The organism is Stenotrophomonas sp. 115C5 (assembly GCF_056861055.1).
The window spans coordinates 113,575-224,074 of sequence record NZ_JBSPUQ010000004.1; the positions used below are offsets into that span (position 1 = coordinate 113,575).

The 110,500-nt window shown below is 64.6% G+C and carries 110 protein-coding genes and 2 pseudogenes (2 of these 112 running past the window's edge); 45 read left to right on the plus strand and 67 right to left on the minus strand.

Annotated elements, in window-relative coordinates; all coding sequences use genetic code 11:
• The 6 genes from AC13FN_RS07370 to AC13FN_RS07395 form a co-directional block, all read right to left on the minus strand.
• Positions 1-68: the beginning of a DUF2878 domain-containing protein gene (locus AC13FN_RS07370; RefSeq protein WP_262102642.1), read on the minus strand. The gene continues 481 nt to the left of window position 1, outside the view; 68 of the gene's 549 nt are visible here — the first part of the coding sequence; its start codon is at positions 66-68; the stop codon falls past the left edge of the window.
• 1 nt (position 69) lies between these two features.
• Positions 70-1,329 carry a class I SAM-dependent methyltransferase gene (locus AC13FN_RS07375; protein WP_197643354.1) on the minus strand — a complete coding sequence of 420 codons (1,260 nt, stop codon included), beginning with the start codon at positions 1,327-1,329 and terminating at the stop codon, positions 70-72.
• Positions 1,326-2,093, minus strand: a complete 768-nt coding sequence (locus tag AC13FN_RS07380; RefSeq protein ID WP_482984500.1) for a DUF1365 domain-containing protein — start codon at positions 2,091-2,093, stop codon at positions 1,326-1,328. The genes AC13FN_RS07375 and AC13FN_RS07380 overlap by 4 nt, the downstream gene beginning before the upstream one ends.
• Entirely contained in the window at positions 2,090-3,367 is a 1,278-nt protein-coding gene (locus AC13FN_RS07385) for an NAD(P)/FAD-dependent oxidoreductase (RefSeq protein WP_478413666.1), read from the minus strand. The genes AC13FN_RS07380 and AC13FN_RS07385 overlap by 4 nt, the downstream gene beginning before the upstream one ends.
• 1 nt (position 3,368) lies before the next feature.
• Positions 3,369-4,319, minus strand: a complete 951-nt coding sequence (locus AC13FN_RS07390; RefSeq protein WP_482984499.1) for an acyl-CoA desaturase — start codon at positions 4,317-4,319, stop codon at positions 3,369-3,371.
• Between the two features lie 81 nt (positions 4,320-4,400).
• The gene (locus AC13FN_RS07395) at positions 4,401-5,168 is read right to left on the minus strand and encodes a hypothetical protein (protein ID WP_312392349.1); all 768 of its coding nucleotides are present in this window, start codon (positions 5,166-5,168) and stop codon (positions 4,401-4,403) included.
• 132 nt (positions 5,169-5,300) lie between these two features.
• Here AC13FN_RS07395 and AC13FN_RS07400 point away from each other — a divergent pair, with 132 nt between their 5' ends.
• From AC13FN_RS07400 to AC13FN_RS07410, 3 genes are read left to right on the plus strand one after another with little or no spacing between them, the layout of a single operon-like run.
• A complete protein-coding gene (locus AC13FN_RS07400) occupies positions 5,301-5,924 on the plus strand; it encodes a sigma-70 family RNA polymerase sigma factor (RefSeq protein WP_482984498.1) in 624 nt (207 codons plus the stop codon).
• Entirely contained in the window at positions 5,921-6,592 is a 672-nt protein-coding gene (locus tag AC13FN_RS07405; protein WP_049436408.1) for a ChrR family anti-sigma-E factor, read from the plus strand. Before AC13FN_RS07400 ends, AC13FN_RS07405 begins: the two co-directional genes overlap by 4 nt.
• A 17-nt stretch (positions 6,593-6,609) precedes the next feature.
• Positions 6,610-7,302, plus strand: coding sequence for a Rossmann-fold NAD(P)-binding domain-containing protein (locus AC13FN_RS07410; RefSeq protein WP_197638493.1), 693 nt, complete (start codon positions 6,610-6,612; stop codon positions 7,300-7,302).
• 2 nt (positions 7,303-7,304) lie between these two features.
• Here AC13FN_RS07410 and AC13FN_RS07415 read toward each other — a convergent pair whose 3' ends face one another.
• From AC13FN_RS07415 to AC13FN_RS07425, 3 genes are read right to left on the minus strand one after another with little or no spacing between them, the layout of a single operon-like run.
• Positions 7,305-9,704 (minus strand): response regulator, encoded by a 2,400-nt coding sequence (locus tag AC13FN_RS07415; protein WP_478413669.1) that lies wholly within the window; start codon positions 9,702-9,704, stop codon positions 7,305-7,307.
• A complete protein-coding gene (locus AC13FN_RS07420; protein ID WP_482984497.1) occupies positions 9,697-10,164 on the minus strand; it encodes a response regulator in 468 nt (155 codons plus the stop codon). The genes AC13FN_RS07415 and AC13FN_RS07420 overlap by 8 nt, the downstream gene beginning before the upstream one ends.
• Positions 10,161-12,398 (minus strand): ATP-binding protein, encoded by a 2,238-nt coding sequence (locus AC13FN_RS07425; protein WP_478412518.1) that lies wholly within the window; start codon positions 12,396-12,398, stop codon positions 10,161-10,163. The genes AC13FN_RS07420 and AC13FN_RS07425 overlap by 4 nt, the downstream gene beginning before the upstream one ends.
• A 14-nt stretch (positions 12,399-12,412) precedes the next feature.
• On the opposite strand from AC13FN_RS07425, the gene AC13FN_RS07430 reads away from it, so the two are divergent.
• Both AC13FN_RS07430 and AC13FN_RS07435 read left to right on the plus strand, forming a co-directional pair.
• Entirely contained in the window at positions 12,413-12,637 is a 225-nt protein-coding gene (locus AC13FN_RS07430; protein WP_152906235.1) for a hypothetical protein, read from the plus strand.
• A gap of 26 nt (positions 12,638-12,663) precedes the next feature.
• Positions 12,664-12,957 carry a hypothetical protein gene (locus AC13FN_RS07435; RefSeq protein WP_049436419.1) on the plus strand — a complete coding sequence of 98 codons (294 nt, stop codon included), beginning with the start codon at positions 12,664-12,666 and terminating at the stop codon, positions 12,955-12,957.
• A gap of 16 nt (positions 12,958-12,973) precedes the next feature.
• Here AC13FN_RS07435 and AC13FN_RS07440 read toward each other — a convergent pair whose 3' ends face one another.
• Together AC13FN_RS07440 and AC13FN_RS07445 are read right to left on the minus strand one after the other, a co-directional pair.
• Entirely contained in the window at positions 12,974-13,459 is a 486-nt protein-coding gene (locus AC13FN_RS07440) for a TspO/MBR family protein (RefSeq protein ID WP_478410980.1), read from the minus strand.
• Positions 13,460-13,533: 74 nt separating this feature from the next.
• Entirely contained in the window at positions 13,534-15,717 is a 2,184-nt protein-coding gene (locus tag AC13FN_RS07445; RefSeq protein ID WP_482984496.1) for an AsmA family protein, read from the minus strand.
• 180 nt (positions 15,718-15,897) lie between these two features.
• Here AC13FN_RS07445 and nudI point away from each other — a divergent pair, with 180 nt between their 5' ends.
• Positions 15,898-16,176, plus strand: coding sequence for a nucleoside triphosphatase NudI (gene nudI, locus AC13FN_RS07450; protein WP_482984495.1), 279 nt, complete (start codon positions 15,898-15,900; stop codon positions 16,174-16,176).
• Positions 16,177-16,868: 692 nt separating this feature from the next.
• Here nudI and AC13FN_RS07455 read toward each other — a convergent pair.
• Positions 16,869-17,285, minus strand: a complete 417-nt coding sequence (locus tag AC13FN_RS07455; protein WP_482984494.1) for a hypothetical protein — start codon at positions 17,283-17,285, stop codon at positions 16,869-16,871.
• Positions 17,282-17,800 (minus strand): hypothetical protein, encoded by a 519-nt coding sequence (locus tag AC13FN_RS07460; RefSeq protein WP_482984493.1) that lies wholly within the window; start codon positions 17,798-17,800, stop codon positions 17,282-17,284. The genes AC13FN_RS07455 and AC13FN_RS07460 overlap by 4 nt, the downstream gene beginning before the upstream one ends.
• Positions 17,801-17,860: 60 nt before the next feature.
• On the opposite strand from AC13FN_RS07460, the gene AC13FN_RS07465 reads away from it, so the two are divergent.
• Complete coding sequence (locus AC13FN_RS07465; RefSeq protein WP_482984492.1) at positions 17,861-18,811, plus strand: site-specific integrase; 951 nt, start codon at positions 17,861-17,863, stop codon at positions 18,809-18,811.
• Between the two features lie 82 nt (positions 18,812-18,893).
• A complete protein-coding gene (locus AC13FN_RS07470) occupies positions 18,894-20,030 on the plus strand; it encodes a hypothetical protein (RefSeq protein WP_482984491.1) in 1,137 nt (378 codons plus the stop codon).
• A 375-nt stretch (positions 20,031-20,405) separates the two neighbouring features.
• Here AC13FN_RS07470 and AC13FN_RS07475 read toward each other — a convergent pair whose 3' ends face one another.
• A complete protein-coding gene (locus AC13FN_RS07475) occupies positions 20,406-21,122 on the minus strand; it encodes a hypothetical protein (protein WP_482984490.1) in 717 nt (238 codons plus the stop codon).
• A gap of 688 nt (positions 21,123-21,810) precedes the next feature.
• Here AC13FN_RS07475 and AC13FN_RS07480 point away from each other — a divergent pair.
• From AC13FN_RS07480 to AC13FN_RS07490, 3 genes and pseudogenes are all read left to right on the plus strand, one after another.
• Positions 21,811-23,391 carry an ATP-dependent nuclease gene (locus AC13FN_RS07480; RefSeq protein WP_482984489.1) on the plus strand — a complete coding sequence of 527 codons (1,581 nt, stop codon included), beginning with the start codon at positions 21,811-21,813 and terminating at the stop codon, positions 23,389-23,391.
• The gene (locus tag AC13FN_RS07485) at positions 23,369-24,466 is read left to right on the plus strand and encodes a UvrD-helicase domain-containing protein (RefSeq protein ID WP_482984488.1); all 1,098 of its coding nucleotides are present in this window, start codon (positions 23,369-23,371) and stop codon (positions 24,464-24,466) included. Before AC13FN_RS07480 ends, AC13FN_RS07485 begins: the two co-directional genes overlap by 23 nt.
• A gap of 1 nt (position 24,467) precedes the next feature.
• Positions 24,468-24,686 (plus strand): annotated as a pseudogene (locus AC13FN_RS07490) (DUF4158 domain-containing protein); the annotation flags it as partial.
• Positions 24,687-24,910: 224 nt separating this feature from the next.
• On the opposite strand, the gene AC13FN_RS07495 reads toward AC13FN_RS07490, so the two are convergent.
• Positions 24,911-25,492, minus strand: coding sequence for a hypothetical protein (locus AC13FN_RS07495; RefSeq protein WP_482984487.1), 582 nt, complete (start codon positions 25,490-25,492; stop codon positions 24,911-24,913).
• A gap of 739 nt (positions 25,493-26,231) precedes the next feature.
• Between AC13FN_RS07495 and AC13FN_RS07500 the strand changes: the two genes are divergently transcribed.
• From AC13FN_RS07500 to AC13FN_RS07520, 5 genes are all read left to right on the plus strand, one after another.
• Positions 26,232-27,971: a hypothetical protein gene (locus AC13FN_RS07500; RefSeq protein ID WP_482984486.1), complete on the plus strand. Its 1,740-nt coding sequence runs from the start codon at positions 26,232-26,234 to the stop codon at positions 27,969-27,971.
• Positions 27,972-28,037: 66 nt separating this feature from the next.
• A complete protein-coding gene (locus tag AC13FN_RS07505; protein WP_482984485.1) occupies positions 28,038-31,886 on the plus strand; it encodes a wall-associated protein in 3,849 nt (1,282 codons plus the stop codon).
• A 5-nt stretch (positions 31,887-31,891) separates the two neighbouring features.
• Complete coding sequence (locus AC13FN_RS07510) at positions 31,892-32,824, plus strand: RHS repeat-associated core domain-containing protein (RefSeq protein WP_482984484.1); 933 nt, start codon at positions 31,892-31,894, stop codon at positions 32,822-32,824.
• A 64-nt stretch (positions 32,825-32,888) separates the two neighbouring features.
• On the plus strand, positions 32,889-33,428 hold the full coding sequence (locus AC13FN_RS07515; RefSeq protein ID WP_482984483.1) for a hypothetical protein: 540 nt from the start codon (positions 32,889-32,891) through the stop codon (positions 33,426-33,428).
• 369 nt (positions 33,429-33,797) lie between these two features.
• A complete protein-coding gene (locus AC13FN_RS07520) occupies positions 33,798-34,634 on the plus strand; it encodes a hypothetical protein (RefSeq protein WP_482984482.1) in 837 nt (278 codons plus the stop codon).
• A 398-nt stretch (positions 34,635-35,032) separates the two neighbouring features.
• Here AC13FN_RS07520 and AC13FN_RS07525 read toward each other — a convergent pair whose 3' ends face one another.
• Positions 35,033-35,743 (minus strand): hypothetical protein, encoded by a 711-nt coding sequence (locus tag AC13FN_RS07525; RefSeq protein ID WP_482984481.1) that lies wholly within the window; start codon positions 35,741-35,743, stop codon positions 35,033-35,035.
• Positions 35,744-35,928: 185 nt separating this feature from the next.
• Here AC13FN_RS07525 and AC13FN_RS07530 point away from each other — a divergent pair, with 185 nt between their 5' ends.
• The 3 genes from AC13FN_RS07530 (at position 35,929) to AC13FN_RS07540 (ending at position 37,969) form a co-directional block, all read left to right on the plus strand.
• Positions 35,929-36,684 (plus strand): tetratricopeptide repeat protein, encoded by a 756-nt coding sequence (locus tag AC13FN_RS07530; RefSeq protein WP_159360145.1) that lies wholly within the window; start codon positions 35,929-35,931, stop codon positions 36,682-36,684.
• Positions 36,685-37,141: 457 nt separating this feature from the next.
• On the plus strand, positions 37,142-37,498 hold the full coding sequence (locus AC13FN_RS07535; RefSeq protein ID WP_044570193.1) for a hypothetical protein: 357 nt from the start codon (positions 37,142-37,144) through the stop codon (positions 37,496-37,498).
• The gene (locus AC13FN_RS07540) at positions 37,499-37,969 is read left to right on the plus strand and encodes a hypothetical protein (protein ID WP_217015799.1); all 471 of its coding nucleotides are present in this window, start codon (positions 37,499-37,501) and stop codon (positions 37,967-37,969) included. It abuts the gene before it with no gap.
• A 104-nt stretch (positions 37,970-38,073) separates the two neighbouring features.
• Here AC13FN_RS07540 and AC13FN_RS07545 read toward each other — a convergent pair whose 3' ends face one another.
• From AC13FN_RS07545 to AC13FN_RS07580, 8 genes are all read right to left on the minus strand, one after another.
• Positions 38,074-38,700 carry a nucleotidyltransferase family protein gene (locus tag AC13FN_RS07545; RefSeq protein ID WP_482984480.1) on the minus strand — a complete coding sequence of 209 codons (627 nt, stop codon included), beginning with the start codon at positions 38,698-38,700 and terminating at the stop codon, positions 38,074-38,076.
• Positions 38,676-39,737, minus strand: coding sequence for an XdhC family protein (locus AC13FN_RS07550; RefSeq protein ID WP_482984479.1), 1,062 nt, complete (start codon positions 39,735-39,737; stop codon positions 38,676-38,678). Before AC13FN_RS07550 ends, AC13FN_RS07545 begins: the two co-directional genes overlap by 25 nt.
• A gap of 9 nt (positions 39,738-39,746) precedes the next feature.
• On the minus strand, positions 39,747-41,951 hold the full coding sequence (gene paoC, locus AC13FN_RS07555) for an aldehyde oxidoreductase molybdenum-binding subunit PaoC (RefSeq protein ID WP_482984478.1): 2,205 nt from the start codon (positions 41,949-41,951) through the stop codon (positions 39,747-39,749).
• On the minus strand, positions 41,951-42,901 hold the full coding sequence (locus tag AC13FN_RS07560; RefSeq protein WP_482984477.1) for an FAD binding domain-containing protein: 951 nt from the start codon (positions 42,899-42,901) through the stop codon (positions 41,951-41,953). Before AC13FN_RS07560 ends, paoC begins: the two co-directional genes overlap by 1 nt.
• Complete coding sequence (gene paoA, locus AC13FN_RS07565) at positions 42,898-43,545, minus strand: aldehyde dehydrogenase iron-sulfur subunit PaoA (protein ID WP_482984476.1); 648 nt, start codon at positions 43,543-43,545, stop codon at positions 42,898-42,900. The genes AC13FN_RS07560 and paoA overlap by 4 nt, the downstream gene beginning before the upstream one ends.
• 268 nt (positions 43,546-43,813) lie before the next feature.
• The gene (locus AC13FN_RS07570; protein ID WP_125436988.1) at positions 43,814-44,545 is read right to left on the minus strand and encodes a hypothetical protein; all 732 of its coding nucleotides are present in this window, start codon (positions 44,543-44,545) and stop codon (positions 43,814-43,816) included.
• An 80-nt stretch (positions 44,546-44,625) separates the two neighbouring features.
• Entirely contained in the window at positions 44,626-45,102 is a 477-nt protein-coding gene (locus AC13FN_RS07575; RefSeq protein ID WP_322547554.1) for a nuclear transport factor 2 family protein, read from the minus strand.
• Between the two features lie 62 nt (positions 45,103-45,164).
• Positions 45,165-45,734 carry a TetR/AcrR family transcriptional regulator gene (locus tag AC13FN_RS07580; RefSeq protein WP_482984475.1) on the minus strand — a complete coding sequence of 190 codons (570 nt, stop codon included), beginning with the start codon at positions 45,732-45,734 and terminating at the stop codon, positions 45,165-45,167.
• 168 nt (positions 45,735-45,902) lie between these two features.
• On the opposite strand from AC13FN_RS07580, the gene AC13FN_RS07585 reads away from it, so the two are divergent.
• Entirely contained in the window at positions 45,903-46,856 is a 954-nt protein-coding gene (locus AC13FN_RS07585; RefSeq protein ID WP_482984474.1) for an alpha/beta fold hydrolase, read from the plus strand.
• Positions 46,857-47,450: 594 nt separating this feature from the next.
• Here the strand turns inward: AC13FN_RS07585 and AC13FN_RS07590 are convergent.
• The 3 genes from AC13FN_RS07590 to AC13FN_RS07600 form a co-directional block, all read right to left on the minus strand.
• Positions 47,451-47,750 (minus strand): hypothetical protein, encoded by a 300-nt coding sequence (locus tag AC13FN_RS07590; protein ID WP_217015806.1) that lies wholly within the window; start codon positions 47,748-47,750, stop codon positions 47,451-47,453.
• Between the two features lie 263 nt (positions 47,751-48,013).
• The gene (locus tag AC13FN_RS07595) at positions 48,014-48,283 is read right to left on the minus strand and encodes a hypothetical protein (RefSeq protein WP_054171761.1); all 270 of its coding nucleotides are present in this window, start codon (positions 48,281-48,283) and stop codon (positions 48,014-48,016) included.
• A 56-nt stretch (positions 48,284-48,339) separates the two neighbouring features.
• The gene (locus AC13FN_RS07600) at positions 48,340-48,555 is read right to left on the minus strand and encodes a hypothetical protein (protein ID WP_019336575.1); all 216 of its coding nucleotides are present in this window, start codon (positions 48,553-48,555) and stop codon (positions 48,340-48,342) included.
• Between the two features lie 96 nt (positions 48,556-48,651).
• On the opposite strand from AC13FN_RS07600, the gene AC13FN_RS07605 reads away from it, so the two are divergent.
• Complete coding sequence (locus AC13FN_RS07605; protein WP_230080572.1) at positions 48,652-48,990, plus strand: hypothetical protein; 339 nt, start codon at positions 48,652-48,654, stop codon at positions 48,988-48,990.
• Here the strand turns inward: AC13FN_RS07605 and AC13FN_RS07610 are convergent.
• A complete protein-coding gene (locus tag AC13FN_RS07610; protein ID WP_230080573.1) occupies positions 48,987-49,307 on the minus strand; it encodes a hypothetical protein in 321 nt (106 codons plus the stop codon). The genes AC13FN_RS07605 and AC13FN_RS07610 overlap by 4 nt on opposite strands.
• A gap of 79 nt (positions 49,308-49,386) precedes the next feature.
• Positions 49,387-52,038: an excinuclease ABC subunit UvrA gene (locus AC13FN_RS07615; protein ID WP_482984473.1), complete on the minus strand. Its 2,652-nt coding sequence runs from the start codon at positions 52,036-52,038 to the stop codon at positions 49,387-49,389.
• 271 nt (positions 52,039-52,309) lie between these two features.
• Here AC13FN_RS07615 and AC13FN_RS07620 point away from each other — a divergent pair, with 271 nt between their 5' ends.
• Both AC13FN_RS07620 and AC13FN_RS07625 read left to right on the plus strand, forming a co-directional pair.
• Complete coding sequence (locus AC13FN_RS07620; protein WP_482984472.1) at positions 52,310-52,564, plus strand: hypothetical protein; 255 nt, start codon at positions 52,310-52,312, stop codon at positions 52,562-52,564.
• On the plus strand, positions 52,561-52,983 hold the full coding sequence (locus AC13FN_RS07625; RefSeq protein WP_125893200.1) for a low affinity iron permease family protein: 423 nt from the start codon (positions 52,561-52,563) through the stop codon (positions 52,981-52,983). Before AC13FN_RS07620 ends, AC13FN_RS07625 begins: the two co-directional genes overlap by 4 nt.
• Positions 52,984-52,998: 15 nt before the next feature.
• On the opposite strand, the gene AC13FN_RS07630 is transcribed toward AC13FN_RS07625, so the two are convergent.
• Positions 52,999-54,492, minus strand: coding sequence for an FAD-dependent oxidoreductase (locus tag AC13FN_RS07630; RefSeq protein ID WP_482984471.1), 1,494 nt, complete (start codon positions 54,490-54,492; stop codon positions 52,999-53,001).
• Between the two features lie 224 nt (positions 54,493-54,716).
• Between AC13FN_RS07630 and AC13FN_RS07635 the strand changes: the two genes are divergently transcribed.
• The gene (locus tag AC13FN_RS07635; protein ID WP_482984470.1) at positions 54,717-54,947 is read left to right on the plus strand and encodes a hypothetical protein; all 231 of its coding nucleotides are present in this window, start codon (positions 54,717-54,719) and stop codon (positions 54,945-54,947) included.
• 9 nt (positions 54,948-54,956) lie between these two features.
• Here AC13FN_RS07635 and AC13FN_RS07640 read toward each other — a convergent pair whose 3' ends face one another.
• Positions 54,957-55,406 (minus strand): BLUF domain-containing protein, encoded by a 450-nt coding sequence (locus AC13FN_RS07640; protein ID WP_043395790.1) that lies wholly within the window; start codon positions 55,404-55,406, stop codon positions 54,957-54,959.
• Between the two features lie 189 nt (positions 55,407-55,595).
• On the opposite strand from AC13FN_RS07640, the gene AC13FN_RS07645 reads away from it, so the two are divergent.
• Positions 55,596-55,856: a hypothetical protein gene (locus AC13FN_RS07645; RefSeq protein WP_262102614.1), complete on the plus strand. Its 261-nt coding sequence runs from the start codon at positions 55,596-55,598 to the stop codon at positions 55,854-55,856.
• A gap of 7 nt (positions 55,857-55,863) precedes the next feature.
• Here AC13FN_RS07645 and ligD read toward each other — a convergent pair whose 3' ends face one another.
• On the minus strand, positions 55,864-58,413 hold the full coding sequence (ligD, locus tag AC13FN_RS07650; protein ID WP_482984469.1) for a DNA ligase D: 2,550 nt from the start codon (positions 58,411-58,413) through the stop codon (positions 55,864-55,866).
• Between the two features lie 12 nt (positions 58,414-58,425).
• Positions 58,426-58,602: a DUF3606 domain-containing protein gene (locus tag AC13FN_RS07655; RefSeq protein ID WP_088025987.1), complete on the minus strand. Its 177-nt coding sequence runs from the start codon at positions 58,600-58,602 to the stop codon at positions 58,426-58,428.
• A 251-nt stretch (positions 58,603-58,853) separates the two neighbouring features.
• On the opposite strand from AC13FN_RS07655, the gene AC13FN_RS07660 reads away from it, so the two are divergent.
• Positions 58,854-59,351, plus strand: a complete 498-nt coding sequence (locus tag AC13FN_RS07660; protein WP_019659711.1) for a YciE/YciF ferroxidase family protein — start codon at positions 58,854-58,856, stop codon at positions 59,349-59,351.
• 39 nt (positions 59,352-59,390) lie between these two features.
• On the opposite strand, the gene AC13FN_RS07665 is transcribed toward AC13FN_RS07660, so the two are convergent.
• The 3 genes from AC13FN_RS07665 to AC13FN_RS07675 are packed head-to-tail and all read right to left on the minus strand — an operon-like array spanning position 59,391 to position 61,349.
• Positions 59,391-60,125, minus strand: coding sequence for a DNA-formamidopyrimidine glycosylase family protein (locus tag AC13FN_RS07665; protein ID WP_049481219.1), 735 nt, complete (start codon positions 60,123-60,125; stop codon positions 59,391-59,393).
• Positions 60,118-60,885 (minus strand): DUF72 domain-containing protein, encoded by a 768-nt coding sequence (locus AC13FN_RS07670; protein ID WP_482984468.1) that lies wholly within the window; start codon positions 60,883-60,885, stop codon positions 60,118-60,120. Before AC13FN_RS07670 ends, AC13FN_RS07665 begins: the two co-directional genes overlap by 8 nt.
• Complete coding sequence (locus tag AC13FN_RS07675; RefSeq protein ID WP_043395806.1) at positions 60,882-61,349, minus strand: BLUF domain-containing protein; 468 nt, start codon at positions 61,347-61,349, stop codon at positions 60,882-60,884. Before AC13FN_RS07675 ends, AC13FN_RS07670 begins: the two co-directional genes overlap by 4 nt.
• A 302-nt stretch (positions 61,350-61,651) precedes the next feature.
• Between AC13FN_RS07675 and AC13FN_RS07680 the strand changes: the two genes are divergently transcribed.
• A complete protein-coding gene (locus AC13FN_RS07680; RefSeq protein WP_197656316.1) occupies positions 61,652-61,972 on the plus strand; it encodes a KGG domain-containing protein in 321 nt (106 codons plus the stop codon).
• Between the two features lie 200 nt (positions 61,973-62,172).
• On the opposite strand, the gene AC13FN_RS07685 is transcribed toward AC13FN_RS07680, so the two are convergent.
• The 3 genes from AC13FN_RS07685 to AC13FN_RS07695 all read right to left on the minus strand — a co-directional run bounded on the left by AC13FN_RS07685 (position 62,173) and on the right by AC13FN_RS07695 (position 64,146).
• On the minus strand, positions 62,173-63,081 hold the full coding sequence (locus AC13FN_RS07685) for a manganese catalase family protein (protein ID WP_482984466.1): 909 nt from the start codon (positions 63,079-63,081) through the stop codon (positions 62,173-62,175).
• 39 nt (positions 63,082-63,120) lie between these two features.
• Entirely contained in the window at positions 63,121-63,642 is a 522-nt protein-coding gene (locus tag AC13FN_RS07690) for a ferritin-like domain-containing protein (protein WP_482984465.1), read from the minus strand.
• Between the two features lie 159 nt (positions 63,643-63,801).
• A complete protein-coding gene (locus AC13FN_RS07695) occupies positions 63,802-64,146 on the minus strand; it encodes a hypothetical protein (RefSeq protein ID WP_099560605.1) in 345 nt (114 codons plus the stop codon).
• Positions 64,147-64,349: 203 nt separating this feature from the next.
• Here AC13FN_RS07695 and AC13FN_RS07700 point away from each other — a divergent pair, with 203 nt between their 5' ends.
• The gene (locus AC13FN_RS07700; protein WP_019337688.1) at positions 64,350-64,742 is read left to right on the plus strand and encodes a response regulator; all 393 of its coding nucleotides are present in this window, start codon (positions 64,350-64,352) and stop codon (positions 64,740-64,742) included.
• A gap of 214 nt (positions 64,743-64,956) precedes the next feature.
• On the opposite strand, the gene AC13FN_RS07705 is transcribed toward AC13FN_RS07700, so the two are convergent.
• From AC13FN_RS07705 to AC13FN_RS07730, 6 genes are all read right to left on the minus strand, one after another.
• Positions 64,957-65,643 (minus strand): glycosyltransferase family 2 protein, encoded by a 687-nt coding sequence (locus AC13FN_RS07705; protein WP_482984464.1) that lies wholly within the window; start codon positions 65,641-65,643, stop codon positions 64,957-64,959.
• Positions 65,640-66,227, minus strand: a complete 588-nt coding sequence (locus AC13FN_RS07710) for a class I SAM-dependent DNA methyltransferase (RefSeq protein ID WP_019337690.1) — start codon at positions 66,225-66,227, stop codon at positions 65,640-65,642. Before AC13FN_RS07710 ends, AC13FN_RS07705 begins: the two co-directional genes overlap by 4 nt.
• Positions 66,224-66,982, minus strand: coding sequence for a PIG-L deacetylase family protein (locus AC13FN_RS07715; protein WP_482984463.1), 759 nt, complete (start codon positions 66,980-66,982; stop codon positions 66,224-66,226). The genes AC13FN_RS07710 and AC13FN_RS07715 overlap by 4 nt, the downstream gene beginning before the upstream one ends.
• The gene (locus AC13FN_RS07720; RefSeq protein ID WP_053443035.1) at positions 66,970-67,911 is read right to left on the minus strand and encodes a hypothetical protein; all 942 of its coding nucleotides are present in this window, start codon (positions 67,909-67,911) and stop codon (positions 66,970-66,972) included. Before AC13FN_RS07720 ends, AC13FN_RS07715 begins: the two co-directional genes overlap by 13 nt.
• 105 nt (positions 67,912-68,016) lie before the next feature.
• Positions 68,017-68,523 carry a hypothetical protein gene (locus AC13FN_RS07725; protein WP_053443036.1) on the minus strand — a complete coding sequence of 169 codons (507 nt, stop codon included), beginning with the start codon at positions 68,521-68,523 and terminating at the stop codon, positions 68,017-68,019.
• 10 nt (positions 68,524-68,533) lie between these two features.
• Positions 68,534-69,697 carry a zinc-dependent alcohol dehydrogenase gene (locus AC13FN_RS07730; RefSeq protein ID WP_312391409.1) on the minus strand — a complete coding sequence of 388 codons (1,164 nt, stop codon included), beginning with the start codon at positions 69,695-69,697 and terminating at the stop codon, positions 68,534-68,536.
• 149 nt (positions 69,698-69,846) lie between these two features.
• On the opposite strand from AC13FN_RS07730, the gene AC13FN_RS07735 reads away from it, so the two are divergent.
• From AC13FN_RS07735 to AC13FN_RS07745, 3 genes are all read left to right on the plus strand, one after another.
• The gene (locus AC13FN_RS07735; RefSeq protein ID WP_019337695.1) at positions 69,847-70,035 is read left to right on the plus strand and encodes a hypothetical protein; all 189 of its coding nucleotides are present in this window, start codon (positions 69,847-69,849) and stop codon (positions 70,033-70,035) included.
• A gap of 98 nt (positions 70,036-70,133) precedes the next feature.
• Positions 70,134-70,772 carry a DUF6766 family protein gene (locus tag AC13FN_RS07740; protein ID WP_482984462.1) on the plus strand — a complete coding sequence of 213 codons (639 nt, stop codon included), beginning with the start codon at positions 70,134-70,136 and terminating at the stop codon, positions 70,770-70,772.
• Between the two features lie 3 nt (positions 70,773-70,775).
• Positions 70,776-71,369, plus strand: a complete 594-nt coding sequence (locus AC13FN_RS07745) for a cysteine hydrolase family protein (RefSeq protein ID WP_482984461.1) — start codon at positions 70,776-70,778, stop codon at positions 71,367-71,369.
• Here AC13FN_RS07745 and AC13FN_RS07750 read toward each other — a convergent pair.
• The 4 genes and pseudogenes from AC13FN_RS07750 to AC13FN_RS07765 form a co-directional block, all read right to left on the minus strand.
• Entirely contained in the window at positions 71,352-71,585 is a 234-nt protein-coding gene (locus AC13FN_RS07750; protein WP_100050556.1) for a hypothetical protein, read from the minus strand. The two genes, AC13FN_RS07745 and AC13FN_RS07750, sit on opposite strands and share 18 nt — an antisense overlap.
• Before the next feature lie 122 nt (positions 71,586-71,707).
• Entirely contained in the window at positions 71,708-72,016 is a 309-nt protein-coding gene (locus AC13FN_RS07755) for a Rap1a/Tai family immunity protein (RefSeq protein WP_482984460.1), read from the minus strand.
• Positions 72,017-72,200: 184 nt separating this feature from the next.
• Positions 72,201-72,830, minus strand: coding sequence for a hypothetical protein (locus AC13FN_RS07760; protein ID WP_482984459.1), 630 nt, complete (start codon positions 72,828-72,830; stop codon positions 72,201-72,203).
• 97 nt (positions 72,831-72,927) lie between these two features.
• Positions 72,928-73,140 (minus strand): annotated as a pseudogene (locus AC13FN_RS07765) (substrate-binding domain-containing protein); the annotation flags it as partial.
• A 266-nt stretch (positions 73,141-73,406) separates the two neighbouring features.
• On the opposite strand from AC13FN_RS07765, the gene AC13FN_RS07770 reads away from it, so the two are divergent.
• The gene (locus AC13FN_RS07770) at positions 73,407-74,654 is read left to right on the plus strand and encodes an arsenic transporter (RefSeq protein WP_217015810.1); all 1,248 of its coding nucleotides are present in this window, start codon (positions 73,407-73,409) and stop codon (positions 74,652-74,654) included.
• A gap of 25 nt (positions 74,655-74,679) precedes the next feature.
• Here AC13FN_RS07770 and AC13FN_RS07775 read toward each other — a convergent pair whose 3' ends face one another.
• The 5 genes from AC13FN_RS07775 to AC13FN_RS07795 all read right to left on the minus strand — a co-directional run bounded on the left by AC13FN_RS07775 (position 74,680) and on the right by AC13FN_RS07795 (position 80,118).
• The gene (locus AC13FN_RS07775; RefSeq protein ID WP_482984458.1) at positions 74,680-76,119 is read right to left on the minus strand and encodes an OprO/OprP family phosphate-selective porin; all 1,440 of its coding nucleotides are present in this window, start codon (positions 76,117-76,119) and stop codon (positions 74,680-74,682) included.
• A gap of 134 nt (positions 76,120-76,253) precedes the next feature.
• A complete protein-coding gene (locus AC13FN_RS07780; protein ID WP_005409726.1) occupies positions 76,254-77,030 on the minus strand; it encodes an ABC transporter permease in 777 nt (258 codons plus the stop codon).
• The gene (locus AC13FN_RS07785) at positions 77,014-77,847 is read right to left on the minus strand and encodes an ABC transporter ATP-binding protein (RefSeq protein ID WP_049433742.1); all 834 of its coding nucleotides are present in this window, start codon (positions 77,845-77,847) and stop codon (positions 77,014-77,016) included. Before AC13FN_RS07785 ends, AC13FN_RS07780 begins: the two co-directional genes overlap by 17 nt.
• Positions 77,848-77,861: 14 nt before the next feature.
• Positions 77,862-78,920 (minus strand): ABC transporter substrate-binding protein, encoded by a 1,059-nt coding sequence (locus AC13FN_RS07790; RefSeq protein ID WP_049433743.1) that lies wholly within the window; start codon positions 78,918-78,920, stop codon positions 77,862-77,864.
• 76 nt (positions 78,921-78,996) lie between these two features.
• Positions 78,997-80,118, minus strand: coding sequence for a 4-oxalomesaconate tautomerase (locus AC13FN_RS07795; RefSeq protein WP_460132530.1), 1,122 nt, complete (start codon positions 80,116-80,118; stop codon positions 78,997-78,999).
• A gap of 109 nt (positions 80,119-80,227) precedes the next feature.
• On the opposite strand from AC13FN_RS07795, the gene AC13FN_RS07800 reads away from it, so the two are divergent.
• On the plus strand, positions 80,228-81,130 hold the full coding sequence (locus tag AC13FN_RS07800; RefSeq protein ID WP_010485668.1) for a LysR family transcriptional regulator: 903 nt from the start codon (positions 80,228-80,230) through the stop codon (positions 81,128-81,130).
• 61 nt (positions 81,131-81,191) lie between these two features.
• On the opposite strand, the gene AC13FN_RS07805 is transcribed toward AC13FN_RS07800, so the two are convergent.
• The 4 genes from AC13FN_RS07805 to AC13FN_RS07820 form a co-directional block, all read right to left on the minus strand.
• Positions 81,192-81,572, minus strand: coding sequence for a hypothetical protein (locus AC13FN_RS07805; protein WP_482984457.1), 381 nt, complete (start codon positions 81,570-81,572; stop codon positions 81,192-81,194).
• A gap of 104 nt (positions 81,573-81,676) precedes the next feature.
• The gene (locus AC13FN_RS07810; protein ID WP_478411001.1) at positions 81,677-82,219 is read right to left on the minus strand and encodes a DUF6622 family protein; all 543 of its coding nucleotides are present in this window, start codon (positions 82,217-82,219) and stop codon (positions 81,677-81,679) included.
• An 87-nt stretch (positions 82,220-82,306) separates the two neighbouring features.
• Positions 82,307-83,191 carry a methylenetetrahydrofolate reductase gene (locus tag AC13FN_RS07815; RefSeq protein ID WP_482984456.1) on the minus strand — a complete coding sequence of 295 codons (885 nt, stop codon included), beginning with the start codon at positions 83,189-83,191 and terminating at the stop codon, positions 82,307-82,309.
• Positions 83,191-84,105 carry a LysR family transcriptional regulator gene (locus AC13FN_RS07820; RefSeq protein ID WP_217015849.1) on the minus strand — a complete coding sequence of 305 codons (915 nt, stop codon included), beginning with the start codon at positions 84,103-84,105 and terminating at the stop codon, positions 83,191-83,193. Before AC13FN_RS07820 ends, AC13FN_RS07815 begins: the two co-directional genes overlap by 1 nt.
• Before the next feature lie 177 nt (positions 84,106-84,282).
• Here AC13FN_RS07820 and msuE point away from each other — a divergent pair, with 177 nt between their 5' ends.
• Genes msuE through AC13FN_RS07835 form a run of 3 tightly spaced genes read left to right on the plus strand, consistent with a single transcriptional unit; the run spans position 84,283 to position 86,974 of the window.
• Positions 84,283-84,864, plus strand: a complete 582-nt coding sequence (gene msuE, locus AC13FN_RS07825) for an FMN reductase (protein ID WP_482984455.1) — start codon at positions 84,283-84,285, stop codon at positions 84,862-84,864.
• 58 nt (positions 84,865-84,922) lie between these two features.
• Positions 84,923-85,900, plus strand: a complete 978-nt coding sequence (locus AC13FN_RS07830; RefSeq protein WP_054171777.1) for a DUF1852 domain-containing protein — start codon at positions 84,923-84,925, stop codon at positions 85,898-85,900.
• Positions 85,901-85,939: 39 nt separating this feature from the next.
• Positions 85,940-86,974 carry a methionine synthase gene (locus AC13FN_RS07835; protein WP_049433748.1) on the plus strand — a complete coding sequence of 345 codons (1,035 nt, stop codon included), beginning with the start codon at positions 85,940-85,942 and terminating at the stop codon, positions 86,972-86,974.
• Here the strand turns inward: AC13FN_RS07835 and AC13FN_RS07840 are convergent.
• The 4 genes from AC13FN_RS07840 to AC13FN_RS07855 form a co-directional block, all read right to left on the minus strand.
• Positions 86,931-87,500 carry a hypothetical protein gene (locus AC13FN_RS07840; RefSeq protein WP_100049918.1) on the minus strand — a complete coding sequence of 190 codons (570 nt, stop codon included), beginning with the start codon at positions 87,498-87,500 and terminating at the stop codon, positions 86,931-86,933. The genes AC13FN_RS07835 and AC13FN_RS07840 overlap by 44 nt on opposite strands.
• A 78-nt stretch (positions 87,501-87,578) precedes the next feature.
• A complete protein-coding gene (locus AC13FN_RS07845) occupies positions 87,579-88,394 on the minus strand; it encodes a S1 family peptidase (RefSeq protein ID WP_482984454.1) in 816 nt (271 codons plus the stop codon).
• A gap of 134 nt (positions 88,395-88,528) precedes the next feature.
• Complete coding sequence (locus tag AC13FN_RS07850) at positions 88,529-88,840, minus strand: excalibur calcium-binding domain-containing protein (RefSeq protein WP_217015850.1); 312 nt, start codon at positions 88,838-88,840, stop codon at positions 88,529-88,531.
• A gap of 136 nt (positions 88,841-88,976) precedes the next feature.
• Complete coding sequence (locus tag AC13FN_RS07855; RefSeq protein ID WP_217015815.1) at positions 88,977-89,981, minus strand: extracellular catalytic domain type 1 short-chain-length polyhydroxyalkanoate depolymerase; 1,005 nt, start codon at positions 89,979-89,981, stop codon at positions 88,977-88,979.
• 197 nt (positions 89,982-90,178) lie between these two features.
• Between AC13FN_RS07855 and AC13FN_RS07860 the strand changes: the two genes are divergently transcribed.
• Genes AC13FN_RS07860 through AC13FN_RS07875 form a run of 4 tightly spaced genes read left to right on the plus strand, consistent with a single transcriptional unit; the run spans position 90,179 to position 97,127 of the window.
• Positions 90,179-92,377 carry a TonB-dependent receptor gene (locus AC13FN_RS07860; protein WP_482984453.1) on the plus strand — a complete coding sequence of 733 codons (2,199 nt, stop codon included), beginning with the start codon at positions 90,179-90,181 and terminating at the stop codon, positions 92,375-92,377.
• A 32-nt stretch (positions 92,378-92,409) separates the two neighbouring features.
• Positions 92,410-93,288 (plus strand): alpha/beta fold hydrolase, encoded by an 879-nt coding sequence (locus AC13FN_RS07865; RefSeq protein ID WP_241885133.1) that lies wholly within the window; start codon positions 92,410-92,412, stop codon positions 93,286-93,288.
• The gene (locus tag AC13FN_RS07870) at positions 93,285-93,761 is read left to right on the plus strand and encodes a MaoC family dehydratase (protein ID WP_159360171.1); all 477 of its coding nucleotides are present in this window, start codon (positions 93,285-93,287) and stop codon (positions 93,759-93,761) included. The genes AC13FN_RS07865 and AC13FN_RS07870 overlap by 4 nt, the downstream gene beginning before the upstream one ends.
• Positions 93,762-93,797: 36 nt before the next feature.
• Positions 93,798-97,127: a hybrid sensor histidine kinase/response regulator gene (locus tag AC13FN_RS07875; protein WP_482984452.1), complete on the plus strand. Its 3,330-nt coding sequence runs from the start codon at positions 93,798-93,800 to the stop codon at positions 97,125-97,127.
• A 4-nt stretch (positions 97,128-97,131) separates the two neighbouring features.
• Here the strand turns inward: AC13FN_RS07875 and AC13FN_RS07880 are convergent, their stop codons facing one another.
• Positions 97,132-97,806, minus strand: a complete 675-nt coding sequence (locus AC13FN_RS07880; protein ID WP_197653989.1) for a response regulator — start codon at positions 97,804-97,806, stop codon at positions 97,132-97,134.
• A 129-nt stretch (positions 97,807-97,935) separates the two neighbouring features.
• Between AC13FN_RS07880 and AC13FN_RS07885 the strand changes: the two genes are divergently transcribed.
• On the plus strand, positions 97,936-99,582 hold the full coding sequence (locus tag AC13FN_RS07885) for a fatty acid--CoA ligase (protein WP_460132542.1): 1,647 nt from the start codon (positions 97,936-97,938) through the stop codon (positions 99,580-99,582).
• A 19-nt stretch (positions 99,583-99,601) separates the two neighbouring features.
• Here the strand turns inward: AC13FN_RS07885 and AC13FN_RS07890 are convergent, their stop codons facing one another.
• Positions 99,602-100,201 carry an NADPH-dependent FMN reductase gene (locus tag AC13FN_RS07890; RefSeq protein WP_401740379.1) on the minus strand — a complete coding sequence of 200 codons (600 nt, stop codon included), beginning with the start codon at positions 100,199-100,201 and terminating at the stop codon, positions 99,602-99,604.
• A gap of 137 nt (positions 100,202-100,338) precedes the next feature.
• On the minus strand, positions 100,339-101,988 hold the full coding sequence (locus tag AC13FN_RS07895) for an ABC transporter ATP-binding protein (protein WP_482984451.1): 1,650 nt from the start codon (positions 101,986-101,988) through the stop codon (positions 100,339-100,341).
• Between the two features lie 178 nt (positions 101,989-102,166).
• Between AC13FN_RS07895 and AC13FN_RS07900 the strand changes: the two genes are divergently transcribed.
• From AC13FN_RS07900 to AC13FN_RS07915, 4 genes are read left to right on the plus strand one after another with little or no spacing between them, the layout of a single operon-like run.
• The gene (locus tag AC13FN_RS07900; RefSeq protein WP_482984450.1) at positions 102,167-104,551 is read left to right on the plus strand and encodes a TonB-dependent receptor plug domain-containing protein; all 2,385 of its coding nucleotides are present in this window, start codon (positions 102,167-102,169) and stop codon (positions 104,549-104,551) included.
• A 10-nt stretch (positions 104,552-104,561) separates the two neighbouring features.
• Positions 104,562-106,025, plus strand: coding sequence for a DUF3526 domain-containing protein (locus tag AC13FN_RS07905; protein ID WP_071305240.1), 1,464 nt, complete (start codon positions 104,562-104,564; stop codon positions 106,023-106,025).
• On the plus strand, positions 106,022-107,380 hold the full coding sequence (locus tag AC13FN_RS07910; RefSeq protein ID WP_241885141.1) for an ABC transporter permease subunit: 1,359 nt from the start codon (positions 106,022-106,024) through the stop codon (positions 107,378-107,380). The genes AC13FN_RS07905 and AC13FN_RS07910 overlap by 4 nt, the downstream gene beginning before the upstream one ends.
• Before the next feature lie 12 nt (positions 107,381-107,392).
• Entirely contained in the window at positions 107,393-108,103 is a 711-nt protein-coding gene (locus AC13FN_RS07915) for an ABC transporter ATP-binding protein (protein ID WP_248853508.1), read from the plus strand.
• On the opposite strand, the gene AC13FN_RS07920 is transcribed toward AC13FN_RS07915, so the two are convergent.
• Together AC13FN_RS07920 and AC13FN_RS07925 are read right to left on the minus strand one after the other, a co-directional pair.
• Positions 108,100-109,872, minus strand: a complete 1,773-nt coding sequence (locus AC13FN_RS07920; protein WP_482984449.1) for an asparagine synthase-related protein — start codon at positions 109,870-109,872, stop codon at positions 108,100-108,102. The genes AC13FN_RS07915 and AC13FN_RS07920 overlap by 4 nt on opposite strands.
• 81 nt (positions 109,873-109,953) lie before the next feature.
• Positions 109,954-110,500, minus strand: partial view of a lasso peptide biosynthesis B2 protein gene (locus tag AC13FN_RS07925; RefSeq protein ID WP_010485615.1) — the 3' portion only. The gene runs 155 nt beyond the window's last position; 547 of the gene's 702 nt are visible here — the last part of the coding sequence; its start codon lies beyond the right edge, outside the window — the gene reads right to left on this strand; the stop codon is at positions 109,954-109,956.

Genomic DNA, 110,500 nt, shown 5'->3' on the forward strand with positions numbered 1-110,500 from the left:
CCGGCGCCGGCCACCGCGCACAGCCAGACCAGCTGGTTGCCAAGCAGGTTGGCCCAGAACCGGCACATGTCAGTCACCTTCGCCAGCCGGGACCGCAGGTCGATGGCCCGGGCGTGCCAGCAGCAGATGCGAGACGCCGATCGAACGCTCCAGGAAGCCGCCTTCGCAGTAGGCCAGGTAGAAGTCCCACAGGCGGCAGAAGCGCGCATCGAACCCCTGTGCCTGCACGGCGGGCAGCTGTGCGAGGAAGCGCTGGCGCCAGGCGCGCAGGGTCAGCGCGTAGGAATGGCCGAAATCCTGCTGGGCGATCAGCTGCAGGTCGCTGGATCGGCTCTTGGCGGCCATGATCGCATTGATCGATGGGATGAAGCTGCCCGGGAACACGTAGCGCTTGATGTAGTCGACGCTGCGCCGGGCCTGCTCGTAGCGATGGTCCTCGATGGTGATGGCCTGCAGCAGGGCAACACCATCGGGCTTCAGCAGTCGCTGCAGCGTGGCCATGTAGGTGTCCAGGTATTCGGCGCCGATCGCTTCGATCATCTCGATCGATACCAGCTTGTCGAACTGGCCCTGCAGGTCGCGGTAGTCCTGCATCAACAACGTGACCTGGTCCTGCAGTCCTGCGTCCCGCACGCGCTCGGTGGCCAGCGCATGCTGCTCGGCAGAGATGGTGGTGGTGGTGACATGGCAGCCATAGTGCCGGGCGGCGTGTACCGCGAAACCGCCCCAACCGGTGCCGATTTCCACCACCCGGTCGCCCGGCTTGAGTTGCAGCTGGCGGCAGATTCGGTCCAGCTTGCGGCGCGAGGCGGACTCCAGTGATTCGGATTCGCTGGCGAACAGCGCCGACGAATACATGAGATCCGGCGACAGGAACAGGGCAAAGAAGTCGTTGCCCAGGTCGTAGTGGGCGGCGATGTTGCGCCGGCTGCCCTCACGGCTGTTGCGATGCAGCCGGTTCCAGCCGCGCAGCAACCAGCCAGCCACACGGGCTGGGCCCTGCTCCATGCCATCAAGCAGGTCGCGGTTGCGCACCAGCAGCTGTATCAGCGCGACAAGGTCATCACAGTGCCAGTCGCCCTGGATGTAGCTCTCGCCGGCGCCGACGCTGCCCTGCGCAGCGACCTTCCGGTAGAACGCGGGGTCATCGATGGTCACCGTTACCTGCAGCCCTGCGTGGGCGTTGCCCAGCCGGACCTCGCCAAGGGCATCGCGCACGCACAGGTGGCCATCGCGCAAGGGGGCAAGCTGCGCCAGCAGGCGGCGGCGCAGGAAGGCGTCCAGCGCGCCGGGGCGCGGCAGGGTCACCGAAGGCGTCATCGAGTTCATCGTGGTTTCCCGGCAAGGGTGGGGTGGTCGTGTACGGGGTTGCGCTTCAGCCACAGCCGCAGCGCGTGCCAGTGGATGGCGGCCACCACCTGGGTGGTCATCAGTGGGTAGCAGGCGAGGAGCCGCGCCAGCCCGCGGCCATCCAGGCGGCGGCGGTGCATCGTCTGGGTGGCATCGAACTGCCGGATGCCGTCGCGCCAGACCTGCATGTGCACGCGCAGGTCCTCATCGGGGCTGCTGAAGCGCCAGTCGTAGCGGCAGTCCATCGGCATGAACGGCGAAACGTGGAAGCACTTGTCGAACTGCCAACGCAGTGACGCACCTTCGTGGACGGCCGTAGCGACCGGCAGCACGTAGGCGTGCCGTTCCTTCCAGGGCGTGTTGGTGATCTCGGCCACGATGCAGTCCAGCGTGCTGCCGTCGGCGTGGTAGCAGTAGTAGAAGCTGACCGGGTTGAATACATGCCCGGCAAAGCGAAGGTGGGTGAGCAGGCGCACCGGGCCGGAGGGACGATGACCAAGCGTCCGCGCGGCATGGTCGCGCACGGCGTCGGCCAGAGGCTGTGCGGGATCGCCGAAATAGTCGCTGCGCCGGAACTCGGCGAGGTTGCGCCGATTGACCGACCACAGCCAGCGTCCCGCAAACACGGTCTCCAGTTCATCCAGATCGAGCAGCAGTTGCGCAACCGGATAACGGAACGCATGCGGGTGCGGATGATGCCGACGGTGCATGACCTGCCCGAAATAGAGAGCGCTGGCGCTCATGCCGCCACCTCGCCCGGTGTCGACACCCAGCGATGCGGTGCGCAGAACTCAAGTGCATCCACCACGCGGCGGGCGCTGCGGATGCCATCTTCGTGAAAGCCCCAGCCCCAGTAGGCCCCTGCGAACCAGGTGTGGCGATGACCCTGAAGCTCCGCCCATCGCTGCTGCGCGCGAACCGCAGCATGATCGTGCACCGGGTGTGCATAGTGCAGCGTGCGCAGCACCCTGGCAGGGTCGATGGCCTCGCTGCGGTTGAGGGTGACCACCAGTGGCGTGCTGCCCGGCAGGCCCTGCAGCAGGTTCATGCAGTAGCTGACCGTGCAGGGCGCCGCTGGATCCTGCGGGACATGCGCGTTCCAGGCCGCCCAGGCCTTGCGGTTGCGTGGCAGCAGCGAGGCATCGGTATGCAGTACCGCTTCGTTGGATTGGTAGCGGATGGCACCCAGCACCTCGCGCTCGACGGGGTCGGCATCACCCAGCAGGGCCAGGGCCTGGTCGCTATGGCAGGCCAGGATGACTTCGTCGAAGGCTTCGACGCCGGCGGCGCTGTGCACGCGTGCGCCCCCGGGCGTGCGCTCCACCCGCTGCACCGGGCACTGGAGGCGCTCATGCACCCGCCAACGGCGGCGCAGTGCATCCACGTAACGGGCCGACCCGCCGGTAACGACCCGCCAGGAGGACCGCCCGGTCATCTGCAGCATCTGGTGGTTGGCCATGAACTGGGCCAGATAGCGCGCGGGGAAGTCCTGCACCGTGGCGGTGGGCGACGACCACAGTGCCGAGGCCATCGGCAGCAGGTGCTCTTCAATGAAGGCCTCGCCGTAGCGCTGATCTCGCAGATACTCTCCCAGCGTTGGGCCTTCCTCCCCGGCCAGCAACAGCGGGGCATCCCGATAGAAGCGGCGCAGGTCGGCCAGCATGCCCCAGAAGCGCGGCGATACCAGGTTGCGTCGCTGGCAGAACAGGCCATCCAGCGAGGTGGCGTTGTACTCCACGCCGCTGCGCTCGCTGTGCATCGAAAAGCTCATGGTGGTCGGCTGCGACACCACGCCCAGCTCATCGAACAGCGCCGTCAGCAGCGGGTAGTGCTGGGGGTTGAAGACAATGAAGCCGGTGTCCACGGCCATGCGCGTGTCGTCCACCTGCACGTCGTGGGTGTGGGTGTGGCCGCCCAGGTAATCGTTGGCCTCGAACAGCGTCACGTCGTGCCGTTCCTGCAGCCACCAGGCGCTGGCCAGCCCTGAGATGCCTGAGCCGATGATGGCGATGCGCATGTCAGTACCTCGCCTTGGCCAGCACCCATTCGGGGATGGGCTTGAGGCCTTTGACCAGGCCGAACGCCGCCATTGCACGCAGCCCATACCAGGTCAGGTCGATCTCCCACCAACGGAAGCCCTGGCGCACGGTGCCCGGGAAGAAGTGGTGGTTGTTGTGCCAGCCTTCACCGAACGTCAGCAGAGCCAGCCAGAGATTGTTGCGGCTGTCGTCTCGGGTCTCAAAGCGGCGACGACCGAAGCGATGAGCCAGCGAGTTGATGGTGACCGTGGCATGGAACAGCACGATGGTGGAAATGAAGAATCCCCACACCAGCAGCTGCGGGCCGGAGGTGCGCAGGCCCGGCGCCCAGTGTTCCAGTGCTGCACCCAATGCATACAGGCCGATGGCCAGCAGCACGGGAATGGCGGTATCGAAACGGTCCAGCCAGCGCAGCTCCGGGAAGCGCGCCAGGTCCGGCACCCGCGACAGGTCGGTGGCGAAGGCTTCGCGGGTCAGGAACCATCCCATGTGGCTGCGCCAGAAGCCGCCTTCGCGCGGGGAATGCGGGTCCAGTGGCTGGTCAGCGTGCCGATGGTGGTGGCGATGGTGGGCAGCCCACCACAACGGCCCGCGCTGTACGCTGGACGCGCCGATCACCGCGAACAGGAACTGCACGGCGCGCGGTGCCTGGAAGGTGCGGTGCGAAAAGTAGCGGTGATAGAACGCGGTGATGGCGAACATGCGCACCGCGTAAAGCGCCGCGGCCACGACCACCGCCGTCCACGACACGCCCACCCAGATCACCGCGATGCACGCTAGGTGCATGAGCGCGAACGGCACCGCTCGCAGCCAGTCGATGCGGCCGGGCTGTTCCGAGTTGGCATCCGCAGCGTTGCTGGTATCAACCCAACGCTGCAGGGTGTGCACCAGGCGCCAGCGTCGACGGGGGAGGGGCGATACAGAGGCCATGGCGGATCTCGGCGGGTGTCGTGTCTTGCTGTACGCAGCAGAATGCGTAATGGATGCGACGAGTTGCGGTGAATGTCGGCTTCACGTGTTCGTGACGGGGCAGCGGTCGACCAGTGGCTGCGCCCACGCCTGCTGCCACTCCGACGCGGGGCGTTGCGCGGGAGGTGAGCCGAAGCGCACCGCCACCTGCGGATAGGTGCCGCGCGCATCGCGCAGGTTGCTGGTGCCGTTGAATTCCAGCAGGCGCCGGTCGGCGCTGGCATAGACCAGCGACAGGCGGGGCGCGATGCCGCCATACCAGGTGTCCAGGCTGACCTCGATGGACTGGGCGTCGATGCCCTGCCAGCGCAGGGTGCCGGTATGCCGGACCTGCACCGGGAAGTAGCGCTGCCGCCCGGGCACCAGGAAGGGCAGCGAAATGCGTTCGCCCTGCATCAGCGCTGTCCAGTGCAGGCGGACCGCCGCGTCGAATCCCGCATCGATCACTGCGTCCGGCGGCAGATCGAGCCTGCGCTGCCGGGGCGGGCTGGCGGCATCCTCCTTCCAGGCGACCGACACGGCACCGCTGGCGGTCTCGATCTCGGCCGTCTGGCCGCTGCGCCGGTCCTGCAGCGAATAGCCGCGAGCCTGCGCAAAGGGGCTGGCCGGCAGGTGCTTGCGGGCGAACGGCTGGCCCCCCGGGCACTGGTACAGCACCCAGCGCTCGGCACCCTCGCTTGCATCGCGGCGCCAGTGAACTTCCCGGTAGAGGATCCGGCCCTGCGAGGACGTTGCCACGCCCTCGCTTCGCAGCCAGGGGGCCGCCAGCGCGGCATGGGGCAGGCACAACAACAGCCAGGCAATGCGCATGGCATTCATCCGTTAGGGCGTGTCCAGGTGGTACGGCAGGAGGGGCGGGTTGGATGCGCAATGCGGGCTGCATCCAATTGCCATTCCCGCCCGTACAGGGAACAGACCTTCACCCGCCCGCCGCGAACGCAGATGTACCCTGACGCCGCCAGCACCCTCGCCAACTTCAACAGCGCACGCACCGTGTCCAGCTCCCAGCAGCCCAGCAGCGAGCCGAAAAACTGGGCCGGTGACATGGACGGTGTCGCGCGGCTGCGCGACCGCGACTGTTTCATGCGGATCTATGACCATTTCATGCCGCGCCTGTGCGTCTATCTGCGCGGGTTGGGCGCACCCGACGCGGTGGCCGAGGAGTTGGCGCAGGAATGCCTGCTGCGCCTGTGGCTGCGGGCGGCCGACTATGATGCCGCGCAGGGTGCGCTGAGCACCTGGCTGTACCGTATCGCCCGCAACCTGCATATCGACCGCGTGCGCCGCGAGCGCAGCTGGATGCAGGTGCAGGTGGCGGTGGAGGATGCCTCGATGATGGACGTGGTCGAGCGCAGCAGCGCCGAACAGTTCGCCGACCAGGCCCGGTTGCGCCAGCGCATCAACGAGCTGCCTGCGGTGCAGGCGCGGCTTGTGCGCATGTCCTACTTCGAGGCCAAGAGCCACAGCGAGATCGCCGAGGCGCTGGGCATGCCGCTGGGCACGGTGAAATCGCACCTGCGGCGTGCGTTCCTGCAATTGCAGTCGAAAGTGGGAGGTGCGCTGTGAATCCGCACCACCATCTACACGAATCCACGCTGATGAGCTACGCCGCGGGCGCGCTTCCGGCGCCGTTGAGCATCGTGGCGGGCGCGCATCTGGAGCAGTGCCCGCACTGTCGCCAGCGCCTCCGCGAGGCCGAGGCGATCGGATCGGTCTTGCTGGAACAGACCCAGCCATCCACGGGCGATCTACGCCGCGAGCAGTTGCGCGACGCGATGTTGATGCGGCTGGCGACGGACGCGCCTGCCGTGGCAGTGGCGTCGCGGCCCGCTTCGAGAGAGCGGCCCGAAGCCGATCCGGACCATCTTCCTGCTTCGCTTCACCCGTATTTCGGCGCGTCGCTCAGCGGCCTGCGCTGGCGCTGGATGGCGCCGGGCGTGCACTGCATCCGTGCAGAGCAGATGCCTTCGCTGATCATGCTGAAGATCGCCCCGGGCAAGTGCCTGCCGATGCACAGCCACGGCCGCAGCGAGCTGACCCAGATCCTGCGGGGCTCGTACAACGATGCGCTGGGGTTGTTCGCGCCCGGCGACGTGGCGGACCTGGATGAGGACGTGGAGCACCAGCCGGTGACCGCGCCGGGGGTGCCGTGCATCTGCGTTTCGGCGCTGGATGCGCCGCTGGTATTCAGTGGCTGGTTGGCGCGGAAGATCCAGCGCTTCGTGAAGCTCTAGCGGGGCAGGAGACGGTGATGGCCAGGGTAGAAGCATTGCGTGTTCTGTTGACCGGCGCCGCCGGGCTGGTGGGGCAGGGCGTGGCGCTGGCCTGCCAGCGCTCACCGCATGTCGGCCATCTGACCGCGCTGGTACGGCGTCCGGGCAGCCTCAACGGTGCGGGCAGCGAGCGGGTCGTGCCGGATTTCCTGCGCATCGATGAGCAGCGTGACGATCTGGCTGGCTTCAACGCGTGCTTCTATTGCGCGGGCGCACCTCCGGTGGGCACCGCCGAAGCCGAGTACCGGCGGGTGACGCTGGACACCACACTGGCCGTGGCCCGCGCGTGGGCCGCAGTGAATCCCGACGGATGCTTCCTGTATGTGTCCGGCGCCGGCGCGGACCCGCAGAGCCGGGTGATGCCGCTGCGGATCAAGGGCGAAATCGAACTGGCGCTCCGCACGATGCCGGTGCGTACCGTGATGCTGCGCCCGGGCGGCGTGCGGCCGGTATCGGGAACCGGCACGCGCCACGTGGTGCTCAAGCCCTTGTACTGGGGTGGCGCACCGCTGATGAAACTGGCTGGCGCACTCGTCCCTTCACTGGTCACCAGCAATCTGGCGGTGGGCCAGGCGATGATCGCACTGGCCGGACGGGAGCATCCACCTGCGACGGTGGAGTGCGCGGACATCAACCGGATCGCAGCGGGAACACCTGATCCGGCGCGTTGAGCTTAGTGCGCTGCGGCGTCCAGCACGGTTCGCACCGCCTGTGCCAGGTCACTTCGGGTAAATGGCTTCGGCAAGAGAGCAGCAGCCCGCCCTTGGCTGCCCACCGCATCGTGGTCGCGCGGATAGCCTGACGTGAACAGGATGGCCACGTCGGGCCAGCGCTCGCGAACCTCGCGGACCAGTTCCCAGCCCGACATGCCGGGCATCACCACGTCGGAGAACAGCAGGTCGACCTTGGTGTCCGGTCGCTCCAGCAGGCGCAGCGCCGACGGTCCGTCGTGCGCTTCCAGTACGCGGTAGCCCAGCAGGCGCAGTGAATCAACCGTGTGCGCGCGCACATCGTCGTTGTCCTCGGCCACAAGGATGGTTTCCTCGCGCGGCGCGTAACCGGCCAGGCCAGACTGCTGCGCACGCGCTTCGCAGGGCAGGGCCAGCGCCGAACGCGGGAACATCATGGTGATGCTGGTGCCGGCACCCTCCACCGAATCGATCAGGACGTGGCCGCCGGATTGCTTGACGAAGCCGTGCACCATTGACAGGCCTAGCCCGGTGCCGCGGCCGACCTGCTTGGTGGTGAAGAACGGCTCGAACACGCGTGCCAGCGTGGGCGCATCCATGCCGTGCCCATTGTCGCGTACCCGCAGCATCACGTACTCGCCGGGTTCGGCGTCGGGGAACAGCGCGGCGTAGTCGAGGTCCAGATGGCTGTTGTCGACCTCGATCACCAGCCGGCCACCGTGGGGCATTGCATCACGGGCATTGACCGCCAGGTTGAGCACCGAGGCCTCCAGCTGGCTGACGTCGATCTCCACGCACCAGATGTCCTGGGCGCTGCGGATCTCCAGCTGTACCAGCTCGCCCAGCGCACGCTGCAGCATGTCGTGCATGTCCAGCAGCCGGTCGTTGAGGTTGGCCGCCTGGCTGTGCAACGGTTGGCGGCGGGCAAATGCCAGCAACCGCTGGGTGAGGCTGGCGGCACGACCCACGCCTTTCAGGGCATTGTCCAGGGCGCGGCCGACCAGCGCGGCCGGCTCACCGGCGCGCTCGCTGAGCAGCATGGCGTGCTCGACGTTGCCGGAGATGACCGTCAGGATGTTGTTGAAGTCGTGGGCGATGCCACCGGTCAGCTGGCCCACGGCCTCGATCTTCTGCGACTGGCGCAGCGCGTGCTCGGCCTGCAGCCGGGCGGTGGTTTCCACCGCTTCGGAGACCACGGCCGTGACTACACCTTCGGCATCCACCAGTGGACGGAACGAGAAGTCGAAGCTGCGCCGTCCGGTAGGCAGCTCGATATCCAGCGCATGCAACGAGCTTCGGCCGTGCACGGCATCGGCGACGGCCCTATCAACGGTCGCGGCGACCTCCTCAGTCATGGCGAACCACGGAGACCGCGCATAACGTTGGCCCACTACATCCTTCTTGTCGGCCAGCACGGCGGCCAGCGAGGCGACGTTGGCATCGACCACGCCGCCGGAAAGATCGAGCAGCACCTGGTGCTGGAAGCTGGATTCGAAAATGGCCTGCAGGCGGCGCTTGCTGGCCCTCAACTCGGCCGTGCGCGCCTGGACCTGGCGCTCCAGGGCCTGGTTGTCCTCGCGCAGCGCCAGCTCGGCCTGCTTCAGCCCGGAAACATCGCTGCCCAGGCAGATATAGCCGACCACCGCGCCGTCGCCGCCACGCTGCGGCACGCAGTCCATCTGCACGAATCGTGACTGCCCACTGCGATGGGTCATTTCCACCTGGAAGCTGGTGCGCTCGCCCTGAAGCACGCGCTCCAGGGCAGGTAATGCGTGTTCAAACGCAGAAATCCCACTGACTTCCCGTGCCGTGCGGCCCAGCAGTTCTGCAAGGCTGAAGCCATGCCAGTCCAGAAACGCCTTGTTGGCAAACCGGTAGCGATGGTCCTTGTCCAGCTGGGCGATCAACGCAGGAACGGCGTCGGTCACCTGCTGCAACTGGGCCTGGCTGTCGTTCAGTGCGGCCTGCGCATTGGCCAGCTGGGTGCGCTCGTGCGCCTCCTGGCGGGCGCGGCGGATCGCATCGGGCAAGCGTTGCAGGCGTTGCTTCACCACATAGTCGCGGGCACCGCGCGTGAGTGCCTGGACCGCCAGCTCCTCGGTCAGCGTGCCGGAAACAAAGATGAAGGGCGTCTGCGGAACGCGCTCACGCGCCAGCGCAAGGGCGGCGTCGCCATCGAAACCCGGCAACACATGATCGGCGAGAATCACGTCGAACGCACGGTTGTCGATGGCCTCGATGAACGCGTTGCGGGTCCACAGGCGCTCGGCCTCGAAATCGAGGCCGGCACGCTGCAGCTGGGCGCTGATCAGCTCCGCATCAAGTGCGCTGTCCTCCAGCATGAGGATGCGCAGGCGCTCGCTGCGGCGCGATCCATCACGCATTGTGCTGCCCCGAGCCGTTGGGGCGATGCGGCGGTGGCTGGTTGGTGATGCCCCAGAACATGCCCAGGCCCTGGATCGCGTCGAAGAATTCCTTGAAGTCGACCGGCTTCACCACGAATGCATTCACACCCAGTTCGTAACTGCGCACGAGGTCCTGCTCTTCGCGGGAAGAGGTCAGCATGACGATCGGGGTGCTGCTCAGCTGCGGATCCCCGCGAACCTGTTCCAGCACTTCCAGCCCGTTGACCTTGGGCAGCTTCAGGTCCAGCAGCACCACCACCGGGCCGCCGTGCATGGTGCCGGCAAACTTGCCTTCGCAGCGCAGGTAGTCCAGCGCTTCGGCGCCGTCGCGTACATGGATGACATCGTTCAGCAACTGGCAGCGCGACAATGCGGCCAGAGTCAGCTCTGCATCCTTGGGGCTGTCCTCAACCAGGAGGATCGGCCGCAGGTCCCTCATGGGTGATCTCCTGTGGAACGGGGTAGGGTGAAGTGAATGGTGGCGCCCATGCCGGGCTCGCCCTCGGCCCAGGTACGGCCGCCATGGCGGCTGATGATGCGGCGTACATTGGCCAGGCCGATGCCCGTGCCTTCGAACTCTTCGACGTGATGCAGGCGTTGGAACACGCCGAACAGCTTGTCCACGTAGCGCATGTCGAAGCCGCAGCCGTTGTCGCGCACGAAGAAGTGATCTTCGTCGTCACTGCGCTCGTGGCCAACCTCGATCACCGCCTGGTCGCGCTCGCGGGTGAACTTGATCGCGTTGGCCAGCAGGTTCTGCCAGACCAGGCGCAGCATCGTCGGATCGGCTTCGACCTCCGGCAGCGGTGCGAGCGTCCACTGCACGTCGCGGCCGGCGTAGTCCAGGGCCAGGCTCCGGCGCACATCCTCGGCCAGCGCGGTCATGTCCATCCGCACACGCCCCAGGGTGGAGCGCCCCATCTGCGAGAAGCTGAGCAGGTCATCCACCAGTGTTCCGGCGGACTTGGCCGATTCCACGATCGTGTCCAGGAAGCGGCGCTCGGTATCGTTCAGGCGCTCGCCCGCCGAGCTGCCCAGCAGTTCGGAATAGCCGACAATGTGACGGAACGGAGCGCGCAGGTCGTGGCTGACCGAGTAGGAGAAGGCTTCCAGTTCCTTGTTGCTGCGGAGCAGCTGCTCGTTCAGTTCGGCCATTTCCTCGGCCTTGCGCAACACGATATCGACGATGGCCGTGCGCATCTCGTGTGCCGCGTCGCAGTCAGCATCGCTCCACGGCAGGCTGCGCTGCTGCACGGTCTCCTTCCAGGCCTCGAACGAGTTGCGCGGAGACAGCGCCACGCCCGGTGCTGCTTCCTTGCGGGGATCGCCACCCCAGCGCACGGTGCGCACCACTTCCGGCCGGAACCACATCAGGTAACTGTCATGCAACTGCGAAATGGACACCGCCAGCACGCCGCTGGCTACGTCGGCCAGGTGCGCGGCAGGTGACCAGTCGGCTGCCAGGTGATCGGTGCAGTAGGTTTCCTGGCCGGCCTGCTGCGTGGCCAGCCAATTCGCCAGGGCCAGCACGTCGCTGGCAGAAGGGCACTGGCCCATGCGCATGCAGTCGCCCTTGTGCACGATGGCCGCGCCAGTGGCGCCGGTCAGCGATAGCAGGCTGGCCTCATCCATGCGCAGCGCGGCAATGAAGTCCTCGTCGCCGGCCATGCGCGCGAGCAGCTTGACCAGCACGGAACGGCGAGCCACGCGTTCTTCGATCGCGCGCGCACGCTCCTTCAGGGCAATCTGCAGCGACAGGATCTGGCCCATGAACTCGCAGGCCGTGCGCACGTGGTAGGGCAGGCGGCGCGGCTGCACCGTATGGCACGACACCAGCCCCCACAACTGGCCCTCATGGACCAGCGAGACCGACATCGACGCCCCGGTGCCCATGTTGCGCATGTATTGAAGGTGGACGGGGGACACGCTGCGCAGCACCGCCAGGCTCAGATCGGTCGGCGGTGCATCCCGATGGGCCTCGGTGCGCATCAGCGGGGCAGGGGTGTAGTTGTTGTCTGCGATCAGCCGCACGCGGTTGCGGCGGTACAGCTCACGGGCCTGCGCAGGAATATCCGATTCAGGGAAGCGCAGGTCCAGGTACGAGGGCAATAGGCCATTGCCGTCCTCGGCCACCACGACGCCGTTCCAGCCGGCGTCGAACTGATAGACGAGGGTGCGATCGAAGCCGGTGAGCCGGCGCATGTGCGCGGCGGCCAGCTGGCACAGGTCTTCCACCGTCGAGGCCGATTCGATAGCGGTCATCAGCTCGCGGATGGCCGGATACAGTTCTTCCAGCGAGCCCGGTTGGCCCGGGACCGGCGCTTCCAGCTCGACAAGGAGGTCGGTGGCGGAGCGATGCACGAGCAGCTGGTGCCGGCCGTGACCATCCAGGTGCACGGCGCCCACATGCGCACTGCTGCCGATGGTGGCCTGCTGGAGCAGCGCCTGGAAGGGCGCCAGCACGCCACCGAGTACCTCACTGACGTGCTGAAGCAACGGCTCGCCGAACTGCTGAAGAACGCTCGGCTGACTGATGGCGCGCTCGCGCACCCGCAGTGACTGCGGCTCCAGCACCAGCAGCACACCGTAGGGCTGGATCGCGCCGGGTGTGTGGATCGGTTCGCGCGCACAGCGGGACAGGGCAAGGTCGTGCGTGGACTCGGCAGATGGCATCAAGGGCGGGACTCATGATTCATGGATGGCTGGAAAAGCCCAGCTACATCCTGCTAGCAGGGATGGTGAAGCAAAAGCGCGCATTCGCCTACCACCTGATGCATGTGAAAGGCATTTCATTCAAACCTGAATTCTTCATCTACGCAGCGACAAACGATGTGGAAGGCGTCCGTGCAAAAGGTTTCGCAGCCGGTGCATGTCGGCTGCACGCCAACTCGACAGCGATTGCCCTATGGTGAATCCACCTTCAACCGTTGCCACGCCCGTGAACCTGCAGACGCTGCCATCTCTTCCGTACCGCATGCTGCCTGACAGCTGCCAGTTTGAACTGCTGGATGTGGATGCCCTGCAGGATCCTGCCAGCGGTCGTCTTCTGCATCTGTACTCACTGGTGGCCCGCTGCCTTTCCTGCGAAACGGTGTTCAAGGCAGAGGAAGGCCAAGGGTTGGTGAGCCATTCTGCAGCCAGAGTGGTGCGCTGCCCCACCGGCTGTGGCCAGCAGGCCTTCAAGCCCTCCCTGTTGCGGGCGTGGCGCCCGCAGGCCATTGCCCAGGCCTGATTCAGATGTGTTGCGCTCACAGCAGTGCGGGATTGGCGCGCCACACCGCGTAGTTCAGCGCGCAGGCAAACACGATCCAGGCCAGGTAGGGCAGCAGCATTACTGCCGCAATGCGGCTGACGCGTGCAAACCTGACAATCGTGGCGCACACCAGCGCAATCAGCAGAAGAATGTCCGCGAACGCAAGAGCGCCAAGCTTCCAGCCGAAGAACAACCAGCTCCACAGTGCGTTGACGGCCAACTGCAGCAGATAGAGTCGCAGCGCCGTTTGCGCGCCGCGCCAGCCGCGCTCGCGCCAGACCCACCAGGCCGCCACCGCCATCAGGGCATAGAGCAGCGTCCACACCGGACCAAAGACACCGGCCGGCGGCGCCCACGCGGGCAGGGCAAGCGAGGCATAGAAGGAGGCCGCCGATGAAGATGCCCACGCGCCCAACGCGGCCGCAGCGAAGGTGATCGCCAACCAGCCCAGAAACCCGGAAATCTGTGTGCCGCGCTTCATTCCGATACCGCTCCTTGCTCCGTATGCCCCTGCATACGCTTGAAAGCGATATTTGGATGCAGGTACCGCGGCTTTCAGTCTGAAGATCCGCCCGTACTTGCCGGCAGCAGGGATGGGCGCTCGTCAAACCACTCGCGCGCCTTGGCCAGGTGCCACTGGCGCTGGTCGCCATCCAGTTCGATGCCCGCTCCCAACAGCCCCCAGCGCAGATAAAGGTCGCCGCGCTTGCGCTGTTCCAGCAGATCCAGCCGCGCGCGCACCGACAGCCGATCATTCTCGGCCTGCAGGCCATCGATCACCAGATGGCCGGGGCGCCAGCGCAGCCTGGCCTGTGCATCCACCTGGCCGGAATCCAGCAGCGACAAGGTCCAGCGCGGGTAGTCCGTGCGCTCGGCGAACAACGCCAGCAAGGGGCGCGCATCACTGAGCGTCAGGTCGGTGGTGGCGTCCACCTGGAAGGGCGATTGCGCATCGATGCGGCCGCGCTTGAAGGCCGCACGCCCTTTCCACGCAGTCGAGCGTTCAGTGCCGGCCACCTGCACGTTACGTAGCTCGACCGTGGTGCCGGACAGATCAAAGTGACGCTGGTTGAAGTCGCCACGGCGCAGCGTTGCGTTCACGTCCACATCGCCGCCCATGTCCAGGCCGGCGACCTTGGCGCTGGTGTTGCGCCCCCGCAGGCGGGCCGTGCCATGGCCAACGCGGCCATCGGTATCGAGGGTGGCATCACCGCTGAGTGAGCCGGTGCCGCGCAGCAGGCGCACCTGCTTTGAACCGAGATAACGGTTGTAGGCCGACAGATCTGGAATCGTGGCTTCGCTGAAGCTCAGGTGCGCGCGCACGCCCTTGCGGAGCTCCTGCAACCGGCCGTCGCCGGTCAGGTCCAATAGCAGATCGCGGCCGTCGAACAGCCGCACGTCCTTGGCATCGGTGGGACGTGCGGTGAAGCGGGGCAGGCGGACGGCAAGCAGGGCCTGATTCGGAGTACCTGACTTCAGTTCCCCATGCGCGCTGGCGGTACCGGCAAGCCGGACGCCCGCCACCTCGGCAACTGCTTCGGCAGAGGGAATGTCCACCGTGCTGCCTTCGCTCAGCTCGCCGTTGCGCAGCCGGAGGTCTGCCTTCAGCGCGCCGCCGCCGTCCAGTTGCAGCCACGGTCTGCGGACGAACAGGGCAGGGATCCAGTTGAGCGAGGTGAACGTCCATGCGCCGCGCACCGTGCCGGAACTGCGCTCCAGCAACTGCGCCGGATCCTGGAAGGGAATATCACGGCCCGTGATGTGCAGGTCCGCGTCCACTTCGCTGCCCGAGCCGGGCTTTGGCGGCAGGCGGGCCTGCAGGCGCAGGTCGTTGGCCACATTGAGCTGAAGGGCCAGCACGCCGCGGTCTGGAGCGCCGTCGCCAAGATAGAGCGGCACCTGCCAGAGAGCGTGGTCGCCGGGTTGCAGTTGGCCGTCGATCAGGTGTGCCGAGAGCTGCAGGCGGCCCGGCACCGGGGCGCTGGAGATCTTCGGGGTGGTTGCATCCGTATCCATGCGCAAGCCCTGACTGCGTGCATCAACGTCCAGCTGGGCATGCAGGATCTTCAGTTTGGCGAGCCCAGGCGCCTGGTCACGGTAGTGGCGCGGGTAGCTGAAGCGCGCGGCAAGGTTCATGTCATCCAGCAGCTGCACGCCATCGAAGCTGGTGTCCGCACCCTTGAACGTGACGGTTGAATCGAGCAGTTCCGAGGGGCCACCGCGCAGCTGCTTGATGAAGCCGACCGTGCCCTGGCCCTTGCCGATGATCAGCAGCTTGCCGAAACGGGCGCTGCGGATGCTGTCGCTGTGGATGGCATCGAAACGCAGCGTCCAGCCCTCGTCACTGCGCGGGGGCGGCGGAATGGCCTCGTCAACGCGGCTGATCTCGGCCGATACGCCCGTGGCCTGCAGGCGCGGAACCCGTACTTCGCGCTGGAACAGCGGCAGGACTGCCAGCCTGGCGCTTGCCCGGTCGGCATGCAGCACGTAGACGGTGTGGTTGACGTGGCCGCGCATGTGCACGTCCCAGGCGATCACGTGGCCGGGAAGCAATGTGATGGCGGGGCCTGTGGTCATCACGAACTTGTGCGGTTCGCGGTTGGTGACCTGGTCGAACAAGGGCGTGTTGAGGAAGATGTTGCCGGCCAGGAGGTACAGCGCGTAGAGGCCCAGCAGGATATAGATGGCAATGCGCCATCGCCGTGACAGGTGAAGCGCGGGCGCAGGAGGAGGGGACATGTACCACTCGAACAACGAGGACCCCCGCACTATTGCGAAGTGAGCGGCGGCAACGTGTGAAGCCGGTGCGCTGCGCAGGTTCGTTGTGATGTGCCACGCTAAATCAATTGCAACCCATCGGGATGGGGTTGGGTTTCATACAATCCTTCCGGGACCTGCTCAACATCCAAGGAAGACACTGTGAGACAACGCGTCATCGTATGCCCGCTGATCCAGAACCAGGGCGCCTATCTGCTGTGCCGTATGCCGTTGCACCGTGGTGCATTCCCAGGCCAATGGGCACTGTCCGGCGGCGGGCTGGGGCCCGACGAACGCATCGAGGAAGGCCTCCGTCGGGAGATCCGCGAAGAGCTGGGGCACGCACTGCAGATCGGTGCCGTTCAACCATGGACCTTCCGCGACGACATCCGCACCAAGCTCTATCCGGACGGTTCCAGCGAGCAGATTCACATGATCTAGCTGATCTTCGACTGCGAAGCACTGAACCGTGACGTTACGATCAACGAAGAGTTTGATGCCCATGCCTGGGTGGAACCGAAGGATCTGGGTGCGTACGACCTCAATGCGGCGACCCGGATCACGCTTCTGGCGAAGGAGCTGCTTTCGAGCTAGTGCAGAAAGGGGCGCCAGGTTGAGATAGAGGGCCTGCGGCAGCGGACTGCCATAGACCATTAACGTGACGCGTCACGCCGGGCGGAAACACGTTCCTGTCATGGCAAGTGACCGGCCGATGCAATTGGAGGCGGGAGAACGATGAAGGTCCTGCTTTGGGCGCCTACAGCTTTGTTTGCCTTGCTGTCATTGAGAGCGTTGGCTTTCGTTGCCTATGAAGAGGAAGAGATCATTGTCGCGGGGGCGCCTTGGTCTGCGGCTGGATCGCCTGGGTCATGCACAAGACTCTGATCGGACGATGGAGAAAGCCGTAGCTGCCAGGCCGCGAGGGGCACGCTGGGGAGGCTGGCTTCTTGGCTTGGCATAGCAAGGCCGGTGATTGAGGCGAGCGGTACGCGAGCGTCCTCGGAGAGGCTTTGAACATAATATACATTATGCGAAATCATGAATTGACCGAATCCGCGCCTCCGCGCCTTCGTCTTCTCCGCACAGCAATGTGACAGCTGTCCCAATTCATGTCCTATTGTCGGCGCCCGCGGTCACAGATCCAGCGCTCGTTTGTGCGCCAGCGCCGCCCTCGCGCGCCAGCCCATCAGCGCTCCGCCCGCCGCAAAAGCGATCGCATAGTGCAGGCCGACGTTGGGTGCAGTGCCAAACAGTGCAATCACGCCACTGACCAGCGCGAGCACGGGATACACCATCCCCACCAGCAGCACCCGCAGTGAACGGGACCGTTCAAGGCCCGCCACACCGGCGTGACGCCAGCGCACGAAGCCATCGTGGAGCAAGGCTTGGCTGAGCGCGGCGATCCCGCCGAGCAGCACGCCGGCCAGAACGTGATAGAGCTCGTTGGAAATCCGGGCATGCAGTGCTGACATGACCGGAAACAGCGCGATGAAGAGCACGAGCATGGTCATGTCGGCTGCGTGCGCGCGTCGGGAAATGGTGGGTGTCATCGGGTTTTCTCCTTCTGTCGTGCGATGAAGTAGGCGGTGGCGTCGGGGTTTTCCCATAGGGCTCGTACGTGTGCTCGGTCAGCCTGTTGCTGTGCGGCCAGCGCTTGGTCAGGCGACCAACCGTGGCGCGCTCGCCAGGCCTTGGACGGACGATAAAAGTTGGCGTGCTGCAGCTCGATAAACCCTTTGCGTCTGAGGAAGGTGGGCAGCCTGGGATTCTGCACGCGCTCCACGAACAGGGCTGGCCACGGAATCAAGGTATCGCACAGCTCTACGAATTCGGTCAGCCAACCCCGGCCTTTGAGGCGCGGGTTGAGCTGGATATTGCTCAGGGTCAGCACGGGGACGTCATCACCCAGTCCGGCTAGCACCTGTCGCGCGTGCTTGATCCAGATCCGGTTGCCTGCGCGCTTGAGCTCAACACAGTCGGGGATCTCATCAGCCTCAACCAGTGAAATCCATTTGAAGAGCTGCAATTCGATGCTGGGGATTCGGTTCAACTGGGCGTTGCTCATCATTGAACAGGTACCTTTGCGGGTATGGTGCAGCGAGCAGGATCTGCGGCGATACATAGTATGAAAGATGTTTGTACAATTCCCGCGCTTGCCGCGCACGCGGCTCGCTACGGCATCGAGTTGACCTTGCCGGTACCCGAAGTCACCGTGCTCCGGTTCGTAGTCGATCACCTACAGCGCCGCTCGATCGATGGCGAGTTGGCATGGGAACTTCCACCAGCCGTCGACCAGGCCTTGGTGGCCGCTGGCCTCAAAGCCAAGGTCGGCCCGTGGACCTTGGCCACCGTGCGCCATCGCGTTGCCGTGCTGTCCACTGCGCACCGGCTCAAGCACGTGGCCAATCCCTGCGAGCAGCCGGCAATTCGCACCGTGCTCAGCCGCGCGGCGCGGGCCGCGGTTAAACGCGGCGAGCGCCCACGCAAGAAGACTGCGATCACCCTGGCCGAGTTGGAGGCCATGTTGGCCACCTGCGACGACAGCCTGGAAGGAATTCGGGATCGCGCCCTACTCTGCTTCGGGTTCGCTAGTGGCGGCCGCCGGCGCAGCGAGATCGCCGCTGCCGACCTGCGCGACCTGCGCCGGATTGGCGAGGCGGGCTATATCTACCGGCTGGAGCACAGCAAGACCCAGCAGGCCGGGGTTACGGCCACCTCGACCCCGGACAAGCCGGTGCTTGATCGGGCCGCCCTCGCCCTTCAAGACTGGCAGGAGGCCTCAGGTCTCACCGAGGGGGCGATCTTCCGGCGGCTGTGGAAACAGAGGGTGGGCCCTGCCCTTTCCCCGGCCGCGGTCGGCGAGATCGTGCAGCGGCGGGCCCGCCTGGCCGGGTTGGAGGGGGATTTTGGCGGGCACAGCCTGCGGTCCGGGTTCGTGACCGAGGCCAGCCGCCAAGGCGTAGCCCTACCGGCGATCATGCAACTGACCGAGCACCGGTCGGTGTCCAGTGTCGTGGGGTACTTTCAAGCAGGCGGAGCAACAGCCAACCCGGCTGCCCGCCTGCTCGAAGACTGATTAACGCGATGCTGCCAACTCGAAGTCACAATTGCTCATACTTGTGCCGGATAGGAGTACGCCCCCTATTCCGAGGATCTCCATGCGTTCAATTTCCAATGCGTTCTTTCACCAGGCCGAAATTACCCAGATAGACCGATGGGAGCACGGTCCACTCGAGCTCGCGTTCCTGTCCGAGCCAGCAACAGGTCGCCTAGAATGGACAGCCCACCTGCACACTTGGAATGCCACGCAAAGGGCCGGATTTGTGCGGTCGGGAGAAGCCATCGAAGGGTTGAAGCCGTTCGTTCCTTACCTCGAGGAGCGGCGCAACCCGAACATGATCCTAGTGCCGACCTACGGCGGGAACTCTGAGCTCGACGTCATGCTGGCCGGCCTGTTGCCCGACGACATCCTGGCCAAGGCCGGTCTCGAACGCCGACGCTCTATGATGGGCCTGATGTACATGCACAACGACTTGCCTGCGGACTACGGTGCGCGGGCACGAGCTGCATTTGCGCACTACATCTGGACGCGCTTGTCTCCGCGAGCGCGTTTGGGTCAAGGCGCCTTCAACGCGCGCTCGCCACTGCGACTGCTCGCCGGCGACACCCCATACTGGGCACACCGCCTATATCGCCTGGCACTGGCCAGGCGCGATGAATTCTTCGCTCCCACGACGCACGAAGACGAGACTTGGAAGCCGCTCGCAGAGTTACGCGCCGGTATCTTGGCCGGCCTGCCTGAGGAAGAGAGACACCTGTTCGATATTCAGCGGCCTCTGATGGGCGGCGACGTCTGGGACGAGTTTGATGCCGACGAGCGCGAGGAGGTGCTTCAGAGCGCGATCGACGGCGACGGTGTCCTCGAGTCGCTCGATCCGGTGGTCGAGTTGCTGCACCGCCACCGGACGCACGAGGACTTCTCGGGCGCGAACTCCTGGATCAAAGAGGATTTCGAGCGCAGCTTCTATTCCAAACGGGCGAAATTGAAAGTCGACCTAGTCGAGACCATCGACGATGCACCGGCTTATGCGCTGGAGCCCAACGAGCCGTACGAGCAGGTTCTGTTCCGCGATGTGATCGCAATGCTCGATCAGAAAGAGCGTCGCCTTGTGATAGCCCTGCGGCTCGGCAAGAGTGCCTCCGCCATCGCGCGCGAGTCGGGTCTGCGCGGCCACGCGTCGGTTTCGCGACGCATCGCCGCGCTCAAGACGAAGGTCGCCCGACTGCTAAATTGAGCTGAAGCGCCAGCGCAGGTTCCTGTTCATGGATGGCGGACTTGGCGGCGGCATAGAGATCTTGGGTGCACCCATTGTGGGCGCGCAAGGTCCGAGTCGGAATGGTCTGCTGGGGGGGGCACTTGGGCGGCTCCCCACTTCGGCGACAACTTGGCACGCTCCGCATCCGCCACCGTCATTTTCGGTGCTGTCCCTGTCGCTGGCGAGGTTCCCGAAGATTCGGACATCTTCTCGGCAAAGCAAGGATCGCTCGTCACCGGCGCTTTGGCGACCGCGGAGCCACATGCCGACGGCCATCCCAGCGGCGCCCCGTACGCGCCGACCTTGCCTTTGTGAGAACCATGGCGCCTCCAGAATCCATCGCTCCGTAGCCTGCTACGTCCTACCTGCTGGCTCCAGCCAAAACCGGCAGCTGAAGTTGTTGAGCCGACGATGGAAGGCGTCGGCGCGCGCCTGGAAAGTTTTCGGGATCGCTGCGCCGTCGCCGCCCTGCCGGAAGTACTCGGCAAGCGAATGGAGCCCGTTGTTCATTAGTTGCTCCCACTCGCGCCAAAGCTCGTCCTGCAAATCCTGCGCACGCTGACTGGCGCTCGGTTTTCGCTTTGGGGTCGGCACTGAGTAGTCAGGGCGTGGATCATGCGAGTGAATGAACGTGATAGTACCGTGCGCCCACTCGGCCTCGGCCGACGGGCGCCAGCGGTAGTCCACCCGCACCGACAGCGTCCTCGTGAAATTGCTCGGTGGAATGATCTGGTCGTCGACGAAGAAGCGCTGACCTTCCTGTTCCTGGGTCTCAATCCGCTGCTGCATCTGCCGAACCGCGTTGCCCAAGTTGCTGCCGGCACGGCGGGCGCGCTCACCGGTGTCAGCTAGCTTCTTCGTCGCCTTAGCTCCCGCGTAGGCCTGTAGCGCCACATCGAACTCGCGAAGCCTGGCGGCGATAAATGGCCCGCAACTGTCCAGCCGTAAGTCGCGCAATGGCGATCCTAGTCGCCGGGCGTCCAGGGAAGCTGAAATCTCCCGATCCAACGCCTGCACATTGACCTCTCGCAGGGCTTCTTGTTCATCGCGAGGAATATTGATGATGCTCAACTCGGACTCCGTATATTGGCGGTGGGGCGTGCCGCGATTCTCTTGGTTGGTGGCATGTTCTAGGAACTTGCGCGCGCTCGAGAGCGGGGTGTTTGTGTAGATGGCCGGCGCATTATCGCTGCGCGCGGGCGCGAAGTCTGGCCAATCCGGGGGGCTTGTCCCGGGCCTGGCGCTCCCGCAGGCTTGGCCCGAACCGCGTCGCCAGGCGGCCCTGCGCCGTTGCGAGGTCGCTCGCGGCCCTCGTTCGGCTGGTCTCGGCATGCCCCCTCCCCTGCTCCTTGGCCCGGAGCCGGCCGACTGCTTCCGGGCCAAGCATGGTGAGTCGGGCCTTCAACGCCTTGAGGGTGGTCGCCAGGGAGTCGCTCTACCCACACTGATGGTCCCGACCGACCATCGGTCGATCACGCAGGCGAAGGACCACTTTCAGTCCGCCAGCACGCTGGTCTCACACCTACTCGATTAGCGCCGTCGCAACTGCTGAGATGGCGGTGCGGCACGCTAGGGAGAGCTGTGGCACCATTCGACCATGGTTCCCTCGTATTACTTCCTAGACACCGAGTGGGCCGATGTAACGGGCAGCGAATTGGTTAGCCTGGCGCTTGTGTAGTATGACTCAGATCGGAAAGGAGGCCAGTCAGGGTGCGGGCAGGCTTCGCCACCGGGCTCGTTGGCCATCAAAGGACTGTGCATGCCGATCGAACGTATCGTTATCGACAACTTCAAGTCGTTTCACCATCTGGACCTGCCCCTCAACGCCCACATGAACCTGGTGGTGGGCGATAACGAGGTTGGCAAGTCCACCCTGCTGGAGGCCATCCACGTGGTGGTCACCGGGCAGCTCCATGGGCGCAATCTCGCCTATGAGCTCACGCCCTACCTGTTCCACCAGCCGACGGTGCAAGAGTACTTGGCGGCGCTTGCAGCAGGCACGCGGGCGTCGCCGCCGCGGATCTCCATCGAAGCGTATCTAGGCGCAGACGCCGCGCTGGCGTCGTTGCGCGGCACCAACAACTCGTTGCGCCTAGATACGGCCGGCATCCGGCTGCTGGTTGAGCTCAACGACGACTACCTCGAGGAGTTCAACGCCTACCTGCGGCAGCACCAAGGTGCGGTCAGCCTGCCGGTGGAGTACTACACGGTGCGCTGGTATTCCTTCGCCAACAATGGTGTCACCGCCCGCAGTATTCCGTTCGACTCGACCATCATCGACACGCACGGCATCAAGACCTTGTCCGGTGCCGATCGCTATATCGCAGGCATCATCGAACAGGCACTGACGCCTGCGCAACGCGTTTCGCTGTCGTTGAGCTTCCGCCGCATGCGGCAGAGTTTTTCCGAAGAAGCGGATGTGGCGGCGATCAATGCCTACCTCACCGAGCACACCGGGGACATCAGCCAGCGAGCGCTGACGGTGGGTGTGGACACATCGCCGCGCTCAACGTGGGAAACCAGCTTGTCACCGTACTTGGATGAGCTCCCTTTCACCCAAGCTGGCAAGGGCGAACAAAGCGCGGTGAAGATGAAGCTGGCAATGCATGCGGCGGGCGCTGCCCACGTGCTGCTGATCGAGGAGCCGGAGAACCATCTGTCCTTCTCCAGCATGACCCAACTGATCGACAAGATTGCGGCCCTCTCCACCGCCCAACAGGTGATCATCGCTACCCACAGCAGCTTCGTATTGAACAAGCTGGGCGTGGACAACGTGATCCTGTTCAGCGCGCAGGGCCAGATGAAGCTGGACCAGCTGCCGAGCGATACGCACGACTATTTCATGAAGCTGCCTGGCCACGATACGCTGCGGCTGATCCTGGCCAAGCAAGCAATCCTGGTGGAGGGTCCTTCCGACGAGCTGATCGTGCAGCGTGCCTACAGTGACCACCACGGCGTGGCGCCGATGGCTCACGGCGTAGACATCATTTCGGTCAAGTCGTTGGCATTCAAGCGCTTCTTGCAGATTGCAGATCGACTGAAGATTCAGGCCAAGGTGATCACCGACAACGATGGCGACGTCGCCGTTGTGCAGGAGCGCTATGCCGAGCACATCAACGCGATCTACTACGATTCCGACGAGCACGCCCCATCGCTGGAAGAGCAGCTGATCAAAGCCAATTCGCTGGCCGAGCTCAATACTGTGCTGGGCAAGACATTTGCCGACGAGGTGGCGCTGCTCAAGTACATGAAAGGCCACAAGACCGATACAGCCCTGGCAATCTTCAACAGCCCGCAGTCGCTTAGGTTCCCAGACTATGTCCAGCGTGCCATCACCTAACCTGGTACTGCTCTCAGCGGCCGGCTCGGGCAAGACCACGTTGCTGGTCCGGCAGGCCTTGGAGCGGCCTGCGCGCCGCATTGCGATTGTCACCTACACTCTGGAAAACCTTGAGGAGATCCGGCGCTCGTTTGAGGTTCACGCCGGTGCGGTCCCCGCGCACGTTACCTTGCACAGCTGGTATGGCTTTCTGCTACGCGAGTGCATCCGCCCGTACCAGGGTGCGCTTTGCCCCGAGCCTCGGATCGAGACGATCCTGTTCGTGGAAGGTCGCACTGATAACCGCGCTCCACGCACCCAAGTGGCGCGCCACTATCTGGCAGGCAACCGGATGTATTCCGACCGGGCGGCCGACTTTGCTGTGCGCTGCGATGAGCTGACCCACGGTCAGGTCATGGCGCGCCTGGCGGCCATGTACGACGAGCTCTACATCGACGAGGTCCAGGACCTGGCCGGCTATGACTTGGATCTGGTCGAGCGGCTGTTGAAGAGCGACATCGCGATCACGTTGGTAGGCGATACGCGCCAAGCCACGTACGCGACCAACTACGCGCCGCGGCACAGTCAATATCGTGGGCCGAACATGGCAGCGTTGTTCCGGATTTGGGAAGCGGATGGCTTATGCCATCTCGGTCACCGCCTCATCAGCTTGCGCTGTGTCCAGACGCTCTGCGACTTGGCCGACGCGCTCTATCCGCAGATGCCACGGACCGAGTCAGGCAATGGCGAGATCACTGGGCACGATGGCATCTACCTTGTCGCTCCCGAGCATGTGAGTGCGTACATGCAGGAATTTGCTCCCACCGTGCTTCGGTACGACCGTCAGCAAGCTTGTGACGGATTGCCGGCCGTGAACTTCGGCCAGTGCAAGGGCCGGACCTATGGGCGTGTACTGATCTTCCCTAACGGGCCACTGACGCTGTACATGCGCACGGCCGATGCATCTCGTATCACCGCGCCACCGAAATACTACGTGGCCTTGACCCGGGCGCGGCAAAGCGTGGCCTTTGTGTATGCCGGCGCGTGTGCGTTGCCGGGTCATCAGCTCTACACGCCTGCCAGCGCAGACGCGTAGAGCCACTGACCAACTCGAACGCTACGACGCCTCCGGCAGCAAGCGCCGACAAATGCCGCAACTTCGGCAGTTCATTGGAATACGTCCCTTGGACAAAGCCGGGTCGTCTTGGCTGGACACCGTGGCCACCGCTGAAGTCCAGACCAAGCACACCACCCCGGACACCGTGAACGTCCTGCTCAAAGAGCTAGTGCACCATCGCTATGAACTTCCCGGTTTCCCGAGCGCCGGTTATGCGGTTATGCGGTTATGCGGTTATGCGGTTATGCGGAAATGGTACGGTTGTCAGCACGGGGCTGGGAACCACTCAACCTTGCCCCCGATAAATAGCCCCAATCCCCTGCCCGGCCGAGGCTCCCCTCCCCCGGCTAGAGCCTATCGTCCTAAAGGCGCGTAATGAAGAGGTGATGCGGAGCAATGGCCAAGTGCCCGTGCCATTCGCCATCAGCGAGCGTAGTCTGTCACGGAGTCCTGATTTTTATCGCTCCACTCAAAGCTGATACCGTTGACCGCAGACGATTCATTCGCAAATACGCTGAAGATGCATATGAGGTCTTCGATCAAGAATTCGTAGGCCCACTTATTCCGCATGTAGTCGGAGAAGACGAGCATGCTCTTGAACGCAGTGCCGTCTGACCATGTTTGCATCCAATAGTAGTGAATAAGCTGATTGCAAACATCAAGAATGCTCAGATCAACAGCCTGAGGATTTGCAATGCCAAATCGATCTTCTGGAAATCCTGCGCCTACAAATGTGAATGGCTTGGTGCCGATCTTCTTGTAGCGAATTGCCGGTAGTCGAACGCTTCGAGCACGATCATTGACCTTGGGGCGCTCAAGCAGAGAGCGGACTTGGAAGGCTACTAGCATTAGACGGCGCTCATACAGAACCAGCTGCTTTTCGGACCATCTTCGATACTTGCGATGCTTCTTGAGCCACAGCACCTCTGCGCGCAGCTCTTGCCGCCAATAAGTTGACTCGATCATCTGTTTGAGACCCGAGGTAGCTGCAACGTAGATTGTCACCCATTGCAGAATTCATCAACGGGCAATGCCATCAGTCAGCTGGATCGTCAGCCAAGTGCGATCTTAAGCCCTGACTCCTGCCCAGTTCCCGTGCCAGCGCAGTCGGCTTGAAACAAAGAAAGGATGTCTTTCATACCCCTAGATAGATCTTCCTAAGTCACGGATGATCTCGAGCGTACCCAGGTCCCGAGATTGGAGATAAGGAGGGATCGAATCATATCGCTAGCCGTATCGGCTCCAACGACGCAAATCTCTCCCGAATCCTTGAATACGCAGTACCTATTCTGCGGAAACCCAGCCGACAGTCGCCCCTGCCGCCGCCCCGGCTGCTCGCTGAGGTAGCCAGCAGGCGCCAAATGGCTCAGCAGTTCTGACTGGCCCAAGGTTGGCTTGGGGGCGCTAGATCGCCCCCCGATCGGTTGGACCATGCAAGAGTACAGGCTGTCACTTTTTGCATATCCTTGATCCTGGCTGGAGGAGCAAACCAAAGCCAGTTGCGCGCCGTCAGTTCTTGAGATAGTGTCCGCCGCATTGCAAGGGGACGTAACTGTCATTCTCAAGCGCAGCTATCGCAGCGCCGGCAGTTCATGCGTAAAGCGCAGTAAATGAGGCTCTCTTGGCAGCATTTGTCCATGCGATGCCTCATTGCCGTCCGATAAGTCCTGAAGTTGTCTCGTTGCAGACGTAGTAGTCACCGGATCATGTCTGGCCGCTCGGCTAGCGCTACATGGAGACGTACGTGTCATTGCATTCGAAAGTTATCAGCACTGTCCTCAATCTACTTTTGCTGACACTCGCCGCCGCTGCTCAAGCACAGACTGGCGCACCACTGACCTCATCGCAGGCGGGTGTCTTCTACGAAGACAAGCTCAAGGGCCTGAGCGAACTCACGGCGTTAGGTAATGACCTGTTCGGTGACAAGGTCAGCCTCTATACGGGCGGCATCCAGTTCACCCAGGTTGACGTTGATCTACCTGGAAACAACGCGTTACCAATGAAGTTCTCGCGCACATTGAGAATGGGCGGGCGCCGGGACACCCTCAAATCGATGAGAGACTGGGATTTTGACCTCCCCTACATCTCAGGCATGTTTGGGAAGAGTGGCTGGGTGTCCATGGTGCCGGGCGAGCCACTGCGTCGTTGTTCGATCCCACTGAATTCACCACAGCAGGCCAGCGCTCCATCCGAGTATGTGAGTAGCGGGCAAGGAGACGTAGGCTTCTCCTTTGACCCTCACTTCTTCTGGGGCGGGCTCTCCCTGAGTCTTCCCGGGAGCGACAGCAAGCCCATGATCATCATGGCTGCGGGTGCCAAGCAACCAACCGACGGTCGTGCCTATCACTGGACTACCGCCGATCACTGGGTGTTTTCCTGTCTCCCGAGCACCAGTAACGGCGAGAGCGGGGAGGCCTTTATGGCCCATGCTCCCAATGGGGACAGGTACTGGTTTGACCGCATTGTAGCTATCCCCCGCGGGACCATGACCGCGAACTACGGTAATGGCTTCTTCAATTACACGAGCACGATGGGGCTACGTGAGTTCCGCGCGTTGCCGACCCGTATCGAAGACAGGAACGGGAATTTCATTACATTCACCTACTCCCCAAGCCAGGTCGTGATGAGCGCGAGCGACGGCCGCTCAATTACAGTGAACTCAGGCGCTGACGGGGTAGAGAGTGTCGTCGCCAACGGCCGCACTTGGAACTATGAGTACGCCGGCAGCACTGTCGATCGCAAGCTCAGCCGTGTGGTTCTTCCGGATGGCTCAAGTTGGTCATTTGATGCCGGAGCTGCGTTCGATAGCCCCATTGGCGGCTGGAGGAACTGTGCTGACTTTGTACCCTTCATACCAGGCCCAAGCTCATCCGCGACGGTGTTCATGACTCATCCCTCAGGAGCCAGGGGCACCTTTGAGATGAGCTACCGACTTCATGGCAGAACCAATGCACCGAACACCTGCCGGCCCTTCACGCAGATCTTCTATCCGGTGGAGTCGCACCTCCTGACCGTGCTGGCACTGAATCGCAAGGTCATCTCAGGGCCCGGGCTTGCGACAATGACATGGAATTACCAGTACACGCCGCTTGCTGCGAGTCTGGACACTGGACAGCATATCTACTGCTCAACTACGCCGTGCCCTGAGACCCGCGCACTCACCGTGACTCGCGAGGACGGCAGCTGGGATCGCTTCACTTTCAGTCAAAAGTACGGCGATCTCGAAGGCAAGTTGCTGAGCGAGGAGCGCGGCAATACGCAGGGCGTGCTGCGGCGGATCGACATCCAGTACCGGCGTAGCTCGGACGGCAGCTACGCCCGGATTGGCAGCAATCCCTGTTGGTCATGCTCGAAGGAAGAAGAGCTACCCAAGCCGCTGGAGTCACGCACCATCACGCAGGATGGAAATACATTCCTCTATCGCGTGGACCAGTTTGACGCTTATGCGAGACCGCTGAAGGTCACGCGATCCAGTTCGCCGTGAAGGTGGGTACGACAGGCAGTCGAATGGCAGCGCTCCTGCGCTGCGCCGCACAACCTAGGGAAGCGTATGGCACGCAAATCGCCTCGTAGTAGCGCATATCCGAACAAGACGCTGCTCGCAGCTGCTCTGATCGCCACGGCCTGCCTTCCAGAGGCCCGGGCCGCCACTACCTTGGAAACCCTTAGCTACCATGACAACGAAAGCTCATGGATTCTGGGCCAAGTTGCCACTCGTGCGATCAACGGCGTCCTGGCCGATCAGACGATGTTCGATCCTGTCACCTCTCGACCCACGCAGTTATTGGCGTTCGGGAAGTTGACCCAATCGCTTGGCTACAACGCCGACGGCACCATCGCATATGTACGCGATGGAAATGGGAACACTATCGCGCTGAGTTCTTGGAAGCGCGGTGTTCCGCAGCTGATCAGCTTCCCTGACGGCACAACGCAAAGCGCTATCGTGGATGATCACGGCTGGATCAGCCAAGTCACCGATCAGAACGGGTTTTCGACCGGATATCGCTATGACGCGATGGGACGGGTGGCGGGCATTGACTACCCGAGCGGAGATAGCACCGCTTGGAGCCCGATGAACCAGAGCTTTGTTCAGGTCATGGGCGACGAGTACGGCCTTGCGGCCGGCCATTGGCGAAAAACCACCATTACTGGAAACCGAGTTTCCATCGCGTACTACGACGCACTGTGGCGTCCGTTGATTGTCTCGGAGTACGACGCCGCCGACCTAGGCACCATCAGATTCACCGGCAAGGAGTACGACAACGAAGGCAGGACGGTGTTTTCCTCCTATCCGGCGGCAACAGCCAATAGTGACCGTGGCACTTGGACCGTCTATGACGCACTGGGTCGTACCACCTCTGTTACCCAGAACTCCGAGTTGGGTGACCTTACCACCTCGCTCAGCTATCTCCGAGACGCGTCAGGCGTCTTCACCCTTGCCCGCAATCCCAGGGGCGCCGAGACCCGGACGTGGTATCGCATGCTGGATCAGCCCTCCTTCGACAGTCCTACGCGGATCCTTCAACCGGAAGGCGGGCTGACAGTCATTGATCGCGACGCCTTCGGAAAGCCGCTGAGCATTCGCCGCAGCAGCGCAGATGGCAACTTGGAGGTTACGCGAGCCTATTCGTACAACGCGGCCCAAGAGTTGTGCCGGACAGTAGAGCCTGAGACAGGAGCAACACTCGCCGGCTACGACGGCGCGGGGAACATCGCGTGGTCTGCGTCCGGCCTCCCGAGTAGTACCGGCTGCGAGCCAGATGGCAGCTCGGCGTCGGTTGCTCCGCGACGCGTTTCCAGATCGTACGATGCGCGAAATCGCCTGCTCGCCTTGTCGTTCCCGGACGGCAATGGAGACCAGATCTGGAGCTACACCGCCGACGGAAAAGTTGCCCAGGTCACCACGCGTAATGATGCTGGTAGTAGCCAGGTGGTGAATACCTACAACTACAACAAGCGTCGCCTTGTTACCGGAGAGTCGATCGAACAGACGGGAATGCCTGCACGGTCGGCCGGGTACGTCTACGACCCGCAGGCTTCCTTGGCCGGTGTTCAGTATCCAAGCGGGCTTAACGTAGAGTACGCCCCGAACGCGCTGGGTCAGCCAACGCGCGCGGGCACCTTCGTGTCCAGCGTCTCGTACTTCCCTAATGGTGGCATGAGCCGGTTTGTGTACGGCAACGGGATAGTGCACACAATGCAACAGAACGGAAGGCAGCTTCCAGCCAGTGTTTCCGATGCGGGGGTTCTCAACAACACCTATGACTACGATGCCGCAGGCAACGTAGCGCAGATCGCCGATGGCTTGAACGCAGCGCGCACTCGCTCGATGACGTATGACTCGCAGGATCGCCTGCTATCCACCCATTCAACCGCCTTCGGTGGCAATGGGCAGCTTACCTACAGCTACGACGCCTTGGACAACATCCGCGCGGTCAGACTTGAAGGCCTCAAGGATCTTTCCTACTGGTATGACGCCAACAATCGCCTGACCAACATCATCGACAGTAGCGGCTCCACGGTAGCGGGGCTCGCGTTCGACGTGCAGGGAAATCTTTCTGTTAAGAACGGTCAAGGATTTCAGTTCGACTACGGCAACCGACTTCGCACAGCAGTGGGGAAGGAAAGCTATCGATACGACGGTAGCGGACGAAGAGTCCTGTCATCAGCCGACACTGGCACGATCGCATCCTTCTACGGAAACGACGGGGTGCTTCGCCGACAAGACAATGATCGTACCGCGAGCAGCGTGGAGTACGTCTACCTGAACGGAAGCCTGGTCGCGAAGGCCGCCACATCGACGGCACCCGCCACCCCGGTGATCACCGTGCCTGCCCAGAGCTCCAGCGGAAACTACACGGTCTCCTGGTCAGAGGTAGCCCAAGCCAGCCGGTACGATCTGCAGGAGCAAGCCGGCGCTGGCGCGTGGTCCAACATGTATTCCGGGCCTGACCGGACAAGAGAAGTGACCGGCCGCGCTGGCGGGTCCTACGGCTACCGTGTGCGAGCCTGTCGTGCTGCGGCCTGCGGTGGCTGGAGCGCAACTGCATTCACTTCGGTCCAGTCGCTCCCTACAGCTGGGCCCTCCGTAAACGCGCCTGGGCTCTCAATAGACGGCAACTACAGCGTCTCGTGGCCAGCAATAGCCGGCGCCCAAACTTACAGGTTGGAGGAGTCCGCCGCAGGAAGTGGATGGGCCGAGATCCAGAGTGGCACCATCCTCTCCCGCTCCTTTGTCGGCAAGCCCGATGGCACATTTGCCTACCGTGCACGTGCCTGCAATGCCGCCGGCTGTGGTGAGTACGGCTCAACGGCGTCGGTGCAGGTGCTGCGCATCCCAGGATCACCTGCCGAACTGAGCGCTCCGGCACTGTCCGCGAACGGCGTCTACACTGTCTCCTGGTCTCCAGTAGCCGGCTCGAGCGCCTACCGCTTGGAGGAAAGCAGCGGCGGTTCCGCCTGGATCGTGGCAGCAACAGGCGCAGCGACGGCGAAGGAATTCTCACAGAAGCCAGACGGAAGCTACGCTTACCGTGTGTCCGCCTGCAACAGCAGCGGGTGCGGGCCGAGCACTGGCCCCGCGACTGTCCGGGTCGTTCGTGCTCCGACAGGCAGCTCCAATCTGTCCGGTCCGGCGCTGTCAAATGATGGAAGTGTCGCTCTGAACTGGTCGCCGGTTCCCCTAGCGACGACATACCGGCTCTTCGAAAGCGTATCCGGCGGCGGGTGGAATGCCATCCTCAATAGCGGCAGCACCAGTGCGACATTGACCGGGCGCCCAAATGGAAACCTCAGCTACAGCGTTGCCGCTTGCAACGATGGGGGCTGCGGGCCGCAGGGGCCGGCGTTGAACGTGGTGGTGATGCGACCACCGTCGTCGCCGGCGCTATCCGGGCCGGGTAGCTCCGGCACTGGCAGTTACACGATCAGTTGGAATGCGGTTGATCGAGCCAGTAGCTATGTAGTTGAAGAAAGCGCGAATGGTGGAGGGTGGACGGCGGTCTATAACGGCGGGAGTACTTCTGCGGTCATCTCCAGTCGCGGCGATGGCAGCTATGCATATCGGGTCACCGCATGCAATCAGGGGGGGTGCAGCGGCTACAGCGGCTCAGTTGTGGTGGCAGTGAATGTTCCGCCCGTAACGCCAACTGGACTGACCGCGCGCTTCGTAGTCACCAATGCATTCCCACCGTGGCAGGTGCGCTACTTCGTCAGCTGGAACGCAGTGGCCGGTGCTGCCTGGTACGAAGTCACAGGAAGGGGAACCTATTCGGGACCTGCCACGTCGGTGCAGATCGACTACACGGGCGTTCCTGCAGGTGCCACGTTCCAAGTGAGAGCATGCAAGCCCATAGGGTGCTCGGCTTGGACCCCCGCTGTTTCTGCAACTGGAGGGTAGTGCAAATGAAACGAGCCAGCGTAGCTACCCGTCACTTGATCTCGCTGATGCTGATCTGTGGGGCGCTCAGCCCTGATGTGCATGCACAGACGATAGTCACGTACGTGCACACCGATGCTTTGGGAACCCCAGTGGCAGAGACGGACGCATCTGGAAATCTGATAGCTGAATCATTCTATGACCCATACGGGGCCATTCTCGTTGCAGGTAGCGATGATCAGCCAGGCTTTACCGGCCAAGTGTCAGATGCGCAGACGGGACTCAACTACATGCAGCAGCGCTACTATGATCCGACAATCGGGCGCTTTCTGTCGGTCGATCCCGTGGCTGCTAGACCACGCGGGGACAATTTCAATCGCTATTGGTACGCCAACAGCAATCCCTACACAAACCGTGATCCCGACGGTCGCGAGTGTAGCGGCAAGGGCTGCTGGGTCACTGCTGAGGAAAGAGCGGCCGCCGTATCGGGCGATTGGAAGGCGTATTATCAGTTGGCGGGATCGGGTGGCGATAGATATGCGGTACGCGCGGGCGAAGTGGCTAGCAACAGTGGTGCTACCCCTCTGAATGGTCGGCTTTCAGAGCTTACTAACAAATTTCTCGCAGATTCCATTGCTAGAAACATGGGCGCCGACCCCAGGACTATGACAAGCACGCAGGCAATTGCGGTCGCGTTTAGAATGGAGGCGATAAGAGTTGGTCTTGCAAAGGCGCATGTGCAGGCGCTGGATCAGGCGGGCGCCACCGAGAAGAACCCGGTGATGTTAGACAGGAGTGTCATCGGAGAATTCCACGAGCGAGTCTTCGAGAGAAATGGAGCTGATCCCAAGGCGTTTGGCGGATACAAGACGGATGCCTTGGAGGCCGTAATCAATGTTCTTGGCTCAACGACGCGAGACGTATATGACTATTGCCCTCAACCGAGTTGCAGCAACTAGATTCTTGGTGTGTGTCGCGGCAGTTCTTGGATCCGGGTGTGTAGATTCGCCAACTTCATATCGCGTGGAAGGTGCGAAGACCGATTTTTGTGTCCCTAGCGATCTGGATGCGACGCCGTCCCGGCGGGGTCACGAGGATCCTGTGGTCGGCGGCTTTACGCTGCATGGCTGCTACTCTGCCCATAGCGAAGCTTGTATCGGCCCCGATAATTTGGTCTCGATAGCGGTGGTGGCTAAATCGTACTTTCCTGGGAGAAGGTTTGGCGACCTCCCCGATGGATCCCATCTGCGTACGAGCGCTATTGAAGGCTGGCAAGAAGCGAAGATGCTGGAGAAGGGACTGCTTGCCGTTCCCGACGATGGCGACAAGAGCCACTTTTTCGTATGGCGTCCGAGTGCTCGTGCAGCCACAGAACCGTTGGATGACGACGAACTAATGGCATCCTGTGACACGTTGGGCAATGTGTCCTGCAGTCGCGTACTTCACGGGGACGACTTTGCTGTCACCTATTCCTTCGTCACAGAGAAGGAATTTCCGAACGACTTCGGTTCATTAGACAAGCAAGTCATGAATGAGGTCGAGCGGATGAGATGTAGAAGATAGAAATCTCGCTCGATCACCTCGCCAGTATTGAGTTTCCTGACCTTGGCAGTATTTTATGCGACTGGCGCTGCACGCCGAGATGTTGCAGCGGCAGTCCTTTCGTGTCGCTCGTCTCGATCCACATCCAGGCTCGGGCAATGGCGTGGGAGAGTGAGAGGGAACTGCTAAGGGCAGGAGCGAAACCTTCCAACCAGAAGCGGGCACCTGCCCTACCCCTGATAAATCTTCCTAATCCCCTGCCCCGTCGATGTTCGCTTCCGGCCACGAGCAGAATCCTCGTGCGAGGAAAGCAAGCATCGCTCCTATTTCGGATGAGCCGGGCATGGGTGTAGAATGCCCGCGAACCCCTACGCATTCTAATTACTTCAGATGAATCCAGGCGACGCAAAGGATCTTAAAGAGCTTTGTGATAAGGCGATTGCAGACGTTCAGTTGTTTAAAAGCGGAACGCCTTACGAACAACTTGGGTTGGCCAGTACATTCCGAACAATCTGTACGCCACTTCTACACGCGGGAGAGCTTGATCCTGAGATCCGAAGCGCCACGCCCGCAGTGAAGCTGCATGAGCTGAGAGTAGCAATAAATCGTCTTGGTGGCGCGATGATGTTTAATCGGTCGTCTGTCGATGGCGAGTATCTTCCGGCACTATTTCTCATTAGGGAGGCGCTTGATGGCGTTGCAAGTGCCTCCACACGCAGTCAAATTGGAGGCTCAACGCATAGGTCCGTCTTCTATTCCTGGCAAGCAACCCTTTCGAATCGAACTAACCGTGGGTTTATTCGAGAGTGTCTTCAAGGCGCTGCGGCGAGCCTAAATAGCGATGTCAGTTTGGAGGATTCTGTGCGAATTGACAGTGACACGAGCGGCCGCCCTGGATCTCCGAAGATATTCCCGACAATTCTGGCGAAGATCGATGCGTGCGATGTTTTTGTAGCCGACGTATCTTTTGTCACTGGCGGGCAATGTAATTCCAACGTGATGGTTGAACTTGGGTACGCGCTTAAGACACTTGGTGAAGACCGGATCCTGATGATCTTCAATGAAGCATATGGCGAAATACGCGATCTCCCGTTTGATCTATCTTTCAACAGGCAGCTTGTGTACCGGCTTGGGCAGGACGACGAGAAGGCTGCCGAGCGTAAAAAGTTGACGTCGTTATTGAAGTCTGCGTTGAAGTCTTCATTAGGCAACGTGCCGGAAAGCTAGCGCGCTTCTGATCGTGTTCGCGCATCAGCCATTACTTCGATCGCATCATCGTGGCGGATTTCTTGGCAGCCGCCTTCCGGTCAAATGGCAGGAAGTATCAGCTCTTACCTTGGTGCCCGGCATCATTTGCTTGCTTATCACACTCAAGAAGTTGCTCAAGTAGTACGGGCACGCGCATGCCGCAGCCTCGGAAGTGCTATCGCTATGGCCGCCCTGAATAGTCTCCGCCATCGCCTCGTCTAGAACGCCTGTCGCCGAGTGGCCGGCGCACCATTGCGAGCCATTTCCGTTTTGGGTCGGAAGCTGCCCTTCCCTACCCCTGATAAACATCCCTTATCGCTACTCCCCGTACTGAAGTGCACTGCCACTCCCAGCTTGGCGTTTGCCGAGATCCAGTCCTATTGGGCTGCCGGAACAGGAATCACACCCTTTCGCAGGATCTCCAACCTCCCAACATCGCCAACAGGCACAAGCACTGTAGCCTTCCGCGCCGGGTCCCACAGTGCATAGCTGTCACCAAGACGACCAATCAGGTTTAGGTCGCCCTGCACCTTTCCATCAACAGTCACAGCCGTCACGTGCTTGCCGCCACCAGAGGAAATCTTCTCGGCACGCTGGGAGCCAAGCATGCTTGACGCTATCGAGACGTAGACCAGCATCACCAAGGCGTAGATCAGCCAAGGGGAATCTTTCACTGCGGTGGGCACCACCGGCGAAAGATGCACGATCAACGCACAGATGACCGTTAGAAGAACCCCTATCAGAAGAGGCCACGTGTTTGACCACCAAAGCAGCAGCCCCAGGACAGTGAAGAAAAGCACTGGAAACAGCCATGCGAACAGCTTGCTTTTGGAGCTGCCGCTCGCGACCTTCATCTCCACCCAGCCGCCAAACAGCGAGGCCAGCAGCATGAGAAATAACACCATGCCGATCCCAGCAAGCCCTGCCGGTGCAAGCTCACTCACCGCAACAAACTGAAAGGGATCCAGGCCGAAGTGCCCCCAATACTCCTTTAGGTACAAAGCCCCTTGAATCAATCCAAAGGTGACGAGCGCCGAACCCCATCCAGCAACATCAGCCATCGTTAGCGTCTTCTGCGTACGTTCCATGTATCCCCTTCCATCGATGCAGCCCGCCACATAGTGGCATGCAGCGCTCCGCCCTGCAGAATCCACCCTATTAACGTGACGCGTCACGCCCAATCACCCCGCCCATTGGCGCCCCATCCAACCCCATTGGCGCCCCACCCCTCCCCAACTATAGTTCCACCCCTCACAAGGACGAGGCGGCACACATGCCCTATATCGGAATCGGACTCCACGTACTGGCAGCCATCTACTTCGCGGTGCACGCCATCCGCTCGGGCCAGAGCCTCTACTGGCTCATCCTGCTCTTCTCGTTCCCGCTGCTCGGCAGCGTCGTCTACTTCCTGGCGATCTACTTTCCGGAAGTCCGCCATTCGCGCGGCGCCCGGCAGGTCGTCCGTTCCGCCAAGCAGCTCATGGACCCGGGCCAGGACTTGCGCAATGCTCGCGCCGAACTGGCGCGAACGCCCACCGTGCAGAACCGCGTTCGCCTCGGCATGGCGCTGCTGGATGCCGGCCAGGCAGACGAAGCCAGGACCCTGCTCGAGCAGGCGGCCAGTTCACCACTGGGCGACGATCCCTACATCCTCACCGGCCTTGCCCGTGCCCGCCTCGAGTCCGGGCAGCCCGCGCTTGCGGTCGAGACGCTGGACGGCCTGTTCGCCTGTCATCCGGATATGCGACGCAAGCCGGAACAGACTCTGCTTTACGCGCAGGCATTGGCTGCCGCCCACGCGCCCGGAGCCCGCGCTGCATTCGAGCGCGCCGTCGAATGCGGAAACGATGCGGCCGCCCGCTGCCTGTACGCCGAATGGCTGATGGCACAGCCGCAGCCCGACGATCGTGAGCAAGCCCGCAGCCTGTTCGCCAGCATCATCGACGATGCGCAGCACTGGTCGCGCCACGCGCGCAGCCACAATGCCACATGGCTGGAGCGGGCCAAGGTTGCGTTGAAGGGTTACTGACGCCTGGCGGCCCTTGGCAATCCTGTCGCATTCGCCTCGCTCGCGGCCTCGCCGGGCGGATGCCGACACTCGCTAGGCTTGCACCACCAACATCGCCGATAGCACTGCAGCGCAAGGCTCCAGCTTCGTTGCGTCGTATGCAACGATTCTGAAAATGTTGAAAGTGGTGTCGGCATCAGCCCTACTGCATTGGCATCGCGCACAACCGGGCGTATTCCTTGCTGTGCCACCTTGAACAGGTGGCCGGGCTTCGAAACCCCGGTTGTGCAATCGTAAAAAGCGCTTGCCAGTCGGCACCACTCCGCGTGGTGCCGACTGGCAATCCGTCAGCCGGCTATGGCGGGCGGTGCGTGGGGGCCTTGCGCCCGCCGGTCTGATTGCACACCGGGTTTCGAACCTCGCACCGTCCGCCACCTTTATCGGTGGCGGCTTCTGCATGCACGCAAGGAGCTCCGCCATGACCCAGCCCCACTCCCCTGCCCCGCACCCTATCCACGACGTGCCCGCGAACGGCCCTGCGCTGGATCCAAACACGCTCATCGCCCTGCTGCACAGCATCGGCGCCGGTGCCGCCTCCGATGGCCAGCCGTGGCCGGAACGCCATCAGATGCCCGGTCGACGCATCGCCTTGGCAGATACCGATTGCTCGCTGGCCGGCCTTCGGGTGGTGCTGGAGATCCTGCTGGCCGCGCAGCGCGCCCGCGAAAATGGCGAGCTGGAGCAGTACGTTGGCCCGCGCGTGATGGAAGGGCTGATCATGGCCGGAATCGGCCTTACCGCACACGCCAGTACCCGACTGCATCCGGAGGGTTGAGTGGCCTGGTGGCGCTGGGCGGCCACCGCGCTCTGTCTTGTGGTGGTGGTTGCGGCACAGACGCTGTGGCCGGCGCCGCCGGTGCACTCGCCTGTCGCGTTCCAAAGCATCACCGACCATCGATTCTCACAACTGCGGCGCCAAGCCGTGCAGTTCGTGGAGGCTCGACCACGACAGGGCTTCCAGTTCGTCGAGCGGCATCAAAACGCCGGATTCCAGATTCACTGTGGAGGCGTTCCAGTGCTGTGGCTGGAGAGGCGCTCGCACCATCTGCTGTTGCAGGCCTCACTGGACGCGAAGCAGCGGTCGCCCGCCGTTGTGCGGTTGCGGGCGCTCCTCCAATGGCAGTTGGAGCCGTTGGATTACCTGGAGCAGGTACTGGCTGGCGCGCCGGAACCTGTTCTGTTGGATCGGGTGCTGCAGAGTCTTGCTAGTGATGTGCCTGATGGGGCGCGATGTGGCGTGCCGTAGTCGAGCATGGCCCGACTCTACAGGGTTGCGGGCAGCGAGGGTTCGGGCTGCAGCTCTGCCGCTCGTCGCCTGCGCGACAGGCATTTGCCCAGTGATCATGCGGGTCACCTCCCGGCATCGATCCAGCCCGCATCGCGCGCACGCGCAAGATCTTCTGGCGTATCGATATCCAGGCCCAGTTCCGGTGCCTGCAGGACATGCACCGTATCGACAGGAAGTTGCCGCAGGCGCGCTCCGAAGCCGCGGTCACCGGCTGCACCGACAGAGGTGAACCAGGCGCGCGGCACTACTGCAGGAATGCCAAGCGCGTCTCCATGACGGGTGCCCGCGCACCCTGACGCCGAGGCGCGGGCACCAGAAAGTAGCGCCTGCAGATGGGAGCGCTCGATCGCGGGCTGGTCGCATGCCACGACCATCACCGCAGTCACCGTGGGCAGCAGGTGTGCGCCGGCAACCTGCAGACTGCTCGCCAGGCCGCGTTCCCAGTGGTGGTTGGTTACCGGAGTGGCGTCCAGCCCGGCAATGCTGGATGTCACGGCCTGTGCGTTTGCGCCCACCACGACCAGCACCTGCGCTGGCGCGAGCTCGCGCGCCAACCGCACCACGCGATGTACCAGGGTCTCGCCCTGCCGGGTCAGAAGCTGCTTGGGCTGGCCAAGTCGGGTGCTCCCGCCGGCAGCCAGCACGACGACCGCATGCGCGTCAGTCACGTACCGTGCGCGCTTCGCCATTGCTGCAGCTGTGCGGCGATGCTGAGCGAAATCGCCTCTGGCCCTCGCCCGCCGATGTTCAGGCCGACCGGTGATCGAAGTCTCGGGGAAAGGCGGTGGCGCTGATCCGGTGTCAGCAGCTTGAACAGGTCCTCGCGCCTTCGCCGCGGACCCAGCAGTCCAATGAACGCGACTTTGGTATCAGCCAGGGCCACCAGCGCCTCCCGGTCCAGTTCGAAATCGTGATGCATCACCAGTACCGCGTCGCACGGGTCGCCATGAAGGGCCTCTGCAGGGTTGGTCTGAAGATGCACATCCGCGCACTGCCCGGCTGAGGCCCAGCGCGCTCGCCGTTCGGCCACGCTGACCCGCCACCCCAGTCCCCGCAGCAGCGGAACCAGCAAGGGCGTTTCGGGACCGCCCCCCAACACCAGGGCCCGCGGAAGACGGAGCAACGGCAAATGCCATGCGCCCTCGCCAAAGGACTGCGCCCCGTCCATCGGATGCAGCTGCCATGCCTGCTCGCGATGGCCGGCGCGGAAAACGACCTGCCCCGACGTGCGAAGGTCGCGCTGGAGTGACACACCCTCGCGCAACCAGGCCTCGATGACGGCGTCGATGCCGGACATGGCACGCAATGGCAGGAGCGCAATCCGAAGCCGGCCGCGGCAGCCGAGCGCGGACCCGCTCAACAGGTCGTCGTCACTGCGGGTGTCGATCTCGATCCAGTCGACCCGCCCTGCCGCGCTCACCTGCTCCGCGCGTCGCGCGAGCTCCGGCTCCAGGCATCCGCCGCTCAGCCAGCCGACCTGGCTGCCGTTGCAGAACAGCACCATGTCGCCGGCACCGGCGTAGGTGGAGCCATCGGTTTCCAGCACCAGCGCGAGCACGGCGTGCTCCCCCGCGCGCACGCGCGTCAAGGCCGTCTCGAGTACGCCGCGCGGGCTACCTTCGGCGAGGAAGCCCGGCGCTGCGGACAGGTGCTCGGCAAGATCGCCGGGCTCCCCTCCGCCTGCCGCTGAAGCTTCCAGCGCGGGTGAGGCTACGGGTCGGTCCATGCGCAAGGGTCAGCCCACGTCGGGCAAGCCGTGCAGCAGCTTGTCCAGGGTGATGGGATAGCTGCGCACGCGCACGCCGGTTGCGTTGTAGATCGCATTGGCGATCGCGGCGCCAACCCCGCAGATGCCCAGTTCACCCACACCCTTGGCCTTCATCGGCGAGATCACCGGATCCAGCGTGTCGAGGAAGACCACCTCCTGGTACGGGATGTCGGCGTGCACGGGAACCTCGTAGCCGGCCAGGTCGTGGTTGATGAACAAGCCAAGCCGTTTGTCGACCACCAGCTCCTCCATCAGGGTCGCGCCCGCACCCATCACCATCCCGCCGATGACCTGGCTGCGTGCGGAGAGCGGATTGAGGATCCGGCCGCCATCGCATACGGCAAGCATGCGGCGGATGCGCGTCTCTCCAGTGTAGGCATGCACGGCAACCTCGCAGAAATGCCCTGCATAGGTGCCGACGTCGTAGCCTTGCTTGAAGTCGCCGAAGGCAATGCCGTCCTCCGCCGACAGTGTGCCCGCCTCCGCCAGCTTGATGGTCCGCCCACCCGCCTGGATGAGGCCATTGGCGAAGTCTGCGGTGTCGCCGTCGAAGCCCAGTTTCTCGCCCACCTTGCGGCGCAGGCTGACGCACGCCGCGTACACGCCTGCGGTGGAGCTTGCCGCGCCCCACTGGCCGCCGGAACCGGCGGAGGCGGGATGACGGGAGTCGCCGAGGGTCACCTGGACCCGGTCCAGCGGCACGCCCATGGTCTCGGCTGCCGTCTGCGCGATGATCGTGTAGGAGCCGGTGCCGATGTCGGTCATGTCGGTCTCGACAATCACCCCGCCCTGGCCGTCAAGCCGGACCCGCGCCGCCGACTTCATCGTCGGTGCGCCGCGATAGCCCGCAGACACGCCCATGCCGATCAGCCAATGCCCTTCCCTGACCTGCGCCGGCCTGGGGTTGCGCTTGTTCCAGTTGAAGCGCTCCGCGCCTTCGCGCAGGCAGCGCACCAGGTTGCGGTCGGAGAACTTCTTGGACGGATCGCCGGGCACGACCTCGGGCTCGTTGAGGATGCGGAACGCGATCGGGTCGAGGCCCAGCTTCTCGGCCATTTCATCCATCGCCACTTCCAGCGCCATGTGGCCCGGTGCTTCGCCCGGTGCGCGCATCGCATTGCCTTCGGGCATGTCGAGCGTGGCGATGTAGTTGGCCACCAGGCGGTTGGCGCCCGCATAGAGCTTGGGCGTCTGCAGGGTGCCGTTTTCGCCGTCCTCGCCGTTGATGTTGCCCGACCAGTTCTCATGGGCGATGGCGGAGATCCGGCCATCCTTTCCGCAGCCGATCCGCACGCGCTGGAGGGTGGCGTGCCGGTGCGTGGTGTTGTTGGGCATCAACGGGCGTTGCAGCGCGATCTTCACCGGTCGCCCGACCTGCTTGGCCGCCAACGCGGCCAGCACCGCGTCGGCACGGATGAACAGCTTGCCGCCGAAGCCGCCGCCGATATAGGGCGAGTCCACACGCACCTTGGCAGGATCGATGCCGAGGATCGCCGCCATGCCCTGCCTGGCCCAGTCGATCATCTGGTTCGCCGTCCACAGCGTGAGCGTGTCACCCTCCCAGGCGGCGATGGTGGCGTGCGGCTCCATCATCGAATGACTTTCGTCGGAGGTGTGGTAAGTCTCGTCGAGCTTGACCGCGGCGCTCGCGTAGGCGGTGTCGAAATCGCCCAACGCCTGCCGGTCGGGCTTGCCGTCCCGCCCCTTTGCAAGCGGCGCGGACGGCGCCAGTGCGGGAAAATCGAAGCGGCCCTTGCCGCGCTCATAGCGGGTGCGGATCAGCGCCGCGGCGGCGCGGGCCTGCTCGAAGGTTTCTGCCACCACGCAGGCGATGGCCTGGTGGTAGTGGGCCACTTCGGGTCCGCCGAACAGCGGCGCATTGTTCCAGTTCGATGTGCCGACCGGCTTGGTTTCCGGTGCGGTGATGACCGCCAGTACGCCAGGCGCGGCACGTGCGCGGGACGCATCCATCGAAATGATGCGCCCTTTGCCGATGCCCGCGCCGACGATGTAGCCGTAGGCCTGGTTCGGCGCCACGTCATGGCGCTCGTAGGCATAGGGGGCGGTGCCGGTGGTCTTGCGTGGACCGTCGATGCGCGGCGTCGACTTGCCGACGACCTTGGCTTTGTCGAACAGGTTGTCGCCGGCGGGGGCGTTGAATTCAAGGGGCATCAGCGCTCTCCTTCCACCAGCACCGCTGCGAGGGTGCGCTCTGCGAGCGCGATCTTGAACGCGTTCTCCGGCGTCGGACGGGCACCGGCGAACACCTGCCGGGTCGCGGCCTTTACGCCGTCGCGCAGCAGGGGTTCGGCTGCCTCGACGCGCCACGGCTTCGGCGCGACCCCACCGAAGGCGAACCGCGCCGAGCCGTCTCGCTGCACGACCGCGGCGACCGACACCAGTGCGAACGCATAGGACGCGCGGTCCCGTACCTTGTGGTACACGTGCCGACCGCCCAGAGGTTCCGGCAGTGTGACGTGGGTGATCAGCTCACCGCGCTGCAGCACGTTGTCCTGCTGCGGCCTGTCGCCGGGGGAACGATGGAAATCGGCAATCGGGATGCTGCGCGTACTGCCGTCACCCCGGACGGTCTCGATCGAGGCGTCCAGCACCCGCAGGGCCACCGCCATGTCGCCCGGATAGGTCGCGATGCAGCTGTCCGAGGTGCCGATCACGCCCATCTGCCGGGAGAACCCCTCGAGTGCGCCGCAGCCGGATCCGGGCAGGCGCTTGTTGCAGGGCAGATGGGGGTCGTAGAAATACGGGCAGCGCGTGCGCTGCAGCAGGTTGCCGCCGGTGGTGGCTTTGTTGCGCAGCTGCCCGGAGGCGCCTGCCACGATCGCGCGGGTCAGCACCGCGTAGTCGCGGCGCACGCGCTCATGCGAGGCCAGCGCGGTATTGGTGACCAGCGTGCCGATGCGCAGGCCGCCCTCGTCGGTGGGTTCGATCCTGTCCAGGCCGATGTCCTGCACATCGACCAGGTGCGCTGGCGTCTCGACCTCCAGCTTCATCAGGTCGAGCAGGTTGGTCCCTCCGGCCAGGAACTTCGCGCCCTCGGTACCGGCGACGGCCTTGGCAGCCTCGGCCGGGGATTTCGCGCGTTCGTAACTGAAGGCCCTCATGAGCGCCTCCCTGCAGAGGTCACGCCAGCGACCTCTGCCATCGCCTCGGCAATGTTGGAATAGGCCCCGCAGCGGCAGAGGTTGCCGCTCATGCGTTCGCGCATTTCCATGTTGGTGGCCCGGGGCCGTGCGCTGACGTCCGCCTGTACATGGCTGGGGACACCCCGCTTGATCTCGTCCAGTACCGCCACCGCCGAACAGATCTGCCCCGGCGTGCAATACCCGCACTGGTAGCCATCATGCTTGATGAAGGCGGCCTGCATCGGATGCAGGTCATCGGGGGTTCCGAGGCCTTCGATGGTGGTGATGGCATCGCCCTGGTGCTGTACCGCCAGGCTGAGGCAGGCATTGATGCGCTCACCGTTGACCAGCACGGTACAGGCACCGCATTGACCGTGGTCGCAGCCCTTTTTCGTTCCGGTCAGCTTCAGATGTTCGCGCAGGGCATCGAGCAGCGTGGTCCGAGTGTCGAGTTCAAGTTCCCGCTGCTTGCCGTTGACGGTCAAGGCCACCGTGCTGATGACCGGCGGCCTGGGCGGCGGGGGCGCCGCCAGTTCGGCGGCGAGCGAGGAGGCCCCCGGTGCGGCGGACATCGCCACGGTCGTGACGCCGCCGGCGATCACCTGGCGACGCGTCAGCTTCATTCCTTCATCACAACTTGGCACAGTGACCTCCTGGCGTTCGGGGAAACCCCGTGGCTGGATGGACGCGCTCACACTACCGAAGGGCTACTATGCCCCTCTGCGGGGTACAGACCTGTGAAGTCGGCGAAATGTACGAACATGATGCAGCAAGCCCGAAGAAATCGGCTGCATCCAGCCACAGCGCGGCACTCTTGAGCCATGCGTATGCCTCACTGGATGACTCACAGTCCTGTTTGTCCCTCAGCATGAGGAACATGATGGCCCGACGCTACAAAGGCGTTCGCTGGGAGGGCTCGGGTTCGTGGATGGAGCCCTCCAACAAGGCAACGTAGGTATCAAGCCTGGTGCGAAGGCCGATCAGCATCCAGCCCAGCAGGTACAGCAGCACCATGGCGAAGATCAGTAGTGCACCCAGCGGGCCAACATCGAAAGCGCCCGCCCAGTCGCCCCATTTCCATCCGCGGAACTGCAGGTAGAGGGCAATCAACAGCGGGAATGGTCCCAGCCGCTGCAGGCCGCCATACATCATGCCCATGCGCTCAATCATGTTTGTGCGCAAGGTGCTGACGAACTTGAGTCGCCGCTCGCGCTGGACGCGCGGGAATCCGCGAAGCTCGGTCACCACCGCTTGCCAGTGAGCGAAGTCTTCATCCATCTCCCGGGCGTGCGAGAGCCGCGGCTGGATGAACTGGCGAATGCCCCTGCGGGCGGCCAGTACGCCACCGACAATGAACCCTCCTATTTCGATTGCCAGGCAGGCAACAACCACCTGGAGCACTACGCCAAGAGGCAGCCATCGATCCGGAAGCTGACCCATGAGAATGCCGATGATCGCCGCACCCACGCCGATGCGAAACGCCCACGTCTCCACCCTGCCCGCCTTGGGGTAGATGCTGTGCTCAACCAGTCCCTGCACCCGCTGGTAGAGCCAGTGGAATGTCAGTTCCTGCGAATCGGTCTTTGCCGGCGGATCGAATCCGCCCCCTGCCTGCATGTCCATTGCGCCCCCTGCCCCGGCCGGCACAGACGCCGGCCACCCCATCGTACCTGAGCGCGCTTGGAATGGCGCCCAAGCGGAAATCACATACCCAGCTCCGACAACCCCGGATGATCATCCGGGCGACGCCCAAGTGGCCAATGGAACTTGCGGTCGCTCTCCTTGATCGGCAAATCGTTGATGCTCGAGAAGCGGCGTTGCATCAAGCCATCCGCGTCGAACTCCCAGTTTTCGTTGCCATAGGAACGGAACCAGTTGCCGGAGTCGTCGTGCCATTCGTAGGCGTAACGGACAGCAATACGGTTTTCGGTAAAGGCCCAGAGCTCCTTGATCAGGCGGTAGTCGAGCTCCTTGTTCCATTTGCGTGCCAAGAACTGCCGGGCTTCTTCCCGGCCGTTGGTGAACTCGGCGCGGTTACGCCACTGGGTGTCGAGCGAATAGGCAAGCGACACCTTGTCGGCATCGCGGGAGTTCCAGCCATCCTCGGCAAGACGCACTTTCTGGGTGGCCGATTCAAGGGTGAACGGAGGAAGCGGCGGACGGGGTTGTTCTGCGGACACGGGGAGACCTCCAATCGAGATGGATACACGGGTTGCTTCAACGGATCTGGGGTACCCAGGCGCTAACGCTTGGCCTGTTCCAGCAACAGCTTCGCGACATCCTTCGCAGTGTCTGCGGCGCCGTAATCACCCATCACGCGCGACAGGGTGATGGCGCCTTCCATCAGGACCAGCAGCTGACGGGCCAGGTCCGCCGGCTGCTCCACATCCAGTTGCTCGGTAAGTTCCAATGTGTAATCGAACAACTTCTGCTTGTGGTTCCGCGCGATCTCCCGGATCGGATCGGCAGGGTCGCCGACCTCGCCCGCGGTATTGATGAACGCACAACCGCGATAGCCCTCGGACTGGAACCAACCCTTGAGCACGGTGAACATGCCGAGGATGCGTGCTTCCGGGGTATCAGCCTTGTCGCACTCCTGCCGGAACCAGGCCAGCCAGCGCACATCGCGCGCACTCAGCGCGGCAGCGGCCACGTCGTCCTTGTTCTCGAAGTGGCGGTAAATGCTCTTCCGCGCCACGCCGGAGGTCTTCACCAGCAGGTCCATGCCGGTGGCGTGGATCCCGTTCTGGTAGATCAGCGCCTCGGCCGTGGCCAGGATCTTCTGGTGGGTATCGGTGGTGGCCTTGCTCATGGCCAAAATGTAGAACGGTCGTTCTACCCTGTCAACGGGCGATGGCGAGTGGTCCGCACGCGCACATGCGTGCAAGACGATCTATCAAGAAATACGGACAGTACATCACCCTTACGCCTGATTACGGGCGCAAAGTACGCCTCACCACCCACCCATGAGAGTTCCCGCATGAAAACCTTCGCCCGTACCCTGGCCGTTGCCGCCCTCGCCCTCTCGGTCCAGGCCGGCCTGTCCGCGCAGGCCGCCGAACCGGCCAAGCCGGCTGCAGTTACCAGCATCGCGCGCACCGCCAGCTACATCACCACCGCCGATGGCGTGCAGCTGTACTACAAGGACTGGGGCCCGAAGGACGGCCCGGTCGTCACCTTCAGCCACGGCTGGCCGTTGAATTCGGACAGCTGGGAATCGCAGATGCTCTTCCTGGCCGATCATGGCTACCGTGTCATCGCCCATGACCGTCGTGGCCACGGTCGTTCCAGCCAGCCGTGGGACGGCAACGACATGGATCACTACGCCGATGACCTGGCCACGGTGATCAATACGCTGGACCTGCACGATGTGACCCTGGTGGGCTTCTCCACCGGTGGCGGCGAAGTGGCTCACTACATCGGCCGGCACGGCACCGGGCGGGTGAAGAAGGCCGTGCTGATCAGCTCGGTACCGCCTTTCATGCTGAAGACCGCCGACAACCCGAACGGCCTGCCGATCGAAGTGTTCGATGGCATCCGCAAGGCACAGATGGATAACCGCGCGCAGCTCTACAAGGACATCCCGTCGGGCCCGTTCTACGGCTTCAACCGCCCGGGCGCGAAGGTGTCGCAGGGGCTGATCGATGCGTGGTGGGCGCAGGGCATGCAGGGCGGCCACAAGAACACCTACGATTCGATCGCCGCGTTCTCGGCCACCGATTTCCGCGCGGACCTGAAGAGGTTCGATGTGCCCACGCTGGTGATCCACGGTGACGACGACCAGATCGTGCCGATCGATATCTCAGGCCGCCAATCGGCAAAGCTCATCAAGGGCGCCAGGTTGATCGTCTACCCGGGTGCGCCGCATGGCCTGACCGACACCCACAAGGACAAGGTCAACCAGGATCTGCTGACGTTCCTGCAGGAAAAGTGAGTGGCCGGGGCTCCGTTGTGATGGCGGAGCCCTTCCTGCCCAGAAACAGGGCCGGCGCCGGATGAGCGCCGGCTGCCACGTCAGCGCACGATTGCGGCCGTGGGATTTCAGGCCAGCGATGGAGCGCGTTCCGCACTTTGATGAAGGGTTAACCTCCAACGGAGGACACTGCGCCCTCACGGCTCTTCTCCGGCGCAGAATCCTTTGCTCCCGTGTCCAGCCTTAGACGACACGGCCATGCATCCTCCCAATGCCTTCCGGATCCACGCGATCCAGCCCCTTCTTGCGCGCAATGGCGCAATCGTTCGCCTTGATCAGTTGCGATCTACCTGCAAGAGTTGCGGCCTGCGCTCGTCAATGAGCGAGAACGCTGGCATTCAGACAAGCCCATTGGGCACGACGCTCACTTGCCCCGCATGCGGTGCCACGGGGCTGATGGACGAGGTGGAGATATGGCACCACTGGCTCGAACAATGCCGCCGTGAACGGATGCTGGCGCTCTTTGATCCAAAGCCTGACGAACCTCTGGAACCAGACACTCCGGAATGACAAGCGCGTTCCGGGCGCTTGCGGACGCAGCGCCAGCTTCGCGCCTCAACCGTCGCCCGGGTGCCGGCCCGCCAGGCTGCCCATCGTGAAGGCGTAGCCAGCTTCCTCCAGCAGCGTTCTCATGCGTAGCTCCACGCGCCTGGGTGAAAGCAGGCTGTTGGGCGCGTACAGGGCATAGACATAGCCGGCGCCGTCGATGATTTCGCGGCGCACGGCGCAGTCGCTGGATTCAGCTGCCTCGGACCAGACAGACATCAACCGGGCAGGACTGATGGACTGCCCGTTGCGAAGACGAAAGAACAGCCAGCGGACTCCCAGGGACTGGGCTGGATTCAACTTAGCCACTGCGAGCCTCCAATGCGCCGGAAAAGATCCCTGAGAACCTCAGGATCCAATCGTGGATGCTCGTCTTTCGAAGATCGCGGAAGGTCGATGCGCGCAGCACCCTTCACCAGTGCAGGCAGATCGGACTGAAGGTCGATCCACCATCCCGCGGGCAGGCGGAGGCCCGTGCCCGTTCTATCGTAGATGCAGATCGTAAAATTCATCGCGTTGCTCCTGAATGACCCGAGCATACGCTTGCGCAATGTCAGGTCCGGATGCGACGCCTAGGGAGATGCCGCGTCGACGCGCTTTGCGCATTCGAATACGTGTGCTTCGTCCTGCTGCACCCTGCGGAATGATTCCAGCCAACTGAACGCGGCGCCACGATTGTGAATCATGTCGCCGAGCCTTCCGGTCAGGCATCGTGCGCACTCCATGCCGCCAGGGCTGGGCGCGTGGCAGCAACGGCATTGCGCCATCGTTGTGGTTTTCTCCGGGCGGCACTGGTACATGATCTTGGTCATCAGGCTGATCGCCTGGCTTTGCGAGGACATGCCCGCTCCCTGTCTACCGCGGAAGCAGCCGCGCGGCGCGCGGCTCCTCCTGTTCCTCAGCGGCGCGTATCGCCGCCGAGACCGCCCTTCTTTTCGTCCGCTGGCTTCGGGCTCTCGCGATCCTTGTTGTCCTGCTGCTGTTGCTGCCCTTGCTTGCCGGGCTCCTTCCCGCCAGGCTCGCTCCCCTCGACCTGCCCCTGCTGCGCGGGCTGTTCTGTTTCAGCGGAAGCGCTGGAGCGGTCGTTCCTGTTCTGTTCGGGGACGCTGTTCATTTCGATTCTCCGTCGCAGCAAGTCTGCTGCCAATTGACAGTGGGCCTGGCGCCGTTACGGGAGCGTACCGGGAAGCGCGCTGGATGAACGACTGTCATGAACAGGCTCCCGGCAACAAGCGTGTACAGTGAGGCTCCGAACGTGGGGAACACCATGATCCATGGAAGAAGCAAGCACATTGTGGACGTAGAGCGTGAACTGGCCCACTGGAAGGCCGCGTTCAACCTGGGCACCCTGCCCGCGATGAGCTTCCGATATGAAGTAGCGCCGGTTGTCCGGCTTGCCTGCGATATCTATGTGAGAGATCCGCACGGCACCCGGTCGGCATGGATCGACGATCTGCAGGACAGGCTTGCGAAGCGATCGAGCCTGCGCGGCCATCCTGGCGCAGCGGAGATTGCCGATCGGTGCTGGTCCCTGCTTGGCTGCGCTTAGGCGCGGCTGGCTGCGTGATTCCGCTCGCGCATCAACTCATCATTCAGTACGTGGACAATGGACATCACCGCGTCGGCAAGTCCACGAGAATCGCTGATGGATCCGTAGAAGTAGATCCTGGCGCCTTCAATGCGAACATCCGCCAGCTGGAGCTGGGACGCCAGGGCCCTGCACTTGATGAGGAACATCTCTGTCCAGCGAGCGCCGGGCGCCAGATCCAGCAGCGCGGTGATGGCCTCGTCGGTGGAAGCGTCGACACGCTCATGCAGCGGCGGAACATCGAAACCGACGATTCTTGGAAGCATGGAAGCGTTCACCTGACCATCCTCTCGCTGATGGGCGCTGCGAGTACTCCCACAGTACAACAGAATGCGTCCAGCCCCGGATGAGATGGCGTCAGCTGGCCTGTCCCAGCTCGCGCGCAAGAAACGGCGCCGTCCTGCTGCCCTTGGCGCGGGCCACCTGTTGCGGCGTGCCCTTCGCCACGATGGTGCCGCCCGCACCGCCTGCACCTGGCCCGACATCAATCACCCAATCTGCCTGTGCGACCGAACGCATGTCGTGTTCGATCATCACCACGGTGTTGCCTGCCTCCACCAGTCGTTGCAGCTGCGCCAGCAACCTGTCCGCGTCAGATGCATGCAGGCCGGTGGTGGGCTCATCCAGCACATACAGCGTGCGCCCGCGCTGGCTGCGCTGCAGCTCGGTCGCCAGCTTGATGCGCTGTGCTTCACCGCCTGAAAGCTCCGTGGCCGGCTGCCCCAGCCGCAGGTAGCCCAGACCTATTTCCTGCAGCAACTGCAGCGGGCGGGCAATGGCGTCTTCTTCGGCGAAGAACGCGTGCGCCTGGTCGACCGTCATCTGCAGGACCTCGGCGATGTTGCGGTCGTTCCACAACACCTTCAGCGTGGCCTCGTTGTAGCGGGCGCCATGGCAGGTCGGGCACGGCGCATAGACGCTTGGCATGAACAGCAGTTCGACACTGACGAAGCCCTCGCCTTCGCAGGTCTCGCACCGGCCCTTGGCCACGTTGAACGAGAAGCGTCCCGCATCGAAGCGACGGCGGCGCGCGTCTGGCGTTGCGGCGAACAGCTTGCGCACGTGGTCGAACAGGCCGGTGTAGGTGGCCAGGTTGGATCGTGGCGTGCGGCCGATGGGCTTCTGGTCGACCTGCACCACGCGATGAATGGCGTCCACATCGCCGGCCAGCTGGCCCCGCGTCGCTTCCATCACGGTCGGCCCATCCGGGGGCGTGCTGTCGGCGCTGTCGTCCACGGGCTCGTGCCCCAGGTGCAGCAGCATCAGCTCGGGCAGCGCTTGTGCCATCAGGCTGGACTTGCCCGATCCGGAAATGCCGGTCACTGCTGTCAGCAGCCCCAGCGGGACCTGCGCGTCCACGCCCTGCAGGTTGTGGCGGTGGATGCCCTTCAGTTCGAGCCAGCTGTTGGCACTGCGCTGCCGGCTGGCAGGCGCAGGCACCTGATCGAACAGATACCGGGCCGTGCGCGAATCCTCTACCTGGCGCAGGCCATCGGGTTCGCCGCTGTAAAGCACGCGCCCTCCCCGCTCGCCGGCCTCCGGTCCCACGTCCACCAGCCACTGCGCGCGGCGCATCAGTTCCAGATCGTGCTCGACAACGAACACCGAGTTGCCTCCGTCGCGCAGCCGGTCCAGCGCGTCGTACAGCGCCTGGCTGTCAGCCGGATGCAGGCCGGCCGAGGGTTCGTCGAGCACGTACAGCACGCCAAACAGCAACGAGCTGAGCTGCGTGGCCAGCCGCAGGCGCTGCAGTTCGCCGGCCGACAGCGTGGGCGTGGCGCGATCAAGTGATAGATAGCCCAGGCCGAGCTCGCGCAGTTGCCGTACACGCGCCATGACCCCGCCCGCCAGGCGTTGTGCCGCCAGGCGCTTTTCCTCAGACAAGGCTGAGGTCAGGCGCACGTCGGGTGCGCCTTCGTGGGTCGCGCGGCCACTTGCTGCCCGCTTGGCGCGATCGCGGGGCGTTGCACGCCTGCTGGAACGCGCGCCGTGGCTGTGTGCACTGAAGTCGCCCCGCGCGATGGGCTCGAGCAACGCCGCCAGCTGGTCCAATGGCAGCCGCATGAACTCGCCGATATCCACACCGGCAAAGGTGACCGAAAGCGCCTCCGGCTTCAGGCGCTTTCCGTGGCAGGCGGGGCACAGCTTACTTTCCATGTAGCGCGAAACACGCTTGCGCATCAAGGCGCTCTGGGTGTTGGCAAAGGTGTGCAGCACGTAACGGCGCGCGCCGGTATAGGTGCCCATGTAGCTGGGCTCCTGCTTGCGCTTGAGTGCGGTACGGGTCTCGGCCGGCGTGAAGCCGGCATAGACCGGCACGGTGGGCGTCTCCTCGGTGAACAGGATCCACTCACGGTCCTTCTTCGGCAGCTTCTTCCACGGCACATCGATGTCGTAGCCCAGCGTGACCAGGATGTCGCGCAGGTTCTGGCCATGCCATGCCGGTGGCCAGGACGCGATGGCGCGCTCGCGGATGCTCAGCGACGGGTCCGGCACCATCAGTGCTTCAGTCACTTCGTAGACATACCCCAGGCCATGGCAAGTGCTGCAGGCGCCCTGTGGGGTGTTGGGCGAGAAGTCTTCGGCGTACAGCATGGGCTGGTGGGCCGGGTAGGCTCCCGCCCGCGAAAACATCATGCGCACCAGGCTGGACAGCGTGGTCACGCTGCCCACCGAGGAGCGCGCATTGCTGGCGCCGCGCTGCTGCTGCAGGGCGACCGCCGGGGGCAGCCCGTCGATGGCATCCACATCGGGCACGCCCGCCTGGTCGATCAGGCGGCGCGCATAGGGTGCGACGGATTCGAAGTAGCGCCGCTGCGCCTCGGCGAAAACCGTGCCGAAGGCCAACGAGGACTTGCCGGATCCCGACACGCCGGAGAACACCACCAGTGCATTGCGCGGAATGGAGACATCGACATTCTTCAGGTTGTGCTCGCGCGCACCACGGACTTCGATGCAGCCGCTGGCTGCGGCAGCACACGACGACTCGCCAAAGGGGGTGTTGGACATCTCAGCATTCCTGCAATCGGTGGGCGGCTCGCGCATGGTGCGCCCGGTAGGCCATTCTCGCTGTTGCGGGGTGAATGGCGTGAGGGGGGGCGCAACCACGTGCCGCATCAGAACGCCATGGCCGACGCAGACCGCGCCGCCGCGCTGATTGTTAACGCGCGTTGCCTGAAGGATTGACGCCACGTTGCCCCGCCCTTGATGAGGCCGCTCACAGTGCGTTCCTATGCTGGGCCCGCCACCTGCGAGGTGGTGATCAACCTGGAGATGCACCATGCAACGCGACCAGAAAGACCTTCCCCATCCGGACACGGAGGCGCAGCGCCCCGATCCTGTCAGTCCGCTGCAGGCGACGCTGCACAACCGCCGCAATCATGACGAAGCGCTGCAGGAAACCTTCCCCGCCAGTGACCCGATCTCCCCCTTCGTCGCTGCGCCAACGCCGGAAGAGCAGGACAAGCGTCTCGGGGAGCGGGTCAAACTGCCGGACCGCCACACGGATGAGGAGGCCGCGGGAGGTGACCAGTGATCCGGCGCGGTTTCGCCCGTGTCGCGGCGGCGACGGCGCGATTGTCTGGCAGCCTGGGGGCATTCGTCGCAGCGCTGGGGGTGATCATCACCTGGGCTGCCAGCGGGCCGGCCTTCCACTTCAATGACACGTGGCAGCTGGTGGTGAATACAGGAACCACCATCGTGACCTTCCTGATGGTGTTCCTGATCCAGCATACGCAGAACGCTGATACCGCTGCGCTGCACATCAAGCTGGATGAACTGATCCGGGTGAGCAAGGACGCCAACCAGGAGTTGTTGAACCTGGAGTCGATGGAGCCGGCCCATCTTGAAGAGATACGCCAGCGTTACGAGGCACTGGCGAAGACCGCTGCAGACATCAAGTTCAAGAAGGAGCGCTGCATGCCCTGCGATGCGGATGCAGCCGCCGAAGCCTGAGGTGGATGCCTGCGCCTACAGCTGTTCTGGTGTGAGGCCCTGCCTGGCAGGGCCTTCCAGCAGCGCTCCGGTGGCGGAAAAGCGGCTGCCGTGGCAGGGGCAGTCCCAGGTGCGCTCATGGCCATTCCATTGGACAACGCACTTCAGGTGCGGGCAGAGCGCCGACATCATGTGCAGGCGCCCGCCCTCGTCGCGGTAGACCGCGGTTCGCTTTCCGTCCACGTCCAGCAGTGCGCCGCAACCACGGGCCAGCGCACTGGGTGAGTGTGACGGCGCCGTGGCAAGGCGATCTCCCACCATGTGCCGCGCCACCGTGGCGTTGGTGCGGGCCCAGCCAGCGGCCGAGCGCACCGGCGTGAAACGCATGGGGCTGAGCAGCTGCTCGATCTCGCTGGTCGTGCCCATGATTCCCTCGGTGATCGCGCGCGCGGCCACGCCTGCCCAGGTCAAACCGTCCGGCCCATAGCCGGTAGCGACCCACACATTATCGTGGGCGCTGCTGCCGATGTAGGGCAGCTGGTCGGCGGGCCGGAATTGCTGAGCCGACCAGCACAGCGGCTCGCCCAGCACGCTGAAGTTGCGGCGCGCGTCGGCTAGCAGATGCTGGGCCGGATCCACCGCTGGCGTTTCGCCTGTGCGGTGTGTTTCGCCAACCAGCACAAGCCAGTCGCGGCCATCAGCGCCGTGCACCCCGCGCAATGAGCGGTGCCGGTCGGCGATCCAGTGAATGCCTGCCGCAGGTAGGTTGGCAACCGGCACCGCCACCCCGTACTCGCGGTACACCTCCATCTCGGCCTGCACCAGGTTGAAGCCTGCGGGCGAATGCGTAGCCAGCACGAACTGCCTGGCCTGTATGCGGGCGCCATCGGCTGTCGCAACGCCGGCGGATGCCTCGATGCGGTTGATCCGGGTCCAGTCGTGGATGCGCACGCGACCTGCCAGATGACGTGCCAGTTGCCTGCAGAACGCCGCAGGATCCAACTGCGCCTGATCGGGAACGCGGAAGGCGTGGCCCAATGCAAACGGCAGCCCGGACTGCCGATGTTCGCACTGCAGGCCGACGCGCTGATAGGCCTGCAGCTCACGCTCGAACTGCGCGGTGACCTCGCGGGTGCGATCCTGCACACCGTACTGCATGCCCACGCGTTGGAAGCCACAGCGCAGATCGTAGCGATGAACCAGTGTTTCGATGGACCGCAGCGCCTGCTGCCGCCACTGCACGACACGGCTGGCCGTGTCGCCGCCCCAACGGGAGATCAGATCGGCCAGCCGGGAGACGGGCGCGTAAAGATTGCCGGTGGACATCACCGTATTGCGCCCGCCGATGGGCCCCGCATCAACCACCAGCACATCCAGGCCGCTATCGGCCAAGCGGGCCGCTGTCAGCAGGCCGGTCATGCCGGCGCCCACCACCAGCACGTCCGCGCGCGTCGTGCCGGCAAGGGGGCGGAAGCTGTGCGACTCGGTGTCAGCTGACCATAAGCTGGCGCGCGGGAACGGTTCGGACATGAAAGAGATCCTTGCAGCTTCAGCTGGGAGGCCTCTCTGATACGCCTTGCCGGGTGAAACGACGGTGGCGTGGTCGTGCAAATGATGCTCACGCGCTGCCACGATCAACGCCATGGTCAAGGCCAGGTGAGCGTTGCGTGGGCAACACGTCTGTGTCGCCTCTGCGAACCGCAACTCCTTGCTTGCAGCGTGGTCGCTAACGTGCCTGGAAGGAGGATCAGGCAGTGAGCACGCACTTGGAAATCGATCTGATGATCGCGCAACTGGAGGAATTGCTGCCGACCTGGGCAGCGTTCTACCCCGAGCCGCAGTTCATCCGCATGCTCGCCGAGGCACTGGACTATATCGCTGCCAGCGCGGAGCCGGAGGCGCGGCTGTATCGCGTGATGCGCACCGGGCACCTCCATGTGTGCAGCGGCGAAATTCCGTGGGCCGAGCGCCATGGAGGTCGCTAGGCCGGTGGATCACGCCGCCACGGCATAGGGTTCCACCAACCTGGCCAGGACATCCATCGCCGTCTCGGTTGGCGCTTCGTCACCGCTGTGCTGGGCGAACCCCGACCAGTCCGCACAGGCAAGAATTTTCAACTGCTCGGGTTGCGTCGGCAGCCAACGCATCGGCCAGAACGGGAGTCGCCGGTTGCCCACCCTGCCCCGCTGCAACTCGATGAGACCTGCGTGGCTGGAAGCACCCACCACTCGCGAGTACGCCACGCTCAAGCCGTCCTCGGGTCCCTCCATGTACTGCAGGAAGCGGGCGCCATCGAACAGCAGAACTCCGGTAACGCCGGCATTTCGGTTGAAGCGGGCGGCATCATCGACCAGATCGTCCAGCTTCCCGCTGCGCAGGCCCAACGGGTCACCGGCAACGGCTGGGCCCGCTTCGCTGACGTATGCGACTGCCCTGATCGGCATTGACTGCTCCTGTAGTGAATCCCCCCAGATTCCGTGCCGCTAGGATGGGCCACCTGCGCCCCGCAGTTGTTCCCATCCTGTGCATTTTGTGAATCAGTTGGGACCCAGCCGACAAACGGCATGCAGGACGCCTCCCCGCCCAATGCCATGGATCGTTTACGCTTGGGGCAGATGACTCGGGAGCACCCCATGCCCAATACCGGCCTTTTCCATGTTCTGGAGCTGGACGCCGCTTCCGGCGTGCAGGGTATTGAGCGCGTCAGGTCCATTCGCGTGCGCTGCAACACCTGCGGCGGGATTACGCAGTTGTCGGGGGACGCGTTGGGGGCGGTGCCCGGTGGAACGACGCTGGTGTGCGGTGCTTGTCCGTCGCGCCAGACGGTCAGCAACGCGCGGCTGGTCGAATGCGATCATGTATTGCCCGGTAGCGCGCAGGCGCCCGAAGCGTAGGCGCGGCCTACGGGTCTGCCTGCGCCCATCGCGCGAGATTCTGTTTCACTTTCCCGATACCGGCCCAAGGGTCTTTGCGCTGCCGTTTCAGCTTTGCTGGCACGTCCTTGATCGTGAACGCGTCTGCGCGCTTGAGCTTCGCCAGATCGCCCCAGGCGATCGGCAGTGCTACCGGTGCCCCGGGCCTGGCCCGCAGCGAGTAGGACGCAACCGCCGTCGCACCGCGCCCATTGCGCAGATAGTCCACGAAGATCCGCTTGTTGCGGAGGCTTTTGGTGGCCGTTGCCAGGAATCGCTGGGGCTCGGATTGCGCCAGCGCCTCGGCGAAACCCTTCGCAAAGCGCCTGGTCAGGTCCCAGTCGCATCCCGGATTGAGCGGCACGACCACGTGCAGGCCCTTGCCACCGGATACACGCAGGAACGATTCCAGCTCCAGCTGCGCCAGCAGTTTCCGGATGTCAGTTGCCGCTTTCTTGACCTCGGCAAAGGGTACGTCCGGTCCTGGATCCAGGTCGAGCACCACGCGGTCGGCCCTGTCGGGCGCTTCGGCGTGGCTGCCCCAGGGGTGGAACTCCAACGCGTTGAACTGCACCAGTTCAAGCAGGCTGGCTGCGTCCCGCACCACCAGGTAATGGGCGTTTATACCGCTTTCTTCTTTGAGCTTTACTGCGTCGACCAACTCCAGCCCGGCTGTATGGTGTTTCTGGAAGAAGCAGGGTTTTGCGGTGCCACTGGGGCATCGGATGATCGACAGCGGACGATCAACCACCTCGGGCAGGAGATGCTCCATCACTGCCGCGTAGTAGTCCCATACCTCCTGCTTGGTGTAGCCATCGCCAGGAAACAGGATCTTGCCGGGAGACGACAGCGCGGGCGGTGTGCGGTCGGTAGCGGGTGACGTTTTCGCATCGCGCGCAGGACGCGCCGTTGCGGACTTCCCACCAGAGACCGTGACCGGCCCGGCGCGATCGGAATCTGCGAGATCGGCGATGTCCTTGTCCGCCCGTACCGCCTTCAGTGACGCCTGGCGCAACAGCTTCTGCCCGCCAATCCCGCGATAGAAGACCTCCACCACGAAACGCGGTGGGAACCAGGTCGCGGCGCGCAGGTCGGTGTCCTGGGTGGGCACGTGCGCCGTCGGCTTGCGGCTGCCGCCGCCTTCGATGCGCTTGCTGACTTCGCCGATCAGTTCGTCCGAGAACCCGGATCCGACGCGGCCGACGTAGAGCCAGCCATGTTTCGGGTCTGGCCGCGCCAGCAGCAGCGAGCCGAACCCGGTGCGGCTGCCTTTCGGCGTGGTGTATCCGACCACCGCAAACTCGTCGCTGGCCAGCTGTTTGGTCTTGCGCCAATCCTCACTGCGGCCACTGTGGTAGCTGCGCTCGGCGCGCTTGGAAATGATGCCTTCGAAGTGCTGCTCACCGGCCAGGCGATAGGCCTCGTCGCCATCCCCCTGTACATGCGAACTGAACGCCAATGGCCTGCCCTGCCCCTCCAGCACGGATTGCAGCAGGGCCTTGCGTTCCAGCAAGGGCGCATCGGCGACGTCCACGCCATCAAGGTGCAGCAGATCGAACAATGCATACGTCAGCACGCCCTGCCGCTCGCCGGAGAGCGTGGCCTGCAACAGGTTGAAGTCTTCCTTGGTGCCGGCGCCGGCGATGAGCTCACCGTCCAGTGCCGCCGAGGTGAGGCCCAGTGCTGTGATCGCGTCACGTATTTCAGGAAGCTTGCCGGTCCATTCCAGTGCGTTCCGCGACCACAGCTGCACGTTGCCCTCAGCCACCGTAGCAAGGATGCGGTACCCATCCCATTTGATCTCATGGACCCACTGCTCGCCCTGGGGCGGCGCTTCGCCCAGCTTGGCCAACTGCGGTTCGAAGGGACCGGACGGCGCTGCGGCCTTTCTTGCCTTGCTGAGCGCTAGCGCCTTCTTCGCCCAGTTCGTTCGTCGGGTGCGCTTGGCGGGTACCCCGGTGAGCCGCCTCTTCGCGGCCTTGCAGGCCCCGGCCCGCTTCAGATCCTCCGCTGGCGCTACAGCAACATCCGCCAGCAGATCGTCTGCCTCGATGTCGCTGGCGAATTCATCGTCATCCTTGAACAGCAGCCACTGCGGCTGGCGCGCCGGCTTCCCGGAGCGGACCAGATGCCATCCGCCCTTCAGTTTGGCGCCGAACAGTTCGAAGCGCAGATGGCCCTTGGCGAGTTGGGCTTCCGGGTCGCCCTGCGTAGCCCACACACCGTGGTCGAACTGGGCGACATGGCCGCCGCCGTACTGGCCTTTGGGGATTTCGCCTTCGAAGGTCGCATAGTCGACAGGATGATCTTCCACCTCCACCGCCATGCGCTTGACCTTCGGGTCGTAACTGGGCCCCTTGGGCACGGCCCAGCTCTTCAGCGCGTCACCCACCTGCAGGCGGAAGTCGTAGTGCCTGCGGCTGGCATGATGCAGCTGCACCACGAAAATGGCGCGTTGGCCTTTTGGTAGCGCCTTGCCCGGCTCGGGCTCCTTGGTCTTGTCAAAACTGCGCTTGCGGCGGTACTCGACCAGGGACATGGCAGCTCCGCGCTACTTTCCCAGGTGTTTGCGTACAGCAACGGCGGTGGGCCCGACTTTGGCGACTGCGGCCCGAAGTTCCTCGGCGGACACACCCAGCGCCGTGGTCCAGTACTGCAGTTCATAGTCTTCGTTGACGTTGATACGATCCCGGTCCGGGCTGCCGGTGTTCTTCTTGTCATCGCTCATGGGAGTCTCCATGCGTCATCGGGCGTGAAGTGACCGTACTGGCCGACCCATGGGCACCAGGCGATGCCACCGTGAAGCCATGGCGAAGGACTGCCGGCATCGGGACTGCGGCAGGCAGGCGACAGACACCACCTCGTGAAGACAACGCGCAAGGTTCGCGTTGGCGTTCACATGCCGCCTTCACCTGGCCCCCGCCTGATCGCAACCGGGCGGGACCTACTCTGAGTGCTCCATTCACAGCGGAGCCCAGTATGGCTATCAAGACGGCGGAAGACCTGTTCATCCACGAACTCTCGGACATCTACAGCGCCGAGAAGCAGCTGACCAAGGCCCTCCCGCGCCTGGCCCGTGCGGCCGAGAACCCGGACTTGGCCACGGCGTTTGAAACGCACCTGGAAGAAACCCAGGGCCAGATCGAGCGCATCGACCAGGTTGTGGAGATCCTGGGCATTCGCCTGAAGCGCATCAAGTGCGCGGCGATGGAGGGCCTGGTGGAGGAAGGCAAGGAAGTGATCGACAGCATCGACAAGGGCCCTGTGCGCGATGCCGCCCTGATCGGTGGCGCACAGAAGGTCGAGCATTACGAGATTGCGTCCTACGGCACCATCGCCGCGCTGGCCAAGCAACTGGGCTACAAGGACGCCCTGCCGTTGCTGCTCGAGACGCTTGAGGAAGAGAAAGCCACCGACGAGAAGCTCACCCTGCTGGCCAAGGGCGGCGGCAATGCCAAGGCGGCGCAGGCCGCCTGATCGACGCGCCCCGGAACCCGGCTGCCACGGACGGCAGCCTCAGGGTCCGTACAGCACTTGATCATTGGGGCAGAAGAACGTGCGTCGCCGCGTGGTCCCCATGTAGAGCTTGCTGATCGGGCCACCGCACACGGGACAGACCTTCTTCGTGTGCACCTGCCAATGCTTCTTCAGCTCAAAGCAGCGCTTCCATTCCAGGAAATCGAAGCTGTAGGCGCGGGCCTGCTCGATCAGCGCGGTAAGCCTGCGTGGCGGCAGGTCGCCCAATCGGGTGGCGGGATGCACGCCTATCCGGAACAGCACCTCGTTCTTGATGATGTTGCCGACGCCGGCGAAGACCGTCTGGTCCAGAAGCGCATCGCAGGCAAGGACGTCCGGCATGGTTTTCAGCTTGCGCCTGGCCAGCTTCGGATCCCAGGCATCGTTCATCACGTCCGCCCGCCAATCGTAGATGTCGTCCAGAGGCTGGTCGATCAGGCGCACGGAACACGCATAGAAGTTCAGCTCACCGTTGTCGAACACCAGCGATACCCGCGCCGGGGCTGGCTTCCGCTCGTCGATGCGCCAGCTGCCGAACATCATCAGATGGATGCGCAGCGTGTGATGGCTGAATTCCAGCAGGAAGTGCTTGCCCCAACTGCGGACCGCCTTGACCCTTCGGCCCTGCAGCGGCGACAGGTCGATGCGGCTGTTCCCGGAGACGGTGCGGACCACGTGCCCCTTGAAATGGCTCGCTGCTTCGCGCAGCAGGACGATCGAAGGGCCTTCAGGCATGTTCGTTCTCCTGCAGCAGCGTCTGCAGGTGCAGGGCATTGCCGGTGGCGTGACCCAGCGCGGTATTGTCCAGTACGAACCAGGCGGGTCGTTGCGCGTCGGCCTCGGCCAGCAGCTGCCGCGCAAGGTGGGCAAGGGTCGGCTCGTCGTAGGCACTGCGATAGATCTGCGGCTGGCCGTGCCAGCGCCAGTAGCTCCACGTGCGATCACCGCCGGGAATCGCTGCCGCCGGCACACGTGCTGGATCTGCGGCAACCCGTGCAACGCCATGCGCGCTCAGCAGCGCATCCACGTCCGCCGTAAACCAACTCGGATGGCGCGGCTCGCACGCCACTTCGGCCTGCGTGCGCGCGCGCAGGCCCCGCAGGAAGGCTTCGGCCGTGACCGTGTCGTACACCAGGCTGGGCGGCAACTGCAGCAGCAACGGACCGAGCTTTCCACCCAGTTCCAGCACGCCTTCAAGGAACCGCTCGAGCGGTTGCATTGCATCACGCAGCCGACGCTCATGGCTGATCTCGCGCGGGAGTTTCACCGCGAACCGGAAGCCCTCCGGCACGCTCGCCGCCCATCGCGCGTAAGTCCTGGGCTGGTGCGGTCGGTAGAAGGAAGAATTGACCTCCACCATCGGCAGGCGTGTGGCATAGCGCTCCAGTACGCTGTCGCCCGCGCCGAACGCCTCCCGATCCGACCGCGACAGCGACCACCCTGCACAACCGACGCGTGGCAGCTCAGGCACTCCCGGGGCGGCTGACGACATCATCGTGCCAGCTGCCCGTCTGGTTCCATGATGCCGCCCGCGCCTGCTTCCGTCTGCGATTGCGAAACCGACAGTAGTCGATCCAGCGCGCTGGTGCCCGATTCCAGCGCCGACGCGCTGCGCACGAAGCCGGTCCAGTCGGATATGGCGATCTTCCCCAGTGCGAGCTCATCCACCCGCACGCTGCGCATCCGCCAGTGCGGAAACTGCCGGCGCCCCACCCTGCCCCGGTTCAGTTCGACGATCCCACTGTGGCTGCCGGCCGCGAGAATGCGTGCGTAAGCCGCATTGATCCCGGCCTCCGGGCCCTCCAGATACTGCAGGAAGCGCGAGCCGTCGAACAGCAATGTGCCGGTGACATCGGCGGACTCATTGAACTGCACCGCCTCTGCCACAAGTTCCTGCAGCCGCTGTTCCGTCAGGTTGCGGGAGGCTTCACTTACATAGGCAATCGCTCTAAAGGGCATGGCACCACCGTTGTTGCAGACCGCTCTACCTTAGCCACACCGATCGTACGCGCGGTGAGACCGGTGTGGAGGCTGCGTCGAACTGTGGCGTGTACCTTCCGCATCGCGTTGACGCGCGGTCGGGCCGCTGAACGTGTGCCTGCCCTTGTGCGCACGCGCGCACGAATGTTCGTGGAGGTCGGATGAGGAATCAGAGCCCTCGGGATGACGCGACGTTGGCAGTCGTGCCACCGCCGTCTAGCGCCGGATCTGGAAGATGGTCGCTGCCGCCAATGAGGCGGCTGAACCCAAGGAGACTTTCCATGGCCAACCAGAACCAGAACCAGGGCACCAGCAACCGCGGTTTCGCTTCGATGGACGAGGACAAGCAGCGCGAGATCGCCGCCAAGGGTGGACGTGCCGCGCACGAGTCAGGCAACGCCCATGAATTCAGCTCGGAAGAAGCACGCGAAGCCGGCCGCAAGGGTGGCGAAGCGGTGAGCCAGGACCGCCAGCACATGGCTGACATCGGCCGCGAAGGCGGCCAGAACAGCCGTGGTGGTGGTAACCAGGGCGGCAACCAGGGGGGCGGGCAGCAACAGCAGCAACGCGGCGGCAACAACCGCGGTGGCCAGCAGCGCTGATCGGCGCTGAAACCCGATGCATCCCTTCGTGGGCGGACGTGATGTCCGCCCACAATAGTACGCCCCCCCCTGCCCCGGGGCGGTGGGCTAAACCCCTCTGCTCCCCGGGGGGGGCGGTGTTTTGGCCCCCCCACTTTCGTACGCCCCACGCTGCCCAGGGGCGTTGCAACCGGGGCGCCGCACGGGCGCCCCGGGTTCTTTCACGGCTCGCGTGGTGGCAGGTCCAGTGCGCCCGCGCCCGGGCCGGCCCCCAGCTCGGCCCCGGTGGTCGGCCGCGCTTCCGGGTCGGAGAGCGTGCGCAGGGTCATGGCCTGCACCGCCGCTTGTTCGCGCGGGTCCAGGTCCACCGTGCCGCCGCCGTCGCCACCATCCACAGCGGCCTGTGCCTCGCGGTCGCTGACCCGCTCCCAGAGCTCGCCGCTGTTCCAGCTGCCCTGCAGGTCGTCGGTGCCGTCGCCTTGCGACATGTCCATGTACAGATCGGTGAACGCGGGATCCCCCGGCAGCTTGCCCGGTGGGAAGTTGGGCTGGATGCTGTGCAGCGCTTTCTCGAACGACTTCATGTGCGCGATCTCGCGGGTCATCAGGAAGCGCAGCGCATCCTTGATGCCCGGGTCATCGGTAACGTTGATCAAGCGCTCATACACCAGCTTGGCGCGCGCTTCGGCCGCGATGTTCGAGCGCAGGTCGGCGGTGGGGTCACCGATCGAGTCGATGTAGGCGGCTGTCCACGGCACCCCGCTGGAATTGACCAGCGCGGGGCCGCCACCGTACAGGATCTGTTCGGTGTGGCTGGTGCTGTTCTGGCCCAGCAGGCGCATGTCCTCGGCCTCGGCAAGCCCTTCGGACTGGATCGCCCTGGGCCCGCGGTTGAGCATGGCGATGATGGTGCCGATGATCTCCAGATGGCTGATCTCCTCGGTGGCGATGTCCATCAACAGGTCCTTGCGCCCGGGGTCGCATTCGCCAAGTCCCTGGGTGAAGTAGCGCATCGCGGCGGCCAACTCGCCCTGTGGGCCGCCGAACTGTTCAAGCATGAGACTGGCGAGCTGCGGGTTGGATTCGCGCACGCGTACGGTGTACATCAGCTTCTTGTGATGAAAGAACATGAGGGTTTCTCCGGTGGCTGGCGTGGGCTGGCTTCGGGGTCAACGCTTGGCCTGGGCGCCAGGCGTTTCGTCACGGTTGAGGAACGCTCCGACCAGTCCGTCCTGGTGGTCCTCCAGCCAACGCGCCATGGCAACCTCTTCCTGCAGGATCTGGCCACACACGGCCGCAATGTCGGGCGCGCCGGCGCGCTCGGCAGCGATCACCAGCGCCCGGTACGTGGCGATCTCGGTATTCTCGAAGCCGAACGAGAGGCCTACGCTCTTGACCACCTCGTCCTCCATCAGACTGGTGCCCGCCGCGTGGAGGGCGGCAGTCATGCTCGCGAACAGCCCCTTTGCGGTGGGCACGCTTCCCCCAAGCGCCTCAATGCACTCGCGCAGGGAAGCTGCCTGCCCTTGCGTCTCCTGGACGTGCTGGCTGACGCGTGCGGCAAGCTGGGGATAGTTCTCGATCCGCGAAGCCATGGCCTTCATCATGGTCTCCGCTTCCTGTTCCATGGCGTAGGCGTCCTGCAGCCACTTCAGCAGGCGCTCGCTTCGGGCGTTGTTCTGGTCTGCCATCTCGATCTCCGGTGCGGGGCAACATGCCTCCGGAGACCATGGTCGAGCGCTGGCAATCACCGCCTTGTCGGCCGCTGTGATCCGCCGAAGCTCGGCGCTGCACGCAGCGCTGATGCGGCGATAACAACATCCGCGTCCCCTTGCTGGACCCGGGCGCTCTCAGTTCGCCAAGGCGCTGGATACGCCTACGTTGACTGCAGGGCGCTGGCGCCTGGCGTTCGAGGCGCCCGCGCCCTCTGCCGCCATCACGGCCTGCATGACCCGATGTTCAGCACGATGCGCGCCGCCGTCCACGCCCACGACATAGACAAAGCGCCCATCAAACTTGGCCTGTGCACCGTCCAGGGCGTCGTCGGCCAGCAGCGCTCGCTTCAGCGACTTCATCCATGTCCGATCAGGCGTACGGTCCAGTTCCACGACAATGGCGGCGCCGCCACAATCGAGCGGCATGCACTCGATACGCAGCACGCCAGGAGAGGCCGCTTCGGTTCCGGATTGAGGCATGACAGAAACTCCGATAAGGGGTCGGCGGCAGTATCCACAGTGCATGCCAAGAAGCCGTCAACGAAATCCATAACGCCTTCCACGCCTCCTCCACGAGGTTGGCCACGCGCGCAGAGCTTCGCGCCGGACTGACAATGCACACGCAGGATCTTGATGCAGCACAGCAGAAACTGGTGTTCCCAGGACAACACAGGCATGCACGCATGCAATCCGCAACCGGCCAGCGCAGATGCAACCTGCTGCTGGTGGAAGACCAACTCGACCTGGCCGCACTCATGGAGCACGCACTTGAGGACGTCGGCGATCAGGTGACGCATGCCTACAGCGTGTTCGACGCTCTCGGGCTGCTGGACACCCAGCGGTTCGACGGCGCCGTGCTCGATGTCGAACTTCGCGACGGTGTGGTCTTTCCCGTCGCTGATCGCCTGGCAGAACTCGGCATCCCCTACCTGTTTGTCTCTGCGGTCTACGACCAGCTGGTGCCGCAGCGCCACCGGCGCGCAGCCTTTGTGGCCAAACCGTTCCATGTGAGTCAATTGCAGGACACGGTCCGGCGCGTGCTGGGCGATACCTGCGCGCAGCCGCCCGCGCATTGACTCCATACAACCGTCACCCCAGGTACGGGGCCACCACCAGGCTCAGCTGGCGCAGCGCGCCACCACGGGAGAGCCCATCCCAGTTGCTGCGCGCCACGCTGCGGATCTCGGAGTAGGCAGGGATGAGGGCCTTCGTGGCCTGCCCTGTCCCAACGCTTTCCTAAACCGCACGCCCCGATAACACGGGGCCCTTGCGTGACGGAGTGGCTGACCCTCAGGTGATCAGGGCGGGTGCTTCCGCGCCAGAGCGCTCGCCACCCAGCGCCGCCAGATAAGCGGAGAATCCGCCTGTAGCGCGCCCCTGCAGACGCGCACTGGTCATCACCACGGGAGCGCCGGCCCATCGCACCACCGCACTGCGGCGTTGCAGCGCTCTGACAAGCGCCACGTCTTCACTACAGTGCAGGGGAGCAAAGCCGCCAACGGCCCGATAGGAACAGGCAGAGACGCCGAGGTTGGCACCGTGGATGCGCCCATGATGGTCGCCCCACTGCTGCCTTGCCTGAAATGCCCTGCGCAGGCGCCGTTCACTCTGGCAGGTCGTCGCTATGTCCACCAGTCCGCAGAAAGCGTCACAACTGCTCTGAACCTGTGCGGCCAGCCACTCGGGAGGCACCTCACTGTCAGCGTCCGTGCTTGCCAGCCACCTGGCGCCCCGCCCCAGCAGTTCAGCAGCGGCTGCGGCCCGGGCGACACCGACGCAGCGTGCATCCAGCTGTACGCTCCCGACCCGGTATCGGTGGCAGATGGTGCCCGTTGCATCCGTACAAGCGTCCAGCGCGACCATTACCTCCACTGCTTCGCCGCCGAGGCCTGGGTGCAGGGCCGCCACCCGGATGGATTGCAGGCACCGCGCGATACTGTCCGCCTCATTGTGGGCGGGTATCAGGACGCCTATCACCGCAAGCCCTCGTTCCGGGCCAATGACAAGGGGCCCCGTGTCCATCCCTGAAGCACGAAGTCCGCATCGCGGTAGTGGAAGGCTTCCTGCAGGCCTTCCCCCAGGCATCGATGCACCACCTCGGTCCGGCTCGCGCGTCCCGGGAACGAGGGCAACCAATGGCAGGCGACCAGCAGGCCGTCATCGCGAAGGGCTTCATCGATGCCACCGCGCAGCTCGCGCAGTGCGCCTGCCCCCAGGTAGTAGCCCATCTCGCCGCAGACGATCAGGTCGAAGCGTCCTGGCGGCCATTGCTCGGGATGGCTGGCGCAATGGACCTGCACGTGCGGCAGATGGGCCAGGTTGCGGCGCGCCTGGAACGCCGCACGGGGACTGATGTCGGTTGCCAGCAGGCGTTCGCAACGTGCCGCCAGCGCCTCGGTCAGTACGCCGTTGGAACACCCCAGTTCCCAGCCGCGAGCGAACTGGCGCTGGCTGAGGCTTGCCAGCAGCAGCGCGCGCTTGCGCTCTTCATACCACCGGCTGCGGTAGCCGAACGGGTCCTCCTGCTCATGCAGGTCATCAAAGTACGGTTGCGCGCTCATGCCAGGAATACCTCGTAGTCTCGGAAGAATCGGGCGAGTACATGTGCGGGCAGCACCGGCGGGCTGTTCAGGCCCGCCACGTCGCCCGTCTGCGTCCGGAAATGCGCGATCGCGTTTTGTTTTGCGGACGCCACCGCTGAAATGTCGATCAGCTTCGGAACCTCCCACGCCATATGTGCGCAGGCAGGGTCAAGCCAGTGCCAGCCCCACACCGGGTACTCCAGCCGGTGGCAACCGGCCGCCCGCGCGGCGCGGCAGGCAGCACGCCCTGCGGCTTCGTGATCGGGGTGGCCATCAAACCGCCATGGCGCCAGGACCAGATCGCGCGGTTGCAGATACTGCTGCAGCCAGCCTTCCAGCCCCTGCTCGTGCGCGCTGACCGCGCCGTCGGCGATACCCAGGTGGAAGATGGAGCCGACCGGAATACCGAGTTCGCCCAATGCCGCGGCAAGCTCCGCTCGGCGCGTTGATCGCAGGCGTTCGGGCGTCCACCACGGCTCGCCCGGATAGCATGCTTCACCGTCGGTCACCGCAACGACACTGACGTCGATACCCTGCCCCACAGCGTGATGCAGCAGCCCGCCACAGCCGAGTATTTCGTCATCCGGATGCGGCGCGACCACCACCATGCGGTCATGCCCGCTGCAGAGTGCGGTTGCCGATATGGTCGGTTGCTGCCAGAGCCAATCGCAGTGCAGCCAGGCCTGCTCCTGGGTTCCTTCCCCTTGCAGGGGTGTCCTGGCTACAGCGCCCATGTCGCCTCCTGTGTGGCACGCTGCTCCCCCAGCCATTCCCAATCGCGATCGGCGTGGCTCTGGCGAAGGAACACGGTCAGGTCCGCGCAGCGCCGGGCATGGGAGGCCTCCAGGCACATCGGGCCCGGGCCCAGCGCGCGACCCGCCAGGTCCAGCACACGCGTTGCCGCACGCTCGACCACACAGCGCAGGCGCACCACATCTTCGCGATGGGCCAGTTCGGGCGCGGCGTCGATGCGCGCCGCCAGTTCGCGAAGCAGCGCGGCAGCCGGGCCCAGGGCGAGGTCCACTTCACCCAGCAGCCGCGCGCGATTCCCCTCGGTGCAGGCCGGTCGCATGCGCTCGGCCAATGCGGCCGCTGCGCCAAACCAGACCGCCGCGATGCCTGCCCCGCCATGCCAGAAGCCCGGGCGCTGAAGGTAGTCATCGCGCGTCCCCAGGATCACCATCGGTGCGCCGTCAAAGCGCACCGTGGTGGACGGGATTGCGGCCATGCCCACGGCGGGCCATGGCTCGCCTGCAAGTGTGTGCCAGTGTTCCGCCGCCACCTGGCACAGCCACACGCCCTGCGCGTTGCGAACCGTTACCAGTGCCGAATCCACCCATGCGCTGCCGGAACACCAGGGTTTGTCACCGTACAGTCCACCGCCGGCATCGATGCGAACGGTGTTGGCCGGACCCTCTGCAGCCCACACCGCCAGCAACGTGTCTTCAGCATGGATGGGCACCCTCAACTCGGCAGCAATCGCTTGGGCGTCATAGTGGGCCTCCAGTACCTTGGCCAGGCAGAGATCCTCTGCCCCCCAGGCTGCCAGCGCCTGCCAACGCTGCAGCGTCTGGCCGCCCCCGGGCAAAGGCAATGCCGGTTGCTGTACCAGCACCTGGCGTGCGCGATTGAACAGCGAAGAGGATGACGTCACATCCTGCATGGGTGGCAGACCTGCAATGGAGATACGCCATGAACGTAGGCGGCAGGCAGTCACATGCCTGTCTTGACGGCGTGGCGGGCACATGAATGCCCGGTACCGTGATCCTCACGGACCCGTCTGCGTGCGTTGCTCTCGTGCACGCACGCACTGCCGCAGTTCCCACAGCCATGGCAGCACCACCAGGCCCAGTGCCGGCAACAGGGTGAACCACCAGACGTCCGGTGCTGCAGGTTTCACGTCGAGCGACCACCGGGGGTGGACCTGCCAGCCGACCCAGCCCAGCAGGACCCACGGCGCGGCATCCAGCACGCTGTGCACATGTTGTTCCGCCGGGCTGATGCGTCGACGGCCGTCCGCGCTGACGGTATCGAAGTATCCGGCGACCGCGTGTGCGATGACCAGAAGTGCCAGAAACGTGAGGAGCGACAACGTGTTTTCCAGCAGCAGCCACGCCAGCACGCCGCTGCCGATCAGAAGCAGCTGCACCCCATGCAACAGGCTTTCGCGCATCGCGGAGGTGTGTGGAAGGTCGGTCCGGCGGTGAAAATGGAAGTCCAGCGAACCGGCCACCAACCACAGTGCGTACACACAGCCCACGACAATCGCACTCATGGCGCCACGCTCACGGTGTCAGAACGATCTTGCGGCAGTCGTCATCCTTGGCATCAAACATCGCATAGCCCTGCGCTGCATCGGCCAGGCGCATCCGGTGCGAGATGATGTCACCCGGGTCCAGCTTTCCTTCCATGATGGCGTCCAGCAGCTCGGGCATCAGCCCCTGGACATGGGTCTGCCCCATCTTGAACGTCAAGCCCTTGTCGAACGCGTCGCCCAGCAGGAAACCGTGGATGAAGCCGGCATAGACACCGGGGATGCTGACCACGCCGCCGCGGCGGGCCGCTGCGATGCACTGCCGGATCGCCACCCCGCTGCTGCCTTCCAGTTTCACGGCGGTCAGCGCTGACTCCAGCGCACTGCCTTCGGCCTCGAAGCCTACGGCCTCGATGCAGGCGTCTGCGCCGCGCCCGCTGGTCTGGGTCAGGATGTAATCGGCCGGGTCCTCGATCTCCCTGAAGTCGATGGGGGTCACCCCGTAGGCGCGACGCGCGTAGTCAAGGCGGTAGCGAAGATGGTCCACCATGAAGATGGTCTCGGCCCCCAGCAGCCGGCAGCAGGCTGCGCTCATCAGCCCCACCGGCCCGGCACCGAAGATGGCCACCGTCGAGCCTGCCTTGACCCCGGCGTTCAACGCAGCCTGGTAGCCGGTGGGGAGAATGTCAGACAGGAACAGCACCTGCTCATCAGCAATGCCTTCCGGAATGCCCAAGGGACCCACATTCGCCTTCGGTACACGCACGAATTCGGCCTGCCCACCGGCCACGCCGCCATACAGATGGCTGTAGCCGAACAATGCGGCCGGAGGCAGTATGCCCCTCTGATTCAGTGCGGCGCCCTTGCCCGGATTTGTGGTCTCGCAGGCGGCATACTCGGCCAGCCGGCAGTGGAAGCACTCGCCACAGGCAATCACAAACGGGATCACCACGCGATCACCGGGTTTCACCTGGGTCACGCCGCTGCCGACCTCTTCCACCACGCCCATGAATTCGTGGCCCAGCACATCGCCATCGTGCAGGTCAGGAATCTTGCCCCGGTACAGGTGCAGGTCCGAACCACAGATGGCGGTGGCGGTCACCCTCAGGATCAGATCATCCTCGGCCGCCAGTACCGGGTCCGGCACGGTCTCGACGCGCACATCCTTGCGGCCGTGATAGGTCAATGCCTGCATCGCGGTGCTCCAGAAAGATCGGAACACCAGCATCGCAGGGCACTCCTCCTGCTGCGGTGACATCCGGGTGTGCGCAGCGTTCATTCCGCGGCGTCGTGGCGTTAACCCGGACCGATGCAGGCTTCAGGTTCTCGCCGCAGGAGCTGCCCATGAACGACAAGCTGCCTTTCAATCCAACCACAGACGTGGACGATCAGTCGAAGGCCCATACGCCGGACAAACGTCGCAACGACCAGGCCAGGTGGAAGGACCACGACATGCCCGACGATGGGGACGGCCCCAAGGCGGTACCTGAAGACTACGAGCGGCCGGATCCTGACCCGACAGGCAAGCGTTGAGCCCGCCTCACATCCTCGATGCGCAGTAATCACGAGCCCTGCCCTCTTGCCCTCGCATGCTTCCGCACGGTCTTTGGAACAGCTGATCGAGGTGTTGCATGTGGAAACGCAACGGTCTCTCGCTGGTGCTGCTTGCACTCACGCTTGTGTTCATCGTTGGGCAGGCGGTTGCCGGGCATCACGTGCACAACCAGGAACTGATCGAGCACGGACGTGCGCCGATCGATCTCTGGCACTACCTCGCGACGGGGCACTTCGTCAGCGCCACGTTCGAGAACTGGGAGAGCGAGTTCCTGCAGATGGGGATGTATGTACTTCTGACGGTCAGCCTGCGCCAGCGCGGCTCGGCCGAATCGCGGCCGCTGGATCCTGCGCAGGAACAGAATCGTGTCGAGCCGGGGCCCGCGCCGTGGCCGGCAAGGCGCGGCGGTCCATGGAAGACGCTTTACGATCATTCGCTTGCGATTGCGTTCGGGCTGTTGTTTCTGTTCAGCTTTACGCTGCATGCGGTGGGAAGCTGGCGCGCCGAGGAGGCCGAACAGCAGTTGAAGGGATTGCCGCCGCCAGGCTTTGTGGAGCACCTCGCCAGCAGCACATTCTGGTTCGAATCCATGCAGAACTGGCAGAGCGAATTCCTGGCCGTGCTGTCCCTGGTGGTGCTGACGATTTTCCTGCGCCAGAAAGACTCGCCGCAATCCAAGCCGGTTGAGGCCCCACACGCGCAGACAGGTGATTGACCCATGCGAAATGTTCCGTCGACGGCCCTGCTGATCATCGACATGTTCAGCCGATTCGACTTCCCAGGCGCTCAAAAGCTGGCGCCGGCGGCAGAGCGGGCGGCCCGGCAGATCCTGCGCCTGAGGGATCATTTCGATGAACGCGGTTGGCCGGTCATCTATGCCAATGACAATTTCTCGGAGTGGAAGCGCGACTTCCGCCAGCAGGTGGAACAGTGCCGGCGCGACGGTGGCCCGGCGGGGCGAATCGCCCCCCTTCTGTCGCCGTTGCCTGGACACTACTTCGTGCTCAAGCCCAAGCACTCGGCCTTTCTGGCCAGCCCTTTGCCGATTATGCTGGCCAAACTGGGAGTGCGCCACCTTTGCCTGTGTGGCATGACGGCCGATTCGTGCGTCCTGGCTACAGCGTTGGACGCCAACGCCAGGGAATTCCACGTGGTGTTGGCGTCGGAGGCCGTGGCGGGGATACCAGCGCAAAAGCGACGTGCACTGGCGCTGCTTGCTGGTTCAGGCGCAGCGCGGGTCGCGCGGGTTTCTTCGCTTGTCTCTGGGCAGCAGCGGGATGGCGCTCAAGGCGACTCAGGCCCGGTCGGCTAAACCCTTTACACCTGAATGACCGGCGCAGTGTGCGCAGCAGAAGATCTGGCCGTTTCCTTCAACACCATGCCCGATAACAGCGCAATCGCAGTGTGCACAGCGCGGTGCGAATGCGTGGATCGCGCATTCGAACGAATCGAACGTGCCGCTGCGCCCGCCCTGCCGGAGGGTGAAGCTCTTGTCGTAGTTGTTGCCGCAGACATCACAGGTGGCCATGGGGCACCTCGTGCTGTGGAAGGAGCATGCAGTGTGGACAGCGCGGGTGTCGGCGGCCGTGAATGCACCGTGTCGCGAGGGTGTAGGACGTTCGCGTCTTCACGCGTTGGGCGCAACCTGTCCTATTCGTCTTTGCCGGGCTCGGCACTGCCACCACGTGACGCGCCGCCACCACAGGGAAATGCCGTTCGAAGCCCTTCGGCAACCAGTGAAGACGCATCCTGCTGCAATCGCTCGCGGGGCAGCTGTCGAAGATGTGAAGCGACCCGGTCAACCAACTCGTGCGGAAGAATCCGGCCTTGGCCACACCACTGGGCGTGGCTGGCATCGGCAACGCCCTGGATATAGGCGCTGGCGCGAGCGCTGGACAGGCTTCGGCACTCATCGCCGTCGCAGAAGCCGTCGGCGCCATTTCCTTGCAGCAGCGTCATCAGCTCCGAACCACTGACAAGCCAGGTGCGTGCCGGTTGCGTTGTACCGGCTAGGGCGGATCCCGGCAGGACGCAGAGGCCCAGTGCGAGGAGCCAACGTATGCCGCGACGCGCATGGAGGGCGTGATGTCCTTTCATGTCGGGGTCCTTGGCGGTCGTCCCAGTGGGATACACACAGCGTGGGTCAAAGTCGATCGAGCTGGTTGCGCGGATGAAACTCCGGGTCGTCCTGGTCTTCCAGCATGGCCTCCACCAGTGTTTCGAAGGATGCGGTGACGGTATCCAGGTCCGTGGAAGACAGGAAGCTGGATTCCCCCTGGCCGACCAGCGCAATCGCGGCAACGGTCTCCCGCTCATCGTCCTCGGCCCAGAGATAGTCGTGGATCAGCGCCATCCCTTGGTCGCCTGCCGTCAGGAAATCGGCGGCGCTTCGTGCCACCGCAAGAAACGCGATGAGATCGTAGAGGCTTTCCGAATAGGTCAGCGATCCTGCAACAAAATGCGTGCTGCTGCGGTCATAGGCGGCAACCCGGATATTTTCAGCCTGTGCAGATGCCAGGAAGGCGTTCAATGCGGCGCGATTGTCGGGGTAGCGAGCCAGCAGCGCCTGGCAGTCCGCGAGCAGGTGATCCAACGCCTCGTCGCTTGAAGAGGCCAGGTATTCGCCGTTGCCCAGGTGCCACTGCCCGGCGATGCATCGCCAGTCGGACCATCGGGATGCTGGGGGCACGGGCGCCGCCAGCCATCTGGAGAGATCTTCGTGGCACAACTGCAGGCTGAGCAGCGCTGAATAAGGCTCTGACAAGGCGATCATCCATCGTGTCTGCGTGTACAGATGGCTTGTAACAGACAACGGCTGGCCCGCCAACACCCGGACGGCGCTCTCAGGGTCGCCGCAATCGGGCGTCGAGCTATCGCCCAGCCGTCGACCCTCTGACCACGCACCGGCCCGTCATCACAAGTCGGCGCACCGGCAGCTCCGGCGTGCGCAGGCGTTCAAGCAGCATCGACATCGCGGCCCGCCCCATCTCCTCAACCGGTTGCTCAAGCACGGTGATGCCCGGCTCGACCAGCTCGGTCCAGCGTTCGTTGTCGAAGCCGGCCAGTGCCAACGCGTCTGGAAGGGCACAACGCTTGCGATCACCTCTGTCGTACTGGGCACCGAGTTCGATCGCAAGGTAGAGTGCGCGACGCAGTAGGCGCCGTGTTGAATGCCTTGGCGCGGCCGTCACGGACCGCGCCGCGCCAGGGCATTCGCTGGGCAGCCGGCACGGTATGATGCCGCAACCCCGGCACTTGCACTGATCGCAGCGGGCGCCTGCACGCCGATCACATACGCCGGAGAACCGGCGGCGGGGTCGATGGATGGCACCGCGCACGCCCCTACTCCATGCTCGCTTCCCATTCTTCGCTCATCATCTGGATGGCGGTGGCCGTTGCCACTGTCGGCCTGCTGTTCCGCCCGTTCCGCATCCCGGAGTACGTGTGGGCGCTCGGCGCGGCCGCGTTGCTTCCGCTCAGCGGCACCGTGTCGTTCGGCACTACCTGGCACGCAGTCGCCGAAGGCCGCGACGTCTACCTTTTCCTGGTCGGCATGATGGTGCTGGCCGAGCTCGCCCGCCGCGAAGGGCTGTTCGACTGGCTGGCGATGTATGCGGTGCGGCATGCGGGCGGCTCGGGGCGGCGCCTGTTCGACCTGGTGTTCCTGGTCGGCACGCTGGTAACGGTGTTTCTTTCCAATGATGCGACCGCCGTGGTGTTGACCCCGGCGGTCTACGCGGCCTGCAAGGCGGCCCGCGCCAATCCCCTGCCCTACCTGTTCGTCTGTGCCTTCATCGCCAATGCGGCCAGCTTCGTGCTGCCCATCTCCAACCCGGCCAACCTGGTGGTGTACGGGCAGCACATGCCGCCGCTGCTGCAATGGCTGGCGCAGTTCGCACTGCCCTCGCTGGCGGCGATCGGTGCCACCTATCTTGTGCTGCGCTGGGTGCACCGGCGCGAGATCGCACAGCCGCTGGTGGCCGCGCCGCAGCATCGCCCGCTGACCGAGGGCGGGCGCCTGAGTGCGCTGGGTGTGCTGTTCACCGGCAGCGTTCTGCTGGTGACCTCTGCACTTAGCGGACCGCTGGGCCTGGCCACGTTCTGCGCCGGTGCACTGAGCGTGGCGGCGGTGGTGGTTCGTCAGCGCCGCAGCCCGCTGCCGCTGCTGCGCCACGTATCCTGGGGCGTGCTGCCGCTGGTGGCCGGGCTGTTTGTGCTGGTGGAAGCGGTAGCGCAGACCGGTGTGATCCAGAGTGCAGCCGGCGCCCTGCAGGCGCTGGCGAAGGCGTCGCCGCAGCAGGCCAGCTGGCTGGCGGGTGGTGCGGCCGCATTTCTCAGCAACCTGGCCAACAATCTGCCGGTCGGCCTGGCGGCCGGTTCGCTGGGGCAGATGGCAGAGCTGCCGGCACAGACCCGTGCCGCATTGCTGGTTGGCGTGGACCTGGGCCCGAACCTGTCGGTGACCGGCTCGTTGGCCACGATGCTGTGGCTGGTGGCGCTGCGTCGCGAGGGCGAGCATGTCAGTGCGCTCGACTTCCTGCGCGTCGGCGCGCTGGTGATGCCGCCCGCACTGATCGGAGCGCTGCTGCTGCTCTGATCGGCGCGCGGGCGGCGTATCGATGTCAGAATGCCAGCTGCAGGCGGGTATTGAAGGTAGTGCCTTCATCCCTGCCAGCTGCACTGCCACTGCGGTGGCGGGTCTGCCAACGGACGGCTTCGAACATCACGCGGCTGAAATCGTTGAGGTACCAGTTCGCGCCAAGCGTCCATGCGTGGCCGGTGCCGCCACTGGGCAACTCGGCATAGTCCACGTCTTCATAGCGGCCCTTCAGCTCCCATGCACCGCGACCGCCACGTGTCACCGGGTCGGCCACCTTCACGCGCCCCCAGGTACCGGTCTTTCCCGTGTAGGACGGGCGTGCGCCAGCCAGGAACCAGCCGGCCGAGATCGCCCAGGCCTCGTGGTCACGATCGTAACGGCCGCTGGCGTCGCTCCCCCGCAGGCTGCGGGTGCCCCATTCGCCGGTCGCCCACGCCTGCCCGAAGAAGCCGGCCAGTTCGGCACCGTAAGCCGTGCTGCGCTCGGCGCCCAGCAGTGTGCCCGGCGCGATCTTGACCAGATCGTTGAAATGCCCCGCGATGGCCGAACTGCGAACAACGCCGCTGGCGCCTGCGGCGATCTCCTCGTGGAACGCCCAGGCTCCCAGGTGCACCGTGACCGCGTCGCTGGCCACGGGGTTCCAGTGCACGCGCGTGGCCCAGGTCTGGCTGTCGTTGTCGGTGCCGGCATTGTTGAGATCGTTGCCGGCCACCGACAGGCTGGCATGCCACCTCTTTCCATACACGCGCTCGGTCAGCCCGACACCAAACAGGCCGCGCTGCGGCAGCATCAGCGTGCCGACCACGTTGCGCTCCTGGAATGGCGTGTTGGAGGTGCTGCTGGAGCCATCGATACCGCGATCATTCAAGCGATTGCCAACCGTGAGATCGGCCGGCAGGCCGAACAGGGTGTGGTCCAGCGTGGCATAGACCGACTTCCAGGCCACCGCGTTGTCGGCGAAGTCGCCCTCCACTACCCAGCCCAGGGTTCCGTAGCGTCCCTCTGCGCCCAGGCGCACCGAACGGATCTCCGTTCCCGAAACGTTGCGGTCGGCGACCGCGGAACCGTCAGTACTGGAGGCATCGACGAACAGGCGTCCGCGGGGACGGAACACCGTATTGCCGTCGGCACTGCTGAGCTCCGGTGCGCCCTTGGCCCAGGAAACCTTCGGCAGCTTGGGCTGGTTGGATTCCAGTGCCGCCACCCGCGTCTCAAGCACAGGTGCGGGCGCCGGCGGCGTGGGTAGCCCGGCCGCTATGCCCTGCCCGCCCTCGACGGCGCGCAGGCGCGCTTCCAATTGCTGGATCTGCAGCGCCTGATGCTGCACCAGGCGTGACAGTTCGGCCTGGCTCAGTGGTGCGGGCGGAGGCGAAGCAGACTGGGCGCCTGCGTGACCGCTGGCCAACAGCAGGCCGAGCGCGACCGACAGCGCTGCCAGCGGCAGCACGGTGGAATGATTCATGGGCTCTCTCTCCGGCCAGCCGGCCCCCTGGCCCGGCGCTGGCCTGTTGCGGTGGTGCGGGGGAAGATCGGGGGAAGAAGTGCGCGCCGCCGGATCGGTCCGGCGGCGCGGCAGGCCGGCTCAGCGCGGCCGGTTCAGCTGGTGGCCTGTGCCTGGGCGTTGGGACGCCAGGTGATCAGCTTGTTCTCGACCACGTCCAGCAGGGCGTCGATGACCAGCACGAAGGCGGCCAGGATGATGATGCCGGCGAACACGCCCACGGCATTGAAGTTGCCCTCGGCCTGCGCGATCAGGTAACCCAGGCCCGCCGAGGCCCCGAGGTACTCACCGATGATCGCGCCGACCACCGCGAAGCCCACCGAGGTGCGCAGCGAGGACAGGATCCAGCTGGCTGCTGCCGGGAAGTAGACATGGCGCAGCAGGTCGCTGCGGCTTGCGCCCAGGATGCGGGCATTGGCCAGCACCACCGGATTCACCTCGCGCACGCCCTGCATGGCATTGAAGAACGTGGTGAAGAACACCAGGGTGACCGCCAGCGCCACCTTCGACCACAGGCCCAGCCCAAGCCACAACACGAAAATCGGCGCCAGCACCACGCGCGGAATTGCGTTGAAGCCTTTGATGAAGGGATCGAGGATGCGGGCCGAGCGGCGGCTCAGGCCCAGCCAGACACCGCCGGCGACACCCAGACCGGTGCCGATGATGTAGCCCAGCGCGGTTTCGGTCAGGGTGATGTAGACGTGCTGGTAGAACGAGGTATCGGACAACCAGGTCCAGGCCTGCTGCACGATCGCCGTCGGCGAAGGGAAGAAGAACGGATCGATCACGCCCAGCGCGATACCGCCTTCCCAGCCGCCGAAAACGGCGACTACCAGGGCCAGCTGGATGAATTTGTCAGTCTTGGCGTGCATAGCTCTTCTCCACTTCGCCGCGCAGGCAGGCCCAGATGTCGCGGTAAAGGTCGGTGAAACGGTCATCCAGCTTGATCTCGGCCACGTTGCGCGGACGTTCCAGATCCACGTCGAAGCTGCGCACCACGCGGCTGGCTGGGCCGGAGGACAGCACCACCACGCGATCCCCCAGGGCGATCGCTTCTTCCAGATCGTGGGTGATCAGGATCACCGAGCGCCGGTCCTCCTGCCAAAGACGCAGCAGCTCGTTCTGCATCAGGTGCCGGGTATGGATGTCCAGCGCCGAGAACGGTTCATCCATCAGGATCACCTTCGGCTCGACGATCAGCGCCTGCGCCATCTGCACACGCTTGCGCTGCCCACCGGACAGCTGGTGGGGGTAGCGATGCTCGAAACCGGCCAGGCCGACCTTGGCCAGCCACGCGTTGGCCTTGGCCTTGCGTTCGGCTTCGGGCACGCCGCGGAAGCGCAGGCCGAGTTCAACATTCTGGTAAGCCGTCTTCCACGGCAGCAGCGCATCCTGCTGGAACAGGTAGCCGACCGACTCCTGCACACCGCTGACGGCGCGGCCGTCGATGCTGACCTGCCCGGAAGACGGCTTCAGCAGACCCGCCACGGAATTGAGGATGGTGCTCTTGCCGCAGCCGGTCGGGCCGACGATGGCAAGGAACTCGCCGTCACCCACCTGGATGTCGACATCACGAACGGCGGTGAATTCGCCGAAGGACATGGTCACCTTGTTGAGGGCGACCATGGTCTGTGCAGGCTCCAGCTGCGGTGCGCCATTGAACTGGCGCACGGTGGCATTGAGGGCCATGGGGTTACCTCCGCTTACGGTTGGGCAGCCGGCGCCGCAGCGTTGGCACGCTCGACGAAGGCATTGGTGTAGGTCCTGGACAGATCGATGTTCGCCTTGGCCACATCCGTGTTGAACTCGCGCAGCACCTTCAGTGGGGTTTCCAGGTCGGCCGGCGTGAAGTGACCGTCCCGGGTAAAGATCGCGCGGGCGTTCTCCACCGCGCGGGCATAGGTGGCGCGGTCGCCGGAGACGTAGCTGTCCGGCAGCGCGGCAACGATCTCTTCGGCACTGTTGTCGGCGATGAACTTCAATGCCATCTGCTCGGCACGGGCAATCTTCTCGGCCGCTTCGGGGCGCTTGTCCAGGAAGCTCTGGTTGGCATACATCACCGAGGTCGGGTACAGGCCGCCATAGACCTGGCGGGCGCCGTCGTCGCTGCGCGCGTCGAGGAGGATCTTGCCGACCTTGCGCTCGGTGATCAGGGTGGCGGCCGGGTCGTAGTTGACCAGCAGGTCGATCTTGCCCTGCTCCAGGGCGGCAACCGCTGCGGCGCCGGAGCCGACGCCGATCAGCGAGATGCTGTCGGCCGGAATATCATGCTGGGCGAGAAAGTGACGGACGAAGAAGTCTGACGAGGAGCCCGGCGCGGTGATCCCGACCTTCTGGCCCTTGATGGTTTCCGGCCGGGCCGGATCGAAGGTGGCATCTTCGCGGCCGGCCATCACCAGCCCGGAATTGCGCGAGAGCAGCACAAAGGCAACCACGTCCTTGCCCTTGGCCTGCATCTGGATGGTGTGGTCGTAGAAGCCGACGGCCACATCGGTGGAATTGGCCACCAGCGCCTGCAGTACCTTGGAGCCGCCCTGGGCGAAGTTCTCGGTCTTCACCTGCAGGCCGACGTCCTTGAAGTACCCCTTGGCGTCGGCGATGAAGAACGGCAGGTTGTTGAGGTTGTAAGAACCGACGCTGATGCGCACCGGTGCGTTGTCAGCGCTGCCTGTGGTCTCACCTTCGGCGCGGCCGCTGTTGCTGCACCCGGCCGCGGCCAGGCCGGCCGCGCACAGCGCGACCATCAGGAACTGCTTGTACATCATCCCTCCCAGGAGTGAAGCATCTACGTTGTGGTGGCGGAGCAGGCACGCCTGTGCCGACCCAGCCGGTTTCAGATCATGCCGCTGACGTCCATTGGCGGTCGTGGGTGGTACTGGCCGTGGCATGCGCGGGCGACGTTGCATATACCCGACCGTCGAACAGTCGGCGTGCGGTGCGGACCACGCTGGCAATCACCGGCGTATCGTCCGAGCTGCGACTGAGACCCACCTCCAGGGCCCCGCTCGGATGTTCGAGGGTAATGCTGCCGGGAACGGACAGGCATCCGACCAAAGTGTGGGCCAGCGTGCCCGGCGTGACGGCGGCGGTGGCCAGGCCGACCGCGCCGGTAATGGCCAGTGCGGTGTGGCATTGGTGCGGCATGAAATAGCGCACCTGCAGATCGCCCGCCTGTTGCGGCGCCGACAGCAGCACTGGCTTGGGAATGACCTTGTTGCCGGCGTCGGCGATGCCCATGCGGGCACCTGCCTCGATGCGCAGCGCTTCCAGCCGGCGCATGAACGCCGCGTCCGCGTTCAGTTCGGCGGGCGAAGCATCACCACGTACGCCCAGGTCTTCGGCACGCACCAGCATCATCGGCATGGCGCAGTCCACCAGGCTGACCGGGACGCCATCGATGGATTCCTGCGCGTGCCCGCTGGGCAGCAGCTTGCCAGTGCGGGCGCCCGCCGCATCAAGGAAAGAAAGCCTGACCGGCGCGGCCGAGCCCGGCGCGCCGGCAATGCGCGTATCACCGCGATAGACCACATTGCCGCCGGGCGTTTCCACCGTCGCGATGATCAGCTTGCCGGTGTTGACGTTGTGGATGCGCACCTCGGTCTGCGGATCCTGAGCATGCACCAACCCCCGCTCGATGGCATACGGGCCCACCGCCGCCAGCATGTTGCCGCAGTTGGGGGACGTGTCCACCACCTGCTGCTCCACCCTTACCTGGGCGAACAGATAGTCCACGTCGGCATCTGCCCGGCTGGATCTGTCGATGATGGCCACCTTGCTGGTCAGCGCGTTGCCACCACCGATGCCGTCGATCTGCAGCGGATGACCCGACCCCATCACTTCCAACAGCAGGCGATCGCGTTCGGCGGTGTTCGCCGGAAGGTCGCTGGCCAGGAAGAACGGGCCCTTGGAGGTGCCGCCGCGCATGAGCACGCAGGGAATGCTGAGCAGATCGTTGGACATACGTGTGCTAGATTGATGCGTATAGGGGATGAATGACCCCTCTGTGATTCGATACTGGCATGACCCGAATTAATCTGTGAATTGCTGATTTTTAGATGATTGATACCTAATGAGCATCAATTGCGAAATTCTCGATCTACGCGCGTTCCTGCTGGTATCGGAGACGCGCAGCTTCCATCGGGCGGCGGAGATCCTGCATGTCTCCCAGCCGGCACTCAGCCGCCGGATCCAGAAGCTGGAGCAGGCCGTGGGTTCGCCGCTGCTGGAGCGGACCACGCGCAGCGTCAGCACCACTGCCGTCGGTGAGAACCTGCTGCCGCTGGTGCGTCGCATGCTGGAGGAATTCGATGGATCACTGTTCTCACTGCGCGGCCGCGAAGACACCCGCGGCGCTACCGTCACCATCGCCTGCCTGCCTACGGCCGCGTTCTATTTCCTGCCCAGCGTGATGGCGCGTTTCCACGAAGCGCACCCGAACGTGCGCTTCCGCATTCTGGATATCCCGGCCACGGAGGGCCTGCAGGCAGTGGAACGTGGCGAAGTCGAGTTCGGCATCAACTTCATGGGCGCCAACGATCCGAATCTCGACTTCGACGTACTGGCTGAGGACCCCTTCGTCCTCGCCTGCCGGCGCGATCATCCGCTGGCGCGCAAGCGCAAGGTGGAATGGGCCGACCTGGCCGAGCATCAGTTGATCACCGTGCATCGCACCAGCGGTAACCGCACGCTGCTGGACGGAGCGCTCGCGCGCGAGAACCTCAAGCTGAGCTGGCACTATGAAGTGACGCACCTGTCGACGTCACTGGGCATGGTCGAGGCCGGCATCGGCGTGTCAGTGCTGCCGAAGATGGCCACGCCAGATGGGGATCACCCCACCCTGGTGACGCGCGCGATCGGCAACCCGGTGGTGTCACGCACGATCGGCATCGTCCGCCGCCGCGGCGCCCTGCTCTCGCCCACGGCGGAGCGATTCCTGCAGATGCTGATGAGCCAGTGGCGCGGGGAGGCGTGAGCAGCCCCGCAGTTCACGCACCCATCCGTTCCGGCACACAGGGCGCTGACAGGGCCGCCCTTCATTGCGAGGCCGCGAAGATCGACGCAATACCGGCAAGCGATCCCCCGGCCACCCAAGAGAGCGTGGCGAATGCAGTCAGCAGTACCTTCCGGTGGACGGCCTGCGCTTCGTTCTGGGCCTCCGACCGTCGCGCATAGGGCCTGGAGAAACCCAGTAGTTCGCCGGTGACTGTCAGTGCCCCCATCAGGATCAGTGCGGTCACGCAAAAGCCGAACATGGAGCCTATGAAGGCCAAATGGCGGGTGTCGCCGATAGCCGGCTGAGTTCCGGCCAGGGCTTCCACAAGTTGCCCCGTCCACCGTGCGGGCAGCCAGGCCAGGGCTGCGACAATGCCGAAGTGACTGGCCACGTTGATCCAGAACCAGGATGTGGTCTTCATGACGTCAGCGTTTCCGGTGTTGGCCAGTGGCGGGCATCGTGACGCCTGCGCCAGCCCCGCGCAACGCTGCATGGGGAAACCGGCCAGCGGCCGGCACTACCAGGTCAGTGAGCCTGCGGTTTCAGCCCCTTGCCTGCCGCATCCATCCGCAACGAGGCCAGGTACCGGCAGTACTTGCCGACGAAGATGCCGGTGAATCCGCCTATCAGCAGCAGGTAGGCGGCACTGAAGCCGGCATTGGCGGACAGCGACGGCGACACTGCAAATGCAACTTCGAAGCCGTACTTCACCAGGAAGGTGATCAGCAGCAGCGGCAACAGGCTGAAGTCCGCGCTGCGCCAGAGCTTGCCGGTGCTGCGGTCCAGCGTCAGCTTCAGCTTCAGCTTCAACCGATTCAGCAGCAGCCAGGCAAGCGCCGCGCCCGTTGCGATGCCGACCAGCCACTCGCTCCAGGCGGCCAGCGACGCGTCGAAGCGATGACTGATCGACCACGCACCCCAGACGGCGAACAGCGCGGGCACGATCGCCAGCTTCTGCAGCGAGGTTTCGGCCGGCTTCATGGCGGCGATGCCACGGGTGATCAGGAAAGCAAGGAGCAGCCAGACCCAGACCGGCGTCTGCGAGGCGAGGTTCTGGAGCATGTTCATGAACGGTCCCTGGGTGAGTGGTGGCGAGGGGCCCTCGCCTTGGCGCTCACTATTCGCTTCCGCCCCAATGGCGACCAGTGACAGCTGTCAGTCTTCGTGGATTACGCCGCGTGCACCGCGAACACGCTGCCGGTACTGCTCGATCCACTCCAGCGAGGGCGCAACACCGCCGAACGGGAACAGGTGCGGGCTGACCTGGCCATGCGCGCTGGTCAGCCCCTTCACCAGGCGATCGACGAACACCTCCGGCCCCGCCGTTCCGAGCAGGCGGCCGATCGAGATGCCATACCGGGCGAGCATCGATGCACTGGCGCCTACGCCGCACATCGCCGCATAACGCAGCAAGCGGGTGATGCTGGCCGGACCCGGCACACCGACCAGTACCGGAACGGTGATGCCACGCGTGCGCAGTGCATCCAGCCAGGCCAGCACGGTATCGGCATCGAACGCGAACTGGGTGACGATCAAGGGGGCCATGCCGCGTGCTTCGATGCGCTGGCATTTGTGTTGAAGCGCCTGCCAGCGTTCGTCACTGCTCATTACCGGGTGGCCTTCCGGATGCCCGCCGATGGCGACGACCTTGATACCGTGTCGCTCCAGAAGACCGGTCTCGATGATCGACGCGCTGTCTGCAAATGGTCCGATGGGCGTGGCCAGGTCACCCGCGATCAGCAGGCAACGCGCGACCCCGGCTTCGCCGGCGGCACGTTCCAGGAAGCGCTCAAGTGCTGCGTGTGAACCGATACGCCGGGCGGAGAGATGCGGCATCGGCTCGAAGCCGAGCTCGCGCACCGCGCATGCGGCGGCCAGGCGTGCATCGTCGTCCTCGCTGGCCAACCAGGGAATGGAGATGATTGTGCCGCGCGGTATGCGGGCCGCCTCGGCGCGCAGCGCAGGCATAGCTTTCGCGCTGACTTCCAGTGAAAAAGCGTTGATGAAGGCGTCCGCCCGCAGTGACATGCCTGCCGACATCAACGCGCTCCGCCCACATTGCCGGCAAGCGGCGAGCTGTTACGGGCCAGTTCGATGAAGGCCTGCAGATAGTCGATACCGGTATCGGCCTCGCGCGCGCCCAGATAGATCTGCTTGGGGATGCCTTTGGCGCCCAGGCGAACGGGTACCACGTCCATGCGCGCGGCGTACTCCTCCACCAGCCAGCGCGGCATGGCGGCCACGCCGCGGCCGCTGGCCACCATCTGCATCATGATGTCGGTGGTTTCAATGGCCTTGTGGCGCCGCGGCGTGATGCCGGCCGGCAGCAGGAACTGGTTGTAGATGTCCAGGCGCTCGAACGGCACCGGGTAGCTGATCAGCACTTCCTGGCCGAGCTGGCGCGGCTTTACGTGGTCCACCTTGGCCAGGGCGTGGTTGCTGGCCACCACCAGCACCTGTTCGTAGTCGAACACGGGAATGAACTTCAGGCCTGGCTTCAGCAATGGGTCGGGGGTGACCAGCAGGTCGATCTCATAGCCGAACAGCGCGCCGATGCCGCCGAACTGGAATTTCTGCTTGACGTCCACATCCACGTCCGGCCACGCGGCCAGGTACGGCGAGACGATCTTCAGCAGCCACTGGTAGCACGGATGGCACTCCATGCCGATGCGCAGGGCGCCGCGCTCGCCCTGTGCGAACTGGCCCAGCCGCTCCTCGGCCAGATCCAGCTGCGGCAGCACGCGGTTGGCGACTGCCAGCAGGTATTGCCCGGCCTGGGTCAGTCGCAGGCTGCGGCCTTCGCGCAGCCACACATCGGTGCCGAGCTGCTGCTCCAGCTTTTTCATGCTGTGGCTCAGGGCCGACTGTGTCAGGTTGAGCACGCCGGCCGCGGCGGTGAGCGAGCCCTGCTGCTCGACCTGCTGCACGATGCTGAGGTGGATCCGCTCCAGCATGACGATGAATCTCACTCATGGATTGGTGAAGTAATACCATTTTACGTCATGGAAAGGCGTGGCTAGCATCGGGTCATGCCTTCGGTTGCCTGCCAGCCTGCTGATCCAGCCGGCCTGCAGGACTGCGCCCCCCGCAGATCGCGCCGAAGCAGCCCCTCCCCTGCTGAAAGCGAATAAATGACCCGCCCCCTCCGTATCGTCGCCGTCTCCGGCGGGCTGCAGCGCCCTTCAAGGGCTGCGACCCTGGCCGAGCACCTGCTGGACCTGATTGGCGAGGAAGTTGCCTGCGCGCCGCACCTGATCGAACTGGGCGAGCTGGCGCCGCAGCTGGCCGGCGCACTGTGGCGCTCACAGGTGCCCGACGCTGTGGAGCGGCAGCTGGCCGCTGTTGAACAGGCCGACGTACTGGTGGTGGCCACGCCGGTCTACCGCGGTTCGTATACGGGACTGTTCAAGCACTTCTTCGATTTCGTCCACCAGGACGCGCTGGTCGACACCCCAATCCTGCTGGCCGCCACCGGCGGCAGCGAGCGCCACGCGCTGGTGATCGACCATCAGCTGCGGCCGCTCTTCAGCTTCTTCCAGGCTCGCACACTGCCCCTCGGCGTGTACGCCACCGACCGCGATTTCGCCGAGGGTCGCGTCCATGACGAGGCGCTGATCCAGCGCGCACGGCTGGCGGTGCAGCGGGCACTGCCCTTGCTTGCGCTGTCCCATCGCGCAGCGCCCGCCATCGCCGAGACCGCCGCAATTCTCTGAATACCGGATGCCAGCACCCCTGCATTCGGAAGTGACCCCGCAAACCGGAACGCCACCCATGACGACCGACACCTTCACCTTCAGCATCACGCGCATCCCCTTCAACGAGGACTACCAGCCCGCCGATGGCACGCGCATCACCACCAATTTCGCCAATCTGGCGCGCGGGGCATCCCGGCAGGAGAACCTGCGCAACACGATCAGCATGATCAACAACCGCTTCAACGATCTGGCGCACTGGGACAACCCGAGCGCGGATCGCTATGCGGTCGAGCTGGACATCATCTCGGTGGAGATGCACATCGACGGCAGCGATGGCAGTGATCCGTTCCCGTTGATCGAGGTCCTGCGCCCAACCATTGTCGACACGCAGACCGGTGCGCGCACCGAGGGTATCGTCGGCAACAACTTCTCGTCCTACGTGCGCGACTACGATTTCAGCGTGGTGCTGCCGGCCAGCAACGAGGGCAAGGCCACCTTCGGCATTCCGGAAGGCTTTGGCGACCTGCATGGCAAGCTGTTCAAGCACTTCCTGGAGTCTGACGCCTACCGCGCCAACTTCAGCAAGGGACCGGTGATCTGCATCAGCGTATCCAGCAGCAAGACCTACCACCGCACCGAGAACCACCATCCGATCCTGGGCGTGGAATACCGCCAGGGCGAGTTCTCTCCCACTGACCAGTATTTCGACAAGATGGGCCTGCAGGTGCGCTACTTCATGCCACCGGGCAGCGTGGCGCCGCTTGCCTTCTACTTCCAGGGCGACCTGCTGGGGGATTACTCGAATCTGGAACTGATCGGCACCATCAGCACGATGGAAGCGTTCCAGAAGATCTACCGCCCGGAGATCTACAACGCCAACTCCGTGGCCGGCAAGGTCTACCAGCCCAGCCTGAAGCACCAGGACTATTCGTCCACCCGCATCGTCTACGACCGCGAAGAGCGCAGCCAGCTGGCGGTCAAGCAGGGCAAGTTCACCGAAGAACACTTCATCAAGCCGTATCGCGCCGTGCTTGAGCAGTGGGCTGCCCGCTGATCCATCGATTTTACATCCGCCCCCAGGAAACAAGACGCAATGTCGACGAAGAAACTGCTCCCTACCTCCACCGCCGGCAGCCTGCCCAAGCCGTCCTGGCTGGCAGAACCCGAAAAGCTCTGGTCGCCCTGGAAGCTGCAGGACGAAGGCCTGACTGAAGGCAAGCAGGATGCCCTGCGCCTGTCCCTGCAGGAACAGCAGCATGCCGGCATCGATATCGTCAGCGACGGCGAGCAGACCCGGCAGCACTTCGTCACCACCTTCATCGAACACCTCAGCGGCGTTGATTTCGAGAAGCGCGAGACCGTGCGCATCCGCAACCGCTACGATGCCAGCGTGCCGACCGTGGTCGGCGCCGTGAGCCGCCCGAAACCGGTGTTCGTGGAGGATGCGAAGTTCCTGCGCCGGCAGACCACGCAGCCGATCAAGTGGGCGCTGCCTGGCCCGATGACGATGATCGACACCCTGTACGACGCGCACTACAAGAGCCGTGAGAAGCTGGCCTGGGAGTTCGCGAAGATCCTCAACGAGGAAGCGAAGGAGCTGGAAGCCGCTGGCGTGGACATCATCCAGTTCGATGAGCCGGCCTTCAACGTGTTCTTCGACGAAGTGAACGACTGGGGCGTAGCCGCGCTGGAGCGTGCGATCGAAGGACTGAAGTGCGAGACCGCCGTGCACATCTGCTACGGCTACGGCATCAAGGCCAACACCGACTGGAAGCAGACGCTGGGATCGGAATGGCGCCAGTATGAAGAATCGTTCCCCAAGCTGCAGACCTCCAACCTCGACATCATCTCGCTGGAATGCCACAACTCGCACGTGCCGATCGACCTGATCGAACTGGTACGCGGAAAGAAAGTGATGGTGGGCGCCATCGACGTGGCGTCCAGCACGGTGGAGACCGCCGATGAAGTAGCCAACACCCTGCGCAAGGCCCTGCAGTTCGTGGATGCCGACAAGCTTTACCCGAGCACCAACTGCGGCATGGCGCCGCTGGCCCGTGAAGTGGCACGTGGCAAGCTGCGTGCGCTCAGCGAAGGGGCCCGGATCGTGCGTGAGGAGCTTTCGGCGTAGCTCTGGTTGGGGATGTATTCCCGTTTCGGTGCGGGGAGGATGGAATCTGGCCGGACACAGACCAGGCTCCACCTCGCCCCTGCACCTCGGGCCTGGCGGCCATCATGTGTGGCCGCGGTGCCAGCGCTTCCTTGATCCGCCCCATCTCCCCTGCCCCGGCTTCAGCCAGGCGCCGGGCCTGCTGCCGCTGCTCCCGCGTCAGTGCCTGCGAGGGCACGGCGCCCGCGCCGGGCGCAACAGCCACCAACCGCGCCACCGCATCGCGCAGAGGCAACTGCGGGCAGAGCCGTGCAGCACACCAGCGCTCGGCGTAGCGCTTGGCCTGACGGGCGCTGGCGGCGGACACGACCTTGGCCTGTGACATCTTGCGTGCGTCCAGATACAGGCGGAACCCGAGCACCGCATGCGGCACGATACTGGCCACCGAACGACCGTTCCACCACAGATCCCAGCGCTCGCCGCTCTGCACCCAGCCGGATGGCCGGGACGCGGTCACGCACGCAGGAAATTTGAACGAAGAGGCCATGGCGGAGAGGATACGAACACCCGTCGCATGACTTGAGACCGGGCGAACATCTGCGCGGAAGACTGCCCGGATGCACGATTAACGTGATGCGTCACGCTCGATGATGCTTTCGATCCAGTTGAGGTAGCGGGACACGCGGACGTTGTAGACCACCTGGCCATAGAAGCCCGCCTCAAGCGCGTGCTCCGGAACGGCGGTGATCCAGGAGCCGAGGCCCACCAGCTGCCAGGCCCCTTCCTTCCTGATCAGCAGCGGGCCGCCGCTGTCGCCGTTGCCGAGCACGCCCTCAAGGGGAAGGCCCTGCGGAGGCGGATCGAACCGGTACCAGAGATAGCGTTCGTTGCCGCCGGTGATGGTGTTGTACGCCCGGCGTAGCGTCGTGCGATGTGAGCCACCCGGCACCAGGCCAATGGCACCGTTGCCGGTGGCGCCTTTCCCTATCACGGCGGCGACCTGCGTGACCTCGTTGGCGCCACGGTAGAGTGCAACCGGCGGCACATCGCTCACCGGGGCGGCAAGTCTGATCAGTGCGATGTCATCCGACGCCGCCAGAAACGCGTGGATTTTCGACGCGCTCCCGGTTGCCATCGCTTCCTTGCCCAGCGCCTCGGGCATCCTCCGGTAGCCGGGGTGCAGGAAGACACGCTCGACGCCGTAGCCCTTCCCATCGATGGTGATCGTGGCATCCATCCCTTCCATCGGTGCTGCATGCGCAGCGGTCAGCACCCACTGCGGAGCAATGAGGACACCATGACCCTCGCCCGGCATGTCGGCCAGTGCCGGGAACACCGATGCGTCGATCTGGTACCTGGCATCGTCAACATCGTCGCGGATGACCACCGCACCGGTGGCGAACGGGAGCGTGGCCAATGCCAGGAAAATCCAGCGCTTCATGATTGCTTTCATCCTTGCAGTTCAATCACAACAGCCTAGGGGATATCCCTGCAATACGGGGAGATCGTGCGACCACTCCCGGCGATGGCCGACGAACCCGGGGAAACGGGAGTTGAAGCCAGGTGGGCCATGCCCTACCTGTGGCCCCGATAGGGTTCGCAGCCCACGCCGTCATTGTCACGATCGAGGTGCGGGCCATACCCCGGATCACCACGCCGTACCGGCGCAGCCCCGGCGGCGCGGGCCTCCGCGCAGTTGGCAAATGCCCGGGAGCCGCGCGCGGGGGCGGGGGCGAAACTGCTGCGCGGAGTGTCGACGTATCGAGGGGCGGCTGGAGCGGCTCGATGGCAGTGATACTCACCCGTTTTCCGGTTGGTGTGGCAACCCTGCTTGTCGAGCCCGCCCGGATGCGCGAGCGCATTTGCGGACAGTGCCAGTGCGAGCATGCCGGATACAGCCAATACGATGGAATTTCGGTGTCGGGTTTCCAGGCCTTCCCCCTGTCAGGCAATCCTGCCAGGGGGAAGGCTAGCATGGGGCCTTTGACCGTCGATCAAGCTCGACGCTGCAACAGAAGCCCCTTCAGCGCTGGTGGTCCCTCAGGAACAACCAGGTGATCAGCGTGGCATCCGGCCCCTTCGGGTCGGTGAATGGCAGGCCCGACTGGCTGCCGCTCCAGGCATGCCCCATGCCCTGCACCACATAGTGCTGAACCAGCGTCCTGCCGCCGTACGCGTAGTTGTCGACGGTATACGCGCGGCCGCCCGGCACCTGGCCGTGATAGGTGCTGGTCGGCACGTACTTCACCGAATCGTTGTCCATGCCGTCGTCGGCCAGGTCATTGGTCTGCAGGAACTGGCGCACCGCCTGCTGCCCGTTCACCGGGTTGACGGTCAGGTCGGCACTGCCATGGAACACCAGCACCGGCAGCGGTCGCGGCGTCGGTGAGCCCGAACACTGCCATGCCAGGCGACCGTTGCTGTCCGGCGAGTAGATGCTGCCGGCCAACAGTGCGTAGGCGCTACCGGAAATCGTGGTCGCGCCCTTGAACATGCCACCGGAATGGATGGCACCTGCGGCGAACACATCCGAATAGCAGGCCAGCATGATCGAGGTCATCGCGCCGCCCGCCGAAATGCCGGTGACGTACACGTGATGCGGATCAACGCTGTAAGCCGCCTTCACTTTGTCCACGATGCCGGCCAGGAGCGAGGGCTCGCCACTGTCGCGTGCCTGGTTGATCGGCAGCTGCCAATTCCAGCAGCGGGCCGGATTGGAGGTGACGTTCTGCCGGGGGTAGACCACGATGAAGCCTTCGGTGTCGGCCACATCGTTGAAGCCCGAGGCCTCGCCCATCAGGTTCGGTCCGGTCACGCAGCCGTGCAGCACCAGCAGCAAAGGCAGCGGTTGTGTGTCGTCGTAGCCGGCGGGCACCCACACCTGGTATTCGCGGGCGCCGAACAGATTGCCGTACAGGCCAATGTCCCAATGCCCGGCCGGGCCTGCAGCAAGGGCACTGCCCGCCATTGCCAGCCAACTGCACAGCACCAGCAGTACAACCTTGATCGAATCGATTCCGGATTTCATGGCCAGATCCTCATGGGTGAGTCGTGGATGAAGGGGTACCGGGATGCGCTTCCGGCTGGGGCCGCGCCCAGTATCCGCATCCGGCGGCCGCTGCCGACTGGACCTAGGTCCACTCGCCGCTGCCCGATGACACCGCTAGCCTTGGCTGCAGGGGTGGCAATGGGCCATCTGCAAGCACCTGTCTGGGGGAGGACCGAATGAAACGGAATTGTTTGAGTCTCATGATCGGCGCGCTGCTGGCTTCCGGGCCGGTACTGGCCCAGGAAGCGCCCCAGGCCACGCCGACGGCGGACAGGACTGCATCACCCACCAACCTGGACAGCATCAAGGTCACCGCACGCAAGCGCGAGGAAACCCTGCAGGAGGTGCCGGTTGCCGTCACTGCGTTTACCTCCGAGGCGCTGGACAAGATGAATGTCCAGGACATCAGCGACCTGGATGCGCAGGTGCCCAACCTCACCATCTACGCTGCCCGCGGCGCCAGCAGCACGGTCACCGCCTACATCCGTGGCATCGGCCAGTCCGATCCCACCTGGGGCGCCGATCCGGGCGTGGGCATCTACCTGGATGACGTCTATATCGCGCGCCCGCAGGGTGCGCTGCTGGATGTGTTCGATGTCTCGCGCATCGAGGTGCTGCGCGGCCCGCAGGGCACGCTGTATGGCAAGAACACCATCGGCGGCGCGATCAAGTACATCTCGCGCGGCCTGCCCACCCAGGCCGAGGGCTTCGCCCAGATCACCGTGGGCAACTACAGCCAGCTGGATGCGAAGGCGGCCATCGGCGGCCCGATCGGCGGTGCCGACAGCGGCCTGCGCGCCCGTGTAGCGGTGGCCAGCATGAACCACGACGGGTTTGGCGAGAACACCTTCAACGGCCAGCCGGTCAGCGACAAGCAGATCAACGTGGCACGCCTGAACCTGGGCGCGTATGCGGGCGATGACTTCGACGTGCAGTTCGCACTGGACTGGATCGACGATCAGTCCGGCATGCGCGGCTCGAAGATGCTGGCGCCCAATCCGTTCCTGCGCGCCTACCCGCCGATGGACAGCCGCTATGACATCCGCTCGGGCATGCGCAACCTCAACAACGTGGAGAGCAAGGGCGCCTCGGCCACAGTGAACTGGCGGCCGAACGAAGACATCGCACTGAAGTACGTGATCGCCAAGCGTGAATCGGACAGCGAGGCCAACATCGACTTCGATACCGCGCCGGTCAAGCTCGCCGACGTGGGTGGCACCTACCACGACGACCAGGTCAGCAACGAAGTGCAGGTGAACTACGATGCCGGCGGCCGGGTGCGCGGCGTGGTCGGCCTGTACCAGTTCAGCGGCGAAGCTGGCGGGCAGATCCAGAACAACTACTTCAGTGCGCAGTTCGCCGACAACCAGGGCAAGGTGCTGACCGACAGCATCGCGCTGTACGCGGACTGGACCTTCGACCTGACCAGCAGACTGAAGCTCGATGTCGGCGCCCGCTACACCGACGAGGACAAGCGCGCGATCGTGCTGAACCGCCTCTACGCCGACCCGGGCTTCAGCCGGCCGGTGGCGGTGACCGCCGATTTCGACAAGAAGACCAACTTCAAGAACGTCTCGCCCAAGGTCTCGCTGGACTACCAGATCACCCCGGACATCATGGTCTATGGCCTGGCGACGCGTGGCTTCAAGTCCGGTGGCTACAACATCCGCGCCAACGCGGTGGCGGCACCGCGCTCGGCGGAGCCGTTCGATGACGAGACCGTGGACAGCTACGAAGTCGGCAGCAAGATGGCCTTCCTCGACCAGCGCCTGTTCCTGAACCTGTCGGCGTTCTACAACAAGTACAAGGACATCCAGCTGTCGGTGTTCACCGGTCTGGATACCAACGGCGATGGCATCGACGATTCATTCTTCGGTGATTTCACCAATGCCGGCGCCGGTACCGTCAAAGGCCTGGAAGTCGAGTATCAGTACCTGCCCAGCCAGCACTGGCTGATTTCCGGCAACCTGGCATGGCTGGATACCAAGTACGACGAGTACATGGACCGCGGCATCAACGTGGCCAGGCAGATGAAGTTCACCAATGCCCCGGAATTCTCGGGGGCGCTGAATGTGGAATACCGCACCGACCTGGCCAACGGCAGCAACCTGTCGGCACGGGTGAGCTACAGCTACCAGAGCGAAGTGTGGCCGACCACTGACCTCAGCCCGGTGATCCGACAGCAGGGTTACGGGCTGGTCAATGCCGGCGTCATCTGGCGCCTGGACGATGCGTGGACCTTCTCGCTGCAGGGCACCAACCTGGCCGACAAGGAATACCGCACCACCGGCTACAACATCCCGGCGGTCGGCACGCTGATTGGCTTCTATGGCCCGCCGCGCCAATATAGCCTCAGCGTCCGGTACGATTTCTAGCGCATCCGTTACGATCTTCAGGAAGCTTCTGCATGACGCAGTCTTACGACGACCTGTACTGGAACAGCAATGATGGATTGCGCCTGCACGCGCGCGACCATGCACCCGATGCGGGGCAGGCAGCGCGTGGCACGGTGGTCTGCATTCCAGGACTGACCCGCAATGGCGCCGATTTCGACGCGCTGGCCGATGTACTCACCGCCGAGGGCTGGCGCGTGATCGCGGTCGACCTGCGCGGTCGCGCAGGGTCGGAACGCGCATATGACCCGTCCAGCTACAACCCACGTGCCTATGCGGATGACATGGTCGCGCTGCTGCGCTCGCAGAACATCGACAAGGCGGTGTTCGTCGGCACCTCGCTGGGCGTACTGGTGACCATCACCCTCGCCTCGCGCGCGCCCGAGCGGATCGCGGGCGCGGTGCTCAACGATGCCGGCCCCAAGGTGCCACGCGAGGCGCTGGCACGGATCGGCAAGTACGCCGGCAAGCCGGTCCCGCCGATGGACCTGGTGCAGGCCACGGCTTACGTGGAATCCATCGGCAAGGCCGCGTTCCCTCGCTTCAGCACCGACGACTGGCGGCAGATGGCGGTGCGCACCTTCCGCCCACGAAACGATGGCCTGCTGGAACTGGACTACGACCCGGCGGTGATCCGCACCACCCGGCCATGGCTGCTGTGGCTGTTGCGTCCGCTGCTATGGCGTGCGGTTCGCGGGCTGACCGCACGGGTGCCGGTGCTGGTGGTGCGCGGTGCGCTGTCCGACATCCTGCCAGCCGATGTCGCGCGACAGATGGCGGCCACCTCGGAAAGTGCCCGCCTGGTGGAAGTGCCCGATGTGGGGCACGCTCCGATGCTGTCCGAACCAGAGGCACGTGACGCGATCCTGACCTTGCTGGAGCGTGTGGCGTGAGTGCGGACAGCGACCTGCCTCCCGCCCTGCAGGCGTTGCAGCAGTGGGCAGCCAGCGAGCGGCTGAGTGGCGTGACCCGCGTGGACCAGGCGCGCATCGATGCCTTTGCCGACGCCACCGGCGACCACAACTGGATCCATGTCGATCCAGCGCGGGCGCAGGCGCAGATGCCGGGTGGGCAGACCATCGCACACGGCTTCCTGCTGCTCTCGCTGACGGTGGAGGACGATGTGGCCGCCCTCGCCGGCTTCCCCGGCATCGCCCATGTGCTCAACTACGGCTTGAACAAGGTCCGCTTCCTGGCGCCGGTGCCGAGCGGGTCCGAGGTGCGGGTACGCTCGCAGCTGGTGTCACTGGACGCGCGGCAGCCCGGCCAATGGCTGCTGACCCAGCGCAAGGCCGTCGAGCGGGTTGCTGATGGCGAGCTGGCACTGGTCGCTGAGCAGCTGTCACTGATCGTGATCGCCTCCTAGCACCACCCTCCCCGCTTCTCTCCCTACACTGGAGCGATGTTGACGCCCTCCATCGTCCTCTTCGCCTGCATTGCATGGACCGCACTGCTGTTTGGCGTGGCGCTGTGGGGCGAGCGCCGGGGGCACCGGCTTTCGAGGGCATGGCCGCTCATCTATGCACTGTCGCTGGCCGTGCACTGCACCGCGTGGACCTACTACGGCGCGGCCTCGCAGGGGCTGCAATGGGGCTTTCCGATTCCACCGACCCTGGCCGGGATGGCGCTGATCTTCGCCTTGGGCCTGCCGTTCCTGCTCCGCCTGGGGCGGCTGGCCAAACAGCACAACAGTGCGACCATCGCCGATCTGGTCGTTGCACGACTGCGTGCCGATCGTGGTCTTGGCTTCACCATCACCCTGGTGGCGCTGTTCGGCATCATTCCCTACATCGCACTGCAGCTGAAAGCCGTCAGCCAGGGGCTGGGCGCCCTGCTCGGTGATCGGTTCGCGCCTGCCGGTGCGCAGCTGGACATGTCGTTCTGGTTCGCGCTGACGATGGCTGCGTTCACCCTGCTGTTCGGTGCACGCAAGGCCTCGGCCACCGAGCCCAACCGCGGCATCGTGGTCGCGCTGGGCCTGGAATCGGTGTTGAAACTGGTGGCGCTGTTGGCCATTGGCCTGTATGCGGCGCTGTCCGTGCACACGGCCGGCACACCGCTGCTGGAGAAGATGGTGCAGCTGCCGCCCCCGGCCATCGTGCCGGACTATCTCACCATGGTCGCGCTCGGGGCGATCTCCGCGTTCACCCTGCCGCACCAGTTCCACGTCGGCGTGGTCGAGCTTCGCCAGACCTCGGACCTGAAGACGGCACGCTGGATGTTCCCGGTCTACCTGCTGCTGATCGGCCTGCCGTCGGTGCCGATGGCATTGGCCGGCGCCGCGCAGCTGCCGGCCTCGGTATCACCGGACCTGTACGTGCTGGCGCTGCCGCAGGCCGGTGGCCATCATCTGCTGGCGCTGCTGGCCTATCTGGGCAGCCTGAGCGCGGCCACCGGCATGATGATCCTGTCCGGGCTGACCCTGTCGATCATGCTTGGCAACCATGGGTTCGGTTCACGCCTGCTCGGTGGCATCGAGGGCGGTGTGGCCAATGCCGATCTGCGCCCCCGCGTGCTGGCGTTCCGCCGTGCCGGCATCCTCGCCGTGTTCCTGATGTCGTGGCTGTACAGCCGCGCGATGAGCGACACGGAGGCACTCAGCGATTTCGGCCTGATGTCCTTCACCGCTCTCTCGCAGCTGGCACCGGCAGTGCTGCTGGCGGTATATCGCCCGCGTACGCCCTCCGCGGCCATCATGGCCGGCATCGTGCTGGGCTCATTGGCCTGGCTGTGGCTGGTACTGCTGCCGATGGTGATCCCGGCCGCCACGCCATCGGTCGGCGCCGACGGGCTGCATTGGTTGTCGGTGGTCTCGCTGCGCGTGCAGCCGGGGCATATCGCCATCAGCATGGGTGCCAGCCTGGCGGTCAACCTGCTGGCCGTGGCACTGGTGTCGCGGGCCGTGCGTCCGTCGTTGCCGCGGAGGCGGGATGCGGTGGCTGCGGCGTCCCTGCGCAGGACCGCCGGACGCTTCCTTGGCCAGGAGCGTGCGCGCCAGCTGCTGGAGGGCTACGCCGGGCAGATGCTGGATGACGACCGGGTCACCGCCGTCGAGCGTGAGCTGACCGCCGTGGTCGGCGCAGGCATGGCACGGCTGCTGGTCGAAGCCGCACGCGAGGGCGGCGCCGCGCCGCTGGACGCGGTGACCCGCGCCGTCGGCGAGGCCACCCAGGTGCTGCGCTTCAACCAGCGCCTGCTGGAAGCTGCGCTGGAGAACATGAGCCAGGGCATCAGCGTGGTCGATGCGCAGCTGCAGCTGGTGGCCTGGAACAGCCGCTACGCCGCGCTGTTCAAGTTCCCGCCTGAGCTGCTGCAGGTCGGGCAGCCGGTGGTCAACCTCACGGCATGGGCACTGGGGCAGCTGAAGATCGGCGATGGCCCCGGCGACACGCCCACCAAGGCATTGCAGCGCCGCGTCGCGCATATGCGCCGTGGCACGCCGCACCTGTCCGAACGGATCTTCCCCGATGACACCATCGTCGAGATCCGCGGCAACCCGATGCCGGGCGGCGGCTATGTAGCCACCTTCACGGATGTCACGGCGTTCCGCCGCGCGGAGGATGCGCTCAAGCGCAGCAATGAAAATCTGGAACGCCGAGTACAGGACCGCACCGCGCGGCTGCAGCAGGCGGTACAGGAGGCCGAGCGCGCGAACGCGGCAAAAACGCGCTTCCTGACGGCGGTCGGCCATGACCTCATCCAGCCCCTGCATGCGGCCCAGTTGCTGACCGAGGCGATGTCGCAGCACATCGAGTCCGAGTTCCTCGACAGTTTCCTGCGGCAGATCCGCGGCGCATTGGATTCCACTGATGACCTGCTGTCCGGCCTGCTGGATATCTCGCGACTGGAAGCCGGTGGGCTGGTGGCCGATCCGCGCCCCTTCGCGCTGTCGACCGTGCTGGATCCGCTTGCGCAGGAGTTCGCGGTGCTTGCGGCGGCGCGTGGCCTGCAGTTCCGCCACGTGCGGAGCCAGGCCTGGGTCCATAGCGACCCGCTGCTGCTGCGCCGGGTGCTGCAGAACTTCCTGGCCAACGCCATTCGTTACACCCGCCATGGCGGTGTCTTGCTGGGTGTACGCCGCCAGGGGCAGGCACTGATGATCGGCGTGCATGACACCGGCCCCGGCATTGCTCCGGAGCAGCAGGAGGTGGTGTTCGAGGAGTTCCACCGGGTCGATCGCAGCAACGGGCAAGGACTGGGCCTGGGCTTGACCATCGCGCACCGCATCGCCGACCTGCTGCATGCACCCTTGCACCTGCGCAGCGTACCCGGGCATGGCTCGGCCTTCTCGATCAGCGTGCAACGCGCAGCACCCCCTGTGACCCCGCGCAGTTCACCACCGACGGGCGGCAGCAGCGCCCTGAAGGGAATTCGTGTACTGGTGGTGGACAACGACCCGGACGCACTGGCGGCGATGCGGCAGCTGCTGCATTCCTGGGGTTGCGATGTGATCGCGGCAGGTAACGCCGATGACATCGGACCCTCAGCGCACGAGGCGGCGCTGTGGCTGTTCGACTATCACCTGGATGACGGCGATACCGGTGTTGCGCTGTGGAAGCGGCTGGTGGGCATGCATGGGCCGCGGCCGACGGTGATCCTCAGCGCGGATACCGGCAGCGATACGCGCGAGGCGGTGCGCGGCGTTGGGCTGTCCCTGCTCAACAAGCCATTCAAGCCGTTGGCGCTGCGCTGGGCGATCAACCACCTGCTGGCGGCCACTGCCACGCCCTGACCCATCAGGGCTCGGGAAGCTCTTCGATCTGCCGGGACGGATCGGCCAACCCCATTTCGTGCAGCACGCGGATGGCCTGCGCGCGGTTGCGCACGCCCAGCCGCTCCATGATGCGTGTCATGTGCGCCTTGACCGTGCGCAGCTGTACGCCCAACCGGTCGGCGATCTGCTTGTTGAGCAGGCCCTCGGCCACCAGCCCCAGCACCTTGTACTGATGTGCCGACAGGCTGGCCAGGCGTGCGGCCAGGTCGGCATCCCTGCTGAACGGTGCCACCCGCGCCACCGGCTCGCGCAGCAACGCTGGAATCCAGCGCTCACCCTCCAGCACGGACTGTAGCGCGGACTGCAGTTCGTTCAAGCCCGAGCTCTTGGGCAGGTAACCTGCGGCGCCGAGGTCGATGGCACGCCGGATGACCTGCGGCTCCTCGTTGGCGGAGACGATGATGATCGCCAGGCCCGGCTGCAGGGCACGGATCGTGGCCAGCCCGGCCAGCCCATGGTTGCCGGGCATGTGCAGGTCCAGCAGCATCAGGTCGATCGACTGGTTCTCGATCACCTCCAGCACGCCGTCCAGCGAATCAGCCTCGCTGATCTGCAGATCGTCGACCGCCTCTTCCGCCGCGCGATGCAGTGCCGCACGGAACAAGGGGTGATCATCGGCGATGAGCAGGGTGGGCATGTCCTGGCGAGATTATCAAATCGGGTGCGCGCGGGAACAGGTACCTAGGTACGCTGGTACAGCGGGAAGGGCTTGCTAGTGTGGGGCGGAGAAGGCCGGCGACCGCAACGCCGCCCACGAGGAAATGCCATGTCATCCGCCCCCACTCCCGATGCCCATGCCTATCCACTGCTGATCAAGCAGCTGCTGCTGATGCCGCTGGCAGTGAGCCCTGGACAGGAAATCGTCTACGGCGACCAGGTACGGTTCGATTACCGCACCCTGCACGCGCGCATCGGCCAGCTGGCAGGCCTGCTGACCTCGCTGGGAGTCGGCCACGGCGACACGGTGGCGGTGATGGACTGGGACAGCAACCGCTACCTGGAGGCCTACTTCGCGGTGCCGATGATCGGTGCGGTGCTGATGATGGTGAACGTGCGCCTGGCCCCCGAGCAGATCGCGTACACGCTGAACCACAGCGGCGCGCGGACGATCCTGGCCAACCGCGAGTTCCTGCCGCTGCTGGACGCCATCGACGAGCAGCTGCCGGACCTGCGCACCCGCATTCTGCTGGACGATGCCGATGGCGCGCTGCCGCCAGGCTTCGCCACCGAGTACGAAACGGGGTTGCGTGACGCCACGCCGGTCGTCCGCTTCCCGGACTTTGACGAGAATGCCCGTGCCACGGTGTTCTACACCACTGGAACCACCGGGTTGCCCAAGGGGGTCTATTTCAGCCACCGGCAGCTGGTGCTGCATTCGCTGGCGGCGATGGCCGCACTCGGCGGCGCCTCCCGCCAGGGCCGCCTGCATCGTGACGATGTCTACATGCCCATGACCCCGATGTTCCATGTGCACGCGTGGGGCCTGCCCTACGTGGCTACCGCGATGGGCATCAAGCAGGTCTATCCGGGGCGTTACCTGCCTGCGAAGCTGCTGGCGTTGATCGCCCGCGAAAAGGTGACCTTCTCGCACTGCGTGCCAACCATCCTGCACATGCTGCTGGAGCACCCGGACGCGACGCAGACCGACCTGGAGGGCTGGAAGGTGATCATCGGCGGTGCCGCCCTGCCCCGTGCCCTGGCGCAGCGTGCACTGGCACGGGGCATCGATATCTTCGGCGGCTATGGCATGTCCGAGACCTGCCCTCTGCTCACCATCGCCCAGATCGACGTGGACAGTGTGACCGATGCCGACGAGGTGCTTTCATTGCGCACCAAGGCCGGCATTCCGGTGCCGCTGGTGGACCTGCGGATTGTCGACCCGGACATGGGCGATGTCGTCCACGATGGCGTCGCCACCGGCGAAGTGGTGGCACGAGCACCCTGGCTGACCCAGGGTTACCTGAACGATCCCGACGCTTCGGCAGCATTGTGGGTGGGCGGCTACCTGCACACCGGCGACATCGGCAACATCGACGAAGGTGGCTACCTGCGCGTCACCGATCGCATCAAGGACGTGATCAAGACCGGTGGCGAATGGATCTCGTCGCTCGCGCTGGAAGACATCATCGCGCTGCACCCTGCGGTCAGCGAAGTCGCGGTGATCGGTATCGCCGATGCGAAATGGGGCGAACGGCCCCTGCCACTGGTGGTCAGGCTGCCCGGCCGTGATGTGTCAGAGGCGGAGATCATCGAACTTGTCGCAGCGCGCAGCCGTTCCGGAGACGTCTCACGCTATGCGATTCCGGAGCGTGTCAGCTTCGTGGATGCGATCGAGCGCACCAGCGTGGGCAAGATCAACAAGAAGAAGCTGCGCGGGCTGCATGATCCGGGCGCTGGCACCAGCGGGCGCTGACACCCTCTGCCGGCACCGCTCAACCGCGCGATGCCCTGCCCTGCAGCAGCTGGACCCAGGCCTGGAATCCCTCCAGGAAGCGCTGCAGGCGCTTGCGCGTCGCCGCGTCGAAATCGTCCGCATCGTTGTCGTAGGCCGCCGCAGCTTCGGCCACGTAAAGCTGTGGCGAGGCCATGGTCAAGGCACCCATGGCGGTCAGTGTATGGCGCAGCTGCGACTGTGCCAGCTTGGTGCCCCAGTGACCCGGCGTGGCGCCGATGATCGCCACCGGCTTGGCCGAAAGGACCGTGCGGTATTCGGCATCGTCGCGGGACAGCCAATCGAGCGTGTTCTTGAGTACGCCGGGAAGTGACTGGCTGTACTCCGGCGTGGCGATCAGCACGCCGTCAGCGGCTGCAATGGCCGCGCGCAGGCGCTTGACCCCGGCAGGGCCAGCCGGATCGGCGGCTTCGAGGTCTTCATCGAACAGCGGAACATCGGCAATGGTGTCATGCACGCTCAGCAGCAGGCCCGCAGGCGCGGCGCCTGCCGCGGCTCTGATCAGGCGCCGGTTGTAACTGTTGCCACGCAGGCTGCCGGCAAACGCCAGGATGTTCAGCGGTGGAGCGTTGTCGGACATGCGGGATTCCTGGGATGAGTCGGTGCGGGGTCACGGGCCATGCATCGACAGCACGGGCGGTACCGGGAAAGGTCGCGCACAGCGTACCCCAGAAGCACTGCGCCCCAGCTGCAGGTGCAGGTGTCCGCCATGTCCCGTCAGCCCGTGGCCAGCACGATCACCTGGTCGGCTTCGGTTACCACGCTGCGGCGATGGGTGATGGCCACGATCGTGACATCACCGGCTAGCGCACGGATATGGCCCATGATCTCGCGCTCGGTCGCCTCGTCCAGCGCCGAGCTGGCTTCATCCAGGAACAGGATGGTGGGCTCTCCATAGAGTGCACGGGCAATGGCGATGCGCTGCCGTTCGCCACCGGAAAGTTTCAGGCCACGCTCGCCCACGCTGGTTTCAAACCCTTCGGGCAGCGCGTCGATCAAGGCCAGGATCGACGCCTTGTGGGTCGCGTGACGCAACCGGGTGTCGTCGCGCGGGCGCCCCAGCAGGATGTTGTCGGCCAGGCTCTCGTTGAGCAGGATGACATCCTGGGGAACGACGGCGACGGCGGCGTGCCACGCGGCACGGTCGATGTGGGCCAGGTCGGTGCCATCCACCAGGATGCGACCGTGCTGGGGCTCGATCGACTTCAGTGCCAGCTTGAACAGCGTCGACTTCCCTGCCCCGGTCTCCCCCATCAGGAAGTTGATGCCGCCGCGCCTGGCGTGGAAGGACGCATCCCGGACGCCCCGGCCATTGCCGTAGCGATGGCTGACATGCTGGAACTCGATCCGGCCGCACTTTCCGCGGAATCGGCCGGCGTTCGCCGCCTGCCGTTCTTCGGGCGCCGCCCACAGGGCCGACAGCGGCGTCAGCAGCGTCCACGAACGGGCAACGTCATCAATCGAGCGCGCGATCATTTCAAAGGGCATGTTGAGCTGCAGCAACAGCAGATTGAACAGCACGATATCGCCGACGCTCAGGTCACCACTCTGGTAGCGTGGGAGTAGCAGCGCGAAGGTGACGATGAACTCGACCGCCAGGCCGATGCCGAGCAGCACGATGAAGCCGATCCGCTGCAGCACGTAGGCACGCCAACTGTCGCGCACCTCCTGGGCCTTCTGTTCGAAGCGCTGGATCATCCACGCGCTGCCGCCGAACTGGCGCAACGTCTCCATCGCGTTCATCGCATTGCCGACAAAGCGCGCATTCTGCTGGCCCGCCTCGACCGCCGCCTCACGATGGATCCGTGCTCGCCGGGTGGCGATGGCCGAGAGCGTGACGGCCACAGAGCCATAGCCCAGCACGATCGCCACCATCTGCAGGTTGATCAGTGCGCCCAGTGTCAGCAGGGTCAGCAGGATCTGCAGTGCGCTGGGAATGAACACCACCAGGCCGAGCTGCACCACGATCTTCAGCGCGTTGCGGCCTTTCTCGCCGGCCACCTGCAGTTCGGCTGCGTTGTAATCCAGGAAGAAGCTGTGGGTCTTCTTCAGCAGGCGCGCGAAGTAGCGGGTGCTGGTGATGAAACCAAGGTTTTCGCCACTGAGGAACGACAGGTACTGCACGGTGTTCTGCAGGATGCTGGCGGCGCCGAGCATCACCGCGTAGAGCAGGAACCATCCCGCCAGTTCACGGATGCCTTCCGTGCTGATGCGGTCGATCAGGCGCGAGAACAGGTACGGCGCTGCCACCGTGGCCAGGCCGGAAAGCATGACGATGGCGGCGATCAACAGCAGCAGCCTGCGGTCCGCCTTCCAGTACGCGACGAGGATCTCGGTGACCGGCGGCGGCAGCGCGAACATTCTCATCAGCGTCGGTCCGGCATCTGTGCAGTGACTCGTGTGTGGCGGTGCGCCTGCCCTCGCCCCTCGGCCCTCGGCACAGCAAGATCGTCGCGCACCTTGAATGATATGCTATAACATCTCCATTGAAGGCGCGATGGCTCGTGCCGCAGACCAACATCCGATGAGATCGATGGACCGGGGCATGAACAACGCATCCACTGCCAGGCCGGCGGCATTGGTGGTCGCCAGCCTGGCCGCTGCTCTGCAGCTCAACGCGCCGGCAATGGCGCAGGATGCCAGCGCTCTGGGCAGTACTGCCCAGGGCGACCGGCGATCCGATACCGCCACGCTGGACAAGGTGATGGTCATTGGCAGCAATATCCGCGATGCCATTGGCGGCGGCGCCTCTCCGGTCATCGTGATCGACCGGGAGGCCATTGATCGAACCGGGGTGGCCTCGTTGCAGCAGCTCTTCGAGAAGCTGCCGCAGAACTTCGGCGGTGGTGCCAACGGCGCCAACGTCGGCAACCTCGGCGTCGACCGCGATACCGGCAACAACTTCGGCCAGGGCACCGCCATCAACCTGCGTGGCCTCGGCACGGGCACCACGCTGACGCTGATCAACGGCCACCGTGTGACCTCCTCGAACCGCTACCAATACGTCGACATCTCGCTGATTCCGCTGAGCGCCATCGAGCGCGTGGAGATCCTCACCGATGGCGCCTCTGCCATCTACGGCACCGACGCCGTCGGCGGTGTGGTCAACATCGTCCTGCGCCGCGATTTCACCGGCTATGAGACCTCGCTGCGCTATGGCAGCGTCACCCGCGGCAACATGGACGAGTACCAGGCCTCGCAGTCGGCCGGCTGGTCGTGGGAGGGTGGCCACCTGATGGCCAGCTACGAGTTCCTGAAGCAGGGCAACCTCGCCGCCGTCGACAAGGACTTTTCCCGGAACGTTACGGTCAAGCCCTACGACATCTATCCCGGTTCGAAGCGGCACAGCCTGTATCTGGACGGCGTGCAGGAGCTCAGTGATGTGCTGACGCTCAACCTGACCGGCTCCTTTGCCAAGCGCGAGATGGACACCACCATTTCCGGCACCGCCGACGAGACCCGCCTGTTCCCGCACACGCGGCAGTTCGATGTGTTCGCCGGGCTTACTTTCGAGCTTCCGCGCCAGTGGCAGGCCCGCCTGAATTCCGGATTCGGCAGGAGCGACGTCTCCTACGAGAGAACGACCATCACCGGCAGCTCGGTCAGCACCGCGCCGCCGACGGATACGAACTCCGAATCGCGCTATCTGGAAGTGATCGCCGACGGCGAGCTGTTCAATCTTCCGGCCGGCGGCGTACGCGCGGCATTCGGTGCGGGCTACCGCCGCGATGGCTATGAACTGCTCGACCACCGCGGGCTTGAGAAGCCGCTGGATCTGCAGCGCACGATCCGTTCCGCTTTCGCTGAGCTCAACATTCCGCTGCTGGCAGACATGCCTGGCGTTCGTCGGCTGTCGCTGACTGCGGCCGCACGCTACGACGACTACAGCGATTTTGGTTCCACCCTCAATCCCAAGCTCGGCCTGCTGTGGGAAGCAACGGAAGGACTTTCATTCCGCACCAGCTACGGCCGCTCCTACCGGGCGCCGGTCTACCAGGACATGCAGCTGAACAACACCGTGGTGGTGGCCAAAGTACCCAACCCGAGCGCGGCCAACGGAAGCACGGTGCTGATGATGCTCTCCAACGGCAACCCGGATCTGGGGCCCGAACGTGCCACGACCTGGACCGGCGGCTTCTCGTTCGCGCCCCCGTCGCTGCCGGGCCTCAAGATCGACGCGAACTACTATCACATCGAGTATGCCGACCGGATCGGCAGCGGTTTCGGCGGCAGTTTCCCGTCGCTGTTCCTGCAGTCCACCGCGCCCTATGCGGACCTGCTGACCGTCAACCCGACGCCGCAGCAGATCCAGCAGGCGCGCCAGCTGGGTGCCTCCGGCCTGGGCCTGTTCGTATCGCGGGTGGGCCCTTATGCCCTGACACCAGGAACCGATGAAACCAGCAGCGAAGTCATCCTGGACAACCGCTTTCGCAACAACGCGTTCACTTCGCAGCGCGGCGTCGATTTCAATGCCTCCTACGATTTCGACGCTGGCCAGACCCGCATCGCGTTGAACCTTGCCGGCCAGTACATCATCGATTCCAAGCGCCGCGTGACCGCCACCTCGCCCGAGGTGGACGCGGTGAATGCGGTGTACTTCCCGGTCGACCTGAAGGTGCGCGGCGGCCTCGCCATGAGCCACCGGCAGGTTGCCGGCGGGCTGTTCGTGAACTACGTGGACAGCTATCGCGATCCCGCCAACCGCGCCGACCACCATGTCAGCTCGTGGACGACGGTCGACCTCAATCTCAGGTATGACTTCAGCGGTGCTGCCGGTGCCGGACAGGGCACTTCGCTGGCCTTCAACGTGCAGAACCTGTTCGACCGGAATCCGCCCTTCATCGTCAACAGCATCAACACCGGTTTCGACCCGACCAATGCAACGGCGCTCGGCCGATTCCTGTCCATGACATTGACCCATCGCTGGTAGGGCGCCCGCCATGAGCGATGCCTCCCCCACCTTCTCCAGACCCGCATCCGCCGTGCGCCAGACGCTGGTCGTTGCCGCGACCCAGCTGAAGCTGATGTGGCGCGAGCGGCGCCTGTTGTGGCTCGCGCTGACCCTGCTGCTGCTTGCGGGAGCGTCGGTTACCACGGGCGCAGCACGGCTGGCGCAGCAGGCCCAGGAGCGCCAGATCGTAGCGGAGCAGGAGGCCGGGCTATGGGACAGCCAGGGCACGATCGACCCGCATGCTGCCGCGCACGTCGGCCGCGCCATTCCCGCGCCGGTGCGGCCGCTGGCGGCGCTCGACCCGGGCATCACGGATTTCGTCGGCACCTCGGTGTTCATCGAAGGCCATGCGCAGAACCCGGCCCGGCACCGACCCGTCGACGCCGGCACCGCGCTCAGCCGGTTCGATGGCTTCTCCGCCGCATGGGCGCTGCAGGTCGTGGCGCCTCTGCTGATCATCCTTGCCGGATTCGCCAGCCTCTCCGGCGATGTCGCCCGCGAAACCCTCCGCCAGGAGCTCGGCAGTGGTGCATCGGCCCACGTCCTGATCGGCGGCCGGCTGATCGCGCTGGCAACGGCATCGCTGCTGCTGGTGCTCGCCCTGCTGGCGGTCAGTGTTCCCGGCATGGCCGGACGCACCCTCGGCACGGCCGACATCATGGCGCTGATTGCGATGTTCGCGGCGTATGCGCTCTATCTCCTGGTGTTCTGCGCCATCACCATCGGCGTCTCGGCGCGCTTCAGCGCAGCACGCACGTCGTTGGTGGTGCTGCTCGGCTTCTGGGTGGTAGCCACCCTGCTCGCGCCGCGGGTGGCCCCCGCACTGGCCGAATCACTGTATCCCACGCCTACTGCCCCCGCGTTCCGGGCGGCGGTCAGCGAGGACGCAGAGCACGGCGCAGATGGCCACGACCCGGCGGACAAGCGGCTGGACGCACTGAAAGCAGAGATGCTGGCACGCTATCAGGTGAAGGACGTGGACGATCTTCCGGTCAACTTCCGCGGCGTGGCGCTGGAGTTCGCCGAAGCCAATTCCACCGAGACCTACAACCGCCACTTCGAACGCATCTACGCTACCTACCAGCGGCAGGCGATCACGCAGCGCGCCTTCGCGGCGCTGTCGCCCACCCTCGCGCTGCAGGCCGCGTCACGGGCACTGGCGCGCACCGACTTCCCTGCACAACTGGCGTTCCTGCGCGGAGTCGAAGACTATCGCTACCGGCTGATCCAGGCACTCAACCTGGAAGTGAAACAGCACAAGGCCGCGAACGGCAGCAAGCATCTGGCCGATATCGCGACCCTTACCCGCTCCGTGGCGTACAGCCCGCAACAACCGCCGCTGGGCCACATCGCCGCGGCACAGTCGGTGAATTTCGCCATCCTGCTGGCCTGGGTGCTGCTGGCCCTGGGGCTGGTGTTCACGTCGGCGCGGCATCTCGGGAGTGCCCCATGAGCAGCCTGTCGATCGCAGGGCATGAGATCCGTCGCCTGCTGCGTGACCGGGCGTTGCCGGTGCTGCTTGGCCTGCTGGTGGTGCTGGCGGCCTATGCAGCATGGAATGGCAGTGCGTGGGTCGGGCAGCGCGAGGCAGCCATCAGCCTGATCAACGCGGAAGAACAGGATGCCAGGGACCGCAGCCGGGGGTTCGTTGGCAAGGCGCCGTCGGTACTGCCCCGCGTCCAGCCGGTGCTCCCTCCCGGCCCGATGGCGGCATTGTCGATTGGACAGGCGGACGCCTACCCCTACACCGCCGATGTGGTTGCGCTGGGTGACCGTACCCAGCTGCTCAGGCATGTGTGGTCCGACATCGGCAATCCTGCCGTGCAGGCCGCTGGCCGATTCGACCTGGCCTTCGTCATTGTGTTTCTGCTGCCCTTGGTCATCCTGGCGACCACCTTCGATCTCTGGTCGCGCGAACGCGAGCGCGGCATCACAGCGTTGGTGTTGTCACAGCCCATCGCGGCAGGGCGGCTGATCGCGGTCAAGGCCCTGGCCCGAGGTGCCATCGTGCTGCTGCCTGCGCTGGCGATCATCATTGCCGTTGCCGCTGGCTCGGGCGCAACACGCCCTTCCGGCCTGGCCGTGCTTGCCCTGATCGTGCTCGCCTACGGCAGCTTCTGGCTGGCACTGGCGGTGCTTATCGGCTGCTTCGCCCGGCGCACCACCGAGGCCGCGATCGCCGCTGGCGCACTGTGGCTGCTGATCGTTGTCATGGCCCCATCACTGGTCCTGGCAGCGGTGAACCTGATGGTTCCACCGCCCTCGCAGATGCAACTGGCGACCGCACTGAAGGCGCAGCTGGCCGACACTGCCCGCCAGCAGCAGCTGCGCCACGCGGCAGCCTCCCCCGCCACGCGTTCGCCAGCACCGCGCATTGCGGACGCCGTGCGCGTGGCCTATGCCGATCTTGTCCAGGCCGATCAGGCCATCGCGCCCTTGATCGCCGCGCACACGAAGGCTGAGGACGCGCGGCGCCAGGCACTCGACCGGGCGCGCCTGCTGCTGCCTTCGGTCGCGGTGCAGGATGCACTGGACCGCCTCGCCGGATCCGACGCCGACCGGGCGCTGGCGTTCCAGCAGCAGGTCCTCGCGTACTGGCACACACGTCGGCAGCTGCACAAGGACTATCTGGACCGTGACGTGCCACAGACGCTGGCCGAGTACGACGCCCTGCCCCGTTTCGAATTCCAGGACACGGCGGGCGCCCTGCAACGCGGTGTACTGATCGACCTGGCCGCATTGGCCGTCGCCACCCTGCTTCTGTTGATCGCGGCCTGGTCGATGCGGCGTCGGCTGGCCACCCCCTGAGGTACATCACACATGCTGACTGCAACGCATCTGGTCAAGGAACACGGCACGCATCGGGCGCTGGATGATGTGAGCTTCACGGTGCGCCCCGGCGAGATCTTCTGCCTGCTGGGTGCCAACGGGGCCGGCAAATCGACCACGATCAAGCTGTTCCTGGGCTTCCTCGAACCCACCTCCGGATCCGCCGAGGTTGATGGGCTCAGTGCCTGGCAGCAGCCACACGAGGTACGCCGGCGCCTGTTGTACATCCCGGAGAACGTGGCGCTGTATGACGAACTGACCGGCTATGAAAACCTGGATTACTTCGCGCGCCTGGCTGCGGTGGAGCAGCGCTCGTCCGCACGGCTGAAGGACGCGCTCAGGTCGGCCGGGCTGGCGCCCGAGGCATTCGGGCGACGCGTCGGGCTTTACTCCAAGGGCATGCGCCAGAAGGTGGGCATCGCGCTGGCCATCATCAAGGAAGCCAGGGCACTGCTCCTTGATGAGCCGACGTCGGGCCTGGACCCGACCGCCTCGGCCGAATTCCACGAGCTGATCGTGCGCCAGCGCGACCGCGGCACGGCGATCCTGATGGCCACCCACGATCTGTTCCGTGCCCGCGAAGTGGCAACGACCATCGGACTGATGCAGGCCGGCAGGCTGCGCAGGACGCTGGATGCCAGCACGATCACCGCCAATGATCTTGAGAGCCTCTACCTTGAGGAAATGAGCCGGAGCACCTAGGCCACGCCGGCTGCGGGCATGCCTGGCGCGCCCATCCAGCGCCTGAGCCAGGCTTCGATGTTGACCTGCGGACCGAAGATGCCCAGCACCTGGGATGAGTGATCGGGGCTGACCCTGCGGATGCCCGCGTCGGCCGATGCGCTGTCGATGTAGCCCCGCCGGGCCAGCAGGCCATCCACCAGCAGGCCCCTGATGAACTGCTGATGCCGCTGGGTGACGGCCACCGAGTGATCGTCCAGGTAGGACTTCACCTTGCGCGAGAGCAGCGCCTGCGGCAGCAGGCCCTGCAGTGCACGACGCGCGATCGTCCTGTCTTCCGCGCCGGCCATCAGCAGGTGCAGCGGCAGGCGGGCGAACAGTTCCACCACAGGCTGTGCGCTGATGGGTGATACGCCGTGCCAGCGTCCTGCACCCTCGAAGGGATCGAGCACGCTGGTCGGGAAGATCATCCGGCCAATATGCGCCAGCTTGTGCGGAGACAGCCTGTACCCCTGTGCGCGTGCATGCCGCAGCCAGGCCGGCGGCAGGCCATCCTGTTCGGACGCATCCACCTTCACCCATTCGCACGGGTTGCCCCAGCGGCCGTTGATGCTGCCTGGCTTCTTGAACATGCCATGGACGAAGGCATCCTTGAATACCCCGTACAGCGAATCGCCCGACTGCGCAGTTTCGAACGCGACACGGAAGAAGTCGCGGTCGATCCCACGCCGCCACGCATAATCGATGGCAGCGGCATTGCCCTTGAAGCGGAGGAAGACCGCATCGCCGCCGACACCGGTGAACTGCACCGTGTCCGCGTCGACATCCACGTCGCGCCGATGCAGCAGGTAACCCGAGCAATGCGCAGGACGCGCGGTTCGCGGGAAGTCCATGATCTCTTCCAGCGAGCAGTGCGGCTGCCGTTGGTACTCGACGAACTCGCAGCTTCTTCCGGAGGATTCACTGGCACCGGCAACGGCCATGCGCGCGAACATGCGCTCATCGGCACCAATGCCGGCATCGTAGTGATGGACGCATTTCACCTCCGGTGCGGAGGGTGCATGCAGCAGGCCGGCGAGGACGATGGAGGAGTCCAGCCCGCCGGACAACTGAAGCTGGATGCATCGATGCTGGCTCGCCAGCGCACCAATGCAGCCCAGCAGCGTTGCACGTGCCAGCTGCACGGCTTCCTCCAGATCTTCGATGGGCGCTTCACTGGCCTGCCGCACCACATCCCACTGGTAGTGCCGGCCGATCGGCCGGCCATCACGGATCGTCACTGCCTCGCCCGCCTCGAGCGCGGTGACCTCCTCGAAGCCTGTCTGCAGGCCGTCACGGAACGGGAACAGCAGCGAGTAGGACAGGAACGACCAGTCGACGTTGAAGTCACCCACTCCCAGCAGCAGGCAGTCTTCCATGCTCGAAAAGACCACCGTCAACTGATCGACCGTGGTCATGTAGCACGGAATCTCCGCCGTCGGATCGCGCAGCACGAACCAGCTGGCGGTATCCGGCTGGTAGCCCACGGCAACGTAGCGCCCCCAGTACTGCTCCACCAGGCTCCTGCCCTGCGTACTGCAGGCGGCGTCTGCCGAGGCAGCATCGGGAAATGCCTGTGCGGGAACGGTATCGGCGGCGAACACCTTGTGGAACAGCTTGCCGAGTACCACCAGCGGGCCGGACCGGCTGCACTCGAAGTAGCCGGGGTTGTCGGTCTGGGCATAGATGGCGCCGCCGCTGCCCTTCATCACGCAGGCGATTCCGGGGCGGTCTGCCTCGATCCGTTCCATGGCCTGCAAAGCCTGCGCACGAGCGGATTCGGAATGTTCGTTCCAGAACAGAGCGATGTATCGGTACATGCCTCAGGCCGGTTACAGCACCAGGATGGGCGTCATCCGGCGCAGGTTGAAGGGGATGTCGGTCAGGACCTGGTCGCCGTGCTGCAACCAGCAATGCGCTGCGAACGGCTGGGTCCGCACCGCGAACACCCACGCCGGAACGATGCCGTACCGCGACAGGAACTCACGCATGGCCAGGCAGTAGAGGAAGCACTCATCGGTCTTCCTGAAGGCGATCGGTCGCAACCAATCGAACACCCGGACCAGGAGGGCCAGCTGCTGCAGATCCACCTCGCCCGGCGTAGCTTCCTGACCGCGCCTGCGGGCTGCCGACACCGTGTAGCTGAAAGGCAGGAACGTCCTGCTGCAGGCCGCGCGCGTGACCGAGGCCAGGAACCGGCGCACATCGCGGGCCGTGATCGGCGGACATCCTCGGGACTCGCCCTCGCGCACCCAGTGCCGGGGCAACGCGATTTCGGCGCTTGCTGCGGATTTGCCACGCAGCGGATCCTGGGTGATCAGGCGCCGATCAAGCAGCGACTGCAGCATCCTCGGGCTCGGCGCTCCATCGGAAGCCAGG

What these genes read in the sequence shown, in the direction of transcription:
- AC13FN_RS07375 (WP_197643354.1), bottom strand. Translation starts at nt 1,329, where the DNA reads ATGAACTCGATGACGCCTTCGGTGACCCTGCCGCGCCCCGGCGCGCTG.
- AC13FN_RS07425 (WP_478412518.1), bottom strand. Translation starts at nt 12,398, where the DNA reads ATGCCATCTGCCGAGTCCACGCACGACCTTGCCCTGTCCCGCTGTGCG.
- AC13FN_RS07855 (WP_217015815.1), bottom strand. Translation starts at nt 89,981, where the DNA reads ATGAAATCCGGAATCGATTCGATCAAGGTTGTACTGCTGGTGCTGTGC.
- AC13FN_RS07745 (WP_482984461.1), top strand. Translation starts at nt 70,776, where the DNA reads ATGCGAAATGTTCCGTCGACGGCCCTGCTGATCATCGACATGTTCAGC.
- AC13FN_RS07820 (WP_217015849.1), bottom strand. Translation starts at nt 84,105, where the DNA reads ATGCTGGAGCGGATCCACCTCAGCATCGTGCAGCAGGTCGAGCAGCAG.
- AC13FN_RS07670 (WP_482984468.1), bottom strand. Translation starts at nt 60,885, where the DNA reads ATGATGTCGTCAGCCGCCCCGGGAGTGCCTGAGCTGCCACGCGTCGGT.
- AC13FN_RS07410 (WP_197638493.1), top strand. Translation starts at nt 6,610, where the DNA reads ATGGCCAGGGTAGAAGCATTGCGTGTTCTGTTGACCGGCGCCGCCGGG.
- AC13FN_RS07895 (WP_482984451.1), bottom strand. Translation starts at nt 101,988, where the DNA reads ATGAGAATGTTCGCGCTGCCGCCGCCGGTCACCGAGATCCTCGTCGCG.
- AC13FN_RS07700 (WP_019337688.1), top strand. Translation starts at nt 64,350, where the DNA reads ATGCAATCCGCAACCGGCCAGCGCAGATGCAACCTGCTGCTGGTGGAA.
- AC13FN_RS07615 (WP_482984473.1), bottom strand. Translation starts at nt 52,038, where the DNA reads ATGTCCAACACCCCCTTTGGCGAGTCGTCGTGTGCTGCCGCAGCCAGC.
- AC13FN_RS07465 (WP_482984492.1), top strand. Translation starts at nt 17,861, where the DNA reads ATGAAAGATGTTTGTACAATTCCCGCGCTTGCCGCGCACGCGGCTCGC.
- AC13FN_RS07535 (WP_044570193.1), top strand. Translation starts at nt 37,142, where the DNA reads ATGACCCAGCCCCACTCCCCTGCCCCGCACCCTATCCACGACGTGCCC.
- AC13FN_RS07455 (WP_482984494.1), bottom strand. Translation starts at nt 17,285, where the DNA reads ATGACACCCACCATTTCCCGACGCGCGCACGCAGCCGACATGACCATG.
- AC13FN_RS07585 (WP_482984474.1), top strand. Translation starts at nt 45,903, where the DNA reads ATGAAAACCTTCGCCCGTACCCTGGCCGTTGCCGCCCTCGCCCTCTCG.
- AC13FN_RS07780 (WP_005409726.1), bottom strand. Translation starts at nt 77,030, where the DNA reads ATGCACGCCAAGACTGACAAATTCATCCAGCTGGCCCTGGTAGTCGCC.
- ligD (WP_482984469.1), bottom strand. Translation starts at nt 58,413, where the DNA reads ATGTCCCTGGTCGAGTACCGCCGCAAGCGCAGTTTTGACAAGACCAAG.
- AC13FN_RS07800 (WP_010485668.1), top strand. Translation starts at nt 80,228, where the DNA reads ATGAGCATCAATTGCGAAATTCTCGATCTACGCGCGTTCCTGCTGGTA.
- AC13FN_RS07730 (WP_312391409.1), bottom strand. Translation starts at nt 69,697, where the DNA reads ATGCAGGCATTGACCTATCACGGCCGCAAGGATGTGCGCGTCGAGACC.
- AC13FN_RS07420 (WP_482984497.1), bottom strand. Translation starts at nt 10,164, where the DNA reads ATGAGGGACCTGCGGCCGATCCTCCTGGTTGAGGACAGCCCCAAGGAT.
- AC13FN_RS07385 (WP_478413666.1), bottom strand. Translation starts at nt 3,367, where the DNA reads ATGCGCATCGCCATCATCGGCTCAGGCATCTCAGGGCTGGCCAGCGCC.
- AC13FN_RS07885 (WP_460132542.1), top strand. Translation starts at nt 97,936, where the DNA reads ATGTCATCCGCCCCCACTCCCGATGCCCATGCCTATCCACTGCTGATC.
- AC13FN_RS07785 (WP_049433742.1), bottom strand. Translation starts at nt 77,847, where the DNA reads ATGGCCCTCAATGCCACCGTGCGCCAGTTCAATGGCGCACCGCAGCTG.
- AC13FN_RS07485 (WP_482984488.1), top strand. Translation starts at nt 23,369, where the DNA reads ATGTCCAGCGTGCCATCACCTAACCTGGTACTGCTCTCAGCGGCCGGC.
- AC13FN_RS07720 (WP_053443035.1), bottom strand. Translation starts at nt 67,911, where the DNA reads ATGCAGGATGTGACGTCATCCTCTTCGCTGTTCAATCGCGCACGCCAG.
- AC13FN_RS07805 (WP_482984457.1), bottom strand. Translation starts at nt 81,572, where the DNA reads ATGAAGACCACATCCTGGTTCTGGATCAACGTGGCCAGTCACTTCGGC.
- AC13FN_RS07545 (WP_482984480.1), bottom strand. Translation starts at nt 38,700, where the DNA reads ATGGCGAAGCGCGCACGGTACGTGACTGACGCGCATGCGGTCGTCGTG.
- AC13FN_RS07880 (WP_197653989.1), bottom strand. Translation starts at nt 97,806, where the DNA reads ATGCCCACCCTGCTCATCGCCGATGATCACCCCTTGTTCCGTGCGGCA.
- AC13FN_RS07605 (WP_230080572.1), top strand. Translation starts at nt 48,652, where the DNA reads ATGAACAGGCTCCCGGCAACAAGCGTGTACAGTGAGGCTCCGAACGTG.
- AC13FN_RS07850 (WP_217015850.1), bottom strand. Translation starts at nt 88,840, where the DNA reads ATGCTCGCACTGGCACTGTCCGCAAATGCGCTCGCGCATCCGGGCGGG.
- AC13FN_RS07430 (WP_152906235.1), top strand. Translation starts at nt 12,413, where the DNA reads ATGATTCATGGATGGCTGGAAAAGCCCAGCTACATCCTGCTAGCAGGG.
- AC13FN_RS07920 (WP_482984449.1), bottom strand. Translation starts at nt 109,872, where the DNA reads ATGGAACGGATCGAGGCAGACCGCCCCGGAATCGCCTGCGTGATGAAG.
- AC13FN_RS07675 (WP_043395806.1), bottom strand. Translation starts at nt 61,349, where the DNA reads ATGCCCTTTAGAGCGATTGCCTATGTAAGTGAAGCCTCCCGCAACCTG.
- AC13FN_RS07680 (WP_197656316.1), top strand. Translation starts at nt 61,652, where the DNA reads ATGGCCAACCAGAACCAGAACCAGGGCACCAGCAACCGCGGTTTCGCT.
- AC13FN_RS07645 (WP_262102614.1), top strand. Translation starts at nt 55,596, where the DNA reads ATGCCCAATACCGGCCTTTTCCATGTTCTGGAGCTGGACGCCGCTTCC.
- AC13FN_RS07905 (WP_071305240.1), top strand. Translation starts at nt 104,562, where the DNA reads ATGAGCGATGCCTCCCCCACCTTCTCCAGACCCGCATCCGCCGTGCGC.
- AC13FN_RS07695 (WP_099560605.1), bottom strand. Translation starts at nt 64,146, where the DNA reads ATGCCTCAATCCGGAACCGAAGCGGCCTCTCCTGGCGTGCTGCGTATC.
- AC13FN_RS07440 (WP_478410980.1), bottom strand. Translation starts at nt 13,459, where the DNA reads ATGAAGCGCGGCACACAGATTTCCGGGTTTCTGGGCTGGTTGGCGATC.
- AC13FN_RS07690 (WP_482984465.1), bottom strand. Translation starts at nt 63,642, where the DNA reads ATGGCAGACCAGAACAACGCCCGAAGCGAGCGCCTGCTGAAGTGGCTG.
- AC13FN_RS07715 (WP_482984463.1), bottom strand. Translation starts at nt 66,982, where the DNA reads ATGGGCGCTGTAGCCAGGACACCCCTGCAAGGGGAAGGAACCCAGGAG.
- AC13FN_RS07875 (WP_482984452.1), top strand. Translation starts at nt 93,798, where the DNA reads ATGTTGACGCCCTCCATCGTCCTCTTCGCCTGCATTGCATGGACCGCA.
- AC13FN_RS07630 (WP_482984471.1), bottom strand. Translation starts at nt 54,492, where the DNA reads ATGTCCGAACCGTTCCCGCGCGCCAGCTTATGGTCAGCTGACACCGAG.
- AC13FN_RS07510 (WP_482984484.1), top strand. Translation starts at nt 31,892, where the DNA reads ATGAAACGAGCCAGCGTAGCTACCCGTCACTTGATCTCGCTGATGCTG.
- paoA (WP_482984476.1), bottom strand. Translation starts at nt 43,545, where the DNA reads ATGAAGCTGACGCGTCGCCAGGTGATCGCCGGCGGCGTCACGACCGTG.
- AC13FN_RS07380 (WP_482984500.1), bottom strand. Translation starts at nt 2,093, where the DNA reads ATGAGCGCCAGCGCTCTCTATTTCGGGCAGGTCATGCACCGTCGGCAT.
- AC13FN_RS07395 (WP_312392349.1), bottom strand. Translation starts at nt 5,168, where the DNA reads ATGCGCATTGCCTGGCTGTTGTTGTGCCTGCCCCATGCCGCGCTGGCG.
- AC13FN_RS07530 (WP_159360145.1), top strand. Translation starts at nt 35,929, where the DNA reads ATGCCCTATATCGGAATCGGACTCCACGTACTGGCAGCCATCTACTTC.
- AC13FN_RS07550 (WP_482984479.1), bottom strand. Translation starts at nt 39,737, where the DNA reads ATGGACCGACCCGTAGCCTCACCCGCGCTGGAAGCTTCAGCGGCAGGC.
- AC13FN_RS07595 (WP_054171761.1), bottom strand. Translation starts at nt 48,283, where the DNA reads ATGTCCTCGCAAAGCCAGGCGATCAGCCTGATGACCAAGATCATGTAC.
- AC13FN_RS07890 (WP_401740379.1), bottom strand. Translation starts at nt 100,201, where the DNA reads ATGTCCGACAACGCTCCACCGCTGAACATCCTGGCGTTTGCCGGCAGC.
- AC13FN_RS07470 (WP_482984491.1), top strand. Translation starts at nt 18,894, where the DNA reads ATGCGTTCAATTTCCAATGCGTTCTTTCACCAGGCCGAAATTACCCAG.
- AC13FN_RS07480 (WP_482984489.1), top strand. Translation starts at nt 21,811, where the DNA reads ATGCCGATCGAACGTATCGTTATCGACAACTTCAAGTCGTTTCACCAT.
- AC13FN_RS07570 (WP_125436988.1), bottom strand. Translation starts at nt 44,545, where the DNA reads ATGGACATGCAGGCAGGGGGCGGATTCGATCCGCCGGCAAAGACCGAT.
- AC13FN_RS07760 (WP_482984459.1), bottom strand. Translation starts at nt 72,830, where the DNA reads ATGATCGCCTTGTCAGAGCCTTATTCAGCGCTGCTCAGCCTGCAGTTG.
- AC13FN_RS07685 (WP_482984466.1), bottom strand. Translation starts at nt 63,081, where the DNA reads ATGTTCTTTCATCACAAGAAGCTGATGTACACCGTACGCGTGCGCGAA.
- AC13FN_RS07790 (WP_049433743.1), bottom strand. Translation starts at nt 78,920, where the DNA reads ATGTACAAGCAGTTCCTGATGGTCGCGCTGTGCGCGGCCGGCCTGGCC.
- AC13FN_RS07445 (WP_482984496.1), bottom strand. Translation starts at nt 15,717, where the DNA reads ATGTCCCCTCCTCCTGCGCCCGCGCTTCACCTGTCACGGCGATGGCGC.
- AC13FN_RS07750 (WP_100050556.1), bottom strand. Translation starts at nt 71,585, where the DNA reads ATGGCCACCTGTGATGTCTGCGGCAACAACTACGACAAGAGCTTCACC.
- AC13FN_RS07660 (WP_019659711.1), top strand. Translation starts at nt 58,854, where the DNA reads ATGGCTATCAAGACGGCGGAAGACCTGTTCATCCACGAACTCTCGGAC.
- AC13FN_RS07560 (WP_482984477.1), bottom strand. Translation starts at nt 42,901, where the DNA reads ATGAGGGCCTTCAGTTACGAACGCGCGAAATCCCCGGCCGAGGCTGCC.
- AC13FN_RS07665 (WP_049481219.1), bottom strand. Translation starts at nt 60,125, where the DNA reads ATGCCTGAAGGCCCTTCGATCGTCCTGCTGCGCGAAGCAGCGAGCCAT.
- AC13FN_RS07520 (WP_482984482.1), top strand. Translation starts at nt 33,798, where the DNA reads ATGAATCCAGGCGACGCAAAGGATCTTAAAGAGCTTTGTGATAAGGCG.
- AC13FN_RS07600 (WP_019336575.1), bottom strand. Translation starts at nt 48,555, where the DNA reads ATGAACAGCGTCCCCGAACAGAACAGGAACGACCGCTCCAGCGCTTCC.
- AC13FN_RS07755 (WP_482984460.1), bottom strand. Translation starts at nt 72,016, where the DNA reads ATGACGCTGCTGCAAGGAAATGGCGCCGACGGCTTCTGCGACGGCGAT.
- AC13FN_RS07815 (WP_482984456.1), bottom strand. Translation starts at nt 83,191, where the DNA reads ATGTCGGCAGGCATGTCACTGCGGGCGGACGCCTTCATCAACGCTTTT.
- AC13FN_RS07415 (WP_478413669.1), bottom strand. Translation starts at nt 9,704, where the DNA reads ATGCGTGATGGATCGCGCCGCAGCGAGCGCCTGCGCATCCTCATGCTG.
- AC13FN_RS07775 (WP_482984458.1), bottom strand. Translation starts at nt 76,119, where the DNA reads ATGAATCATTCCACCGTGCTGCCGCTGGCAGCGCTGTCGGTCGCGCTC.
- AC13FN_RS07915 (WP_248853508.1), top strand. Translation starts at nt 107,393, where the DNA reads ATGCTGACTGCAACGCATCTGGTCAAGGAACACGGCACGCATCGGGCG.
- AC13FN_RS07620 (WP_482984472.1), top strand. Translation starts at nt 52,310, where the DNA reads ATGCAACGCGACCAGAAAGACCTTCCCCATCCGGACACGGAGGCGCAG.
- AC13FN_RS07400 (WP_482984498.1), top strand. Translation starts at nt 5,301, where the DNA reads ATGTACCCTGACGCCGCCAGCACCCTCGCCAACTTCAACAGCGCACGC.
- AC13FN_RS07580 (WP_482984475.1), bottom strand. Translation starts at nt 45,734, where the DNA reads ATGAGCAAGGCCACCACCGATACCCACCAGAAGATCCTGGCCACGGCC.
- AC13FN_RS07910 (WP_241885141.1), top strand. Translation starts at nt 106,022, where the DNA reads ATGAGCAGCCTGTCGATCGCAGGGCATGAGATCCGTCGCCTGCTGCGT.
- AC13FN_RS07845 (WP_482984454.1), bottom strand. Translation starts at nt 88,394, where the DNA reads ATGAAGCGCTGGATTTTCCTGGCATTGGCCACGCTCCCGTTCGCCACC.
- msuE (WP_482984455.1), top strand. Translation starts at nt 84,283, where the DNA reads ATGACCCGCCCCCTCCGTATCGTCGCCGTCTCCGGCGGGCTGCAGCGC.
- AC13FN_RS07900 (WP_482984450.1), top strand. Translation starts at nt 102,167, where the DNA reads ATGAACAACGCATCCACTGCCAGGCCGGCGGCATTGGTGGTCGCCAGC.
- paoC (WP_482984478.1), bottom strand. Translation starts at nt 41,951, where the DNA reads ATGCCCCTTGAATTCAACGCCCCCGCCGGCGACAACCTGTTCGACAAA.
- AC13FN_RS07505 (WP_482984485.1), top strand. Translation starts at nt 28,038, where the DNA reads ATGGCACGCAAATCGCCTCGTAGTAGCGCATATCCGAACAAGACGCTG.
- AC13FN_RS07640 (WP_043395790.1), bottom strand. Translation starts at nt 55,406, where the DNA reads ATGCCGATCAGGGCAGTCGCATACGTCAGCGAAGCGGGCCCAGCCGTT.
- AC13FN_RS07770 (WP_217015810.1), top strand. Translation starts at nt 73,407, where the DNA reads ATGCTCGCTTCCCATTCTTCGCTCATCATCTGGATGGCGGTGGCCGTT.
- AC13FN_RS07835 (WP_049433748.1), top strand. Translation starts at nt 85,940, where the DNA reads ATGTCGACGAAGAAACTGCTCCCTACCTCCACCGCCGGCAGCCTGCCC.
- AC13FN_RS07810 (WP_478411001.1), bottom strand. Translation starts at nt 82,219, where the DNA reads ATGAACATGCTCCAGAACCTCGCCTCGCAGACGCCGGTCTGGGTCTGG.
- AC13FN_RS07725 (WP_053443036.1), bottom strand. Translation starts at nt 68,523, where the DNA reads ATGAGTGCGATTGTCGTGGGCTGTGTGTACGCACTGTGGTTGGTGGCC.
- AC13FN_RS07865 (WP_241885133.1), top strand. Translation starts at nt 92,410, where the DNA reads ATGACGCAGTCTTACGACGACCTGTACTGGAACAGCAATGATGGATTG.
- AC13FN_RS07390 (WP_482984499.1), bottom strand. Translation starts at nt 4,319, where the DNA reads ATGGCCTCTGTATCGCCCCTCCCCCGTCGACGCTGGCGCCTGGTGCAC.
- AC13FN_RS07840 (WP_100049918.1), bottom strand. Translation starts at nt 87,500, where the DNA reads ATGGCCTCTTCGTTCAAATTTCCTGCGTGCGTGACCGCGTCCCGGCCA.
- AC13FN_RS07860 (WP_482984453.1), top strand. Translation starts at nt 90,179, where the DNA reads ATGAAACGGAATTGTTTGAGTCTCATGATCGGCGCGCTGCTGGCTTCC.
- AC13FN_RS07740 (WP_482984462.1), top strand. Translation starts at nt 70,134, where the DNA reads ATGTGGAAACGCAACGGTCTCTCGCTGGTGCTGCTTGCACTCACGCTT.
- AC13FN_RS07460 (WP_482984493.1), bottom strand. Translation starts at nt 17,800, where the DNA reads ATGAGCAACGCCCAGTTGAACCGAATCCCCAGCATCGAATTGCAGCTC.
- AC13FN_RS07795 (WP_460132530.1), bottom strand. Translation starts at nt 80,118, where the DNA reads ATGTCCAACGATCTGCTCAGCATTCCCTGCGTGCTCATGCGCGGCGGC.
- AC13FN_RS07525 (WP_482984481.1), bottom strand. Translation starts at nt 35,743, where the DNA reads ATGGAACGTACGCAGAAGACGCTAACGATGGCTGATGTTGCTGGATGG.
- AC13FN_RS07735 (WP_019337695.1), top strand. Translation starts at nt 69,847, where the DNA reads ATGAACGACAAGCTGCCTTTCAATCCAACCACAGACGTGGACGATCAG.
- AC13FN_RS07710 (WP_019337690.1), bottom strand. Translation starts at nt 66,227, where the DNA reads ATGAGCGCGCAACCGTACTTTGATGACCTGCATGAGCAGGAGGACCCG.
- AC13FN_RS07655 (WP_088025987.1), bottom strand. Translation starts at nt 58,602, where the DNA reads ATGAGCGATGACAAGAAGAACACCGGCAGCCCGGACCGGGATCGTATC.
- AC13FN_RS07830 (WP_054171777.1), top strand. Translation starts at nt 84,923, where the DNA reads ATGACGACCGACACCTTCACCTTCAGCATCACGCGCATCCCCTTCAAC.